This is a genomic window from Azospirillum sp. RU38E (assembly GCF_900188385.1).
In the GTDB taxonomy this organism is placed as follows: Bacteria; Pseudomonadota; Alphaproteobacteria; order Azospirillales; family Azospirillaceae; genus Niveispirillum.
Genome location: NZ_FZOI01000011.1, coordinates 57,672 through 171,406, shown reverse-complemented (window position 1 = coordinate 171,406; position 113,735 = coordinate 57,672). Strand labels below are relative to the sequence as shown.

At 63.0% G+C, this 113,735-nt stretch carries 106 protein-coding genes, 1 tRNA gene, 2 pseudogenes, 1 CRISPR repeat array and 2 riboswitches (2 of these 112 cut by a window edge); of the genes and pseudogenes, 43 read left to right on the top strand and 66 right to left on the bottom strand.

What is annotated here, in order from left to right:
- From CHB97_RS17585 to CHB97_RS26475, 8 genes are all read right to left on the bottom strand, one after another.
- Positions 1–1,799 carry the 5' portion of a flagellin gene (locus CHB97_RS17585; protein ID WP_089289296.1) on the bottom strand. Its footprint begins 67 nt before the window's first position, so only the first 1,799 of its 1,866 coding nucleotides appear in the window; the start codon lies at positions 1,797–1,799; its stop codon lies beyond the left edge, outside the window.
- A 271-nt stretch (positions 1,800–2,070) separates the two neighbouring features.
- Complete coding sequence (locus CHB97_RS26020; RefSeq protein WP_143270988.1) at positions 2,071–2,526, bottom strand: hypothetical protein; 456 nt, start codon at positions 2,524–2,526, stop codon at positions 2,071–2,073.
- A 188-nt stretch (positions 2,527–2,714) separates the two neighbouring features.
- Entirely contained in the window at positions 2,715–4,634 is a 1,920-nt protein-coding gene (locus CHB97_RS17580; protein ID WP_089289295.1) for a tetratricopeptide repeat protein, read from the bottom strand.
- Positions 4,634–4,936 carry a hypothetical protein gene (locus tag CHB97_RS26015; protein WP_143270986.1) on the bottom strand — a complete coding sequence of 101 codons (303 nt, stop codon included), beginning with the start codon at positions 4,934–4,936 and terminating at the stop codon, positions 4,634–4,636. Before CHB97_RS26015 ends, CHB97_RS17580 begins: the two co-directional genes overlap by 1 nt.
- 146 nt (positions 4,937–5,082) lie before the next feature.
- Positions 5,083–5,772, bottom strand: a complete 690-nt coding sequence (locus tag CHB97_RS17570; RefSeq protein WP_244559589.1) for a Crp/Fnr family transcriptional regulator — start codon at positions 5,770–5,772, stop codon at positions 5,083–5,085.
- Positions 5,773–5,851: 79 nt separating this feature from the next.
- Complete coding sequence (locus tag CHB97_RS17565; RefSeq protein ID WP_089289293.1) at positions 5,852–6,598, bottom strand: TfuA-like protein; 747 nt, start codon at positions 6,596–6,598, stop codon at positions 5,852–5,854.
- A gap of 93 nt (positions 6,599–6,691) precedes the next feature.
- Positions 6,692–7,942: a YcaO-like family protein gene (locus CHB97_RS17560; protein ID WP_244559588.1), complete on the bottom strand. Its 1,251-nt coding sequence runs from the start codon at positions 7,940–7,942 to the stop codon at positions 6,692–6,694.
- A gap of 71 nt (positions 7,943–8,013) precedes the next feature.
- A complete protein-coding gene (locus CHB97_RS26475; protein ID WP_160105980.1) occupies positions 8,014–8,175 on the bottom strand; it encodes a hypothetical protein in 162 nt (53 codons plus the stop codon).
- 200 nt (positions 8,176–8,375) lie between these two features.
- Between CHB97_RS26475 and CHB97_RS17555 the strand changes: the two genes are divergently transcribed.
- Positions 8,376–8,696 (top strand): ribbon-helix-helix domain-containing protein, encoded by a 321-nt coding sequence (locus tag CHB97_RS17555; RefSeq protein WP_089289292.1) that lies wholly within the window; start codon positions 8,376–8,378, stop codon positions 8,694–8,696.
- A gap of 259 nt (positions 8,697–8,955) precedes the next feature.
- On the opposite strand, the gene CHB97_RS17550 is transcribed toward CHB97_RS17555, so the two are convergent.
- Positions 8,956–11,910 (bottom strand): adenylate/guanylate cyclase domain-containing protein, encoded by a 2,955-nt coding sequence (locus tag CHB97_RS17550; RefSeq protein ID WP_160105978.1) that lies wholly within the window; start codon positions 11,908–11,910, stop codon positions 8,956–8,958.
- A 551-nt stretch (positions 11,911–12,461) separates the two neighbouring features.
- Between CHB97_RS17550 and CHB97_RS17545 the strand changes: the two genes are divergently transcribed.
- Both CHB97_RS17545 and CHB97_RS17540 read left to right on the top strand, forming a co-directional pair.
- Entirely contained in the window at positions 12,462–12,947 is a 486-nt protein-coding gene (locus CHB97_RS17545; protein ID WP_371333112.1) for a flagellar biosynthesis regulator FlaF, read from the top strand.
- A 112-nt stretch (positions 12,948–13,059) separates the two neighbouring features.
- Positions 13,060–13,842 (top strand): hypothetical protein, encoded by a 783-nt coding sequence (locus tag CHB97_RS17540; protein WP_089289289.1) that lies wholly within the window; start codon positions 13,060–13,062, stop codon positions 13,840–13,842.
- Positions 13,843–13,918: 76 nt separating this feature from the next.
- Here the strand turns inward: CHB97_RS17540 and thiL are convergent, their stop codons facing one another.
- From thiL to rpiB, 9 genes are all read right to left on the bottom strand, one after another.
- On the bottom strand, positions 13,919–14,923 hold the full coding sequence (gene thiL, locus CHB97_RS17535; RefSeq protein ID WP_089289288.1) for a thiamine-phosphate kinase: 1,005 nt from the start codon (positions 14,921–14,923) through the stop codon (positions 13,919–13,921).
- Positions 14,920–15,471 carry a transcription antitermination factor NusB gene (gene nusB, locus CHB97_RS17530; RefSeq protein ID WP_089289287.1) on the bottom strand — a complete coding sequence of 184 codons (552 nt, stop codon included), beginning with the start codon at positions 15,469–15,471 and terminating at the stop codon, positions 14,920–14,922. The genes thiL and nusB overlap by 4 nt, the downstream gene beginning before the upstream one ends.
- Before the next feature lie 10 nt (positions 15,472–15,481).
- A complete protein-coding gene (locus CHB97_RS17525) occupies positions 15,482–15,946 on the bottom strand; it encodes a 6,7-dimethyl-8-ribityllumazine synthase (RefSeq protein WP_089289286.1) in 465 nt (154 codons plus the stop codon).
- A gap of 47 nt (positions 15,947–15,993) precedes the next feature.
- Positions 15,994–17,136, bottom strand: coding sequence for a 3,4-dihydroxy-2-butanone-4-phosphate synthase (gene ribB / locus CHB97_RS17520; RefSeq protein ID WP_089289285.1), 1,143 nt, complete (start codon positions 17,134–17,136; stop codon positions 15,994–15,996).
- Between the two features lie 2 nt (positions 17,137–17,138).
- Positions 17,139–17,729 carry a riboflavin synthase gene (locus tag CHB97_RS17515; protein ID WP_089289284.1) on the bottom strand — a complete coding sequence of 197 codons (591 nt, stop codon included), beginning with the start codon at positions 17,727–17,729 and terminating at the stop codon, positions 17,139–17,141.
- A 91-nt stretch (positions 17,730–17,820) separates the two neighbouring features.
- A complete protein-coding gene (gene ribD, locus CHB97_RS17510; RefSeq protein ID WP_244559586.1) occupies positions 17,821–18,954 on the bottom strand; it encodes a bifunctional diaminohydroxyphosphoribosylaminopyrimidine deaminase/5-amino-6-(5-phosphoribosylamino)uracil reductase RibD in 1,134 nt (377 codons plus the stop codon).
- Between the two features lie 14 nt (positions 18,955–18,968).
- Positions 18,969–19,436 carry a transcriptional regulator NrdR gene (gene nrdR, locus CHB97_RS17505; RefSeq protein ID WP_089289283.1) on the bottom strand — a complete coding sequence of 156 codons (468 nt, stop codon included), beginning with the start codon at positions 19,434–19,436 and terminating at the stop codon, positions 18,969–18,971.
- A gap of 95 nt (positions 19,437–19,531) precedes the next feature.
- Positions 19,532–20,821 carry a serine hydroxymethyltransferase gene (glyA, locus tag CHB97_RS17500; protein ID WP_089289282.1) on the bottom strand — a complete coding sequence of 430 codons (1,290 nt, stop codon included), beginning with the start codon at positions 20,819–20,821 and terminating at the stop codon, positions 19,532–19,534.
- A gap of 38 nt (positions 20,822–20,859) precedes the next feature.
- Positions 20,860–21,321: a ribose 5-phosphate isomerase B gene (gene rpiB / locus CHB97_RS17495; RefSeq protein WP_089289281.1), complete on the bottom strand. Its 462-nt coding sequence runs from the start codon at positions 21,319–21,321 to the stop codon at positions 20,860–20,862.
- Between the two features lie 489 nt (positions 21,322–21,810).
- On the opposite strand from rpiB, the gene CHB97_RS17490 reads away from it, so the two are divergent.
- Complete coding sequence (locus CHB97_RS17490) at positions 21,811–22,254, top strand: MucR family transcriptional regulator (protein ID WP_089289280.1); 444 nt, start codon at positions 21,811–21,813, stop codon at positions 22,252–22,254.
- A 137-nt stretch (positions 22,255–22,391) separates the two neighbouring features.
- Here the strand turns inward: CHB97_RS17490 and grxD are convergent, their stop codons facing one another.
- The 8 genes from grxD to kynA form a co-directional block, all read right to left on the bottom strand.
- A complete protein-coding gene (grxD, locus tag CHB97_RS17485) occupies positions 22,392–22,730 on the bottom strand; it encodes a Grx4 family monothiol glutaredoxin (protein ID WP_089289279.1) in 339 nt (112 codons plus the stop codon).
- A 106-nt stretch (positions 22,731–22,836) separates the two neighbouring features.
- Positions 22,837–23,076, bottom strand: coding sequence for a BolA/IbaG family iron-sulfur metabolism protein (locus tag CHB97_RS17480; protein WP_089289278.1), 240 nt, complete (start codon positions 23,074–23,076; stop codon positions 22,837–22,839).
- Between the two features lie 75 nt (positions 23,077–23,151).
- Positions 23,152–25,380, bottom strand: coding sequence for a phosphoribosylformylglycinamidine synthase subunit PurL (purL, locus tag CHB97_RS17475; protein ID WP_089289277.1), 2,229 nt, complete (start codon positions 25,378–25,380; stop codon positions 23,152–23,154).
- Positions 25,377–26,066 carry a phosphoribosylformylglycinamidine synthase subunit PurQ gene (purQ, locus tag CHB97_RS17470; protein WP_089289276.1) on the bottom strand — a complete coding sequence of 230 codons (690 nt, stop codon included), beginning with the start codon at positions 26,064–26,066 and terminating at the stop codon, positions 25,377–25,379. Before purQ ends, purL begins: the two co-directional genes overlap by 4 nt.
- 157 nt (positions 26,067–26,223) lie before the next feature.
- On the bottom strand, positions 26,224–27,681 hold the full coding sequence (locus CHB97_RS17465; protein ID WP_089367474.1) for an ATP-binding protein: 1,458 nt from the start codon (positions 27,679–27,681) through the stop codon (positions 26,224–26,226).
- Entirely contained in the window at positions 27,678–28,409 is a 732-nt protein-coding gene (locus CHB97_RS17460; RefSeq protein WP_089289274.1) for a response regulator, read from the bottom strand. Before CHB97_RS17460 ends, CHB97_RS17465 begins: the two co-directional genes overlap by 4 nt.
- Positions 28,410–28,494: 85 nt before the next feature.
- Positions 28,495–29,139: an arylformamidase gene (gene kynB / locus CHB97_RS17455; protein ID WP_089289273.1), complete on the bottom strand. Its 645-nt coding sequence runs from the start codon at positions 29,137–29,139 to the stop codon at positions 28,495–28,497.
- The gene (gene kynA, locus CHB97_RS17450; RefSeq protein WP_089289272.1) at positions 29,136–29,969 is read right to left on the bottom strand and encodes a tryptophan 2,3-dioxygenase; all 834 of its coding nucleotides are present in this window, start codon (positions 29,967–29,969) and stop codon (positions 29,136–29,138) included. The genes kynB and kynA overlap by 4 nt, the downstream gene beginning before the upstream one ends.
- Before the next feature lie 173 nt (positions 29,970–30,142).
- On the opposite strand from kynA, the gene CHB97_RS17445 reads away from it, so the two are divergent.
- The 3 genes from CHB97_RS17445 (at position 30,143) to ybaK (ending at position 31,751) form a co-directional block, all read left to right on the top strand.
- The gene (locus CHB97_RS17445; RefSeq protein ID WP_089289324.1) at positions 30,143–30,772 is read left to right on the top strand and encodes a DedA family protein; all 630 of its coding nucleotides are present in this window, start codon (positions 30,143–30,145) and stop codon (positions 30,770–30,772) included.
- Between the two features lie 112 nt (positions 30,773–30,884).
- Positions 30,885–31,058 (top strand): transcriptional regulator, encoded by a 174-nt coding sequence (locus tag CHB97_RS17440; protein WP_089289271.1) that lies wholly within the window; start codon positions 30,885–30,887, stop codon positions 31,056–31,058.
- Positions 31,059–31,259: 201 nt separating this feature from the next.
- Positions 31,260–31,751: a Cys-tRNA(Pro) deacylase gene (gene ybaK, locus CHB97_RS17435; RefSeq protein ID WP_089289270.1), complete on the top strand. Its 492-nt coding sequence runs from the start codon at positions 31,260–31,262 to the stop codon at positions 31,749–31,751.
- 6 nt (positions 31,752–31,757) lie between these two features.
- Here the strand turns inward: ybaK and CHB97_RS17430 are convergent, their stop codons facing one another.
- On the bottom strand, positions 31,758–32,213 hold the full coding sequence (locus CHB97_RS17430) for an ion channel (protein WP_089289269.1): 456 nt from the start codon (positions 32,211–32,213) through the stop codon (positions 31,758–31,760).
- A gap of 15 nt (positions 32,214–32,228) precedes the next feature.
- Positions 32,229–33,023, bottom strand: coding sequence for an IclR family transcriptional regulator C-terminal domain-containing protein (locus tag CHB97_RS17425; RefSeq protein ID WP_200820003.1), 795 nt, complete (start codon positions 33,021–33,023; stop codon positions 32,229–32,231).
- 109 nt (positions 33,024–33,132) lie between these two features.
- Between CHB97_RS17425 and CHB97_RS17420 the strand changes: the two genes are divergently transcribed.
- Entirely contained in the window at positions 33,133–35,301 is a 2,169-nt protein-coding gene (locus CHB97_RS17420; protein ID WP_089289267.1) for a malate synthase G, read from the top strand.
- 350 nt (positions 35,302–35,651) lie between these two features.
- On the opposite strand, the gene CHB97_RS17415 is transcribed toward CHB97_RS17420, so the two are convergent.
- Entirely contained in the window at positions 35,652–36,548 is an 897-nt protein-coding gene (locus CHB97_RS17415) for a branched-chain amino acid aminotransferase (protein ID WP_089289266.1), read from the bottom strand.
- Between the two features lie 73 nt (positions 36,549–36,621).
- Between CHB97_RS17415 and CHB97_RS17410 the strand changes: the two genes are divergently transcribed.
- The 3 genes from CHB97_RS17410 to CHB97_RS17400 are packed head-to-tail and all read left to right on the top strand — an operon-like array spanning position 36,622 to position 39,235.
- Positions 36,622–37,119 (top strand): MarR family winged helix-turn-helix transcriptional regulator, encoded by a 498-nt coding sequence (locus CHB97_RS17410; protein WP_089289265.1) that lies wholly within the window; start codon positions 36,622–36,624, stop codon positions 37,117–37,119.
- Between the two features lie 29 nt (positions 37,120–37,148).
- Positions 37,149–37,874, top strand: coding sequence for a response regulator (locus CHB97_RS17405; protein WP_371333103.1), 726 nt, complete (start codon positions 37,149–37,151; stop codon positions 37,872–37,874).
- A complete protein-coding gene (locus CHB97_RS17400) occupies positions 37,871–39,235 on the top strand; it encodes an ATP-binding protein (RefSeq protein WP_244559585.1) in 1,365 nt (454 codons plus the stop codon). Before CHB97_RS17405 ends, CHB97_RS17400 begins: the two co-directional genes overlap by 4 nt.
- 7 nt (positions 39,236–39,242) lie before the next feature.
- On the opposite strand, the gene CHB97_RS17395 is transcribed toward CHB97_RS17400, so the two are convergent.
- The gene (locus CHB97_RS17395; protein WP_089289264.1) at positions 39,243–39,692 is read right to left on the bottom strand and encodes an NUDIX hydrolase; all 450 of its coding nucleotides are present in this window, start codon (positions 39,690–39,692) and stop codon (positions 39,243–39,245) included.
- Positions 39,693–39,970: 278 nt separating this feature from the next.
- Between CHB97_RS17395 and CHB97_RS17390 the strand changes: the two genes are divergently transcribed.
- Positions 39,971–40,624, top strand: a complete 654-nt coding sequence (locus CHB97_RS17390) for a DUF47 domain-containing protein (RefSeq protein WP_089289263.1) — start codon at positions 39,971–39,973, stop codon at positions 40,622–40,624.
- Positions 40,625–40,660: 36 nt separating this feature from the next.
- Positions 40,661–41,659, top strand: coding sequence for an inorganic phosphate transporter (locus CHB97_RS17385; RefSeq protein ID WP_089289262.1), 999 nt, complete (start codon positions 40,661–40,663; stop codon positions 41,657–41,659).
- A gap of 8 nt (positions 41,660–41,667) precedes the next feature.
- Here CHB97_RS17385 and CHB97_RS17380 read toward each other — a convergent pair whose 3' ends face one another.
- Both CHB97_RS17380 and CHB97_RS17375 read right to left on the bottom strand, forming a co-directional pair.
- The gene (locus CHB97_RS17380) at positions 41,668–42,777 is read right to left on the bottom strand and encodes a branched-chain amino acid ABC transporter substrate-binding protein (RefSeq protein ID WP_244559584.1); all 1,110 of its coding nucleotides are present in this window, start codon (positions 42,775–42,777) and stop codon (positions 41,668–41,670) included.
- Positions 42,778–42,858: 81 nt separating this feature from the next.
- On the bottom strand, positions 42,859–43,968 hold the full coding sequence (locus CHB97_RS17375; protein WP_089289261.1) for a branched-chain amino acid ABC transporter substrate-binding protein: 1,110 nt from the start codon (positions 43,966–43,968) through the stop codon (positions 42,859–42,861).
- A 201-nt stretch (positions 43,969–44,169) separates the two neighbouring features.
- Between CHB97_RS17375 and CHB97_RS17370 the strand changes: the two genes are divergently transcribed.
- Positions 44,170–44,254: transfer RNA gene (locus CHB97_RS17370), tRNA-Leu, on the top strand.
- A 331-nt stretch (positions 44,255–44,585) separates the two neighbouring features.
- On the opposite strand, the gene CHB97_RS17365 is transcribed toward CHB97_RS17370, so the two are convergent.
- Complete coding sequence (locus CHB97_RS17365; RefSeq protein ID WP_371333099.1) at positions 44,586–46,499, bottom strand: potassium transporter Kup; 1,914 nt, start codon at positions 46,497–46,499, stop codon at positions 44,586–44,588.
- A gap of 224 nt (positions 46,500–46,723) precedes the next feature.
- On the opposite strand from CHB97_RS17365, the gene CHB97_RS17360 reads away from it, so the two are divergent.
- On the top strand, positions 46,724–48,118 hold the full coding sequence (locus CHB97_RS17360; RefSeq protein WP_089289260.1) for an APC family permease: 1,395 nt from the start codon (positions 46,724–46,726) through the stop codon (positions 48,116–48,118).
- A 36-nt stretch (positions 48,119–48,154) separates the two neighbouring features.
- Here CHB97_RS17360 and CHB97_RS17355 read toward each other — a convergent pair whose 3' ends face one another.
- The 3 genes from CHB97_RS17355 to CHB97_RS17345 all read right to left on the bottom strand — a co-directional run bounded on the left by CHB97_RS17355 (position 48,155) and on the right by CHB97_RS17345 (position 51,418).
- On the bottom strand, positions 48,155–49,333 hold the full coding sequence (locus CHB97_RS17355; RefSeq protein ID WP_244559583.1) for an FAD-dependent oxidoreductase: 1,179 nt from the start codon (positions 49,331–49,333) through the stop codon (positions 48,155–48,157).
- A gap of 45 nt (positions 49,334–49,378) precedes the next feature.
- Positions 49,379–50,023, bottom strand: a complete 645-nt coding sequence (alkB, locus tag CHB97_RS17350; protein WP_089289259.1) for a DNA oxidative demethylase AlkB — start codon at positions 50,021–50,023, stop codon at positions 49,379–49,381.
- A gap of 78 nt (positions 50,024–50,101) precedes the next feature.
- A complete protein-coding gene (locus CHB97_RS17345) occupies positions 50,102–51,418 on the bottom strand; it encodes an OmpP1/FadL family transporter (RefSeq protein WP_089289258.1) in 1,317 nt (438 codons plus the stop codon).
- Positions 51,419–51,760: 342 nt separating this feature from the next.
- On the opposite strand from CHB97_RS17345, the gene CHB97_RS17340 reads away from it, so the two are divergent.
- Positions 51,761–53,032 carry an MFS transporter gene (locus tag CHB97_RS17340; protein WP_200820001.1) on the top strand — a complete coding sequence of 424 codons (1,272 nt, stop codon included), beginning with the start codon at positions 51,761–51,763 and terminating at the stop codon, positions 53,030–53,032.
- Here the strand turns inward: CHB97_RS17340 and smpB are convergent, their stop codons facing one another.
- Positions 53,033–53,506, bottom strand: coding sequence for an SsrA-binding protein SmpB (gene smpB, locus CHB97_RS17335; RefSeq protein WP_089289256.1), 474 nt, complete (start codon positions 53,504–53,506; stop codon positions 53,033–53,035). It abuts the gene before it with no gap.
- A gap of 80 nt (positions 53,507–53,586) precedes the next feature.
- Positions 53,587–54,459, bottom strand: coding sequence for a 4-hydroxy-tetrahydrodipicolinate synthase (dapA, locus tag CHB97_RS17330; RefSeq protein ID WP_089289255.1), 873 nt, complete (start codon positions 54,457–54,459; stop codon positions 53,587–53,589).
- Positions 54,460–54,549: 90 nt separating this feature from the next.
- On the opposite strand from dapA, the gene CHB97_RS17325 reads away from it, so the two are divergent.
- From CHB97_RS17325 to CHB97_RS26850, 3 genes are all read left to right on the top strand, one after another.
- Positions 54,550–56,499, top strand: a complete 1,950-nt coding sequence (locus CHB97_RS17325; RefSeq protein ID WP_244559582.1) for a lytic transglycosylase domain-containing protein — start codon at positions 54,550–54,552, stop codon at positions 56,497–56,499.
- A 338-nt stretch (positions 56,500–56,837) separates the two neighbouring features.
- A complete protein-coding gene (locus CHB97_RS17315) occupies positions 56,838–57,068 on the top strand; it encodes a hypothetical protein (RefSeq protein WP_089289253.1) in 231 nt (76 codons plus the stop codon).
- A 642-nt stretch (positions 57,069–57,710) separates the two neighbouring features.
- On the top strand, positions 57,711–58,394 hold the full coding sequence (locus CHB97_RS26850) for a helix-turn-helix domain-containing protein (RefSeq protein WP_089289252.1): 684 nt from the start codon (positions 57,711–57,713) through the stop codon (positions 58,392–58,394).
- 398 nt (positions 58,395–58,792) lie between these two features.
- A CRISPR array of direct repeats spans positions 58,793–59,281; the repeat unit is 36 nt; unit sequence CTTTCCCCGGCTGAAAAGCCGGGGCCTCATTGAAGC.
- A gap of 9 nt (positions 59,282–59,290) precedes the next feature.
- Here the strand turns inward: CHB97_RS26850 and CHB97_RS17305 are convergent.
- From CHB97_RS17305 to CHB97_RS17275, 7 genes are all read right to left on the bottom strand, one after another.
- Positions 59,291–59,920 (bottom strand): response regulator transcription factor, encoded by a 630-nt coding sequence (locus tag CHB97_RS17305; protein WP_089289251.1) that lies wholly within the window; start codon positions 59,918–59,920, stop codon positions 59,291–59,293.
- Positions 59,917–60,996, bottom strand: coding sequence for a sensor histidine kinase (locus CHB97_RS17300; protein WP_160105976.1), 1,080 nt, complete (start codon positions 60,994–60,996; stop codon positions 59,917–59,919). The genes CHB97_RS17305 and CHB97_RS17300 overlap by 4 nt, the downstream gene beginning before the upstream one ends.
- Before the next feature lie 65 nt (positions 60,997–61,061).
- A complete protein-coding gene (locus tag CHB97_RS17295; protein ID WP_089289249.1) occupies positions 61,062–61,748 on the bottom strand; it encodes a hypothetical protein in 687 nt (228 codons plus the stop codon).
- A gap of 91 nt (positions 61,749–61,839) precedes the next feature.
- On the bottom strand, positions 61,840–63,156 hold the full coding sequence (locus CHB97_RS17290) for an AAA-associated domain-containing protein (RefSeq protein ID WP_089289248.1): 1,317 nt from the start codon (positions 63,154–63,156) through the stop codon (positions 61,840–61,842).
- A 12-nt stretch (positions 63,157–63,168) separates the two neighbouring features.
- Positions 63,169–64,923, bottom strand: coding sequence for an ABC transporter permease subunit (locus CHB97_RS17285; protein WP_089289318.1), 1,755 nt, complete (start codon positions 64,921–64,923; stop codon positions 63,169–63,171).
- 343 nt (positions 64,924–65,266) lie between these two features.
- A complete protein-coding gene (locus CHB97_RS17280; RefSeq protein ID WP_089289247.1) occupies positions 65,267–65,890 on the bottom strand; it encodes a DUF3237 domain-containing protein in 624 nt (207 codons plus the stop codon).
- A 15-nt stretch (positions 65,891–65,905) separates the two neighbouring features.
- Positions 65,906–68,227, bottom strand: coding sequence for a TonB-dependent receptor (locus tag CHB97_RS17275; RefSeq protein ID WP_160105974.1), 2,322 nt, complete (start codon positions 68,225–68,227; stop codon positions 65,906–65,908).
- Positions 68,228–68,869: 642 nt separating this feature from the next.
- Between CHB97_RS17275 and CHB97_RS17270 the strand changes: the two genes are divergently transcribed.
- The 7 genes from CHB97_RS17270 (at position 68,870) to speB (ending at position 77,373) form a co-directional block, all read left to right on the top strand.
- Positions 68,870–69,463, top strand: a complete 594-nt coding sequence (locus CHB97_RS17270) for a TetR/AcrR family transcriptional regulator (RefSeq protein ID WP_160105972.1) — start codon at positions 68,870–68,872, stop codon at positions 69,461–69,463.
- A 597-nt stretch (positions 69,464–70,060) separates the two neighbouring features.
- Positions 70,061–71,215: an MFS transporter gene (locus tag CHB97_RS17265; RefSeq protein WP_089289244.1), complete on the top strand. Its 1,155-nt coding sequence runs from the start codon at positions 70,061–70,063 to the stop codon at positions 71,213–71,215.
- A gap of 48 nt (positions 71,216–71,263) precedes the next feature.
- Positions 71,264–72,685 (top strand): aldehyde dehydrogenase family protein, encoded by a 1,422-nt coding sequence (locus CHB97_RS17260; RefSeq protein ID WP_089289243.1) that lies wholly within the window; start codon positions 71,264–71,266, stop codon positions 72,683–72,685.
- Positions 72,686–72,736: 51 nt separating this feature from the next.
- Positions 72,737–74,155 (top strand): amidase, encoded by a 1,419-nt coding sequence (locus CHB97_RS17255; protein WP_089289242.1) that lies wholly within the window; start codon positions 72,737–72,739, stop codon positions 74,153–74,155.
- Positions 74,152–74,802 (top strand): TetR/AcrR family transcriptional regulator, encoded by a 651-nt coding sequence (locus tag CHB97_RS17250; RefSeq protein WP_089289241.1) that lies wholly within the window; start codon positions 74,152–74,154, stop codon positions 74,800–74,802. Before CHB97_RS17255 ends, CHB97_RS17250 begins: the two co-directional genes overlap by 4 nt.
- Positions 74,799–76,151, top strand: coding sequence for a flavin monoamine oxidase family protein (locus CHB97_RS17245; RefSeq protein ID WP_089289240.1), 1,353 nt, complete (start codon positions 74,799–74,801; stop codon positions 76,149–76,151). Before CHB97_RS17250 ends, CHB97_RS17245 begins: the two co-directional genes overlap by 4 nt.
- 160 nt (positions 76,152–76,311) lie before the next feature.
- On the top strand, positions 76,312–77,373 hold the full coding sequence (speB, locus tag CHB97_RS17240; RefSeq protein ID WP_089289239.1) for an agmatinase: 1,062 nt from the start codon (positions 76,312–76,314) through the stop codon (positions 77,371–77,373).
- Between the two features lie 87 nt (positions 77,374–77,460).
- Here speB and CHB97_RS17235 read toward each other — a convergent pair whose 3' ends face one another.
- Together CHB97_RS17235 and CHB97_RS17230 are read right to left on the bottom strand one after the other, a co-directional pair.
- A complete protein-coding gene (locus CHB97_RS17235; protein ID WP_089289238.1) occupies positions 77,461–77,835 on the bottom strand; it encodes a GcrA family cell cycle regulator in 375 nt (124 codons plus the stop codon).
- 285 nt (positions 77,836–78,120) lie between these two features.
- Entirely contained in the window at positions 78,121–79,578 is a 1,458-nt protein-coding gene (locus CHB97_RS17230) for an NADP-dependent isocitrate dehydrogenase (protein ID WP_089289317.1), read from the bottom strand.
- A gap of 424 nt (positions 79,579–80,002) precedes the next feature.
- On the opposite strand from CHB97_RS17230, the gene CHB97_RS17225 reads away from it, so the two are divergent.
- A complete protein-coding gene (locus tag CHB97_RS17225; protein ID WP_160105970.1) occupies positions 80,003–81,379 on the top strand; it encodes a globin-coupled sensor protein in 1,377 nt (458 codons plus the stop codon).
- A gap of 27 nt (positions 81,380–81,406) precedes the next feature.
- On the opposite strand, the gene CHB97_RS17220 is transcribed toward CHB97_RS17225, so the two are convergent.
- Genes CHB97_RS17220 through egtB form a run of 3 tightly spaced genes read right to left on the bottom strand, consistent with a single transcriptional unit; the run spans position 81,407 to position 84,927 of the window.
- Complete coding sequence (locus CHB97_RS17220) at positions 81,407–82,594, bottom strand: VWA domain-containing protein (protein WP_089289236.1); 1,188 nt, start codon at positions 82,592–82,594, stop codon at positions 81,407–81,409.
- A 45-nt stretch (positions 82,595–82,639) separates the two neighbouring features.
- Positions 82,640–83,641 (bottom strand): L-histidine N(alpha)-methyltransferase, encoded by a 1,002-nt coding sequence (egtD, locus tag CHB97_RS17215; RefSeq protein ID WP_244559581.1) that lies wholly within the window; start codon positions 83,639–83,641, stop codon positions 82,640–82,642.
- A gap of 32 nt (positions 83,642–83,673) precedes the next feature.
- Positions 83,674–84,927 (bottom strand): ergothioneine biosynthesis protein EgtB, encoded by a 1,254-nt coding sequence (egtB, locus tag CHB97_RS17210; protein ID WP_089289235.1) that lies wholly within the window; start codon positions 84,925–84,927, stop codon positions 83,674–83,676.
- A 349-nt stretch (positions 84,928–85,276) separates the two neighbouring features.
- Here egtB and CHB97_RS17205 point away from each other — a divergent pair, with 349 nt between their 5' ends.
- Complete coding sequence (locus tag CHB97_RS17205) at positions 85,277–85,741, top strand: spore coat protein U domain-containing protein (protein ID WP_244559580.1); 465 nt, start codon at positions 85,277–85,279, stop codon at positions 85,739–85,741.
- Positions 85,742–85,853: 112 nt separating this feature from the next.
- Here the strand turns inward: CHB97_RS17205 and CHB97_RS26470 are convergent, their stop codons facing one another.
- Entirely contained in the window at positions 85,854–86,708 is an 855-nt protein-coding gene (locus CHB97_RS26470; protein WP_089289234.1) for a hypothetical protein, read from the bottom strand.
- Here CHB97_RS26470 and CHB97_RS26465 point away from each other — a divergent pair.
- Positions 86,691–87,656: pseudogene (locus tag CHB97_RS26465) on the top strand (IS1595 family transposase); the annotation flags it as partial. The gene CHB97_RS26470 and the pseudogene CHB97_RS26465 sit on opposite strands and share 18 nt — an antisense overlap.
- 308 nt (positions 87,657–87,964) lie before the next feature.
- On the opposite strand, the gene CHB97_RS26460 reads toward CHB97_RS26465, so the two are convergent.
- Together CHB97_RS26460 and CHB97_RS17180 are read right to left on the bottom strand one after the other, a co-directional pair.
- Positions 87,965–88,129 carry a hypothetical protein gene (locus CHB97_RS26460; RefSeq protein WP_160105968.1) on the bottom strand — a complete coding sequence of 55 codons (165 nt, stop codon included), beginning with the start codon at positions 88,127–88,129 and terminating at the stop codon, positions 87,965–87,967.
- Positions 88,130–88,790: 661 nt separating this feature from the next.
- A complete protein-coding gene (locus CHB97_RS17180) occupies positions 88,791–89,021 on the bottom strand; it encodes a hypothetical protein (RefSeq protein ID WP_089289230.1) in 231 nt (76 codons plus the stop codon).
- A 379-nt stretch (positions 89,022–89,400) separates the two neighbouring features.
- On the opposite strand from CHB97_RS17180, the gene CHB97_RS17175 reads away from it, so the two are divergent.
- From CHB97_RS17175 to CHB97_RS26455, 4 genes are all read left to right on the top strand, one after another.
- Entirely contained in the window at positions 89,401–89,883 is a 483-nt protein-coding gene (locus tag CHB97_RS17175) for a ferritin-like domain-containing protein (RefSeq protein ID WP_160105966.1), read from the top strand.
- A gap of 83 nt (positions 89,884–89,966) precedes the next feature.
- A complete protein-coding gene (locus tag CHB97_RS17170; RefSeq protein ID WP_143270980.1) occupies positions 89,967–90,386 on the top strand; it encodes a response regulator transcription factor in 420 nt (139 codons plus the stop codon).
- Between the two features lie 73 nt (positions 90,387–90,459).
- Positions 90,460–90,705 carry a hypothetical protein gene (locus CHB97_RS26000; protein WP_143270978.1) on the top strand — a complete coding sequence of 82 codons (246 nt, stop codon included), beginning with the start codon at positions 90,460–90,462 and terminating at the stop codon, positions 90,703–90,705.
- Between the two features lie 14 nt (positions 90,706–90,719).
- Complete coding sequence (locus tag CHB97_RS26455) at positions 90,720–90,896, top strand: hypothetical protein (RefSeq protein ID WP_160105964.1); 177 nt, start codon at positions 90,720–90,722, stop codon at positions 90,894–90,896.
- A 154-nt stretch (positions 90,897–91,050) separates the two neighbouring features.
- Here the strand turns inward: CHB97_RS26455 and CHB97_RS17165 are convergent, their stop codons facing one another.
- Positions 91,051–91,866 (bottom strand): OmpA family protein, encoded by an 816-nt coding sequence (locus CHB97_RS17165; RefSeq protein WP_089289227.1) that lies wholly within the window; start codon positions 91,864–91,866, stop codon positions 91,051–91,053.
- Positions 91,867–92,009: 143 nt separating this feature from the next.
- The gene (locus CHB97_RS17160; protein ID WP_089289226.1) at positions 92,010–96,344 is read right to left on the bottom strand and encodes a CheR family methyltransferase; all 4,335 of its coding nucleotides are present in this window, start codon (positions 96,342–96,344) and stop codon (positions 92,010–92,012) included.
- Between the two features lie 183 nt (positions 96,345–96,527).
- On the opposite strand from CHB97_RS17160, the gene dps reads away from it, so the two are divergent.
- Both dps and CHB97_RS17150 read left to right on the top strand, forming a co-directional pair.
- Complete coding sequence (gene dps, locus CHB97_RS17155; RefSeq protein ID WP_200819999.1) at positions 96,528–97,019, top strand: DNA starvation/stationary phase protection protein Dps; 492 nt, start codon at positions 96,528–96,530, stop codon at positions 97,017–97,019.
- Positions 97,016–97,486, top strand: coding sequence for a hypothetical protein (locus CHB97_RS17150; protein ID WP_089289224.1), 471 nt, complete (start codon positions 97,016–97,018; stop codon positions 97,484–97,486). Before dps ends, CHB97_RS17150 begins: the two co-directional genes overlap by 4 nt.
- A 154-nt stretch (positions 97,487–97,640) precedes the next feature.
- Here the strand turns inward: CHB97_RS17150 and CHB97_RS25995 are convergent, their stop codons facing one another.
- The 4 genes from CHB97_RS25995 to CHB97_RS26450 form a co-directional block, all read right to left on the bottom strand.
- The gene (locus CHB97_RS25995; RefSeq protein WP_200819998.1) at positions 97,641–97,796 is read right to left on the bottom strand and encodes an entericidin A/B family lipoprotein; all 156 of its coding nucleotides are present in this window, start codon (positions 97,794–97,796) and stop codon (positions 97,641–97,643) included.
- Positions 97,797–97,822: 26 nt separating this feature from the next.
- On the bottom strand, positions 97,823–97,981 hold the full coding sequence (locus CHB97_RS17140; RefSeq protein ID WP_089289222.1) for a DUF3309 family protein: 159 nt from the start codon (positions 97,979–97,981) through the stop codon (positions 97,823–97,825).
- A 15-nt stretch (positions 97,982–97,996) separates the two neighbouring features.
- Positions 97,997–98,386 (bottom strand): PRC-barrel domain-containing protein, encoded by a 390-nt coding sequence (locus tag CHB97_RS17135; RefSeq protein WP_089289221.1) that lies wholly within the window; start codon positions 98,384–98,386, stop codon positions 97,997–97,999.
- Between the two features lie 82 nt (positions 98,387–98,468).
- The gene (locus CHB97_RS26450) at positions 98,469–98,621 is read right to left on the bottom strand and encodes a hypothetical protein (RefSeq protein WP_160105962.1); all 153 of its coding nucleotides are present in this window, start codon (positions 98,619–98,621) and stop codon (positions 98,469–98,471) included.
- Positions 98,622–98,961: 340 nt separating this feature from the next.
- On the opposite strand from CHB97_RS26450, the pseudogene CHB97_RS17130 reads away from it, so the two are divergent.
- Positions 98,962–99,138 (top strand): annotated as a pseudogene (locus tag CHB97_RS17130) (transposase); the annotation flags it as partial.
- A 27-nt stretch (positions 99,139–99,165) separates the two neighbouring features.
- Here CHB97_RS17130 and CHB97_RS17125 read toward each other — a convergent pair.
- The gene (locus tag CHB97_RS17125) at positions 99,166–99,783 is read right to left on the bottom strand and encodes a recombinase family protein (protein WP_089289220.1); all 618 of its coding nucleotides are present in this window, start codon (positions 99,781–99,783) and stop codon (positions 99,166–99,168) included.
- A 157-nt stretch (positions 99,784–99,940) separates the two neighbouring features.
- Between CHB97_RS17125 and CHB97_RS17120 the strand changes: the two genes are divergently transcribed.
- The 3 genes from CHB97_RS17120 to CHB97_RS17110 all read left to right on the top strand — a co-directional run bounded on the left by CHB97_RS17120 (position 99,941) and on the right by CHB97_RS17110 (position 101,367).
- Complete coding sequence (locus CHB97_RS17120) at positions 99,941–100,573, top strand: tyrosine-type recombinase/integrase (protein ID WP_089289219.1); 633 nt, start codon at positions 99,941–99,943, stop codon at positions 100,571–100,573.
- Positions 100,574–100,765: 192 nt separating this feature from the next.
- The gene (locus tag CHB97_RS17115; protein ID WP_089289218.1) at positions 100,766–100,978 is read left to right on the top strand and encodes an AbrB/MazE/SpoVT family DNA-binding domain-containing protein; all 213 of its coding nucleotides are present in this window, start codon (positions 100,766–100,768) and stop codon (positions 100,976–100,978) included.
- Positions 100,978–101,367 carry a type II toxin-antitoxin system VapC family toxin gene (locus CHB97_RS17110; RefSeq protein WP_089289217.1) on the top strand — a complete coding sequence of 130 codons (390 nt, stop codon included), beginning with the start codon at positions 100,978–100,980 and terminating at the stop codon, positions 101,365–101,367. The genes CHB97_RS17115 and CHB97_RS17110 overlap by 1 nt, the downstream gene beginning before the upstream one ends.
- An 11-nt stretch (positions 101,368–101,378) precedes the next feature.
- On the opposite strand, the gene mfd is transcribed toward CHB97_RS17110, so the two are convergent.
- The 4 genes from mfd to CHB97_RS17090 form a co-directional block, all read right to left on the bottom strand.
- Positions 101,379–105,011 carry a transcription-repair coupling factor gene (gene mfd, locus CHB97_RS17105; protein ID WP_089289314.1) on the bottom strand — a complete coding sequence of 1,211 codons (3,633 nt, stop codon included), beginning with the start codon at positions 105,009–105,011 and terminating at the stop codon, positions 101,379–101,381.
- Positions 105,012–105,115: 104 nt separating this feature from the next.
- Positions 105,116–106,222 (bottom strand): PAS domain S-box protein, encoded by a 1,107-nt coding sequence (locus tag CHB97_RS17100; RefSeq protein ID WP_089289216.1) that lies wholly within the window; start codon positions 106,220–106,222, stop codon positions 105,116–105,118.
- Positions 106,223–106,330: 108 nt separating this feature from the next.
- Complete coding sequence (locus CHB97_RS17095; RefSeq protein WP_089289215.1) at positions 106,331–107,671, bottom strand: tetratricopeptide repeat protein; 1,341 nt, start codon at positions 107,669–107,671, stop codon at positions 106,331–106,333.
- A complete protein-coding gene (locus CHB97_RS17090; protein WP_143270975.1) occupies positions 107,671–107,991 on the bottom strand; it encodes a hypothetical protein in 321 nt (106 codons plus the stop codon). The genes CHB97_RS17095 and CHB97_RS17090 overlap by 1 nt, the downstream gene beginning before the upstream one ends.
- A 191-nt stretch (positions 107,992–108,182) precedes the next feature.
- Here CHB97_RS17090 and recA point away from each other — a divergent pair, with 191 nt between their 5' ends.
- The 3 genes from recA to CHB97_RS17075 all read left to right on the top strand — a co-directional run bounded on the left by recA (position 108,183) and on the right by CHB97_RS17075 (position 111,424).
- Positions 108,183–109,223 (top strand): recombinase RecA, encoded by a 1,041-nt coding sequence (gene recA, locus CHB97_RS17085; protein ID WP_200819997.1) that lies wholly within the window; start codon positions 108,183–108,185, stop codon positions 109,221–109,223.
- A gap of 120 nt (positions 109,224–109,343) precedes the next feature.
- A riboswitch (SAM-I-IV-variant riboswitch) is annotated at positions 109,344–109,454 on the top strand.
- A 75-nt stretch (positions 109,455–109,529) separates the two neighbouring features.
- A complete protein-coding gene (locus CHB97_RS17080) occupies positions 109,530–109,811 on the top strand; it encodes a hypothetical protein (protein WP_089367470.1) in 282 nt (93 codons plus the stop codon).
- 28 nt (positions 109,812–109,839) lie between these two features.
- Positions 109,840–109,927: riboswitch (glycine riboswitch) on the top strand.
- Between the two features lie 117 nt (positions 109,928–110,044).
- Complete coding sequence (locus CHB97_RS17075) at positions 110,045–111,424, top strand: L-serine ammonia-lyase (RefSeq protein ID WP_244559579.1); 1,380 nt, start codon at positions 110,045–110,047, stop codon at positions 111,422–111,424.
- Positions 111,425–111,427: 3 nt separating this feature from the next.
- Here CHB97_RS17075 and msrQ read toward each other — a convergent pair whose 3' ends face one another.
- Positions 111,428–112,051: a protein-methionine-sulfoxide reductase heme-binding subunit MsrQ gene (gene msrQ, locus CHB97_RS17070; RefSeq protein ID WP_089289211.1), complete on the bottom strand. Its 624-nt coding sequence runs from the start codon at positions 112,049–112,051 to the stop codon at positions 111,428–111,430.
- Positions 112,051–112,983, bottom strand: a complete 933-nt coding sequence (msrP, locus tag CHB97_RS17065; RefSeq protein WP_089289210.1) for a protein-methionine-sulfoxide reductase catalytic subunit MsrP — start codon at positions 112,981–112,983, stop codon at positions 112,051–112,053. Before msrP ends, msrQ begins: the two co-directional genes overlap by 1 nt.
- A gap of 246 nt (positions 112,984–113,229) precedes the next feature.
- Between msrP and CHB97_RS17060 the strand changes: the two genes are divergently transcribed.
- A protein-coding gene (locus tag CHB97_RS17060; protein ID WP_089289209.1) for an alpha/beta hydrolase crosses the window boundary here: on the top strand, positions 113,230–113,735 show its start. It continues 538 nt past the right edge of the window; 506 of the gene's 1,044 nt are visible here — the first part of the coding sequence; its start codon is at positions 113,230–113,232; its stop codon lies beyond the right edge, outside the window.

The following is a 113,735-nucleotide window of genomic DNA, read 5'->3' as shown; positions in this document are numbered from 1 at the left end:
TGACGCGTCTGCAACAGCAGCAGGTTTGCACCTTCCTCGTTCTGGTCGGCCTGAGTCAGCTTGTTACCGCCATCCACCAGAATATTGGAGAAGTCGCTGGTGAAGCTTTCACGGTTCTGGATGATGTTCAGATTGGTGCTCAGCGACTGAGAGGCGCTGCGCAGCGTGCTCTTGGCGGCATCCAGGCTGGCAGCAGCCTTGTCGATATCCGCACGATCCAGGAAATCATTCTGCGCATAATCGATACGCAGGCCCTGGCCGTCCGTCTTCACATTGATCGAAGCCACACCGATATTGTTAGTGTTGGATTCGTTCAGCTGCACATTCAGATCATTCTCGGTATTAGCGTCGGTACGCTGCACCGTCGTCAGATTGGCCGACGAGTTTGCAGTGGCAGCATCCATGATATTGGCCGAGTTGACCGATACACGGACCGTACCGCTGTCAAAGCTGAGAGCATTCTCGCCATCTGTCAGCTTGCTGCTGCCACGGGCATTATTCGCCGAGCGGCTGGTGGTGACACCATTGAGGTTGGTCGCCGAAATTTCGATATCAACGCTCTTCTCAATGGTAGACTTGCCATTAGCAGCCGTACCAAGGGCATTAAGATCAGCACGGTCAACGCTGAAGGATACTGTCGTGCCCGACGAGAAGCTGACGGAGACTGCCTTACTTTCAGCGTTGGTCGTGGCGGCGCCAACCGTGAAACTAATCCCGGTTCCTGTGTTAACGGCTGAGGTTACGGTAAACGAGTTACCGCTCGCCGCACCAATAGTGAAGCGGCTGGTGTCAATATTTGAGTTGACGACATCACGCAGTTTGGCTGCCACATTTTCACGCCGAGTGGTGGGGCTAACGTCAGCTCCAGCGTTATCAACCAAGTCGGCAGCGGTAGCTTTGTAGGTAAACGCCTGACCGTTCACCGTGGCAGTGAAGGTGTCACCCTCTTCAATTGCACCATCGATAGCAATTGTCGATTCCTGGCCTTTAACGCCTTCTTCGCCAGCTTTCGTGCTGGTGCTAGCCGACTGGCTGTTATCGAAGAACTTGAAGGTACGGCTTTCGCTGCCTTCCGTCACCACGACGGTGCGTTCCTTGCCCTGGGCCCCCCGCATCTCAATCGAAATGTCGGAGAAGTTGCCGGCGGTGTTGGAAAGCTTGCCAGAAATCTTCAAGCTACTGACGCCGCGCTTACTTTCCGCATCGGAAATGTCTTCCAGATTCCCCGAAATGGCACCTGTGCCGCTCACGCTGACCGAATAGGTGTCCGAAGAAACAACGTTGGTCACCCGGCTAGCCGACAAGCCGGCAATGCTGTCAACGCTGGTGCGGCTCGCCGCCGTCGTATCCAGAGTCAGGCCATTACCCGCCAGCAGGTTCTTACCAGCATAACCGCTGTCACCCGCCACCTTATCAATCTGATCCTTGATGGCATTGAACTGCTGCGCCAGCGACTTGCGCGTGGCGATCGATGCAGCGTCATTGCCCAGGCTGGAATAAGCAGACGTGGTCAGACCCTTGGCCTGATCGATCAGCTTATCGATGGCGGAAATACCCTTATCGCCGGCCTGGATCGTGCTGATGGACTGTCCCATCTGGGACTTCAGGCTGGTCAGGTCGGCCGCGCGCGTCGTCAGGCTCTTAGCCGCGAAGAAGGCGTTGGGGCCGTCAAGGGCGCTGTTCACCTTGTTACCGGTGGCCAGCTTATTCTGGATCGAAGATACCTGCTCCTGCGTCTTCTGCAAAAGCAGAAGATTGGAGCGCATGTTGGAAGTGAGGTTCACATCACTGGAAGACATTTGATCTCTCCTTTGGAGGCCTGAGTACCCGAATTTTTCGGGTTATCCCCAGCAAACACCGGGGCCGTCGTACTGTCAAGCAGGTTGTTCCCGCATCGGGCCAACCCTATTCGTCTGGTCAGGGACGTCAGCACGACCCAGGCGCTATTTACCTTGTCAAACTACGACGAAATCAAAAAAATCCAAACATCCAATATATCAGCACATCGTAAGGATAGGCGGCAGTGAGCAAGGCACATGATCAAGGAAGATTTAGAGAGCCAAAAGGCCGTCAGGCAACGACATTTACCGCCGAACCGCCACCAACGGCTACTGAAGCTGCCGCCGGCACAGCCACAACGGCAGGTGCCGGGGACGCCGAGCCCGCTGCGGGAGGCGACGCTGCTGTCGCCAGGGAGGGTGACGTCACCCCAGCATCAGACTTGCCACCCGAATCGGGCGAACCACCGGCGGGGGCAGCGGCCCCTTCCCGTCCACGCAGGCGATATTCACGCAGCACGCGCTCCGACGGATATTGAGTCTCCACATTCCCACTATCGCCATCACGAAACATCAAAACGGCGATGGCGGCATCACTGTCATATTGGATAACGGGGGAGATATAGGGCGCACCGGAATTGGCAGAAACGGGCGCCGGGGCCGGGGTAGATTCCGCCTTGCTGGCGGTCGTCGGGTTGACGGCCGGCACATAAGACGTTGCTACGTTTCGGATCCCCTCGATCAGCATGGTTCTAGCCCATTTTTTAGCAGTCTTACGATACCGCAACACCCGCCGATAATCAAACAAATTCTTAACATATTGTGAAACTTCAAAGAATCGCCTCTAATCCTTCTACAGAGGCGGGGACAGCACATCTGAATGTCTCGGCCCAACGCTTGCCTGCATTACTACCTCGTCCAAAGTAGAGGGGGGCCTTATGGACCTATCCTTTGGTCTATAAACCGCGCCAGACTTTCGGTCAGTTCTATCAGTACCGGCCCCCAGTCCCCCCAAGCTGATTGGCGGAACAACCGAAGGGTGGGATACCACGGACTATCATTTCGATTACGCAACCAACGCCAGCAGCCGTCAAATCGTGACAGTACCCAGACAGGGACTCCCAGCCCCCCCGCCAGATGGATCACGGCCGTATCCACACCGATCACCAGATCAAGCCCCTGAACCAGCGCCGCGGTATCGGCGAAATCAGCCAGTTCGCTGGTCCAGTCGGTCAGGATGATCGGGGTATCCGGCACATGTGCGTCGGCGCTGCGCGGTCCCTTTTGCAGGCTGACAAAGCTGATACCTGGCAAAGAGCCCAGGGCGGCCAACTGTGTCAGTGACAGGCTGCGCCGGCGATCCGTGGCGGCGGCACGCGGATCGCCGGCCCTGGCGTCACCCGCCCAGACAAGCCCCACCTTCAACCCCGGCAGAGCTGCCAACCGCTGTGCCCAAAGGTTCCGTCGCTCACCCGGCACCTGCAGATAAGGGGTTGGATGGCCCAGCGCCCCCTGCCCGTCACCAAGGCGGAGCGGCAGGCTCAACAACGGAATACGGCAGGCAATATCGGCGGGCACCGCCTCCCCCAGAACCCCGATCTCCACCACCGGCGGCAAGCTCTCCAGGCAAAGGCGCCGCAGGGCAGGTTGAACCTGGCATAAAACTGGCACCCCACGGGCCACCAGGGGCCAGACATAGCGCAGGAATTGCAGTGTATCGCCGTGCCCCTGCTCAACATGCACCAGCAGACGCCGCCCCGCCGGCAAAGCCCCGCCATCCCAGAGGGGTAAAGCCGCCAATGCCGGGGCGAGCGGAAAGCCCGGAACCTGCCAGCGCCATTCATATTCCCGCCAGCCCTCTGCCATATCGCCGGCCAGCAGGCGCGCCTGCGCCCGCTGCCAATGGGCGATAGGATCGTCCGGGCAAAGGGCGAGCGCGGCCCGATAACAAGCCTCCGCCCCGGCATCGTCACCCTGGTCCCGTTTCACCGTGCCCAAATTGACCAGAGCGGCAAATGATTGCGGCGATGCCAGCAATGCCTGTTCCAGCGCAGCGGCGGCGGCGGAAAGTTGGCCCTGCCCATGTAGACCGCTGGCCAACGCGACCAGCCCCGCCGGTCCCCCCGGATGCTGCGCCAACAGGCTGCGCGCCTCCGCCACCGCCTCATCAAACAGGCCGAGCGCAGAGAGCGCATCACAGAGCCCGAGCCGACTTTCCTGTTCTGCTGGGTTTTGTGCCAGGACGAGGCGGAACTGCGCCGCCGCATCCGCCGCACGATCAGCCCGCAACAGGGCCAAGCCCAGCCGTTCACGGATTTCCACCCGGCTGGGGAACAGTGTAGCCGCTTCCTCCAGGCGGGCCAGACTGCCCGGCGCCGCCGGATCGACGGCGAGATTATAAAGGCAGGTCGCCAGATTACGCGCAGCATCGGGCGCACCCGCCGCCAGTGCCTGGCGCAGCGCCGCTTCTGCGGCTGTCAGGTCGCCCAAGGCCAGTAAAACCGCCCCCTGTTCGGCCAAGGCTGCCGCCTTCTCGGGGCTGCCAACCGCTTGCCGGGTCGCGACGGCGGCGAAGCTGTCGACCGCAGCGGCCAGTGCGCCCGCCTGACGCTGCGCCACCCCCAGATTGAACTGCCAATCCAGCCTTTCCGGCTTCTGCGCCAAGGCGGTGCGCAGGCTGCGCACCGCCTTATCCGCCTTGCCCTGCTGCAGACAGGCCATGCCCAACAGATAATGCACATCGGCCAGGGTGGGTGCCGCCACCAGAATTTGTCGATAAAACCCCTCCGCTGCGATGGGATCGCCCCCCTGGTGCAACGCAATGGCCTGATCCAGCAGCCTATTCAAATCACGCATCAACCGGTCTTTCCTTTGCCGCTGGCAGTCCCCGTGGCCTTCGTGGGCGGCACCAGGGGGGCGGGCGGGGCCGGCGGTGGCTTCAGCACGGGCGGCGGCAACGGTGTCTGCACCACCACGGGTGCGACTGGCGCTGCGGCAGGCGTCACCGGCGCGACTGCCGGTTCTGGCGGCGGTGGCATGGAAGGCACGAACATGAAGCGGTGATTGACCTGATCCTCATGACTGGCGCAGCCCGCCAGACAAAGCACCACCACTGGCAATGACATCACCGCCCGCCACCCGCGTGTCCACCCGCGCATCAAAGCCCCCTGCCAACAGCCTGCCCCGAGGGCGTCAGCCTAGAGCGGATCGCCAAAAGGTGAAATCACCATTTGGCGTGAATCCGCTCGCAGGCAGACTCTAGCTATAGCTAGCTGCGTTCAACTGAACACAGCTGGCTATAGGCTTAACGCGCCAGCTGTTCCAGAAAGCTTTCATCCTGAACGACGATATAGCCGTTGCGGTAGGTGATGGCCCCCGACGCCTGGAAGCTTTTCAGCGTCTTATTGACGATCTCCCGCGACACGCCCAGCATGTTGGCCAAATCTTCCTGGCTCATAAAGGCGGCGATGCGGATACCCTTTTCCGTGCGTCGACCAAAATCCCGCGCCAGGATCAGGATACGCTTGGCCAGACGCCGGGTGACGTTAAGGAAGACGGTATCCTCGATAATGGCGCTGGTCCAGCGCACCCGCTGGCACAGCACGCCCATCAGGCGGATACAGAGATCGGGATGTTGAGACAGAAAGGGCATGAAATCACGCCGGTCGATGCGCAGCAGCTCCCCCGGCTCCTGTGCCATGACGGTGGCTGTACGCTCCCCCCCGTCCAGCATGGCAATTTCCCCGAACACCGCACCGGCATCCAGGATATTGAGCAGCATCAGCTTGGCCTCCCGCGACTCTGTCTGGACGGCAACGCGCCCACGCAGAATCACATAGAGGCTGTCGCCCGGATCGCCCTTGGCAAAGATGCGCTCTTCCGCCTGCACCCGGCGCAAGCGGGCAAATCCCAGTATCGCCTCCATTTCGGCGTCACTGAGAATGCTGAAGAGCTGGTTCCGGCGCAGCAGCGCCGGATCAACGGTCAGCGACACAGGTTTCTTCCCGCCATGATACCCGGCAGCAGCACCGGGCCATATGCAAATGATTGATGCGGCGAGCAGAAAATGCAAGTCATGCGCGCGTCGACAGCACTGGCCGGGCCACCTTTTCCCACATGAAAGTATGCTCAAAGGCGAAGCCCGGTTGCACTTTCAGGCTGCCTTCATGCACACCCTGGCCCAGGAGGCTCAGCAAGGCCAGCGCATCTTCCCGCTTCTGATCTGCCCGGCCATGGGCCAGCCAGCCCCGGAAATGCTCCATGGCACCCGCGTCCAGCCCCTCCTCCACCGCATCACGCAGCAGCCGACCATAGGAGCGGTCCTGATAAGGCAAATCCTTGGCGATGCGTTGCAGGTGCGAACGATCATGGGAGGTGAGTACCCCCGCCGCCATGGCGTCCGAAAGGGTGCGCCGGATATTCACCATCGCCTCACAGAGCAGCGGATAACCCAATTCCGCCGGTCCATGGGTTACCGCCACCTCATCATCATCCTCCAGACGACCATCGACATAGGCCTGAAAGATCGCCCCCACCCCCTGCATCCCGAACGGGTGCAGTTCTGCGGCCCGCAATGCCCCCATGCTGGCCGCCCCCAAGACGGGAATGCCCTGGGAGAGGGCATAAAGAATTTCCTTGTGCCAGACAGACGGCACATTGGCGAAATAGCCGTCAATGATGGCAATGGCCGCCGGGCGTTCTGTCACCGCGCGCAGCACATCACCCTGGGCCACAGGTGCGCGGTAATCCGCGTCCAGCACACGGCGCGCCGATGCCAGTGCCAGGGTCGGGCCCAGAAAAATGATGACGGGATTGGACATGCTGCTTCTCCTCGCACCCAACGATCCCGCTCCGAACGGATGGGATGAATCGTCGATTTCGTGAAACTCCTTGGCAGCATCTGCTGCCAAGGTTTAAAGACCGGCAACCTTGCGGGCCCGAGCACCCAGACAATAATTGAGGCTGCCATCCACCCCCTCCAGCCCGGGCACAATCACCCGGACCACAGGAATGCCGATTTCCGCGCGGGACAAATCGACGACGATAACATCCTCCACACCAGCCCGGCTCAACCGCAGGCGAAGTTCAGCCAGATCAGCCCGCAGCGACACGCCGCGCCAGCTGGCAATCTGGTTAAAATCACGCACCGGGGCCCCCAGGCGAATGCGATCCAGCCAGAGAATCTGCTCCTGTTCGGACAGGAAGCGATCATATTCCTCGCGCTGCATGTCATCGCGCGCACCAGAAATGAAGGTCAGCCGGCTCTGCGCCGCCTCTGTCAAGGCACGGGCCAAGGCAATTTCCGGCACGAGATGGGTGCCGTAGCCACTGGCCGGCCGCACCTGCCGGGAGGCACCGCCATCAGCCTGGGCAATGCGGGCGATGAAGGTGGGCACACCGGTATCGGCCGTCATATCCCAGACACCAACCGCCACGCCGGCACGGGCGAAGCGGGCCAACAGGCTGCGGCAAGCCGGATCGGCGACGGTTTCCAGATCAATCCGCGTATCGTCCTGTGCTTCGGCCGGCAGCAGGTTCCACAAGGTTCGGGCATCCCGCTCTATCACCTCGGAGAGGCCATGAATGACCGCCTCGATCCAATGATTGCCCGACGCCAAGCCATTGGACGTGGCCTGAAAACAACCGTGCCCGGTGGGCAGCGGCAGCGTATAATTTGTATGCACCATCTCATAGGGCACCCAGCAACTGGCGCCATCGGCCAGATTGGTGCCCTCTGCCCACAGAAGCTGGGTATGCGGGGTGAAATAACTGTCCATCTGGCAGGGCAGCAGTCCAGGATCGACCAGCGGCAGACTGTATCGGAGATCCTCATATGAACCGTGGCGGAGCGCCAGCTGCGGCCGCTCAGCATGCCAGGATTCGATACTCTCCATCACCGCCGATGCCTTCGCCGCCGCCAAGGTAAGCCCTTTGCCCTGGGAAACAGCCAAGGAGCGAGAATTAGGCCGGTTGACCATGACAACCGGAATCCCAACCTGATCAAGACCGGTGACATTCGCGACCCGGGTGATCCCGAACAGGCCAAACAGCGGCGTCACACGTGCCAGCGTTTCCTCCGGCGTGGCCAACCGCCGCCATTGCGGCGAGGCGATACCGTCCCATTCTGCCACCCGTACCTGTTCCATCGCATCCTCCCGCGGCATTTCTCTACCCGCGTCCACCCTGGAAGAAAGCCGGGCCGGCCCGAACCGACCGGTTCGGGCCGGCAAGCCCGTCAGCTGCGGGCGCTGTGCAGTTCGGCGCTGGCACCCACATCCATCGCCAGACGCGGCGCGGCCACGCGAACCTGCGTCGTCATGGCGGCAGAAGCAGTGACAACTTCGGCCCCGTTCGGCCCAACACGATACAAACGACCATCAGCGCCACGGATGAGCATGGGAGTCTCCTTCATAAAAGGTTGTAGGGTTACAAATGTGGGCGAGGAATGTTAGCCCTGCCTCGCAATAGACCCTAATGCGAAAGGACCATTTCGAAATGTGAAGTGCTTCACAGCACTGTATGCATCTGATCGACTATGTTTATAGCGAAGGTCGTTGAGCAACGATCTTAAACAATCCCGTTCAGGCGAGGCCGCCCATGAATATCATCCATGGCACTAACGATATTACCGTCTACGAACCCCATGATCTGGAGGTCGATGGACAATTGATCAGTCATAATGTCTGGGTTGAAGGCCATCGCACCAGCGTTCGGCTGGAGGCCGTTATGTGGCAGGCATTGCATGAGATTGCGGAACGGGAGGCCATGTCCATTCACCAGGTGATCAGTGTCGTCTCCCGGCGCCAGCATCAAAACGCGTCGCTCACGGCGACGATCCGCGCCTTCCTGGTCGCTTATTACCGCTCAGTTTCACGCGGGAACAACCAGTCTTTATTGCAGGACTTCAACCGCAGCTGATCCACAAACGGCATATAACCGATGCAGTGCATCGTGTAAAATGTGGATGAGCAGATCCGGGCTTTGCTTACATTATACCAGAAGCACAAAATCATGACCGATGAGACGGCGGCGACTGCAGCCGCGCGGACCATGCCGCGTAGCCAAAAGCGCTGAAGCGCCCGCCGGCGATTGAGGGGCCCGAAAGCGTGACCATAGATCATGATTTCGTGCAGCTGCTATTATGTCCTGTCGCAATGATCGCAACCGGTCACCTGCTTCAATCTCCAGGGCCAATATACGTGTGCTCGGCGACAACGCCAGTCTCGCACGGCAGCAATTGCCGCTCTTCAGCCAGAAAACGGCTGAGCAGACCATAGCCATAGCGCTGGACGGTTGCTTCCAGTTGCAGCCGCTCCTGTTCGGCGTCACGCAGCAGACCGATCCGCGTTAATCCGAGAATACGGCAATATCGTGCCAGCGAGGCATGGAGGATGGCCCCGCGTTCTGCGGCGCTGTGCTCTGCCTGTTCAATTTCGGCAAGCCCTTCAATGCGGCGCCCCAGTTCGACCAATGCCAGACCCCGCCGGGCATGAAGCACATTATCCAGCAGCGGCGAAGCGGCGGCGGCCGAGATGGACAGGGCTTCATTGCACAGGGCAAGCAGTTCGGGATAACGGCCCTGCCGTTGCAGGATCTCTCCAGCATAGACACGCGCATAAATACGATTGAACGGATAGCTGCCGTCATCCGCCCGTTGTAACGCCTGTTGCATCAGCGCCGACGCGTCCAGCCCCTGATGAAGCTGGCAGCGGGCGCGCATGATGGCGATCAGCATCGGGCAATCCACCATCATGAAGCGGCCCGGATGATGGGCCTGCCAGGCGTCCGCCCGGTCGGCAAGATCAAGCAGCTTCTGCGCTTCCTCCAGGTTACCCGCTTCGATGTGACAGCAGGCAGCAAGGATCTGCACCTCCGGATGCGCGGACGAGGGCTGACCTCCCCCGGACAGCCTTAGCGCCCGGTCAGCCAGTGACAAGGCATGATGCAGCCCGCCATAGACCCATTCGTAACTGACCTGCTGAACCAGCCCGGCAAGGGCCCGATCCTCATCCCCCGTCTGATGGGCCAGTTCGACAGCGCGCTCCAACTCCGCCAGGGCACGGTCGCGATCACCGGCCGGCATGGCCGCCCGCGCAAGGATCAACCGCAGGTCAATACCGGTCCGCGCATTCTCTCCATCCATCGGCAATTGATCATTGGCCCGCACGGCGAGAGCAAACAGGGAGACGGCCTCTGCCGCCAGCGAGCGCTGCAATGCCTCCTTCCCGGCGGCACGGCCGGCACGGACTGCCACCGGCCAAAGCTTGGCATTGTCAGCATGACGGGCCTGGGCCGCAAGCCGGCCCGGCAACTGAGCAAAATGCTCTCCTTCCAGCAACTCCGCCACCCGGCCATGCAGCCGCTGTCGTTCCCGCCGGGTAATGCCTTCGTAAACCGCTTCATGCATCAGGGCATGATGGAAACTATATTCCAGCCGCGGCAGCAAACGTGTTTCATCAATGAATCCTGCATCGGACAAGCCTGCCAATGGCAGGCTGGGCACGGTGCAGCCGGTAAGGGCGGAGAGCAGACCGATGTCAAAGGTCGGGCCGATGACCGCGGCGGCCCGCAAGACATCGCGGGCCGCCGCCGCGAGACGATCGGTGCGGGCTGCCAACAGCGCCTGGACCGAATCCGGCAAGCGGCGTGATGTGGGCGTGCCCAGCCGCATACCACCAACCGGGCCCGCCAGCGCCTCCTGATCCACCAGCACCCGGACACATTCGATCAGAAAGAAGGGGTTCCCCTGCGCCCGACGCTGCAGCTCATCCTTTATGGAGGCCAAAGCCGGATCACGGCCCATATAGCTGTCCAGCAACGCCCGTGCATCACCCGCATTCAGGGGCGAAAGGACATGACCGCGGACCTCCCCCGCTTCCGTCAGTATTTCGGGCGGGCGCACAGCGCGGTTACTGCCGAGAATCAGGATCGGCTCGCCGCGGCACCGCCGCAACAAGGCGCAGAGAACCGCCAGCAACTCGCTGCCGACCCACTGCAAATCTTCGACCACCAGCAGAATCGGGCGGCGCCGCGCCGCGACAATGGCCAACTCCGCCACGGCACGGGCGGCCATTGCCAACCGCTCCGTCGCAGCGGCCGGTGATATGTCGGCCACAGGGTGCAACAACCCGGCTAACGCTTCCGCCAGAGGGTGAGAGACACCGGCCGCCAGAATCGCCGCCAGACTTTCCGCAGCACTGCCCCCGGCGGGGCAATCCAGCAATTCGCCGACAAGTTCCTGCAGTAATTGGGGCGCCCCCACCGGTTCAATGGCAGAAATCGACCATTCCACCACCCGCACGCCACGCCAGCGGGCCTCTGCCGCCAGCAAGGATAGCAGGCGGGACTTACCCAACCCCGCTTCTCCACTGACAATGTGCATGAGGGGGGCAGGCTTTGCCGCCGGTGTCTCCGGATTATTCGACAGCGCCGCCAAAGCACTGGATAATGTACGTCGCAGCACCTCCCGCCCGACCATGGGCAGTTGTTGGCCACGATGCAGGCGGCGGCGGCGAACACCTAACAGTTCGAACGTGCCGATCCTGTCCAGTGCCGTCAGCGACACAAGGTCGGCAGCCCGCATATCCACCCAATCGGCTGCCAGCGCGGCGGTACTGTCCGCCAACCGGACCCGATTGGGTTGGGATGCCTGCTGCAGCTTCGCTGCTGCATGCACGGCACGGCCGACGGCGGGGGACCCGTTCTGGTGGCGAAGCGCGCTGCCATCCCAGACAATTTCACCAGAACACAGGCCAACACGGACAGCACAGGTCTGGCCTCGCGCAATCTCCCGCACGATGGCATCGGCAGCAGCACAGGCCCGCACAGCATGGTTTTCTTGCGCGGCCGGGGCACCGAAGACAGCATAAACGCCATCACCCAACCTTTGGCAGACCGTGCCGCCATAATGTTGGATGTGCCGCACCATCACGTCCATCACCCCATTCAGAAGATCGCGCGCGTCTTCCGGATCACTGGGGGCGATCAACTGCGTCGAGTTGACGATGTCACAAAAAAAGATCGTCGCCGTGCGGCGGTCAGCCTCTTCCGTCGCGCCAAGATCAGCACGCTGCGCGCCAGGCGCGATGAAGCCGAACTGCAAGCCTGCTGCCGACACGTTGTCCACCTTCACGCCATCACACCCCGGCCAGCCCGGCAACGGCTAAACCAAGGAACGACGCGCCCAACGTATTACAAAAGTACAGATCGTCAGGATAGCACCACCAACGGTCGGTGCAATAGCCGACTTTATCTGAAGATACCGGAAGAAAAGTTCAGTATTTGAATTATAACATATGCGATACCCAGGCAATGCCGACGCCTCTTTTATGATAGGCTATCCAGAGCGCTGTCTTTGGTTCGCGTGGATGACGACCGGCCATGTGCACCTTAGGTGGCTGCCGCGGCCATGTAATATGATCGGTCATGATTTCGTGCTGCTGGCACAACACCGTGACGATCGTCCATTGAGCAGTTCAGCCATGGCCAAAAATGCCCGGGCGCCGGTGCGTAGGGCCAAAATTGCTGCGCAGTCTGTTCATTAATTTTTAGCCAATCTACCCCATCATGCGGTTGGGGCCATGCGGATGGCTGGCGCCCGTTGACGCAGCGCAGGGCATTATTCTTGTGGGACGTACCCCATTGTGGAATAATGCATCTGTCTTATTGGTCCGTTCACAGGACATGGCACCCGTTATGAAGCCAGCGACCGGTTACACAAACCGCCCCGTCTCCGAGGATCCCCGCGATGTGGAGGCTTGGGGTTTGACCGAAGCAGCCCGGCGCCTGATCCATGCGCGTCAGGCACCGGAGAATCCGGAACTGCTGCGTCAGGCTCTCTCGCTCAACCAGCGGCTCTGGACCATTTTCCAGACCTCCATGGTCGATCCGGAATGTCCGCTGCCGCGTGATGTGCGGGACAATATTCTTACTTTGTCCATCATCGTTGATCGGCAGACCTTTGATCGGCTGATTGACCTGGATACGACAAAGCTTGATCGGCTGATTGATATTAACCGGGCGGTGGCGACAGGGTTGTCGCAGCGGCCGGCGGCGGGTAACAGCCCTGTCGCCGCCCCGTCCCAGGCCTCTGCACCGGTCCCGCCGCCGCCGATGCCGAAGCCCAATCACCCGCCAATGCCAAGTGGCAAACTGAGCATATCGATCTGATCGATATCCGGCCGTTTCAGACGAGTGATTGATTGCATTTTATCTAATTCCGACCTAGAATGGTCGGTAATTCGGTTCTCCTGCCGATCATGGATCTTGGAAAGGGTCTGCCATGGTCACGTCCATTCTCTCTTCCAGCAGCACTGATACTGCCGCCAGCCTCGCCGCCGCCAGCCAAGCCATTGCTGAAGGCAAGGTAAAGGCTGCCCAGGCCGTCGCGGATCTGTCGACAATTGGCGATAGCGTTGCCGCGCTTCAGGAAAAGCAGAAGAAGCAGGAAGAACAGTCGCTGGCGCAGTCCAAGATCAATGTTCAGACCCTGGAAAAGCAGGTTAACAAATCCGCCTATGCCACCACCAGTTCGGCCACCGATATTGGCAATCTGGTAGCAGACAGCACTCGACTGAATGTCTACAGCGCCCTGAAGAAGGGCGACAAGGGCGATGTTTATCGCTTTACCACGCAGGGAACCGGCTCGATCACCTTGGGCATGGTCAGCGATCCGGGACTGCGTGTGCAGGTGATGACCCGCTATGGCGGGGTTCTGGCCGACAGCAAGGAAGGCACTGGCAAGAGCAACGAAAGTTACAAGGCCCTGCAGAATGGCGACCTGAAGCTGGACAATGGTGAATATTTCATCAAGGTCACCCATGATGGCACCACCTCGCTGGACGAGAAGGGCAAGCCCATCGAGGACAAGAATTACGCCATCCAGCTGTCGAAGGGTCTGTACAAGACCGACTATGATACCATCGCCAAGCAGGCGACGGCCGCCAGCAGCACACCGCAACTTTCTTCCGCACAGTTGGAATTGCAGAACATGCTGCAAACCCAGTCCTACACCCCAACAGGGGAGAGTGGGACGCAGAAGCTGATGGGCATGTTCGGCGGCTGATATCGGATTAGGGACATGAAAAAGGGCGGTGAGGCTGCAGCCTGACCGCCCTTTTGCGTTTGTACGGCCGTCACTCTCAGCGATGTTCCCAGCCGCCTTGGCCGATGGGCATTTCCACACCACCCATGCCCAACACCGCCACACCCACCGGGCCTTCCGTCACCCGGCCGATGCGGGTAACCGTGATGCCGGCGCTGCTGGCGGCAGCGGCAATATCATCGCCCTTGCCGGCCGGGGCGGTGAAAGCAACCTCATAATCATCACCACCGGTCAGCACGGCGCTCAGCAGCTCCGGCTGGCGGGTGACCAGACGGGCAGCGGCGGGCGACAGCGGCACCGTGCGGGCATCCAGCGCGATGCCGACATTGCTGGCCGTGGCCAGATGACGCAGGTCACCCACCAGACCGTCAGAGATATCCAGGGCCGCTGTGGCAAAAACCCGCAGGGAGGCAACCAGTTCCAGCCGGGGAGAGGGGCGGCGCAATCGTCCCACCAGATAGGCACGGTCGGCATCCGGCACCGGCTGGGCCAACGTGCCCAAGGCCAGTTTCAGGCCCAGGGCGGCATCGCCAATATTGCCGGTGACAAACACCGCATCACCCGGCCGGGCGCCCTTGCGCCGGATCATCGTGCCGCGTGGCACGATGCCCAGCGCATTGATGGTCAGCGATAGGGGCCCCTGGGTGGAGACACTGTCCCCCCCCAGCAGGTTGATCTTGAAGGCGCGCTGCGCAACGCCCAATCCGGCGGCAAAGGCGGCGACCCATTCATCGCTGGTGCCGCGCGGCAGCGCCATCACCAGACTATAGGCCAGGGGTTCGGCCCCCTTGGCCGCCAGGTCCGACATATTGACGGCCAGGATCTTGTGCGCCAGATCGGCCGGATCATCGCCGGGCAGGAAATGCACACCGGCCACCATGCCATCGCAGGTGGCCACCAGCTGCTGATCGGCCGGCACATCCAGCACGGCCGCATCATCCGTCAGATCGAAGGCGCCGGGCACGCCCACGGCCAGCGGCCGGAAATAGGTGGCAATCCGGCCGAATTCCCCCAACCCTGCCCCTGCCTTGGCCTGCGTCACGAACCGGCCTTCTTGGCCGCCGCCTTGGCTGCCATTTCCTCCGGCCGCAGGGCGCGGGCCAGCTTGTCCAGCACGCCATTGATCATGCCGGGCTCCCGCCCCGCGAAGAAGGCGTGGGTGACGTCGATATAGTCATTGATGATGATGTGCGGGGCCACCGGGGCATTGGCCAGCAATTCCCAGGCCCCGGCGCGCAGGATGGCCCGCAGCAGCAGTTCCATCCGGTCCAGCGACCATTGCCGGTCCAGCAGACCGCCCAGCAGCTCATCCACCTCGCCCAGACGGGCCTGGACGCCGCGCACGATATCGCCGAACAGCACCGGTTCTGCCGTCACGAACTCGTCGCCATCCTGCTCCTGCCCGATGCGGTGGCGGACGAATTCCATGATCACCGCATCGCTGGACGTGCCGGCAAGATCGATCTGGTACAGCGCCTGCACTGCTGCCAGACGGGCAGCGCTGCGCCGGGCCTTGGCAGAGCCGGTGGGCTTGATCTTGGGCGGCGGCTCCGGCTTGGGCGGCAGGGCGATCTTCTTGCGCGGCGGCATGATTCAAAACTCAGCGGGAAAAAAGGCGGAATTGCTGTTTCAGGGCGATCATCTGCAAGCAGGCATTTGCGGCAAAGCCGCCCTTGTTCTTCTGATTGACGGCGGCACGCACCCAGGCCTGTTCCCGGTTCTCGGTGGTCAGGATGCCATTGCCGATGGCCAGCGTGTAGCGCAGGGCCAGATCCTGCAGGCCACGCGCGCTTTCATTGCACACGTAATCATAATGGGTGGTTTCACCCCGGATCACGCAGCCCAGCGCCACATAACCATCAAAACGGCGGCGACCGGAATAGAAATCCATCGAGCGGACGGAGAACTGGATGGCTGCCGGCACTTCATAGACACCGGGCACCTGGAAAATTTCATAGGTGGCGCCGGCCTTCTCCAGCTCGGCCACGGCACCCTTCACCAGTTCATCGGCGAGATCCTCGTAGAAGCGGGCTTCCACGATCATGATATGGGGCGCGTCGGCCATGGCTGATTCTTCCTGTAAAAAGACGAAAGCGACGGGTTGCCGGCAACTCAGAAGGCGGTGGGTATGGCGCGCTGGCCGACAATGGTCAACCCATAGCCTTCGAGGCCCACCACCGTCTTTTTGGTATTGCTCAGCAAAACCATCTCCCGCACGCCCAGATCGTTGAGGATCTGCGCGCCGATCCCATAGTCGCGCAATTCGCCCGACGGTTCCAGATTGCCGTCATCGACATTGCGCACCCGGTCGGCCAGGGAGAAGGGCTGTGCGTCGCGCATGACAACCACCACGCCGCGATCCTCCCCGGCGATGGTGCGCAGGGCGCCTTCCAGGCCGCCGCGCGGACCATGGCGGGTGTCACCCAGCAGATCCTTGACAATATCCAGCGAATGCATCCGCACCGGCACCGGGCCGGGGGCGGCGACATCGCCCTTCACCAGGGCGATATGTTCCGCCCCGCTCATCCGATTGCGATAGATCACCATTTCGAAGCGGCCACCGAAATGGCTTTCCAGCGTGGTGCGATAGCTGCGCTCGACAATGGTTTCAGTGCGACGGCGATAAGCAATCAGGTCGGCAATGGTACCGATCTTCAGCCCGTGCAGCTGGGCAAACGTCACCAGATCCGGCATCCGGGCCATGGTGCCATCGTCATTCATGATCTCGCAGATCACGCCCGACGGGTTCAGCCCGGCCAGCCGGGAGAAATCGACCGAGGCTTCCGTATGGCCGGCGCGCACCAGCGTGCCGCCATCGCGGGCCAGCAGCGGGAAGACATGGCCCGGCGTCACGATATCGCGCGGATCGACATTGCGGTCGATGGCCACCTGAACGGTGCGGGCGCGGTCAGCGGCGGAAATGCCGGTCGTCACCCCTTCCCGCGCCTCAATCGACACGGTGAAGGCTGTCTGGTGCCGGGTGCCGTTCTGCTGCGCCATCAGCGGCAGGCGCAGCCGCTCAATCTGCTGGCTGTCCATGGTCAGGCAGATCAGGCCACGGCCATAGCGGGCCATGAAATTGATCGCTTCCGGCGTCGCCATCTGGGCCGGGATGACCAGATCGCCTTCATTCTCCCGGTCCTCATCATCGACCAGGATGAACATGCGGCCCTGGCGGGCCTCCTCGATCAGTTCTTCGGTGCTGCTCAGCACCGCGCGGTCATCCGGCGGCAGACGGGATTCGGGAGCGGACATTTTCAGCCTTCTTTTCCAACCAGACGGGCGACGTAACGCGCCAGCATATCGACTTCCAGGTTCACCCGCGCCCCGGCCCCGATCTGGCCGAAGGTGGTTTCCTGCGCGGTATGGGGGATGATGTTCACGCCGAACACATCGCCCTCAACCTCATTCACGGTCAGGGAGACGCCATTCAGCGCCACCGAGCCCTTGGCCGCGATATAGCGGGCCAGATTGGCCGGGGCCTGGAAGCGCCAGCGGTGGCTGTCGCCATCCGGCGTCACCGACAGCACGGTGACAATACCATCGACATGGCCATAGACCAGATGCCCCCCCAGCTCATCCCCCAGCTTCAGGGAGCGTTCCAGGTTGACGGGCGTGCCCACCACCCAGTCGCCCACCGTCGTCTTGGCGATGGTTTCCGCCGACACATCGACGCGATAAGCGCCGGCCAGCTTCTCAATGACCGTCAGGCAGACGCCGTTGGACGCGATAGACGCGCCCAACGCCACCTGCGACAGGTCATAGCGGGTCTCGATCGTCAGGCGAAGGTCGCCACGATGCTCGATGTCGGCAATCCGGCCGATGTCGGTGATGATGCCTGTAAACATGCGAATAAATTAGGTCGATAAGGCGCAAGTTGCGAGCGGGATTTCTCTGCGGTTCACGCATGGCCCCGCTGTGCGGACACGCCCTTGTCCCTCAACGGGACCGGGGCACGGCACGGCGATAGCGTTCCAGCAGATCGTCGCCCAGCGGCAGCACATCCACCCGCCGGAAACGCAACGCATCGGCCAGATCGTCAATGCCGAAACCGGCCGCCGCCCCCAGCCCGTCGCCGCCAATGACCATCGGCGCCCGGAACCATTCCAGGCGATCCACCTCCCCCGCGCGCAGCAGGGAAGCGGCCAGCCGGGATCCCCCTTCCGCCAACACCCGTGTCACCCCCCGCGCTGCCAGCGCGCGCAGGGCAGTGCCGATGGCGATTTCGCCGGGGGTTTCCGGTTCAATCTCAATCAGTTGTACACCGCAATCGATGAAGGCCTGGGTCCGCGCAGCCTCCGCCCCGTGACGCAGGGTGACGATCCAGGTCGACACCCTGGTCGCCTGCTGCACCAGCTTGGCCGTCAGCGGCAGACGCAACCTTGTATCCAGCACCACCCGCACCGGCGAGCGATCCTCCAGCCCCGGCAGGCGGCAGGTCAGTTCCGGATCGTCGGCCAGGGCCGTGCCGATCCCCACCATGATGGCATCATGGTTCGCGCGCAGGCGATGCCCCTGTTCCCGCGCCGGCGCGCCGGTGATCCATTGGCTGTGACCGCTGCGGGTGGCGATACGGCCGTCCAGGCTGGTGGCCATTTTCAGGCTGACCATCGGCTTGGCATAGCGGATGCGGTTGATAAAACCTTCGTTGAGCGCCTCCGCCTCCGCCGCCATCAGGCCGGCATCCACCTGAATGCCGGCTTCCCGCAGCCGACGGATGCCGCCGCCGCAGACACGCGGATCCGGATCTTCACAGGCCACCACCACCCGCGCCACCCCGGCAGCGATCAGCGCCTCCGAACAGGGCGGGGTCTTGCCATGATGATTGCAGGGTTCCAGGCTGACATAGGCGGTGGCGCCACGCGCAGCATCGCCCGCCTGAGCCAAAGCCTGGGTCTCCCCATGCGGCCGGCCGCCGGGTGCGGTGACCGCCTGGCCCAGCACCTGGCCATCCTTAACGATCAGACAGCCCACCGAGGGGTTGGGCCAGACCCGGCCCAGCCCCGTTTCAGCCAGGGCCAGGGCGGACGCCATATGGGCATGGTCCGCCGGCGAAAAACCAGATGCCGGCATCGGCGAAGTTCCACTCACTCAGGGGCAAGCACGTCGGTGCGCAGGGTTTCAACGAACTGGTTGAAATCCGTCGCCTCCCGGAAATCCTTATAGACGGAGGCATAACGGATATAGGCGACCTTATCGAGCGCCTTCAGGCTGTCCATCACCATGGCGCCGATCTGGGTCGCCGGGATTTCCGTCTCCCCGGAACTTTCAAGCTGACGGACGATGGAATTAACCACACGGTCAATCCGGTCTGCATCCACCGGGCGTTTGCGCAGGGCGATGCGCATGGAGCGCAGCATCTTTTCCCGGTCAAACGGCTCCCGCGCGCCGGAGCTTTTCACCACGGTCAATTCGCGCAGCTGTACCCGCTCGAATGTCGTGAACCGGGCACCGCAGGACGAACAGAAACGCCGCCGCCGAATGGCCGAGTTATCCTCGGTCGGGCGGCTGTCCTTCACCTGGGTGTCGTCATTCCCGCAGAACGGGCAGCGCATACGAAGCCTCCATTCATCCCTGTATTTTTTATTCTAATTCATTGGCGTGCAAAACAAAACCGCGCCCTGTATGCCAGGGCGCGGTGTCACTCACATTACAGGTTCGGATAAATCGGGAACTGGCGGCACAGTGCCTGCACCCGTTCGCGCACCCGGGTTTCCGCCGCGCTGTTATCGCCATTGCTGACGGCCAGCGCGTCCAGCACCTCCACGATCATGTCGCCGATCTGGGCGAATTCGGCTGTGCCGAAGCCGCGCGTGGTGGCGGCCGGGCTGCCCAGACGCACGCCCGAGGTGACGAAGGGCTTTTCCGGATCGAACGGCACGCCGTTCTTGTTGCAGGTCATGCCGGCATTTTCCAACGCATGTTCTGCGGCCTTGCCGGTCAGCTTCTTCGGACGCAGGTCCACCAGCACGATATGGCTGTCGGTGCCGCCGGACACGATATCCAGACCGCCGGCCACCAGCCGTTCCGCCAGCACCTTGGCATTGGCAACGACATTGGCGGCGTAGGTCTTGAATTCCGGCCGCAGCGCCTCACCAAAGGCCACGGCCTTGGCGGCGATGACATGCATCAGCGGGCCGCCCTGCAGGCCGGGGAACACGGCGGAGTTGATCTTCTTGCCCAAATCCAAATCATTGGACAGGATCATGCCACCGCGCGGGCCGCGCAGCGTTTTGTGCGTGGTGGTGGTCACCACATGGGCGTGCGGCAGCGGGTTGGGATAGACGCCCGCGGCGATCAAACCCGCATAATGGGCCATGTCCACCATGAAATAGGCGCCGATCTCATCAGCGATCTTGCGGAAGCGGGCAAAATCGATGGCGCGCGGATAGGCGGAACCGCCAGCGATGATCAGCTTGGGCTTATGTTCGCGCGCCTTGGCTTCCAGATCGTCATAATCGATCAGGTGGGTGTCGCGGGTCACCCCGTAGGAGACGACCTTGAACCACTTGCCGGACTGGTTGGCCGGCGCACCATGGGTCAGGTGACCGCCGGCGGCCAGATCCATACCCATGAATGTGTCGCCCGGCTGCAGCAGGGCCATGAAGACGGCCTGATTGGCCTGAGCGCCGGAATGCGGCTGCACATTAACATATTCACAACCAAACAGCTTCTTGGCGCGTTCGATTGCCAGCTGTTCAGCGATATCGACATATTCGCAACCGCCATAATAGCGCTTGCCCGGATAGCCTTCCGCGTACTTGTTGGTGAGGACGGAGCCCTGGGCTTCCAGCACGGCGGCGGAAACGATGTTCTCCGAGGCGATCAGCTCAATCTGTTCCTGCTGCCGGGCCAGTTCCTTGGCAATACCCTGATACAGATCGGGGTCGGCGGCGGCCAGCCGGTCGGAAAAGAAGGGGGAACCCTGAATGCTGTCCATGATCGTCTGATCCTCAACAGTAGGAAAGGCCGCCGGGTTCAGCCCAGCATGGCCACGCGGCGGGCATGACGCCCACCTTCGAATGGGGTGGCAAAGAAGGTGGCGACAATGTCCTTCACCACCTCAATGCCGGTGGTGCGGGCACCCAGCACCAACACATTGGCGTCATTGTGCAAACGGGTCAGCCGCGCATCTGTCGGGCTGTGGCACAGGGCCGCGCGCACATGGCGATGGCGGTTGGCGGCAATGGAAATGCCAATGCCAGTACCGCAGATCAACACACCCAGCGCGGCGCGCCCGTCGGCAAGCGCAGCGGCAACCGCATCGGCATAGGTGGGATAATCGACCGAGGCGCTGCCATCCGTGCCCAAATCCAGCACCGCATGACCCAGATCGCGCAGCTGCGCGGCAATCTGGGCCTTCAGTTCCGGCCCGGCATGATCGGACGCAATCGCAATCGTCAGCGGGCCTGCCAGGGTGCCAATTGCCTCGCCATTCATGGTGCCACCTTATCCCAGTACCGTTGCGCGCCCCAATGCGGGACCAACAGGGTAAAACACCCCAGAGTTTGGGGGTGTCTGACGCAGGCGACCCTAGCAGATGGTTTCCCACAGCACCAGAACCGGCAAGCGGATGGGAGAGCAAGCCCGCCCTGCCCCCGGCGCTTGCCTGCGACCAGGCCGACGGCCACGTTGGGGTGCAAGAACCCCCGAGTCGTAAATAGTTGGAAATTGATATCTATCATGCACCTGCATGACAAATTGCCAAAGGGTCGGCCCGCTATAACATTGGATATAGGCCTACTACAGTTGGACCCCAGTGGCAGTAGCGGAAGGTCCAGCCTGACTGTTTCACCAAGGTGTTATATAAACTTTGACACAACAACAGCAGCAAGTAATCCAAACAATGATGCAGATGTTTCCCGTTGACATAATTTCACCGCCGTGCGAAGCGAAAACATCGCTGGGCGCAATTTGGGAAAAGACACAATGACCGATCAGCTGGGTAATGAGCTGCAGACAGGCGATCTTCTGCGGATGACGGCAGAAATCGTTTCTGCCTATGTCGGCAAGAACACACTGCAGACACAGCAGCTCCCGGAAGTGATCAACGCGGTTTACTCCACCCTCACCGGGCTTCAGGGTGCGCCGCAGGAAGCAGCGGCAGAGCCGGTGCGTCCGGCCGTGCCGATCAAACGTTCCGTCACGCCTGAATATATCATCTGCCTTGAAGATGGTAAGAAGCTGAAGATGCTGAAGCGGCATCTCCGCTCCACTTACGACATGACCCCGGATGAATACCGGGTGAAATGGGGCCTGCCGCCGGACTATCCGATGGTGGCGCCGAACTACGCCGCGCAGCGGTCGGAGTTTGCCAAGAAGATAGGCCTGGGGCGCGGGTCATCGGTACGCGCTGGTCGTCGTCGCGGCTGACACCGCTGTCGATGGACCTATGGGGGCTGCGGTTTCCTGACCAGACGCCCCCTTTAAATGACATAACACCGCCCTGACAGTAAAAAGGCCGCCCTGGAGATCCAGGGCGGCCTTTTTACTTCTTATCTGACTGAAGATCAGGCGGCGTCGCCGAAAGCAACGCCCTTGTCCCGCAGCAGATCCTGCAGCTCACCCGCTTCATACATTTCGCGGACGATATCGCAGCCGCCGACAAACTCGCCCTTCACGTAAAGCTGGGGGATGGTCGGCCAGTTGGTGAATTCCTTGATGCCCTGGCGCAGGGCCGGATCGACCAGAATGTCGATACCCTTGAACTTCACGCCCAGGTGGCTCAGCACCTGCACAACGGCGGCGGAGAAGCCGCACTGCGGGAACACCGGCGTCCCCTTCATGTACAGCACGACGTCATTGTCGGCGAGGTCGCGCTTGATGCGCTCGGCAACCGTCTGGTCCATTCTTACATTTCCCTAAAACCGTCCCAGCCCCAAGGGGCGTGCGACACATGCCACAACATATAGCGCCGAAGTGACGCCTGTAACAGGGGATCGTTCAGCGACCCAATCAAGCGTCCTTGGGCACTGATGTGGTCAGCATCAGCGCGTGCAGCTCGCCCCCCATGCGGCCTTTCAGGGCTGCATAGACCAGCTGATGCTGGGCCACGCGGGTCTTGCCCTTGAAGGCGGGGGTTTCCACATAGGCAGCATAATGGTCGCCATCGCCGCGCAGATCGTCGATACGCACCACGGCGTCGGGAAACGCCTCGCGAATCAATGCCTCGATCTCGGATGCCTGCATCGCCATGGGGCGGGTTCCTCATTCAAAACAGGGGATGTTCCGGCTGACAGCGTCAAGCGACGCCGCCAGCCGGAAACAGACTTACCCCAGCTTGCCGTCCATATAGGCCGGCAGCCAGCTTTCATTGGCTTCCACCAGGGCCGCCACAGAGATGGCGTGCCCGCCGGGGGCGGTCAAGCTGTCGCCACCCACGGTACCGATGCGGGTCAGGGTGACGCCGGCCTCGGCGGCCTTGGCTTCCACAGCATCCACATCCGACGGCTTCACCGTCAGCACGTAACGGCCCTGATCCTCACCAAACAGCTCGGCAATGTGCCAGCCATCCAGCCCGGCCAGATCAGCACCCTTGCCCGACGCCATGGCCATTTCAGCCAGAGCCACCTGCAAGCCACCATCCGACACGTCATGTGAGGCGGTGATCAGGCCAGCCTGGATGGACTCGCGCACGAAGGTGCCGTGGCGCTTTTCGGCTTCCAGGTCCACCGCCGGAGCGGGGCCGGCCTCCAGGCCCAGGATTTCGCGCAAATACAGGCTCTGGCCCAGATGGCCCTCGGTCTCACCGACCAGCAGAATGACGTCGCCATCATTCTTGAAGCCCAGGCCGACCGCCTTGTGACCATCGGCCAGCAGGCCAACGCCGCCCACGGTCGGGGTCGGCAGGATGCCTTCGCCGTTGGTCTCGTTGTAGAGCGAGACATTGCCGGAGACGACCGGATAATCCAGCACCCGGCAGGCTTCCGCCATACCTTCCACGCAACCGGCGAACTGGCCCATGATGCGGGGCTTTTCCGGGTTGCCGAAATTCATGTTGTCGGTGATGGCCAGCGGCAGCGCGCCCACGGCGGAGACGTTGCGATAGCTTTCCGCCACCGCCTGCATCCCGCCGCGCACCGGATCGGCAAAGCAGTAACGCGGGGTCACGTCGGACGACATGGCCAGCGCCTTGTTGGTGCCATGCACACGCACCACGGCGGCATCGGACTGGCCCGAGATGAAGCGGGTGTCGGCACCCACCTGGCTGTCATATTGCTGCCAGATCCAGCGCTTGGAGGCCAGATCAGGGCAGGCCACCAGCTTGGCCAGGATATCGGCCAGCGACAGATCGGACGGCCACAGGGCGGATTCGTCCAGGTCCAGCGCCGGCTGTTCCGGCGTCGGCTCCGTCGGGCGGTGATAGAGCGGGGCCGCATCGAACAGCGGGGCCAGTTCCAGATCGCAATAGGTCTGGCCATGCATCTTCAGCACGAAATGGCCGGTATCGGTCAGGTGGCCAATGACGGCGAAGTCCAGTTCCCACTTGTCGAAGATGGCGCGCGCCTCTTCCTCGTGGCCGGGCTTCAGCACGATCAGCATACGCTCCTGGCTTTCCGACAGCATGATCTCGTAGGGGGTCATCCCCACTTCACGCTGCGGCACCTTTTCCAGATGCAGCTCGATGCCCAAACCACCCTTGCCGGCCATTTCGACCGAAGAGGAGGTGAGGCCGGCGGCACCCATGTCCTGGATGGACTGGATGGCGTCGGTGTTCATCAGTTCCAGGCAGGCTTCGATCAGCAGCTTTTCGGTGAACGGGTCACCCACCTGCACCGTCGGGCGCTTGGCCTCGCTATCCTCGGTGAACTCGGCCGAGGACATGGTGGCACCGTGGATACCGTCACGGCCTGTCTTGGAACCGACATAGACGACGGGGTTACCGACACCGGCAGCCTTGGAATAGAAAATCTTGTCCTGATCGGCGATGCCCACGGTCATGGCATTGACCAGGCAATTGCCGTTATAGGCCTTGTGGAAATTGGTCTCCCCACCCACGGTGGGCACGCCGACGCAATTGCCATAATGGCCGATGCCCGACACCACACCGGCGACCAGCTGACGGGTCTTCGGGTGGGACGGCTCACCAAAACGCAGGGCGTTGAGATTGGCGATCGGGCGCGCGCCCATGGTGAACACGTCGCGCAGAATGCCGCCAACACCCGTCGCCGCACCCTGGAAGGGCTCGATATAGGAGGGGTGGTTATGGCTTTCCATCTTGAAGATGGCGGCCTGATTGTCACCAATATCGATGACGCCGGCATTTTCACCCGGACCGCAGATGACCCAGGGGGCCTTGGTCGGGAACTTCTTCAGCCAGACGCGGGACGACTTGTAGGAGCAATGCTCCGACCACATCACCGAATAGATGCCCAGCTCGGTGAAGGTGGGCGTGCGGCCCACAATCTCCAGCAGGCGGACATATTCGTCCGCCTTGATGCCATGTTCGGCGGCGAGTGCCTCAGTGACCTCAGGTTCTTTCCAGGACGTGGCGCTCACGACAGGCTCTCCACCAGGCTATCGAAGAAGGCACGGCCATCGGTATTGCCATGCAGCGGATCAAAGGCGCGTTCAGGATGCGGCATCATCCCCAGCACATTGCGCTCTGCATTGAAAATGCCGGCAATGTTGTTGGTGGCACCATTGGGGTTGGCCTGTTCAGCGCTCTGGCCGGGCAGTGCGGCATAGCGGAACGCCACCAGCCCTTCGCCTTCCAGGCGCTTCAACGTCTCCTCATCGGCGACGTAATTGCCTTCACCATGGCCGACCGGAATGCCGATCACCTGGCCCTTGGCGTACTTCTTCGTGAAGTCGCTGTCGGTGCTTTCCACCGTCAGGCCCACCGTGCGGCAGACATATTTCAACGACTTGTTGCGGATCAGCGCGCCGGGCAGCAAACCCGCCTCGGTGATGATCTGGAAGCCGTTGCAGATGCCGACAACGCGCACGCCCTTGGCGGCGCGTTCCTTCACCAGCTTCATGATGGGCGAATGGGCGGCCATGGCGCCGCAGCGCAGATAGTCGCCATAGGAGAAGCCGCCCGGTACGGCGATCACATCGACATCCGGCAGATCGGTGTCCTTGTGGAAAGCCATATGGGGTTTACGGCCGGAGGCCTGCTCAAGCGCCACCGCGATATCACGATCGCAGTTGGAGCCGGGAAAGACGATGACGGCGGACTTCATCCCGCGGGACCCGTTCCTGGAGGTGGAGGGAAGGGCGGAGAACCGTCAGCGGGACGGTGCCCCCGATGCGGGCGGAACCTACTTCCGCTCCGTTCCTATTGCAAGGATCGCCATCCCCCCCTCGCCTGATGGCTGCCCCCCATTTGTGCGGGGTGCCTCAGGCCGCCCGGCGCTGCGGGCCGGGGGCGGCATGTTCCGGTTCTGTCTGTACCGGCAGAATGATAATGGCATCCAGCCCGCCCGCCAGCCGGTTGCGCAGGCGCACCTCACCGCCATGACCGCGCGCCACCGACCGGGCGATGGAAAGCCCCAGCCCCACGCCGCCGGTGCGGCGGTTGCGCGATGCCTCCAGCCGAACAAAGGGCTGGAAGACCCGCTCCACCTCCCCTTCCGGGATACCGGGGCCCTCATCGGCGATGGTGATTTCCACCTCATGCCCCCGCCGTTCCAGGGAGACGCGGGCCACCCCGCCATAGGCAACGGCGTTTTCCACCAGATTGCGCACGGCCCGGCGCAGGCTGTTGGTGCGGCAGACCAGGGCCAGACGCGGCGCCCCGGCAAAGAAAACCGGCTGGCCGGTATCGGCGAAATCATCGCAGACACTTTCCACCAGGGTCGCCAGATCGGCCTTCACCGCCTCCTCCCCCACCTCTTCCCGGCTGAAGGCCAGGGCGGCCTCCACCGTGCTGCGCAGCTCATCCAGGGTTTCCAGCATCCGCGCCTTGGTCTCCCCCTCCTCCAGCAATTCCACGCGCAGGCGCAGATTGGTGATGGGGGTGCGTAGGTCATGGCTGACGGCAGCCAGCATCCGGGTGCGGTCATCAACGAAGCGGCGGATACGTTCGCCCATGGCGTTGAACGCCTGGGTGGCACGACGTACCTCCTCCGGCCCGACATTGTTGGGCAGGGGCGCCACGCTCTCCCCCCGGCCCAGCCGGTCGGCCCCATCAGCCAGCGCGCGCAGCGGGCGCGACATCCGGCGGGAGATGTAGAAGGCGACCAGCGCCACCATGATCAGGGAGGTCAGCACCGACCCGGTGGCCACATCGCTCCAGATATCCGGCGTCACCGTGCGGCGGTTGAGGGCGTTCAGCCATTGGCCATCGGGAAGCTGGATGGAAAATTTCATCCCCATATCGAACGGGGCCAGGGAGGACCATGGATTCTGGAACAAGTCCGGCACAGCATTTTCCGCCTTGATCCAGGTCTTGAACCGCACCCTGTCCGCCGGCGCGTTGCCATAAAAGGCCAGTTTGTCCCAAATGGTCCGGTCCGTCGCGTTACGCGGGCGATAATCAACCGGCAGCAGGGGGATATCGTCCAGCGAGTAGCGGGTATTGCTGCTGGCAATCGCCTTTAACACCCGCCCCCGATATTCCGGCGGCAAGGTGGAAACGATGCGCGCTGTGCCACCGACACGCTGCAGCATCTCCTCAATATGGGTGCGGCGGACGGCCTCGGCCTTTTCATCCAGCGAGGCGGTCCAGCTGCCCAGCTTGGCCACCAGCACGGCCGCCACCAGCAGGAATACCATCTGGGTGAACAGGCTGCGCGGCCGGGCCAGCGTGGCGCGCAGTCGGGCAAAGCGGGCGGGGGGCGACGGCGGATGGTTCATGGCGCTGGCGTCACGGCAGCCGCCAGACAATAGCCGCCGCCCCAGACGGTCTTGATCAGGCTGGGATTGCGGCTGTCGGGTTCGATCTTGCGTCGCAGGCGGCTGACCTGATTATCGATGGAACGGTCGAACACATCCGCCTCCCGCCCCTTGGTCAGGTCCAGCAACTGTTCACGCGACAAGACCATGTTGGGATGGCGAACAAGCGCTTCCAGCAGGGAGAATTCAGCGGTAGAGAGGGAGACAACGACCCCATCTTCCCCCGTCAGTTCGCGGCGCGCCAAATCCAGAACCCAGCGGTCGAAGGCCAGCCGCGTCTCCTCCCCCCGCTTGCGCCCGCCGCCCACCGGCAGGCTGTGGCTGCGGCGCAGCACGGCGCGGATGCGGGCCAGCAGTTCACGCGGCTCAAACGGTTTGGTGACATAATCGTCCGCCCCCATTTCCAGCCCGACAATGCGGTCCATCGGTTCCCCAATGGCGGTCAGAAAGATGACCGGCGTGTCCATCGTCTCCCGGATATGGCGGAACAGCGACAGGCCATCTTCGCCCGGCATCATCACATCCAGCACAATCAGATCGACAGCAGCAGCCCGCAGGCGGCGACGGGCCATGGCCGCGTCCTCCGCCGTGGTGATGCGCATCCCGTGCTTTTCCAGAAAACGGCCCAGCGTTTCCCGGATATCGCGGTGATCATCAACAACAAGAATATGCGGCGCTTCGGATGACATGGCTCTGGCAGGCAAGGGGGCGATTGCCTGCCAAAATTCGCACGGCTTCCCGCCGCATTCAAAGGCGAACTGGTATCAAATTATGTCAACCACCCTGCGGACAGGACAGTTCCCGCAGCACCGCCCGCACGGGCGAGGCATCCGCCGTGGCCAGCCGCAGCGGCGGGGCGATCAGTTCGTAAAACCCGTCCGCCACGCCATCCAGCACCAACCCTTCCAGGATCGCCATGCCATGCCGGCGCACAGCCATATGGGCATCCAGGCTTTTGCTGTCCTGTGGATCGACCGACGGCGCGTCGGTACCGATCAGCCGCACGCCACGCGCCGCCAGCCAATCCATCAAAGCCGGGTCGATGGCGGTGAAATCACTGATCCAGCCATTCGGGAAGCGTTCAAAGGTGCGCAGCAGCAGGCGGCTGGTGCCCCCTTGGAAGAAGGGGACCACATGCGCCACACCGGCCAGCCCCACACCGGGCGGAATGGTCAGCAGCTGGCAGGGGCCGATATAGGTGTCCAACGGCACCTCGCCCATCGGCAGGCCGGCATCATCATAATGCAGCGGCGCATCCGTGTGGGTGCCGGTATGGGTGGACAGGCTGATCTGGCAGACATTGACGGGACAGCCGGGCCCGATGCTCCAGGTCCGTTCTTCCCGATAGGCGCTGTCGCCCGGCCAGACCGGGATGCCGACCCGCACCTTCTGACTGATATCCCAGAGTTTCCCGCTCATAGCGCCGTCCTCAGGCTCAACAGTTCGGGGAAGAAGGACAGGTCCAGCGCCTTGACCAGATAGGAGACGCCGGCGCTGCCGCCCGTACCCTGCTTGTAACCGATGATGCGCTCCACGGTCTTCATATGGCTGAAGCGCCATTGCTGGAACCGATATTCCAGATCGACAAGCTTTTCCGCCAGCTCGTACAGCTCCCAATGGGTGGCGGTATCGCGGTAGACGGCGGCCCAGGCCGCCTCCACCGCCTTGTCGCTGCGATAGGGTTCCCACCAGTCGCGCGACAGGTGGCTGTCAGGGATGGCAAAGCCACGCCGGGCCAGCAGGGCCAGGCATTCATCATAAAGCGACGGTTCGCCCAGTGCGGCCAGCAGCCTGTCATGGGTGGCCGGGTCGCCCTGATGGACCGGGATCATCCCGGCATTCTTGTTGCCCAGCATGAATTCCAGCAGCCGGTACTGCCAGGACTGGAAACCCGAACTCTGCCCCAGATGCGGGCGCAGCCGGCTGTAATCGGCCGGCGTCATGGTGGACAGCACGTCCCAGCCCTGGATCAGCTGGGCCTGGATGCGGGCCACCCGCGCGATCATCTTGAAGGCGGGGCCGAGATCGTCCCGCCTGATCTGCTCCCGCGCCGCCGCCAGTTCATGCAGGCACAGCTTCATCCAGAGTTCCGATGACTGATGGATGATGATGAACAGCAGCTCATCATGTTCGGCTGAGCGGTTATGCTGGCAGGAAAGCAGGGCATCCAGCCCCAGATAATCGCCGTAACTCATCGGCGGGGCCTGATGGATATTCTCCGTCGAAAGATCGACACTGGTCTTTTTCATGGAAGCCTTCTGTCTGGCTGCCCGGCCGCCGGGGCCGTCTGTTACCGGCCGATATAGCATGGCTTTTGGGCGCCCCGCTGCAAAAGCGCTGCATCATTTCACCATCCACCCTGTATAAGGCTGGCTTGCCCGGCATCTCGCCGCCCCATCTGCAACTGACGGCATTTTCATCCATGGGACAGATTATCGATTTCCTGGCATCCGGCATTATCGCGGTGATCAGCGCCATGGGCTATGCCGGTGTGGCGCTGCTGATGGCCATTGAATCGGCCTGCATTCCGCTGCCCTCTGAAATCATCATGCCTTTTGCCGGTTTTCTGGTATCGACCGGGGAGATGAACCTGCTGCTGGTGGCCACCGCCGGGGCGGTGGGCTGCAATCTGGGGTCGGAGGTGGCCTATATCATTGGCAAGCGTGGCGGTCGGGCCGCCATCCTGCGCTGGGGCCGCTATGTGCTGCTGGATGCGCATGATCTGGACATGGCGGACCGGTTCTTCGCCCGGTTCGGCGCGCCTGCGATGTTCATCGCCCGGATGCTGCCGGTGATCCGCACCTTCATCGCCCTGCCCGCCGGCATCTCCGCCATGCCGCGCCTGCCCTTCCATCTCTATACCTTCGTCGGTTCCTGGATCTGGTGCTATGGGCTGGCCTATATCGGCATGGCGCTGGGGGAACAGTGGCACGAAAACCCGACCTTGCGCACCTGGCTGCACCGGTTTGATGCGCTGATCGTGCTGGGCATTCTGGCGCTGGGCGGCCTGTTCCTCTGGCACAAGCTGCGCCATCTGCGCCAACGTCCGTGAAATCTGTCTCGGCAGCTGGCGGCGTGTTGAGCTGGCGAGACGGACCCTATGCAGGATGGGGGCAGACGCTTTACGGTCGTTAAAGACACTCCCTTTCGGTTCGGAGGTTGGCATGGCATCTGCCACATCCATCAAACTTGATGACAAAGCGCTGCGGCGTGACACGTTGCAGGCGTGGGAAAAGTTCCAGGAGACCGGCCTGCACGCGACCGCTGAAGAGGTTGATCAGTGGCTGAAAAGCTGGGGAACGGACGACGAATTGCCAGCACCTGAATGTCACGAGTGAGATTTGCGCCGGCGGCGATCCGGGATTTACAGCGGATCAGCGTGACACCTTAGGTGCCTTGCCGATTGCCATTGGCAGCTTCAAGGACGCAGAAGGTCGTCGCATTCGCAACAATTGACGTTCGCATCCAGCATCGCCTTATTATTGAAGCGGCCCGGGGAGCAACCGTCGGGCCGCTTTTTCATTTCTGGATGCGTTTGCATGTCCGCGAAATCCACCCCCGCCGTCAATGCCATGAAACAGGCCGGTGCCGCGCACCGGCTGCTGGAATATGATTATGACCCGGATGCCGATGCCATCGGCATGGCCGCCGCTGCGGCCCTGGGTGTCGATCCGGCCATGCTGTTCAAAACCTTGGTCAGCGACGTGGAAGGGGTGGGGCTGGTCTGCGCCGTCATCCCCTCCCCCGCCCGGCTGGACCTGAAGGCCCTGGCCGCCGCTGCCGGGGGCAAGCGGGCACAGTTGGCCGACCCAAAGGTGGCTGAACGGGCGTCCGGTTATGTCATCGGCGGCATCAGCCCCTTGGGCATGAAGAAAAAGCTGCCCACTTTCATTGATGCCAGTGCAGAGGCGCTGCCGGAAATGATCGTCAATGGTGGCCGGCGCGGGTTGCAGATCGCCGCCGCACCGGCGGACATTGCCCGTGTGCTGGGGGCCAAGCTGGTGGCCATCACGGTGGCCGGACGCCCGTAAAGACGGTTACTCCCGGGCGGCGTGGCGGGGCATTTTCACCTGCACCTCCCCCATGATGGTCACGAAAAAGGCAGTGGTCCAGCCGATCATGATGACGCCATTGATCCCCTCGATCCCGGCGATGATCTGCCAGGCAGGCGCGATGGCATGATCGCTATAACCGATGGCGCCATAGGTGATCAGGGAGAAATACACCGCCTCCCGCAGGGAATGGACGGCCCCGGCCGCCTCATAAAGGCCGGCATAGATCCAGATTTCCACGCCATGCAGGGCAAACAAGCCCAGCACGATCAGCCAGATTGTCACCAGCGCGTGCAGGGTGCGGGACAGCGGGCGCCGTCCCCCCATGAAATCCGACAGCCGGCGCAGCAACGACAGACCCACCCCATGGATCGTCACGGTCAGCACCACCAGACCGGTGGCAATCGCCAGCTCCCCCAGCATGTCCGTATCGATATCCATTGCTCCCCCCCCCCCTTATGCTGCCGGCCTGCCGCCGATCTCTGCCATCACACGGGCGGCTGTTTCCCGCACCATCTCCCCCAGGTCGGCGATGCGGGCATCGGTGATGCGCGCCATCGGGCCGGAGAGGGAGACGGCGCAGGCCGGGTCGCCATGTTCGTTGAACACCGTTGCCGCCACACAGCGCAACCCCACCGCATGTTCCTCATCATCAATGGCATAGCCACGCGCCCGGATAGCGGCAAGATCAGCCTTCAAATCGGCCAGACTGGTGACGGTGCGTTCTGTCTTTTGAACCAGACCATGGCGGGCGATATGGCGGGAAAGCTCACCGTCTGCCATCGCCGCCATCAGCGCCTTGCCCACGCCGGAACAATGCATCGGCACCCGCGCCCCCAGCCGGGCAAAGGTGCGCATCATCTCCCGGCATTCCACCTGGGACAGGTAAACGGCCATGCCCTGATCCTCGATGGCGAGGTTCACCGTCTCCCCGCTGCGTTCCATCAGCCAACGCATATGCGGTCTTGCCATCCGCACCACGTCACGCGTGCGCAGGAAGCCATTGCCGGCAATGAAGGCCTGCACACCGACACTCCATAGCTTGGTTTCGGCATCGAACCGCACATAGCGTTCCGATTCCAGCGATGTCAGCAGCCGGTGCGTAGTGGAGCCCGCCAGCCCCACCGCATTGGCCAGCTCCGTCAGGGTGGCCCCGCCATCGCTCAAGGCCAGCCGGTTCAAAATCGCCAGCGCCCGGCCCAGGGCCTGGACCTGCCCGCCGCGCTCGCTCTCCTCTTTCTTCGCCGCCATGGCACCATCTTTCCGCATCGTGGAAAGACTTCCATACCATATTGCGATGCCCGATGGAGCGGGCTTATCGTTGTTGGCAGAGGAAATGCCACATCAGGGAACCTGCCCCATGTCCGCCCCCATCCGCCTTCATGGCCTGACGATCGATGCCGCGCTGCACCAGTTCATCGAAACAGAGGCATTGCCCGGCACGGGCGTGGAACCGGCTGCCTTCTGGCAGGGCTTTGCCAGCCTGTTCCAGGATCTGACGCCGATCAACCGGGCCCTGCTGGCCAAGCGTGACGCGCTGCAGGCCCAGATCGATGGCTGGCACCAGTCCCGCCGCGGCCAACCGCATGATCAGGATGCCTATGAGGCCTTCCTGCGAGAGATCGGCTATCTGCTGCCGGAAGGGCCGGATTTCAGCATCACCACCAGCAATGTGGATGAGGAAGTGTCGCGCCTCGCCGGGCCGCAACTGGTGGTGCCGGTCATGAATACGCGCTTCGCGCTCAACGCCGCCAATGCCCGCTGGGGCAGCCTGTATGATGCGCTGTATGGCACCGACGCGCTGGGCGATGTCGGTACGGCCGGTGCCAAGGGCTATGACCCGGTGCGGGGTGCCGCCGTGATCGCCAAGGGGCGCGAATTGCTGGATCAGGCGGCCCCGCTGGCACAAGGCAGCCATAAAGACGTGACCGGTTACGGCATCCGCCATGGCCAGCTGGTCGCCACGCTGGCCGGCGGTACGGAAACAGGCCTGCGCGATGGGGACCAGTTTAAGGGCTGGCAGGGGGCAGTGACAGCCCCCACCAGCCTGCTGCTGGCCCATCACGGGCTGCATCTCGACATCATCATCGACCGGAACCATCCGATCGGGCGGGATGATGCGGCGGGCGTGGCCGATATCGTGCTGGAATCGGCCCTGACGACGATCATGGATTGCGAGGACAGCGTCGCCGCCGTCGATGCCGCCGACAAGGTGACGATCTATCGCAACTGGCTGGGCCTAATGAAGGGCGACCTGACCGCCAGCTTTGAAAAGGGTGGCAAGGTTCTGGAACGCGCGCTGAACCCGGACCGCACCTATCAGGGCCCGGCCGGCGACACCTTCGCCCTGCATGGCCGCGCCCTGATGTTCATCCGCAATGTCGGCCACCTGATGACCATTGATGCTGTCACCTTCGAGGATGGTTCCTGGGTGCCGGAGGGGATTCTGGACGGCATCATCACCAGCCTGATCGCCCTGCACGATCTGCGGCGTCAGGGTGGGCTGGCCAACAGCCGCACCGGCAGCGTCTATATCGTCAAGCCCAAGATGCATGGGCCGGAGGAAGTGGCCTTTGCCAACAGCCTGTTCGACCGGATCGAGGATGTGCTGGGCCTGGCCCGGCACACGCTGAAGATCGGCATCATGGATGAGGAACGGCGCACCACAATCAATCTGAAGGAGTGCATCCGCGCCGCCAAGGATCGGGTCTGTTTCATCAATACCGGTTTCCTGGACCGGACGGGCGATGAAATCCACACCTCCATGCAGGCCGGGCCGATGATCCGCAAGGGCGACATGAAGTCCGCTGCCTGGATCGGCGCTTATGAAAACTGGAATGTCGATAATGGGCTGGCCTGCGGCTTCCGTTCCCATGCGCAGATCGGCAAGGGCATGTGGGCAATGCCGGACCGGATGGCCGACATGCTGAAGGCCAAGATCGGCCATCCGCTGGCCGGGGCCAACACGGCCTGGGTGCCGTCGCCCACCGCCGCCACGCTGCACGCGCTGCATTACCATCAGGTGGATGTTGCCGCCCGGCAGGCCGAACTGGCCAGCCGCCCGCGTGCCGCCCTGCGCGATATCCTGACCGTGCCGCTGGCCCATGGCATCAATTGGTCAGAGGACGAAATCCGCCAGGAGCTGGAAAACAACGCCCAGGGCATTCTGGGCTATGTGGTGCGCTGGGTGGATCAGGGGGTTGGCTGTTCCAAGGTGCCGGACATCCATGATGTCGGGCTGATGGAAGACCGTGCCACCCTGCGCATTTCCAGCCAGCATATCGCCAACTGGCTGCTGCACGGCGTCTGCGACCGGGAACAGGTGCTGGCGGTGATGCAGCGCATGGCCGCCGTGGTAGACCGGCAGAACGCGGGCGACCCGGAATATCGCCCGATGGCCCCGGATTTCGCCGGCTCCATCGCCTTTCAGGCCGCCTGTGATCTGGTGTTCAAGGGGGTGGAGCAGCCCAACGGCTATACGGAGCCACTGCTGCACAAACACCGCCGCGCGCTGAAGGCGCGAGCGTGAGGGAAGGATAGAGGGAGCCGCTGAAAAGAGCGCGCTCCCTCACCTTCAAGGAATGCGCAGCGACCTTAATAACATGCCTCCCCCGCGAAAGCGGGGGTCCAGGGGCCATAAGAACCCAACCGTGGTCTGAAGCTGCCCCTGGTTCCCCGCTTTCGCGGGGAAGGCAAGTTATTGAGAACGCGATAAGGGTTTCCCCCCAACTCATACCTGCGGCACGAAATCATGACCGAAGGTCACGCTTTCGTGCCCCTCAATCGCCGGCGCCAGCATCCGCTGGCTTGGCTACGCCGCACGTGCGGCGCGGCGGCAGTCGCCGCCGTACCAACGGTCATGAATGATGACCGTTGGTATCACTCCGCCGCTGCGGCCTCCAGCCGGCCATTCACCAGGGCGTCGTAATCCAGCATCAGGTTGCGGCAGACTTCACCGGGGGTGAAGGTCCAGTCGCCGATGCGGCCCACGGGCGTGACTTCCGCCGCCGTGCCGGTCAGGAAGATTTCAGAGGCGCCCTGCACCTCTTCCAACTGGATATGGCGTTCGATCACCTGATAGCCACGGCGCTTGGCCAGATCGATCACCGTCTGGCGGGTGATGCCGTTCAGGAAGCAGTCCGGCATCGGCGTATGGATGACGCCATCCTTGATCATGAAGAAATTGGCCCCCGTGGCTTCCGCCACATAGCCGCGGTAATCCAGCATCAGCGCATCCTGGAAACCGTCCTTTTCTGCGGCATGTTTGGACATGGTGCAGATCATGTACAGGCCGGCGGCCTTGGCTTCCGTCGGGGCCGTATCCGGGGCCGGACGGCGCCACTTGGACAGCTGCAGGTGGATGCCCTTCATGCGGGCTTCCGGGGTGAAATAGCTGGGCCATTCCCAGCAGGCAATCGCCAGATGAATCTTGTTATGCTGGGCGGACACGCCCATCATCTCGCTGCCGCGCCAGGCGACGGGGCGGATGTAACCATTGACCATGTTGGCCGCCTTGCAGGTGGCAACCTTGGCCTCTTCAATCTCATCCACGCTATAGGGGATGTCGAAGCCCAGCAGTTCCGCCGATTTCTTCAGCCGCACGCTATGTTCGCGCGACTTGAAGATGGAACCGTTGTAAATGCGCTCCCCCTCGAATACACAACTTCCATAGTGCAGGCCATGCGTCAGGACATGCACCTTGGCATCCCGCCAGGGCACCAGCTGACCGTCGTACCAGATATGCCCGTCGCGGTCATGGAAGGGGATGATCGACATGATGGTGGTTTCCTCGTTACTTTATGTCCGTAGGGACGCTATCCACGATACGGAATTGCAGAAATAAGTCAACATGGCTGACGTAAAATCAGGTCCGAACCCGCTGTTCCTCCGTGAGGAGGATCTTCGCCAAGGCATCGAGCTGCTGTTCTACGCATATCGCGACTTTACCGCCGAACCAGACGCGATGCTTGCGAAAATCGGGCTGGGGCGGGCGCATCACAGGGTCGTCTATTTCGTGGGACGCTATCCGGGCATCAATGTCACGGAGCTGCTGGGCATCTTGCAGATCACCAAGCAGAGCCTGGCCCGCGTGCTGGGCGATCTGGTCGCCCAGGAATATATCGCCCAGCGGGCTGGAACCAAGGACCGGCGCCAGCGCCTGCTGACCCTCACGGAAAAGGGCCAGGAGCTGGAGCGCACCCTGTCAGATGCCCAGCGCGCCCGCATCGCCCAGGCCTATCGCGCTGCCGGGGCGGCGGCGGTGGAAGGGTTCCGCACCGTGATGCTGGGCATCATTGATGCCGAGGACCGGGCCAAGTTCCAGCCGCCGGGGCCCGGCAAACGGTAAACTTGTCCGCTGCCCCCAGCAGCCGGCCCATGTTATCACTGGCAGCCATGACCGATATCGCCGACCAGCCCCATATCCTTGTCGTTGATGATGATACCCGCCTGCGGGAGGCGCTGCGGCGCTATCTGTCGCAGAACGGCTTCATGGTGACGGCGGCACAGGATGCCGCCGATGCCCGCGCCCGGCTGGGCGGGCTGGCCTTTGACCTGATCGTGCTGGATGTGATGATGCCGGGTGAAAGCGGGCTGGACCTATGCCGCGACCTATCCACCCAGGGCGTCGCCCCCATCCTGCTGCTGACCGCGCGGGGGGAGGCGGAGGATCGTATCCAGGGGCTGGAGGCAGGGGCGGATGATTACCTGCCCAAACCGTTTGAGCCGCGTGAACTGGTGCTGCGCATCCAGTCCATCCTGCGCCGGCAGGCCCGTCCTGGCGCGGGGGGCGGCGCCAACAGCCCAGCCCCCGTCCGCATTGGCCGCTGGCTGTTTGATCCGGTGCGCGACGAGCTGCGCGACGGGGAAGAGGTGGTGCGGCTGACCAGCATGGAGTCGGGCCTGCTGCGCGCCCTGGCCGGCGCCCCCGGCGTGGTGCTGTCGCGTGAGGAGCTGGTAGAAAAGGCTGCCGTGGATGCCGGCAATGACCGCACCATCGATGTGCAGGTCACCCGCCTGCGCCGCAAGCTGGAAGGCGACCCGCGCGAACCGCGCTATCTGCTGACCGTGCGTGGTGAGGGTTATGTGTTGAGGCCGGATTGATCCGCTGGCGCGACTGGTGGCGGCGACGGCCCCGGCCCTTCCGGGCGCTGAAACGCTATATCCCGGCGACCCTGTTCGCCCGGTCGATGCTGATCATGATGACGCCGGTGGTGCTGGCCCAGGGGATCGCCACCTTCATTTTCTATGACCGCCACTGGGACACCATGACCCAGCGGCTGGCCATGGGGGTAGCTGGTGAAATCGCCCTGGTGATTGACCAGCTGGGCCGCGATCCCGACGCGGCGGCACGGGCGGAAACCCTGTCCATGGCCGCCCGCACCACCGATATCCTGATCAGCTTCAACCCCGGCGAGATGCTGCCCACCACGCCGCCACGCCCGCGCACGGCGCTGGAGGATACGCTGGCCAATGCGCTGGATGAACGGGTGCGGCGGCCCTGGCGCATCAATGCCAATATCGCCCATAAATGGATCGAAATCCGCGTGCAGCTGCCCGATGGCGTGCTGTCGGTCTTGTCGCCCGAACGGCGGCTCTACAGCTTCACCTCCTACCTGTTCATCATCTGGATGCTGGGCAGCTCGCTGGTGCTGTTTTCCATCGCCACCCTGTTCATGCGCAACCAGATCCGGCCCATCCGCCGGCTGGCGGTAGCGGCAGATGCGTTCGGCAAGGGCCGGGATATCAGCGATTTCCGGCCCGAAGGCGCGGCAGAGGTGCGCCAGGCCGCCCATGCCTTCCTGGTGATGCGCGAACGCATCCGCCGCCAGATCAGCCAGCGCACCGAGATGCTGGCCGGCGTCAGCCATGACCTGCGCACGCCCCTGACCCGGATGAAGCTGCAGCTGGCCATGATGCCGGACTTGCCGGAGGTGGAGGAGCTGAAGGCCGATGTGGTCGAAATGCAGGTGATGATCGACGGTTATCTCTCCTTCGCGCGCGGGGCCGGCGACGAACAGCCGCAACCGGTGGACCTGGGGGCGCTGCTGGAGGAGGTAGCGGCCAATGCACGGCGCGAGGGCACGGCGCTTTCGCTGGACCTGGGGCCGGCAACAGAGGATGAGGTGGTGCTGCCCCTGCGCCCCAACGGGCTGCGCCGCTGCATCGCCAATCTGGTGGGCAATGCCAAACGCTATGGCCGCCATGTCTGGCTGTCGCTGGCGATGGGCGAAACCATGGTGGAAATCATCGTCGATGATGATGGCCCCGGCATCCCGCCGGACCAGCGGGAGGGCGTGTTCCGGCCCTTCCACCGGCTGGAACCGTCACGCAACCAGTCCACCGGCGGAGTCGGGCTGGGGCTGACCATCGCGCGGGACGTGGCGCGGCGGCATGGCGGCGATGTGCTGCTGCGCGACAGCCCCAAGGGGGGCTTGCGGGCCGTGGTGCGGTTGCCGCTATAGAATCACATTAACAACGCGCGGCGGCGCGCTTGCCGTTTGCCAATGTGTTTTCCAGCTGCCGCAGCATCGGCGCCAATTGATCATCGGAAACCAGTTCAGCGGCTTCAGCCGGATCCATCCAGCGCCGCTCGCGCTGCCCCTTCTCCGGCCAGACATCCAGCATTTCCGTCACACGCAGCAGGAAGACGGCAACATCGCATTCCACGCTGTCACCGTTATCCAGGCGTTTTTCATAGCGGTAGGAGCCCACCGGCGCGCAGTCGATCCGGCCCTTGATGCCAGCTTCCTCAAACGCTTCCCGCTCCGCCATGGCGCAGGCACCCAGCGACTTCTTGGCCCAACCCTTGGGAATGATCCAGCGTTTGGTCTCCCGCGAGGTGACAAGCAGGACTTCCGGTTTTCCATCGGTCAGCCGGTAGGGGAGAGCAGCACACTGGGAGGTCTTTGTCTGGGCCATGGATCTGCTTGAAGAGCCTTGTACGAAAAAGAGTGTAAGACAGACGGCGCACAATGACAGCGCGCATAAGGTTATAGCTTACGAGTGGTTAACGATGCGCCAAACCAGCTGTTCCCTGACACCAACGTGAGGCCTGCACACCCCGCCGTCAAGAATGCCTGTTTCTTGACAATTGAATTACAGAATTATGACGCAGGATGTTAGAGGAAAGGCCAGAAGCCGCGCAGGGCCCATCACCTTACCGCCCGCACGGCCCCAGACCATTGAAAGCGGAACCCATGCTGAGCCTGTTCCGGGCCTTGCTGCCGAAGGAAGAACGTTTCTTCGACCTGTTCGCCGAACATACGCAATATACCTATGCGGCCGCCCAGGCCCTGCAGACCATGCTGCAGAAGGGTGACGATCTGGAGGGGCGCTTCCAGGTCATCCATGAAGCGGAAGGCAAGGCCGACGTTGTTACCAAGGCGGTACAGGCGGCCATCCATCGCAGCTTCATCGTACCCTTCGACCGGTCCGATATCCAGGATCTGGCGAAGCGGATGGATGACATCATCGATCTGATCCAGGATGTCGCCCGCCATCTGGCCGAAGCCGGCCCGATGACCTATACGACCGAAATGCACGCCATTGCCGATGCCATCGTCAAGGCCGCCGGCATCCTGCGGGAAGCCCTGCCGCTGATGCGTGATATCGGCCGCAATCACACCCAACTGACGCGGATGACCGAGGAAGTCTCGCAGCTGGAAAGCGAAAGCGACCGGTTGCTGCGCGCCGGCAAGGCGCGGCTGCGTCAGGAAAGCGGCGGGCTGGATGCCCCCATCACCTATCGCCAGGCCCTGGTCCGGGAAGTGCTGGAACTGGAAGAAGCGGTGCTGGACGCCTGTGAGGATGTCGCCGACATCATCGACAGCATCATTGTCGATAACGTCTGACACATCCCGCCTTCAACGGGTCCAGGACCATCCCCCATGGAAACGCTTTCCCTGCCCCTTCTGATCGCGCTGATTGGCATAGCCTTGATGTTCGATTTCCTGAACGGGCTTCATGATGCCGCCAATTCCATCGCCACGGTGGTGTCGACACGGGTGTTGTCGCCCCGCAACGCCGTGCTGATGGCGGCTTTCTTCAATTTCATCGCCTTTCTGTTCTTCGGCACCCATGTCGCCACCACCGTTGGCAAGGGAATCGTCGATCCCAACATCATCACGGGTCAGGTGATTTTCGCCGCCCTGATGGGGGCCATCGGCTGGAACCTGATCACCTGGTACTGGGGCATCCCTTCAAGTTCCAGCCATGCGCTGGTCGGCGGGCTGGCCGGAGCGGGTGTCGCCAGCGCCGGCTTCGGTTCGATTGTCGCCAGCGGCTTGACCAAGACGGCGGTGGCGATTTTCGTTTCGCCCACCATCGGCTTCGTGCTGGCGCTGCTGATCGTGCTGGTCGTCTCCTGGATTTTCCGTCGGACCACACCGTTCGGGGTGGACCGGACGTTCCGGGGGCTGCAGATCGTTTCCGCCTCGCTCTACAGCCTGGGCCATGGCGGCAATGATGCGCAGAAGACCATGGGCATCATTGCCGTGCTGCTGTTCTCCCAGGGCTATCTGGGTGAGACGTTCCATGTGCCGCTGTGGGTGGTTCTGTCCTGTCAGGCCTGCATGGGGCTTGGCACGCTGTTTGGCGGCTGGAAGATCGTGCGCACCATGGGGTCGCGCCTGACTGACCTGAAGCCAGTCCATGGCTTCTGTGCCGAAACCGGCGGGGCCATCACCCTGTTTGCCGCCACCTGGCTGGGCGTGCCGGTTTCCACCACCCACACCATCACCGGCGCCATTGTCGGCGTCGGCTCCGCCCGCCGGGCGTCGGCCGTGCGCTGGGGGCTGGCCCAGGGCATCGTCGTGGCCTGGATCGTCACCATGCCCGCCGCCGCCCTGGTGGCCGCCGGGGCCTATTGGGTGACGACGCTGTTTTAATTTATCCCTTACGGCACAGGGGCATATTTGCCGTCTTTCCACTGATACATCACATAATCGGTACTGGTGCGGTCGCCCTTGGCATCAAAGGACAGGCGACCGATCACCGTTTCGTGGGGGGCCTCCCGCAGGGCCTCGGCCACCTTCTCCCCTTGGGTGACGCCCACCTTGGCCACCGCCTGCGCCCAGACCTGTACGGCTGCATAGGCATAGAGCGTATAGGCCCCCGGTTCCTGCTTGCGGGCGGCAAAGCCATCCAGCACCGCCTTGGCGCTGGGCAGGGTACGGGCATCGGCGGAGAAGGACATCAAGGTGCCCTCCCCCGCTGGGCCGGACAAGGCCAGATAATCGTCTGACGCCAGCGTATCGCCGGAAACAAAGGCCGCATTCACCCCGGCCGCCCGCATCTGGCGCACGAACTGCGCCGCATCGCTGTAATAGCCGCCGAAATAGACCACATCGGCCTGCGCCGCCTTCACCCGCGTCACCAGGGCGGTATAGTCACGCTCCCCGCTGGTCAGGCTGGTATAGAGCACCTCCTGCACGCCCAGCCCGTTCAGGGCGGCCTTGGTGGCATCGGCCTGTCCCTTGCCATAGGTTGCCTGATCGTGCAGCAGCACGATGCGCTTATCCTTGAAATGTTTGGCAATATAGGCGGCGGCCACCGGCCCCTGCTGGTCATCGCGTCCGCAGGTGCGGAAGACCAACCCGCCCGCCTGTTCCGTAACCTCTGGTGACGTGGCGGTGGGCGTGATGGTGATGATGCCTTCATCGCCATAGACTTTGGCCGCCGGAATGGTGGTGCCAGATTGCAGATGGCCGATCACCACGGAGACATTCTGGATCACCAGCTTGTTGGCCACCGCTACCGCCTGCGTCGGCAAACCGCCATCATCTTCGGCCACCAGCACCAGCTTTTCGCCCAGCACACCGCCCTTGGCGTTGAGATCGGCAATGGCTTGGCTGGTGCCCAGGCGCAACTGGTCGCCCACGGCGGCCAGCGGGCCGGTCAAGGGTGCGGCAAAGCCCACCTTGATCTCGGCAGCGGCAGGAAAGCTCGCCGCACCCAACAGCAATGGCAGCACAAAGGCGACAGAACGAAAGGTCAAGGCGGACACCCGGTGGTGATGAAACAGGGCTGGACCGGTGGTGTCTCGCCACCACCGGCCCTTTATATATGGACGCAACAGAGAGCGGGATTACTGCCCCGGCACCACGGTATATTTGCCGTCTGCCCATTTATAGACGACATAATCGGTGGTCTTGCGATCGCCCTTGGCATCAAAGGCCAGCTTGCCGATCACCGTGGAATAATCGCCATCACGCATGGCCTTGGCCACCTTGGCGGCATCCACCGACTTGGCCTTCGCGGCCGCCTGCGCCCAGGCCTGCACGGCGGCGTAGGTATAGAGCGTGTAGGCTTCCGGCTCGAACTTGGCATCGCGGAAACGCTTCACCACATCGGCCGCCTCCGGCTTGTCACGATATTCATTGCCGAAGGTGACCAGGGCACCGTCGGCGAACTTACCGGCAATGTTCCAGAATTCCTGGTTAACCGTGCCATCGCCGGACATGAAAACGGATTTCAGCCCCGCCTCCCCCATCTGGCGGACCAGCAGGCCGGCCTCCGTATGCAGGCCGCCGAAATAGACCACCTGGATGCCGGCATCCTTCATCTTGGTGACCAGGGCGGACATGTCGCGGTCACCGACATTCACCGCATCATACATCGCCTCCTTAACGCCGGCCTTGTTCAGGGCGGATTTGGTGGCATCGGCCAGACCCTTGCCATAGGTGGTCTGGTCGTGGATGACGGCGATCTTATCACCCTTATTGTGCTTCACCAGCCAGGCGGCGGCCACGTCGCCCTGCTGATCATCCCGCCCGCAGGTGCGGAAAATCAGCTCGAACCCCTGTTCGGTCAGCTGCGGATTGGTGGAAGCGGGGCTGATCATCACGATCCCCTCATCCTCGAAAATCTTTGAGGAGGGGATGGAGACGGCTGAATTGAAATTGCCGAAGGCGGCCACACCGCCTTCGGTCGCCAGCTTGTTGGCAATGGCCACGCCCTGGCTGGGGTTGGAGGCATCATCCAGCTTGGACAGGGTCAGCTTTTCGCCCAGCACGCCACCCTTGGCGTTGATATCGGCGATGGCCATTTCGGCCCCGCGGCGCATCTGTTCACCAAACACGGCATTGGGACCGGTCAGCGGGGCGACCAGACCGACCCGCGTATCGGCGAAGGCCGGGGCGGTGGCGAGCATGGTGGCAGCCGCCAGGGCGGCGCGCAGGGATTTGCTGAGCTTCATTGTTCCCGTCTCTTCTCGTTATCGGCCAAGACCCGAAGGTTGCTGAGGCTAACACGCGGGTGCGCCGCGTCAATTCGGGACATGGCAACAATTGCGCAATTGGCTGACGAATGCTCTTGAACCGCCCGCCATGATTTGCTATCCACCCCGGCACCGGCGCGGTCGAGCTAAGATCGCCTCGGTATTCCGGTATCGTGTTTTGCGGCCGTGGCGGAATTGGTAGACGCGCAGCGTTGAGGTCGCTGTGGGGCAACCCGTGAAAGTTCGAGTCTTTTCGGCCGCACCACTGGAATGAACCGCCTTCTACCAAGGGCGATGAAAAAGGGCGACACCGGCAGCGGTGTCGCCCTTTTCGCTTTTGGGGAGCCGCGACAGGCCCCAGTCTATCCCCCTTCATGGGGCATATCGGTCGTTAGATGACCAGAATGTACCCGCCTTCAAGAAAAACAACCTTGCTCTCACTCCCGTCACCCCGGCGAAGGCCGGGGTCCAGGGTCACAAGCGCTTCGCTCTACGAAACTGGACCCCGGCCTTCGCCGGGGTGACGGTTGGGATTTCTTCAATCTGAAACAGACAAAGTTTCATTTATTGAGAAACGTTTCATTGGTTCCCCCCCCTTAAATCTCCACATTGCCCCCCAGCTCCACCACTCGGTTGAGCGGCAGATGGAAGAAGTCCGCCGTCGTCGTGGCGCTGCGCGACAGGAAGGCGAACAGATAGCCGCGCCAGGGCGCCATACCCGGATCGGCGGCCAGCACCACCGTCTCCCGCGTCAGGAAGTAGGAGAATCGCATCGGTTCGTAATCGAAGCCCAGATCGGCCCGGCGCGCATTGGCCAACGTCTTGGGAACGTCGGGGTCTTCCATGAACCCGCAATGCAGAGTGACGCGGAACACATCCTCCCGCAGGGCTTCGGAATGAACGCGCTGTTCCATCGGCACACGCGGGCTTTCGGAAACCTTCACCGTCAGCAGCACCACCCGTTCATGCAGCACATGATTATGTTTCAGGTTATGCAGCAGGGAAAGCGGCACCCCCTCCGCCTCTGACGTCAGGAAAACGGCCGTCCCCGGCACACGCACCACCTTGTTCGACAGGCTGGCCAGGAAATCGGCCATGGGCAAAGCGCCCTCGCTCTGCTTGGCATGAACCAGTTGGCGGCCCCGCTTCCAGGTGGTCATCAACAGGAAGGCGACAATGCCGGCCGCCAGCGGGAACCAGCCGCCATGTGGGATCTTGGTGGCCGTGGCCAGGAAATAGGCCATATCCACGCTCAGCAACAGGCCGAAGAACGCCCAGACCCATTTACCGCGCCAGCCCCAATGGGCATGGGCCAGAATCGCCACCATGGTGGTGGTGATGACCATGGTGCCCGTCACCGCCACGCCATAGGCCGCCGCCAGATTGGTGGAATTGCCGAAGCCCAGCACCAGGGAGACCACGGCCACCATCAGCGTCCAATTGACAAAGGGGATATAGATCTGCCCGATCTCCCGCTCCGACGTATGGATGATCGCCATCCGGGGCAGATATCCGAGCTGAATGGCCTGACGCGTGACGGAGAAGGCGCCGGAAATCACCGCCTGGCTGGCAATGATGGTGGCCATCGTCGCCAGCGCCACCATGGGCAGCGCCGCCCAGCCCGGCATCATCAGGAAGAACGGGTTGGTTGCCGCTTCCGGATGGGCCAGCAGCAAGGCGCCCTGCCCGAAATAGTTCAACAGCAGGGCCGGCCAGACCAGCATGTACCAGGCCAGCCGGATCGGCCCGCGCCCGAAATGCCCCATATCGGCATAAAGCGCCTCTGCCCCCGTCACCGACAGCACGACGGAGCCCAGCGCCAGAAAGCCGACCCAGCCATCATGGGCGATGAATTTCACCGCCCAATGTGGCGACAGCGCCTTCAGCACCCAGGGGGCTTGGCCGATATTGGCGATGCCCAGCACCGCCAGCACAATGAACCAGACCAGCATGACACTGCCGAACAGGCCGCCCACGGCGGCCGAGCCGCGCGATTGCACAGCGAACAGCAGCACCAGGATGGCGATGGCCAGCGGCACCGCCCAATCGGCCAGTTGCGGGGCCGCCACCTGCAGCCCCTCCACCGCGCTCAACACCGAAATGGCGGGCGTGATGGCGCTGTCGCCATAGAACAGCGCGGCGGCGAAAACGCCCAGCGTGCCGGCAATGGCCAGGCGGCCCGAGCGCGCCGTCAGTGTGCGCTGCAACAGGGCCAGCATGGCAAAGCTGCTGCCCTCCCCGTCATTATCGGCCCGCATGATGATGGCGACATATTTGACCGACACCACCATCAGCAGGGTCCAGAAGACCAGCGACAGCACACCCAGCACATGCAACGGGTCCGCCGGCAGCGGGTGCGGGCCGGCGAACACTTCCTTCAAGGCGTAAAGGGGGCTGGTGCCGATATCACCGAACACGACCCCGATGGCGGACAGGAACAGCATTCCAAAGGAGGAATGCGCGACATGCGCTTGCCCGGCCGCCGTCTGCGTCTGGCCCAATATAGCCACCCTTCAAGATTTCCTGAGTGCGAACGCTAACCAATCATGCCGCGCTGCGCAAGCGGGCGGCAATAACGCAGGGAATGAGCAAATAGTTACCCGCTGATTGCATTTCAGCATTGCATTGCCTGTGCGCTCCGGCTCAGAACTAGGGCCAACCGCAAGCGGCGGCGGGGTACACCCTGACCGCACGCGCATGTCGGACAGGATGCGGATGGGAAAAAGGGTTTGAAATGAGGGCGGAACAGGAGGCGGCTCGCGGGCTGCTGCCGGCACTGGGACCGGTGCAACTGGTATTGCTGGGGGTCGGCTGCATCATCGGCGCCGGCATCTTCGTCATCACCGGGTCGGCGGCGGCGCAATATGCCGGGCCAGCGGTGGTGATTTCCTTCCTGCTGGCAGCCCTGGCCTGCGCCTGCGTCGGCCTGTGCTATGCTGAACTGGCAGCCATGTCGCAGGAGTCGGGCGGGGCCTATTCCTATACCCGCGATGCGCTGGGGCCGCTGTTGGGCTGGCTGGTCGGCTGGAACCTGATCATGGAATATCTGGGGGCGGCCGCTTTCGTGGCGGTGGGCTGGTCAGGTTATCTGACCGCCCTGTTCGCCACCCTGGGGATGCCGCTGCCACATGAACTGTCAGCCGCACCGCTGGCGGTGAAGGACGGGGCGCTGGTGGCAACCGGTGCCATCATCAACCTGCCGGCCATCTTCATTGTTGGTCTGGTCACCTTCCTGGCCGTCATCGGCGTACGCCGGTCGGCCTGGGCCAATACGGCGGTGGTGATCACCAAGGTGGCCGTCATCCTGGTGGTGATCGCCGTCGGTGCCTTCCATGTGAACCCGGATCAATGGACGCCCTTCGTGCCTGCCAATACCGGTGAATTTGGCCATTACGGCATTACCGGCGTGCTGCGCGCCGCCGCCGTGGTGTTCATCGCCTATATCGGCTTCGATGCGGTGGCGACCACGGCGCTGGAGGCGCGCAACCCGCAGCGGGACGTGCCCATCGGCATCCTGGGCTCGCTGGTTGTCTGTACCGTGCTTTATATCGGTATGGCGCTGGTGCTGACCGGCATCGTGCCTTATGCCGAACTGAATGTGCCGCACCCGGTGGCGCTGGCGGTGGAACGGATGGGCCCATCCTGGGTCTGGCTGGAATCGCTGGTCTCGCTGGGCGCCGTGGCCGGCCTGACCTCCGTGGCGCTGGTGTTGCTGCTGGCTCAGCCGCGCGTCTTCTATGCCATGGCACAGCATGGCATCATGCCGGCCGTGTTCGGCAAGGTGCACAAGACCTGGCGCACGCCGCATGTCGGCACGCTGATCACCGGCGGGGCGGCCATGGTGCTGGCCAGCCTGTTCCCCATCGACCTGCTGGCGGAACTGGTTTCCATCGGCACGCTGGTGGCCTTCATGGCCGTGTCGGCCAGCGTGCTGGTGCTGCGCCGCACCCGGCCGGATGTGCCCCGCCCCTTCCGCACGCCGCTGGTGCCGATCATCCCGGTGATCAGCATTCTGACCTGTGCTGGGCTGATGTATTACCTGCCGGGTGATACCTGGGCGCGCTTGGTCATCTGGCTGGCGCTGGGGCTGATCGTCTATTTCTTCCGCCGGAACAAGGCGAAGGCTTAAGGCAGAAAGGGCGGGGTTGCGGCCCCGCCCTGCCCGTTACGCCCCCTTGAACAGGCCGGCGATGGTGGAAAGCGCCTTTTCCGCCTCGGCCCGGTCAGGCTCCGTGCCTTCGATGCCATAGCCATAATATTCGTCCGCGCCGGTGACCTGGAACACGAACCCGTCACGCCGGGGCACGAAGGACACCTGATTGAAATTCAGCCCATAGGTCACCCCCGGTTCCGGGATAGCGCGGGCCAGTTGGCCGCGCACGGGGATCAGCGTTTCATCACGCATCAGCGCCCGCGCTCCATAGCCGGTACAGTTCACCAGCACCTTCTGCGGCACGCTGGCAAACTCCGCCGGGCTGTGGAATTCCCGCACCTGCAGGCTGCCGCCATTGGCCAGGAATTCCGACAGCAGCAGGTGGCTATAGGCATTGATGTTGAACATCATGTTGCTGTGCCCCCGCACCGTGCGATTGCCGAACGGATGCTGACCGGGGGCATAGTCCGTGCGGCGACCACGCAGTTCCGGCACCATCTCGCGCGCCAGATGGGCAAATTCCGGCCGCGTGTCCGGCGGCTCCGGCAGTGGATTCAGTTCGCGCACGATATATTCATCATACCATTCCACCGGATTGCCCGGCAGCCCCAGCAGATCCTGGAAGGCGGCGAAGGAGTGCCGGCATTGTGCGGCCCAGGCCTCCTTGAAGGCCGGGGTGGCATATTCCGCCATGGCAATACGCGAATCGGGTGACCAGACACCGGTGGCATAGGAGGAACGCACATTAGGCGGCAGTTCCTTGGCGATGATCGTCACCTTGGCACCGGCCCGCTGCAACAGGGTGGCCGTGGTCAGGCCGATGGCCCCGCAACCGATGACGGCCACATCGCGCTGGCCGGTGGCCAGCACCAGTTCCACCGCCGCCGCACCAGAACCCCAGGAGAGCGACCAGCCGCTGCCGCCATGGCCGTAATGATGGATCACGTCTTTCTCGCCAATCCGCTCACGCTCCAGCCTTGGCCCCTGGGCGCGGAAGGGGCGGGTGCAGATGGTGATGCGGGTGATACGGTCGGTATCGGCCAGCAAGGGGGGCAGGCTCAGGATCGGCCCCTTGGGCGCGGCATTGGCCGCCATGCCGGCCGGACGGCTAGCGCAACCGCCAAGCGCGCCCAGGGAAAGGGCGGCCCCCGCGCCCAGCATCAACCCACGCCGCGCCAACCGCTCCGCCATCGCCGGTTTCCTTATTCGATTTTGCAGTTGCGAAACGATAGCGTTTCAACCCGCCCGGCGAAAGGTGAGATTATAGCGGAATGGCCCGGCCAACGGATGTTCCCCCGCCGCCACGGGTGCCACCCCATGGTAAAAGCGCCGCGACGGCCCGCCCCAGACAACGATATCGCCATGGTGCAGGGGCACCCGCTGGACCGGGCCGCTGCGGGTACGCCCGCCGAACAGGAAGACGGCCGGCAGGCCAAGCGAGACCGAAACGATGGGATGGGCCATGTCGGCCTCGTCCCTGTCCTGATGCAGGCCCATGCGGGCGCCCGGCTGGTAACGGTTGATCAGACAACTGTCGGGCTGAAAACCGGGATAGCCCGCCGCAGCGGCGGCACGGGCGGCCAGTTCGGCCAGGATCAAGGGCATGGCCGGCCAGGGCTGGCCGGTGACAGGATCGACAGCGCCATAGCGGTAACCGCTGCGGTCAGTCAGCCAGCCCAACTGGCCGCAACTGGTCATCGCCACCGACATGCGCCCGCCGCCCGGTGTTTCCATCTGTCGAAACGGGATGTGACCGGCCACCGCCGCGATGGCGGCCAGCAGGTCCGCCCCCTGCCCGGCGGCAAAGCCGGGCAGCAGCCAGGCACCTTGCGCCAGCAAACGGGGCTCCCCGGGGGATGGATCGCCGAACAGGTCCAGCATGGGCCAAGGCTCCGCACATGAAAAAGGCGCCCACCCTTCTTGCCGGGCAGGCGCCTTCCCATCAAGGATAATGCGGCATCAGAAAGTGTAGCGTGCCGTCAGCGCCACAATATCCACATTGCTCTTGAACTCACCGGTCAGGCGGTTGCCGGTGCTGGTGGCCACATTGATCGGGCTGTCATCGACGAAGATATGCGTATAGGCGACATCCAACGCGATATTGTCCGTCGCCTGCCAGCCCAGCCCGGCAGAAAGCCAGGTCCGGTCACCATCGGCGATACGTGGCGTGCGGTACTGGTCGCGCGTCGGGTTCTTGTCAAAGGCGATGCCGGTGCGTACCTGCCAGGCCGGATCAATCTGATAGGTCGCCCCCAGCGAATAGAACCAGGTATCCTTCCAATGCTGTTCATCCAACGCGTCTGGCTGGGCCGGGTTGGCGAAACGGACGCGGATTTCCTGGAAGCTGGACCAATCGGTCCAGGCCACAGTGGCGTGCAGGCCCAGGGGCCCGAATTCCTGCGTCAGGCCCAGATCAACGCTCTGCGGGCTGGAGACATTGGCCGTCACGGCGGAGGTCGGGGCAAAGGCGGCGATATTGCCGGCCGTCAGCACGGCGCGGACATTGGCGGGCGTCTCGAACGTGCCATCACCTTCCAGCTTATGCTTGATCTCCGACCGCCAGGACAGGCCGACGCGGGTGCCCTTCACCGGTTCATAGAGCAGGCCCAGATTGGCGCCCCAGGCCCAATCATCCCCCTTCACCTTGGCATATCCGTCGGCGGATTGCGGCAGGAAGCCGGGCACGCGTCGGCCGGCCAGCACCGCGCCGAAATCCACGGCATTGCTCAACGTGGCTTCGGCGCGCTGGGCGGAGACACCGCCACCAATGGACAGGCCGGGGCGGATTTCCATCGCCGCGGCGAAATTGATGTTGATCGTCTCCAGTTTGGAATGCAGCGCATGATATCGGCCGATCCAACCGGCATCATAATCGGTTTCCAGCCCATAGGGCGCGGTGATGGCGAAACCGGTGCGCCAATTCTCCCCTTCCGGCACATAGGCCAGGAAGGCCGCTGGCACCGGGATGGCATCGCCCGTGCGATCGGTGGCACCGGTCAGCGGCCGGCCCAGCGCATCGCGCCCCGTGCCGTGATAGGCCGATGACGGGGTGATCAGGCTGACCCCGACCTCCGCACCCGAGCGCTGCAGCTGCGTCATCGCGGCGGGGTTGTTATAGACAATCGAGAGATCGCGCGCATCCGACGCAGCACCGGCAAAGGCCGTGCCCATGCCGGCGGCGCTGTTTTCCCGGATCTGGAACCCGCCCGCATGGGCGGTGGTCGCCAGTGCAGCAAGGCTGGTGCCGGCGCAAAGGGCGATAGCAAGGTGACGCATCTATGACTTCCTGGCGTTTTGGTGCTCAAGGCCGGGTTGGTACCGGCGCGTTCAGGTTTTCATGATCGGCGCGATGGCCGCTGCCTTACCATTTCGTAAAGGGAAGCGGATAATTCAAGCTGAAACAATTCTGTGACCAAGATATTTCGATATCGGAATGATATCGGAACGATAGGCCATTCCAATGATTCCCCATTCGCATGGCAGGGCGAAACAGTCGGCATCCCGCAACAGCCCCGGCTTCCCACTTGTTCCAGCGTGGCGGAGCCTGTATGCGTCGGTTCCGCCAATGAACCGGTCGGCAGGCAGCCGACCGGCGGACAGGAACAGGACTCGACCGGAATGCAGCCAAGCCAGAGCATGACCCGCCAGGATATCCGCACCCTGGCCCTGGCAGCCCTGGGCGGTGCGCTGGAATTCTATGATTTCATCATCTTCGTCTATTTCGCCACCGTCGTGGGCCAACTGTTCTTCCCGCCGGAACTGCCGGACTGGATGAAGCAGCTGCAGACCTTTGGCGTCTTCGCCGCCGGCTATCTGGCCCGCCCTCTGGGCGGCATCATCATGGCGCATTTCGGCGACCGGCTGGGCCGCAAGCGCATGTTCACCCTCTCCATCCTGATGATGGCCCTGTCCACCCTGGGCATGGGCCTGCTACCCACCTATGCCCAGATCGGGCTGGCGGCCCCGGTGGCCCTGCTGGCGCTGCGCCTGCTGCAAGGTGCTGCCATCGGTGGGGAGGTGCCGGGTGCCTGGGTCTTCGTGGCCGAACATGTGCCCGATCACCGCATTGGCCTTGCCTGCGGCACGGTCACGGCGGGGCTGACGCTGGGCATCCTGATGGGGTCGCTGATGGCCACCGGGTTGAATCTGGTCTACAGCCCGGCGGAGGTGCTGGAATTCGGCTGGCGCATCCCCTTTCTGCTGGGCGGGGTGTTCGGCCTGATCTCTGTCTATCTGCGCCGCTGGCTGGAGGAGACGCCGGTTTTCAAGGCCTTGCAGGAACGCAAGGCCGTATCGGCCGACCTGCCCTTACGCGTGGTGACACGGGATCATCGCAGCGCCGTCGCCATCTCCATGGCGCTGACGGGGCTGCTGTCGGCCGCCATCATCGTTTTGATCCTGATGACACCGGCGATCTTGCAGAAATCCTATGGTTTCGCCCCGGCCGTGGCCCTGCAGGCCAACAGTGTAGCCACCTTCTTCCTGACCATCGGCTGTATCCTGGCCGGGCTGGGAATCGACCGGCTGGGGGGCGGACGCTTCTTCCTGCTGGCCAGCCCGGCGCTGGGCATCATGGCGCTGGCCCTGTTCATCGGCGTGGCAGCCCATCCGGGTTGGCTTTACCCGCTCTCCGCCCTGTGCGGCCTGTCGGTCGGCATTGTCGGGGCGGTGCCCTATGTGATGGTGCGGGCCTTCCCGGCGGCGGTGCGCTTCACCGGCCTGTCCTTTTCCTACAATGTCGCCTATGCCGTCTTTGGCGGGCTGACGCCCATTGCGGTGACCCTGATGCAGCAGGCCAGCCCGCTGGCCCCGGCCTTCTATGTGCTGGCCTTCGCCCTGGTCGGCACCGTCATCGGGCTGGTGCTGCTGCGCGGACAGCGGCTGGGTTGATCAGCCGCGCGCCCGCATCAGGCGGGCCTTGTCGCGCTGCCAATCGCGTTCCTTCTCCGCCTCGCGCTTGTCGCCCTTCTTCTTGCCCTTGGCGATGCCCAGTTCCACCTTGGCCTTGCCCCGGTCATTGAAATAGATCGACATCGGGATCAGCGTCATGCCTTCCCGCTGGATGGCGGTCAGCATCCGCGCCAGCTCGCGCTTGCGCACCAACAGCTTGCGCGGGCGCTTGGTCTCATGCTGGAAGAACTGCCCTGCCTGCCCATATTCGGGAATATAGGCGTTGACCAGGAACAGCTCCCCATTCTGATCCCCGGCATAGGATTCCACGATGGAGGCCTTGCCGGAGCGCAGTGATTTCACTTCCGTACCGAGCAGCATGATGCCGGCCTCGACCGTATCCTCGATGAAATAGTCGAAGCGGGCGCGGCGGTTTTGCGCCACCACCTTGCGATCGGTCTCAGCTTTCGCCATCGGTTATTGTTCTTCTCTCGTAACGAAATCCGGTCCCGGCGGCGATGGGGTGGAACGCCCCCGCCGCCGGGCTTTGCACGTCAGATCAAGCCGACCTTTGCCATAGCGTCACGCACAATGGCCTGGCCCGGTTCGGAACAGGGCACCAGCGGCAGCCGCACATCCGGGGAGGACTTGCCCAGCAGGCTGGCGGCATATTTCACCGGGGCCGGGCTGGTTTCCACGAACATGGCATGGTGCAGCGGCATCAGCAGATCCCGGATACGGGCCATTTCCGCCATGTTGCCTTCGGCCCAGGCGTTCTGCATCTGGGCGCACAAGGCCGGGGCCACGTTGGCCGTGACAGAGATGCAACCCACACCCCCCTGTGCCAGGAAGGCCGTGGCAGTAGCATCCTCGCCGGAAAGCTGGCAGAAGTCCGCACTGATTTCAGTTCGGGTGCGCAACGGACGGGCTAGATCGGCCGTTGCATCCTTCACGCCGACAATGTTTGGCAATTTGGCGAGCCGGGCCATGGTCGCGACAGACATGTCAATGACGCTGCGGGCCGGAATATTGTAGATGATGATAGGGATATCGACCGCGTCATGGATGGCCTTGTAATGCTGATAAAGACCTTCCTGGGACGGCTTGTTGTAGTACGGCGTCACCACCAGCGCGGCATCGGCGCCGATCTGCTTGGCGTGACGGGTCAGCGCAATCGCCTCCTCGGTGGAGTTCGAGCCGGTGCCGGCGATGACGGGCACGCGGCCCTTGGCCACCTCCATCGTCAGGCTGACAACCAGCCGATGCTCCTCGTGGGAGAGCGTGGGCGATTCGCCGGTGGTGCCAACCGGCACCAGCCCGTGCGTGCCCTGATTGATCTGCCACTCGACAAAATCCTGGAAGGCTTTCTCATCCACCTTCCCGTCGCGGAACGGCGTGATCAATGCGACGATGGACCCCTTGAACATAGCAGGACACCCCGGTCAAACCTGATGAAGCGGCGAACCTTAACGAGCGGCCTTTCCCGAAACAAGGGTGCTACGCGTGCCCTGGCAACGATGCTGACCTGCCTTGCGCTGGGGCTGGCCGTTGCCAGCCCCGTCCGCGCGCTGAATGCAGACGATATTGCAACATATCGGCAAGCCTTCAAGGCCGCCGATCAGGGCAAGATTGAGGATGCCAAGCGCATCGCCAAGCGCGCCCGTGACGATCTGCCGGAAAAGGTGATCCATTGGCTGGACCTGACCCAGCCCAGCACCAGCGCGGACTGGAAGGAAATCACCAGCTTCATGCAGCGCAACCCGGACTGGCCCAATATGGCCGCCCTGCGTCGCAATGCCGAGGGGCGGATGCCGGCCGACCTCCCCTACCGCGAGGTACGCAGCTGGTTCGAGGCCAACCCGCCGCTGACCGGCATGGGTTTTGATCGCTATGTCGCCGCCTTGATGGAAACGGGCTCCAGCGACAAGGCCATCGCCCTGGTGCGCAAACGCTATGTTGAAGGTGGTTTCGGATCGGTGGAGGAGCGGGATTTCCGTCAGCGTTACAATGGCCTGCTGCGCCCGGCCGACCATGCCGCCCGGCTGGATCGGCTGATCTGGGACGGCAATTATGATGTGGCGGCCCGGGTGATGCCCATCGTTTCCCCCGGCCAGCGCGCCGTGGCAGAGGCGCGGATGGCGCTGGCCAACATGTCCCCCGGTGCGGAGGGCGCCCTGCGGCGCGTCCCCGCGGCGGAACAGGATGATCCCGGCCTGATCTATGACCGCACCAAATGGCGCCGCCGCAAGGATATGGATGAGGCGGCGCTGGAACTGCTGGCCAAACCGCCGGCGGAGGCCGAGCATGGTAATGAATGGTGGGTGGAACGGCACATCCTGGCCCGCCGCCTGATCGAACAAGGCAAGTTTGCCCGTGCCTATGATCTGGTGGCCGCCCACAAGGCCAAGGACGGGCTGGCCTTTGCCCAGGCGGAATTCCTGGCCGGCTGGCTGGCGCTCCGCCAGTTGAACCGGCCGGAGGAAGCGCAGAAACATTTCGAAAGCCTGTTCCGCGGCACCACATCGCCCATCAGCAAATCGCGCGGCGCCTATTGGGCCGGCCGCGCTGTGGAGGCGCTGGGGAACAAGGAGCTGGCGCGTACCTGGTACGATGCCGCCATGTCCTATTCCGGCACCTTCTATGGGTTGCTGGCGGCGGACAAGCTGGGCTTGCCGGCGGGCAGCGCCCTGCCCGCCCCCATCAAGGTGCCGGCCGATCTGCACAAGGCCTTCCACAAGCTGGAACTGGTCCGTGTGGTGCAGGCCCTGGCCCGCATTGAAGGGGCGGAAAGCGACCGCGTCACCCTGTTCCTGCGCAAGATGGCCGCCGACGCCAAGACGGCGGAAACCTATGAATTGGTGGGCAACCTGGCGCTGGAGATCGGGCGGCCGGACCTGGGGGTCACCACCTCCCGTACCGCTTTGCAGGATGGATTCGTCTTGGCCGATGCCGGCTATCCGTTACTGCCGCATAAGTTGAACCCACGGCCGGAGGCAGGGCTGGTGCATGGCATCATCCGGCAGGAAAGCAATTTCAACCGGTTGGCCATCAGCAGCGCCGGCGCGCGCGGCCTGATGCAGGTGATGCCGCCCACTGCCAAGGCCGTGGCCAAACAGCAGGGGCTGCGCCACAGCGACGATAAGCTGACGGCAGAGCCCAAGCATAATGTCGCCATCGGCAGCGCCTATCTGCAGGAATTGCTGGACCGGTTCGGCGGTTCCTATGTACTGGCCATCGCCGCCTATAATGCCGGGCCGGGCCGGGTTTCCGGCTGGTTGAACACCTATGGCGATCCGCGCGGCCCCAAGGTGGATATGGTGGACTGGATTGAGACCATGCCCATCTATGAAACACGCAATTATGTGCAGCGGGTGCTGGAAAATCTGCACCTCTACCGGGCACGCCTGGGCCTGCCCCCCATCTCCATGACCAATGATCTGGCGCGCGCCGGCGGCGGCCAGGGGTGATGGTCGCCGCCGTGATGCGACTTAAGGGGGAAAAAAATGTCCTCCGCAGCCTGAAGTCGCAAAAGGGGGAACCTGCGCCGGCCGCCACGAACAAAATGGCCGGCCGGTTGGTTCCCCACAACTTTCGGACTAACCCCAAAAACCGTCTCCGCGCCCAGACCGGCGATTTCCTAATCAAGCCATTGAAAAATAACATATATTTCTTATACAGTCGAAAAGGCGGCGCAAAAGAATAGATTGGCGGCAGCCCGCACTTTACCGATCATTAAGACCGCTATCGCACGATTGGTGCGCACAGACCTCGCGGATGAGGGACTGGAAAAGCAAGGGGCGCGGGCATGATCGCTGGCAAAATGGAACAAGAGGTTCGTCTGGCTGCAACGACCCATGCCCGGTTGCTGGATCACTTCATCCAGCTGACAGAAGAGGAAGCACAAAAACACAGCGATGGCTTCACTGCGGAAAGCCTTCAGGAATTGCTGCTTGTATTGCGGGCGGAGCGCCGCACCTATGGTGTGGCGAGTGGAGTCGTGGAAGTTATGTTCCCATCCATCGGCAATGCCGCCTGACAAGGCCCTTGTCAGCACCTGACCGCCCTGCGGAACGGGGGTTGAACGATGATCGCAACCGGCGAAACACAGCCTTGGGGCGATTCCCGGCGGTAATTCGCCGCAATCTGTTCGCCGGGGTCGACAGTTCGTGAAAATATGTTACAAACGTGGTTAACAGTTTAAAGGCGGGAGATTCGCTGGCATGATACGCCTTATCTGATTCTTCTCGTTTTTGGCACTGGTGAATATAAGAGAGCTAATTGGAAGCGCGTTTTAATAATGTTACTGGGAACTAACCATGGTTGAGTTAGTTCGGTACTTTTTCGGTTTTTCGGAGGCGACTTCCTATCCGTTGGTGAATCTCATACGAGTTGTGGACATATCAGGTGAAATGTTCGATATTGACCTACGATGGTATGTTGGCATAAGTGATTTCTGCCATTTGGTGACCAATGCCTCGGTTCCCCTTAAATGCGGGGAGCGGTCGGCTGGAGAGACAGGCCGTTATTTTCAACATCTACTGTTCTTCGGGCTTTGCCCTGGAACAGGCGATGTTTTGACAAACGTGTGACTGTTCATTGTTGCACCCGTCGCGCAAGCGGCGGGTGAATCCATAGGGCAGAATTGCGATGACGCGGGACGAGGGGGTTAGGAAGGGCAATGCCGAGACGGAGTAAGAATGCGGCCGTGGCCGCGATGGAAACGGTGATCGAAAACCATGTGGCCGGCCGCATTCGCCTGCGGCGTGGCCTTTTGGGGATGAGCCAGTCTGATCTGGCCAAGGCCTTGGGCATCACCTTCCAGCAGGTGCAGAAATATGAACGCGGTTCCAACCGCGTTTCCGTTGGCAAGCTCTATCGGCTGGCCGATATTCTGGACGTGCCGCTGACCTTCTTCTTTGACGGTCTGGATGTGCCGGACATGCGTCGGCCGCCGGAAACCTTTGCCGCCACGGCGGAAGGTTCCTCCCCCATCCTGTCGCGGCGCGAGCTGGATTTGCTGCGCGCCTGGAAGACGGCACCGGAAGAAATCGCCGATGCCGTGGGCTCGCTGCTGCGCGCCATCTCCCCCAATGCCGGTTATGATGAGGAGGCGGTTGCCGCCGCCCGTGCCGCCGCCAGCCAGCAGGTGACCAGTCCGGTTGCCGCCCCGGCCCCGGCCGCCGCCCCGGTGGAAGAGCTGCCGGCCCCGCGCCGTCGCGGCCCGGTCCCCGGTTCCAAGCGCGCCAGCACTGCCGCCACCCGGACCGCCGCCGCCGCCAGCAAGGTCACCGACGGCCGCCGCCGCCGGGGTGCCGTGTGGGATCCGGCGGATATCCGCGATTACAGCGGGGAAAAGGAGTAAGCGCCCCATCACCCCGGTGATGGGCGTATTGCTTGTTCCCCCGTCCAGGGCCGGGCGCTGTTTCCCCATAAGGGAGACAGCGCCCGGCCCTTTTTATTGGCCTACGGTCGGGTGCATCCACAAAATGCCGGTCGGCCGGATCAGGGGGCTGGACAAGCGAAGAAGCCTGATCAATGATCGCGCCACGGGAGCCTGCCGCCGGCCTTGACGCGAGCGGCTCCGTACCCGCCAAATCCCCGGACCCGCTCGCAGAGAGGCAAGGGGTTGAAAAGGCTGGTATTCTTGGACATGGTGAACCTTATCCACAGCCTTTTCATAGGCCCGCCTGCTCCTTCCGAGGGACCCGCTCGCAAACAGACGGAATTTCTGTTAGCGTAGGATGGGTTCCAAGGTAGGGACTTTCCCCGGCTGAAAAGCCGGGGCCTCATTGAAGCAACGCCGTGGTGTTGAACGATGCCTGGATGGTCCGCCCTTTCCCCGGCTGAAAAGCCGGGGCCTCATTGAAGCGCGACGGTTCTTGCCACTGCAATTCCCAGCCATAGGGACTTTCCCCGGCTGAAAAGCCGGGGCCTCATTGAAGCTGGCCGATCTGCGCTTGTGTGCTATTGAGAGCATGGATTTCCTTTCCCCGGCTGAAAAGCCGGGGCCTCATTGAAGCATTGCCGGCCGCCGAATATTGATACTCGGGGCCTGTGTTACTTTCCCCGGCTGAAAAGCCGGGGCCTCATTGAAGCTCCCATGAATAGTGGTCTATCCGTTCTTACGGATACGGAATGGCTTTCCCCGGCTGAAAAGCCGGGGCCTCATTGAAGCTCGCACTGTTCTTCCCCGGTTTGATCCGCATCCATCATCTTTCCCCGGCTGAAAAGCCGGGGCCTCATTAAATCCACTTCCCCTCACTCCCGGGGTTTCAGCATGTCGGTATAGCGGATCAGGTCGGCCAGGGTGGCGGCCTGCATCTTCTTCATCACCTGGGCGCGGCGGACCTTCACGGTGATCTCGCTGACATTCAGCCGGGCGGCGATCTGCTTGTTCAACAGGCCGGTGACCACCAGGGCCAGCACATCGCGTTCGCCCTCATTCAGCGTAGCGTGACGGCGGCGCAGCTCGTCTGCCACGGCATCGGCCTGCCGCTGGGTGCGGTCCAGGGCGATGGCTTTCTGGATGGCATCCAGCAAATCCTGTTCGCGGAAGGGCTTGGTGAGGAACTCCACCGCCCCCGCCTTCATCGCCTGCACCGACATCGGAATATCACCATGGCCGGTGATGAAGATGATGGGCAGGCGGAGGCCGCGCCGGGCCATTTCCGCCTGCAGTTCCAGCCCGCTCATCCCCGGCATCCGTACATCCAGCACCAGACATCCCGGTGCCTCCACCGGTTCGGCCCGCAGAAATTCCGCCGCCGAGGCGAACAGCCGGGCCGGCAACCCGACAGAGGCCAGCAGATCCTCCAGGGAATCCCGTACCGAACGGTCATCCTCCACAACATGGATCAGGGGCTGGTCGGCGGGGCTGGTGGCGGTCATGGAATGTCGGTCCGGCTGGTCGGCAGCGTAAAATGGAAGCTGGCCCCGCCCTCTTCATTGGCAGTCGCCCAAACTTTGCCGCCATGGGTTTCGACAATGGAACGGGTGACGGCCAGCCCGATCCCCATACCATCGGGCTTGGTGGTGTGGAAGGCATCGAACAGTTTTTCCACATTATCGGTCGCCAGACCCACACCATTATCCTCTACGCTGAACAGCGCCCGCCCGCCCTCTGCCACCCCGATGGTGATGCGCAGGGTGCGCTCGGCCGGCGGGGTGGTGCCCATGGCTTCCACCGCGTTCAGGATCAGGTTCAGCAAGACCTGCTGAACCTGCACCTTGTCGGCCAGGACCGGCGGCATCCCTTCCATATTGTCGATGGACAGGCTGACCTGATTGCGGGCCAGTTCATCGCGGATCAGGGCGATGATCTCCTCCACCGTATCCAACGCGTTCAGCCATTCCCGATGCGGCGGCACGGGGCGGGCCAGGCTGCGCACCCGCGCGATGACGGAGGCCGCCCGTTCGGCATCGCTGACAACGCGGGCCAGGGCCTGGCGGGCCTTGTCCAGGTTGGGCGGCTGGGCCTCCAGCCAGCGCAGACCGGCATTGCCGCTATTGGCAATGGCGGCCAGGGGCTGGTTGACCTCATGCGCGATGGAGGCGGTCAGCTCGCCCAGCATGTTCACCCGCGCCACCCGCGCCAGCTGTTCCCGCGCGGCGATCCCGGCCAGGATGGCCGGTCGGATACGCAGCACCAGCACGGTGGCGGCAATGACGGCGATGACGCTGATGGCACGGTTGATGGGCCCGGCGGCCGGGTCGCCGCCGGTGGTCAGTTCATAACTGGTCAGCAGCAGCCCCAGGCAGAGGCTGGAAAGCAGCAGGATGGCGCGGGCCGGCAGAAAGCTGGCCGCCACCAGGGGCACCGCGACATAGAGCACGCCGATGGCAATTTCCAGATCGGTCAGCGTGTCGGCAATGAACAGGCCGGCCATAAAGGCAAACAAGCCCGCCAGCCGCAGCGCCTTGCCGGTGGGGCTGACCGGCTGCGGATCATGCGTGGCTATCTCCATGCCGGTTCCCCCTGCTGCCCTGCCTCTCCCTTTACCCCAAACCCCGCCACCGCCGCCACCGCTGTTCAAATCCGCCATGTCAGGCCGATGGTGTTGGTGCGGGCGGTGCTGCCATCGGTGCGCCAGCCGGTCAGCAGGTCGATATCGATGACGCCGCCGCCCGGCGTCCAGCGCAGGCCCATCTGTGCGCCCGGCCGGCCACCGCCACGGGCAAAACCCTCCACCATCAAGGAGACATCATGGCCCAGGTCATGTTCGACCTGGGCACCGATGAAGCCGGCCGTCTGTAGCTTGCCGGATCGGTTGTAAAGCCAGCCGCCATTAAGATTGATCCGCCAACCCTCTGCCGGTTGCAGTGACAAGGGCAGCAGCAGCGCTGCCGTATCCAGCCGGTCGTTCCGGTCACTCCAGACGGCATTGCCGGACAGCGCAATGCCCAGCCCCGTCTCCACCGGGCGCAGGTTCAGTTTCAGGGTCGGCCCGAAACTGGTGTCAGAAGAGGTGCCACCCTGGTGCTGAAGGCTGGCCCCCAGTTCCAGCCGGGGCAGGCCGGCAAAGGTGCAGGCGGGGCTGAGATTGAGAAGGTCCGTCCCCTGCGGATTGCTGGCCAGCCAGCTTTCCAGATGGCAATGGCCGGGTGTTTCGACCGACGCATCATCAATGATATGGGCCCCGCCCGCCGCCCAGGCGGCGGGAGTGGAAAAGGGCAGCAGCAGCAAGGCCGCCAGGATGGGTTTGATCCGACGGGTCATGGCCGGGCACTCCGGACAGCAGGCAGCAACGCCGCCCCTGCTGAGGGGCAGCGCCTGCCGGGTCGATGGAAAGGGAAAGGAGGGGGAACCATCACACCGGATTATCCAGGCTGAACAGGTCCGCCCCTTCATCATAGGCGTAGAGTTCGGCGTAGCGGCCCCATTGGGTGACCGTGCGCAATGTATCCTCCGCCCGATCTTCCGACATGTAATCCTCCAACTCGTCGCGGAAGCGGCGGCCGGGGGCATGGTGGGAAGGGCGATCATCCAGCACGCGCCGGATATGCGCTGCCAGCGGCACATAGTTCAGCAGATGCTGGCCGAAAAGCTGCTTGCGCGTATCGACATCGGCTGTGGCATAGCGCCGGGCCGCCGGCAGCAGCCGCAGGTCACGCCCTTCCAGTTCGGCAAAGCGCAGCAATTGCAGCAGCTCGGCAATCTCGAAAATCTCGTCATTCTTGAAATGCAGGCTGTTGGCCAGCCCCGGCAGATCGGCCTTGCCATCATAGGGGGCTTCATGCACCGCCTCGATCAGGCCGGCCAGCGTGTTGGTGGACATGCGGGGCAGGGCCATGCCGATGCCGGTGCCGGGGAACAGCCCCTCGCGCGGCTGTACCGGGTTGGTCCGGCTGGTCATGCGGGCATAGATATCTTCCACCAGCGCCCGGAAGGCGGGATCCTGGCGGCTGCGCGGCTGGGGCAGGCTGACCTTGATCTCCCCCAGCACCCGGCCGGGATTGGAGGAGAAGATCAGGATGCGGTCGCACATCAGCACCGCTTCCTCGATATTGTGGGTGACCATCAGGATGGATTTGATCGGCATCCGGCCTTCCGACCACAGGTCCAGCAGGTCGGTGCGCAGCGTTTCAGCCGTCAGCACATCCAGGGCGGAAAAGGGTTCATCCATCAGCAGCAGGTCGGGATTGACCACCAGCGCGCGGGCCAGCCCGACGCGCTGGCGCATCCCGCCCGATAATTCCTTGGGATAGGCGCTTTCAAACCCGTCCAGCCCGATCAGGTCGATGGCGGCCAGCGCCCGCTTGCGCCGTTCGGCCACAGGCACCTGCCGGGCCTCCAGCCCGACCTCAACATTTTCCAGCACGGTCAGCCAGGGGAACAGGGCAAAGCTCTGGAACACCATGCTGACGACGGTATCCGCCCCATCGGCACCGGGGGGGAAGCTGACGCTGCCGGCGGTCGGCCGGATCAGCCCGGCGATGGAGCGCAGCAGGGTGGATTTGCCGGAACCCGACCGGCCCAGCAGCCCGACCACCTCGCCCTCGTACAGGGTGAGGTCGACATGATCCAGCACGGTCAGGCCGCTGCCGCCCTTGCCATAGACATGCCGGACGTCACGCACCTCGACAAGGGGGGCCGCCTGGCGGACGATTTCCTGAATGTAGGCCATGTTCTTGCCTCCTCAATCAAGGCGCAGACGACGTTCGGCGAACCCATAGAGCGGCCGCCAGAGGATGCGGTTGAAGGCGATGACGAACAGCGACATCACGGCGATGCCCAACGCCACGCGCGGATAATCCCCGGCCTGGGTGGCATTGGCGATATAGGCGCCAAGCCCGGTGGCCTGCAGATGCCGGTCGCCCCAGGAGACGACTTCCGTGACGATGCTGGCGTTCCACGACCCGCCGGAGGCCGTCAGGGCGCCGGTGACGTAATAGGGGAAGACACCGGGCAGGGCGACCTGTCGCCACCATTGCCAGCGGCGGATGCCGAAAATATGCGACGCCTCCCGCAGGTCGGTCGGCAGGGCGCTGGCCCCGGCGATGACATTGAACAGGATATACCATTGCGTGCCCAGCACCATCAGCGGTGACAGCCAGATATCCGGGTTCAGGTGCAGCCCGGCGATGATCACCACCGCGAAGGGGAACAGCACATTGGCCGGAAAGGCCGCCAGGAACTGGGCCAGCGGCTGCAACCGTTCCGCCCAGGCCGGGCGCAGGCCGATCCAGACGCCGATCGGCACCCAGATCAGGCTGGCCAGGGCGATCAGCACCACCACCCGCAGCATGGTGGCCATCCCCAGCCCGAAGGTGGCCAGAACGTCCGCTAGGCTGAGTTCGGTCATGATGAAACGGGCAATCTGGATGCTGGCGGCCAGACAGCCCAGCAGCACCAGCCCGCCCCACAGCCGGTTCAGCAGGGGCGAAGGGTCGCGCTCGGCCACGGCGCAGCGCGGTCCCCTGGCCGGCCGGCGTTCCAGCAGGGCCATGGCCCCATCCAGCCAGCCCAGCGGGGCCAGCAGCAACCGCATGATCCGGGTGCGCCGCACCAGATCATACAGCCAGGAGCTTGGCCGCTGCTGCGAGGCCGTCTGTTCGAAACGGAACTTGTCGGCCCAGGCGACGATGGGCCGGAAGAACAGCTGATCATAGAGCATGATCACCACGGCCATGCCGCCCACGGCCCAGGCGATGGCCAGCATGTTCTTCTGGGCAATGGCCAGGGCCAGCCAGGAGCCGATGCCGGGCAGGGTCACCGTGGTATCGCCGACGCTGATCGCCTCCGACGCCACCACGAAGAACCAGCCGCCCGACATGGACATCATCATGTTCCAGACCAGCCCCGGCATGGCAAAGGGCAGTTCCAGCCGCAGAAAGCGCCGCCAGGGGGAGAAACCGAACTGCCACGTCACCTCTTCCAGATCATGGGGCAGGGTGCGCAGCGACTGATAGAAGCTGAAGGCCATGTTCCAGGCCTGGCTGGTGAAGATGGCGAAGATCGCCGCGCATTCCACGCCCAGCTGCCGGCCCGGAAACAACCCCATGAAGAAGGTGACGGTGAAGGTGAGAAAGCCCAGCACCGGCACCGATTGCAGAATATCCAGCGCCGGGACGATGATCAGTTCCGCCTTGCGGCTTTTGGCGGCCAGGGTGGCAATGGTGAAGGTGAAAAGCAGCGACACGGCCAGGGCCGCGAACATGCGCAGCACCGTGCGCAGGGCATAGGCCGGCAATTGCCAGGGGTCGAGCGTCAGCGGCACCTGATCCAGGGCCGCCAGCGGCTGCCCCATCTGCCGGACACCCTGCACGACCAGCAGCGCAATCACGGCCAGCAGCAGGAAGGCAACGATATCGGCCCAATAGGGAATGGCACCGGGGCGGGCCACCTGCAGCACAGGCTGCGCCCGCTTCCCGTCAGGGGAAAGAAAGATCATGGTTACCTCCGGGGCGGTCCGCCGGGTGGCAACCAGGGCCACGCTTACGCGGCCTGCCGCCATCCCCGCGGGATGCCTGTTCTGTCTCCGGGTCGACTGTCGCTGGACATGCGGGCGGTGTTCCCTTGTTCACCGGAACCGTGCATCACGGGACCGGCGCTGAGGTGATTGATACGCCCTGTGGCGGCACGGGGCGAGGCTGCACAGGGTTACTTTCAGAGGCATGGCGTATCGCCCGTCTATACCAAAGTATATCCGGTCGCCGGCACCATGCGGACATGCCAAAGCCTGCGACAGGGAGCCCTGTCGCAGGCTTTAAATGTACTTGTTTTGACCCTCGAACTTAAACCACCCGATGCACCTGGATCAGCCGGTCATTCTCCCCGGGCCGGGCGGGACGGACGAACTGTTTGGGCATGTCATTGTCGGCCAGCAGGGTGGCGATGAACAAGGACTTGTTCAACCAGTCATGCTTTCCCTCCGCCACGGTGAAGCTGGGGCTTAACCGATAGCGATATTGCTGGCCGGGGATGGGCGTATAGGCGATGCCGATATTATGGATGATGATGATGCTGCCATCATCCTCCCGCAGGCGATAGAAGGCATCCACCACCTCCACCCCATCGGGGCGGATGACGGGGAAATCGGCACCGCCCGGCACCACTTTGCCCTTCAGGCGCGGCCCTTCGAACCAGCCGCCGATGATGGGCCAGAACTCCGCCCGCCCGCCATCCTTGGCCTTGACCGCCGCCCCCGCCGCCGTACCCGGAACCATCGGTTCCGGGTCGGAACAGGTGACGAAAAGGTTCATCACCAGTTCCGTGCGGACCGGATCATAATCCTCCAGCGGCTTTGCGGCCGACCCGCTGCTTGCCGCCGCCGCATGGGCAACGGCAGGCAGCAGTCCGGAAAGGGCGAACATTCCACCGGCCCCGATCAGACCACGACGCGACAGAACCTGTGACATGCTGCGATCCCCCTATCACCACTTCTTGCTGATGCTGATGCCATAGCTGAACGGACGGCCATACACGCGGTAATAGCTGCCCAACCCATCATTATTGGCGTCTGTCAGATAGCTTTTATTGGTGAGGTTGCGGCCCCACAGTGCCGTCGTCCAGCCGGCATCATTGGAAGACAGGCTGATCCGGCCATTCAACAGCCCATAACCGTCCAGGTTGCGCAGGGCGGCATCCACCGGATTCTGCATCACGATGCGGTTGCTGCGGAAATTATAGTCCAGCGAGATGCCCGCCATCAGGTCGCTGGTCAGCTCCCAATCATAGGAGGCAGCGATATTGCCGCTCCAGCGCGGGGAGAAGTCAATCCGGCGATCCTTCCAGTTCAGCGGCTGGCTGTTGAAGGAGAAAATCTGCTTGTCGCTGTCGGTGACCTTGGCCTCCATATAACCAATGGAGCCCTGCAACGTCAGACCGGGGAACGGCTTCAACACGGTTTCAAGCTCGACGCCATCATGGCGGGCCTTGCCCACATTGGTCAGGCGGAAGATGAACTGGCCGGGCGTCAACACGCTGGGCAGCGTGGTCAGGGCCTGCAAATCCTTATGGTCATAATGGAAGGCGGTCAGGTTCAGCATCAGCCGGTTTTCCAGCCAGGTGCTCTTCAGGCCCGCCTCATAAGACCAGACGATTTCTTCCTTATAGGGGCTGACATCGGCCGGTTCCTGCGGGAAGCCGCCGAACACACCACCGGATTTATAGCCACGGGCAATGGCGGCATAGGCCATTACCGACTTGTCGAACTTGTAATCTGCCGAGACCTTGCCCGACCAATGGTCCTTCAGCTTGGCGGTAGAATTCAGGTTGCGCAGCAGGAAGACATTATCCTGCGGGAAATAAAAGCTGCCGTCGCGATAGCGCGTCTCTTCATCAGAATAGCGCAGGGAAGCGGACAGGTTCAGCTGATCATTGACCGCGTAATCCACCTGCCCATACAGGGCAGCATAGTCCGTTTCCTGCCGGTAGCGCACATTGACGAACGCATTTTCCTGGCGCACGCCCAGCGGTGCGAAGGAAAGGCCGACAATGGCGACATTGTCGCGCAGGTCGGCAATGCGGTGGCCCTTGTAGCTGTTAAAGGAATAGATCGCACCAGCCAGCCACTTCAACGGCCCGTCATCGGTGGAGGTAAGGCGGAGTTCCTGCGACATCTGCCGGATGGTGGCGGTGTCATTCTGGTCAACCAACCGCAGGTTGGTGGCATCATAATCGAAAAGCTGCTGGAAACCGAAACGGCTGACCCCGGTGATGGAGCTGAGCTTCACACTATCAAAATCATAATCCAGCGACAGGGTGCCGCCCCATTCGTGATTATCCAGCTTGTTTCCGGGAGAGGAGATGACACGCTTGCCATCCTCCGACACCAGGCTGGTCGACAGGGCGCCCTTGCCACCGGTGATGATATTGTTGAACTGGGCAAAGTTCAGGCAGTTTTTATTATCCACACGGCCAGCCAGCACGGGCGCGCAGAAATTCCCGTTGGCATCATAGGCGGCGGTCGCCGACGCCAGGGTGGTTTCCGACTGGTCGCGGTTGGCGAACAGTTTCAACACACCGGTCAAACGCTCATTGGGCTGGAAAAGGGCCTGGATACGGCCGGACGTGCGGTCGGGCGCGCCATATTTGCCGCTGGCCGCCGGTGTGCGCTGCCAGCCGCTGCCACCTTCCTGGGTGGCGGCCACGCGCAGGGCGAAATTATCCGACACCGGCACCGATTGCGCCGCTTCCAGCCGATATTCATTCCAGCGGCCATAATCAGCGCTGAAATAGCCGTCGCTGGCCCCCAGTTCCGGCCGGCGCGACAAGATCTTCACCGCACCACCGGTGGTGTTGCGCCCATAAAGACCGCCCTGCGGCCCCTTCAATACTTCCACCCGCTCCAGGTCATACATGGTGCCGCCGCCCATGACGGAGGAGCTTTGGTAAATATCATCGATATAAATGGCGGTCGCCGGGTTGTTATTGGCATTGTAATCAAACAAGGCCACACCACGAATAACCCAGGTGGGGGCGCCGCCACCCTTGTCGGCCTGGATCTGCACGTTGGGGATCAGCGCCCCCACCTGATCCACCGTGACGGCGCCAGCATCCTTCAGCGTGTCACCCCGGAAGGCGCTGATCGCCACCGGCACATCCTGCAGGTTCTGGGCGCGGCGCTGTGCCGTCACCACAATTTCATCCAGGCCTGCCTCCTCGGCCAGGGCGGTGGCCGCCGGCAAGGCCAGCGCCACCAGTGAACAGCAAAGCCCGAGACCGGCCGTGAAAGGATGCTTCAGTGTCATCATGTTCTCCCTTGACCCTGACATGGGTCGGGCATGGGACGACCAGCGGCGTCACCGGCAAGGCGGCAGCAACCGGCATTGCCCAGCGCCGCAAAGGCGGGGCAATAGGCGCCGTCATGCGACAAAGGCAGCATCCGCCCCTGTCGTCCATCCATGTTACCGAACCCGTTGTGAAACGGACCCCCCGCCTGTCACCAGGCACCAAACCGGGAGGTCAAACCCTGTCCAAAATTTTTTGGTCGATTGACCATTTTTCGTCCCTTAGAGCGACTGATTTCCCTGTCGATGTCAAGCAGGTTTTTGAAAATTTTTGATATTCGCTATAACGTTCCGCCTCGCGAAACATAATATTGTTTATTATCAGTTACTTAAATTCCTACTTTGTTTGTGGTTTATCCTGAGAGCAGGCACAAATGTTCGCTGTAAACGCCCCAACCTTCCCACCGAAGCCTACCCGGCAGTCTGATCGGCGTCGGGTTTAGTCAGATGATCAAAATCGATTGACGCTATCTTGACCACGGCCTACGATCATGGTGGCGGGGTGTCACCATGCGCGAACCTTGGCCTTTCCATGGGTATGGTACCGTGCTGGCCCCGGTCAACACACGGACAATCCAGATTTTTCAGTCGGTTGCGGGAATTGTCGTGGCAGCGAAAACAAAAAGCGAAGTAACCAAGGACAGCATCATGGCCGCCGCCATCGCGGTGATCGCCAAGGAAGGGGTGCAGGGCGCCACCACGCGCAAGATCGCGGCCCAGGCGGGTATCAATCTGGGCTCGCTGCATTACCATTTCGAGGGTAAGGACGCGATGCTGCTCAGTGTGCTGAGCTATCTGATCGAAAGCTCCCGCACCGCCTTGACCAATTACTTCACCGAGACGGAGCCGCTGGCCGACCGGATCGAACATCTGATGGTGTTCATCCGGGGCGCGGTGGAACGCCATCCCGAACAGCAGATTGCCCTGTTCAACCTCACCCTCTACGCGCTCAGCACCTCGGGTTCCGAATGGCTGGCCAAGAAAAAATATGAGGAATATCTAGGGCTTTACCGCGATGCGCTGAATGATGCCAGCGATGTGCGTGACGGAACGCTGAAGCCCGATATCGAGGCGCTGGCCAATTTCATCTTCACCGGATTCGTCGGCATCCTGATGCAGTGGCTGGCCACGGCCAATGGTTTCCGCGCCCGCCAGGCCGTGCAGACGCTGGTGATGGCGGCCCGCAAAACCTTCCTGTAAAGGCCCGGCCGGGCCTGCGCCCATCAAGCCATTGCGTAAATTTGGTCATTTGATCAAAAATTTTCCGCACCCTGAAAGGCGATGCCAACCATTGGCATCGCCTTGTTTTTTTGGGGAAATTTCCCCGCGGCTATGGCAATCGCTGGCAGTGATTGCCTTGATTTGGTCGACACAAGGCCGGTTTCCCCGCATAATTCCGCTTGACAGCTGCGCGGTTATCTGGCGGCCTTAGGACATAATTTAGTCATCCGATCAAATACGGATGCGCGTACAGGGAAGGCTTGGGAATAAGGCCGTCAAGGCCGACCAGCCGGATATTTGGTTGAAACCGCGCGGGTGCCCTGCACCCGCCACCGTTTGCTGTTTTCCGCGCGGATGCCGCAAGGCATCGCCGAGGAACCCCTGGTTTGCGCCTTCACGGGCAGCAACGAGGGTATTCCCAGCGGGCCGGCGGCGGATACCGTCTGGGAGATGTTTCATGGAACCGCACTGCACCCCCCATTTTCCCCTCCATCACGACCGATGGCGGCCGCTTGGTCTTTAAAAACCAGCCCCAAGCCCGCCCTGCCCTGCCTGCCTGAAAGGCTGCCCCCCGTGATGGTTTCCGCCTCCCTCCCCTCCACCCACGCTACGGCCCGGCCCTTGGCCGCGGTTACAGCGTTCGGCTTTATCGGCCCGTTCATTTTCCTGGTTTCTCCGGTCATCGCCGGCCAGCTGGCGCTGCAATGGCAATGGCCGGCGGGTGATATCGGCCTGTTGATGGCGGCCGAGCTGGCCGGCGCCTCGCTGGTCACCTTTCCCGCCATCCTGCTGCTGCGCCGGCTGCCCTGGCGCCCGTTGACGCTGGGAACTGGCCTGATCTTCATCCTGATCTCCCTGGCAACAGCTTTTGTGGCGTTGGGCAGTGGGGCGCTGGGCTGGATGCTGGGGCTGAGTTTCCTGGGCGGGGCCGCTGGTGGCGTGCTGTCGGTGGTCAGCGTCATGGCCGCCAGCGCCTATGTCGCCCCGCATCGCGCCTTTGCCTGCTGGGCCGCCGGCCAGACAGTGAGTGCGGCACTGGGGCTGCTGCTGCTGCCGCTGCTGTTCAACATCACCGGGCTGGCCGGGCTGTATGGGGTGCTGGCGTTGATGACTGTGCTGGCCATGGCCACCCTGGGCGGGCTGCCCGACCATTGGCAGACGCCGCCGGCTGCACTGTCCAGTGGCCGCAGCGGTGCCGCCGGGTTGAGCCTGCTGGCCATCTTCGGCTATTTCACCGCCGTCAGCGGCGCCTGGGCCTTTGTCGGGGTGCCGGGGGCGGAGCTGGGATTGTCGGAACCGCAGATCGGCACGCTGACGGCGGTGGCCATGTTTACCGCCGTGGTCGGATCGGCCGCCGCCTCCATGGTGGAAAATGGCCCGCTGCGCACCCCCTCTACCCTGTCGGTTTTTGTGCTGCTGCTGCTCTGCCTGGGGCTGATCGCCCAAACTGGCAGCCTGCCGCTCTATATTGTCGCCGTCATCGCCTTTCAGCTCTGCTGGTCCTTTCTGGTGCCGATGCTGCTGGCCACGCTGGCCGATAATGACAGCAAGGGCAATCTGATGATCTTTTCCAACATGATCATCGGCGGCGGTGCCGCCCTGGGGCCACTGGTCAGCGGCTATGCCCTGGAACATAGCGGCCACTATGCCGATGTCGCCTTGCTGGGCGGTCTGCTGCTGCTGCTGACGGCGGCCAGCTTCCTGATCGCCCGCATCCGGGGCCGCCGCTGAGCCGCCACCCCCCATTGAATCTGCCACCCCATCGCCGGGAAACCAACCATGTCCTCGCCCCTTCACAGCTATATCGACGGACGCTGGCTGCTGCCGACGAACCCGACCATCATTGATGTGATCAATCCCGCCACCGCCCAGCCCTGCGCCAAGGTGGCACTGGCCGGCCCGGCAGAGGTGGATCAGGCCGTATCCGCCGCCCGGCGGGCTTTCCAGGGTTTCGCCAGCAGCACGCGGCAGGAACGCCTTGACCTGCTTTCCGCCATCCTGGCCGCCTATGGCGCGCGGATGGCAGATATCGGCGATGCCATTCGCCAGGAAATGGGGGCACCGCAGGGTTTTGCCCAGCAGGCGCAGGCCGGCATCGGTGCCGCCCATCTGGCCCAGACCATCGAGACGCTGCGCCATTTCAATTTTGAGGAAGAGCGCCCCAACCTGCGCATCGTGCGGGAGCCGATCGGCGTTGCCGGGTTGATCACCCCCTGGAACTGGCCGATGAACCAGATCATCTGCAAGGTGGCCCCTGCCCTGGCGGTCGGCTGCGCGGTGGTGCTGAAGCCCAGCGAGCTGGCCCCTTTGAGCGCCACCTTGTTTGCCGAGATCATGCATCAGGCCGGCGTGCCGGCGGGCCTGTTCAATCTGGTGCATGGCGACGGGCTGGGGGTTGGCCAGGCCATCGCCCGCCATCCTGGCATTGATATGGTGTCCTTCACCGGTTCCACCCGCGCCGGCATCGATGTGGCCCGGCTGGCGGCCGATACGGTAAAGCGCGTCTCCCAGGAACTGGGCGGCAAATCCGCCAATATCCTGCTGCCGGATGCTGATTTCCCGACCGCCGTCGCCGCCGGTGTGCGCCATTGCTTCTCCAACAGCGGCCAGTCCTGCAACGCCCCCACCCGGATGCTGGTACCGGAAGACCGTTATGCCGAGGTGGCAGAAATCGCCGCCGCCACGGCCAACGCCGTCAAGGTGGGTGACCCGCTGGACCCGACGACAGAGGTTGGCCCCGTCTCCAACGCCAACCAGTTCGCCAAGATCCGCCGGCTGATCCAGACCGGCATCGCCGAGGGGGCGGAACTGCTGGCCGGCGGGCCGGAAATGCCGGCTAGCCTGTCGCAGGGCTTCTATATCCGCCCCACCGTGTTCGGCCGGGTAACCCCCGCCATGACGGTCAGCCGGGAGGAGATATTCGGCCCCGTCCTGTCCATCCTGACCTATCGGGATGAGGAAGAGGCCATCGCCATGGCCAATGACACGGTCTATGGGCTGGCCGCCTATGTGCAATCGGGCGATCCGGCGCACGCGCTGGCTGTCGGCCGTCGCCTGCAGGCCGGTACCGTTTATCTCAACAACCCGGAATGGAGCCCGGCGGTCCCGTTCGGTGGCTACAAGCAATCGGGCAATGGCCGCGAATATGCGGAATTCGGTCTGGCCGAATTCCTGGAGATCAAGGGCATCGCCAGCCGCTGATCCTGAAGACCAAAACGCAGGACCAACCGGCACAAGAAATAGGAAAAGACCATGCAAGGCGAGCATCTATGGCAATGGGAGGCCGGCGCGCTGGCCGAGGCCATCCGGCAGCGGCGCGTCAGCGCGCGGGAGGCGGTGGAAAGCTGTCTGGCGCGGATCGCGCAGGTGAACCCTGTCATCAACGCCCTGACGGAAATCCAGGAACAGGCGGCACTGGCCGCCGCTGACAAGGCTGATCAGGCAGTGGCAGCCGGGGGTGACCTGCCACCGTTGCATGGCGTGCCCGCCACCGTGAAGATCAATGTCGATCAGGCCGGCAGCGCCACCACCAACGGGGTCGCCCCGCTGGTGGGGTTGATCGCCCCCGTTGACAGCCCGCCGGTGGCGAACTGGCGCGATGCCGGCACCATCTTCCTGGGCCGCAGCAATGCACCGGCCTTTTCCTGCCGCTGGTTCACCGACAATGCGCCGCACGGGCGGACGCTGAACCCGTGGAATCCGGGGCTGAATGTTGGCGGGTCCAGCGGCGGGGCCGCCGCCGCCACGGCCACCGGCATGGCACCGCTGGCCCATTGCAATGATCTGGCCGGCTCTGCCCGCCTGCCGGCTGCCGCCTGCGGCGTCTATGGCCTGCGCCCCACGGTGGGCCGGGTGCCCGCCTTCAACGCCACGGCCAAGGCCGAACGGTCGCTGTGCCTGCAGTTCGGCTCGGCCCAGGGTGTTATTGCCCGCTCGGTCGGTGACATTCGGCTGGGCCTGCACAGCATGGCCCGGCGCGACGCGCGTGACCCGGCCTGGGTGCCGGCCCCGCTGGAGCAGCCCGATGACGCGGCCCCGGTACGCGTTGCCCTGTTCACCGGTGAGGGGGAGCACCGGCCCGACAGTCACACCGCCGCCGCCCTGCGCCAGGCCGCCGACACGCTGGCCGATGCTGGCTATGAGGTGGTGGAGGCAGCCCCGCCGCGCTTCATTGAAACAGCCGAACTCTGGATGGCGCTGCTGTCCAACGATTGCCGCACTCCAGCGGCCCGTGCCGCCTTCAGCATGGGCGATGCGGATTTCCTGCACTCGCTGGAATTGACGGCCGCCTGCGTGCCGGAGATGAGCCCGGCCGATATGCTGGCCGCCCTGTCGGCCCGCACCGGCTTGCTGCGGGAATGGCAGTTGTTCCTTGAAACCTATCCGCTGCTGCTGATGCCCACCGCCTGGACCGCCGCCTTCCCGGTGGGCCATGATATTGCCGGTGAAAGGGAAGCACGGGAATTGCTGGTCGCCCACAGCCCCTGCACCAGCACAGCCTGTGTCAGCGTGCCGGCCCTGTCCATACCGTTCCGCCCGACCGGTTCCCCCCTGCCCGTCGGCATCCAGCTGGTGGCCGGCCGCTTCCGCGAAGGGCGCATTTTGGCCGCCGCCCAGGCGATGGCCAGCCGGCTGCCGCCCGTCAGCCCCATCGATCCGGTTACGGCATGAGCCTGGCATCGACAGCCGCTGCAACCGGTGAGGGAGGCCGCCCGGCACGCGCGACCGCCACGCGGGAAGCCATCATGGCCGCCGCCATCACCGTGCTGGCGCGTGACGGGGTGCAGGGCACCACCACACGCCGCATCGCGCAGGAGGCGGGGATCAATCTGGGCACCCTGCATTATCATTTCGATGGCAAGGAAGCGGTGCTGCTGTCGGTGCTGTCGCACCTTCTGGCCCGGGTGCAACAGGAGTTGGCCACCCGGTTCACCCAGCCGGAACCGTTACGGGAACGTATCGATAGCCTGATCATGTTTATCCGTTCGCAGGTGGAACAAAGGCCGGATGAACAGGTGGCGCTTTTCAACCTTACCCTCTACGCCCTGGCCACCGACGGTTCGCAATGGCTGGCGAAGAAGAAATACGAAGAGTTCCTGGCGCTTTACCGGCAGACGCTGGCAGAGGCGTCCGATGTGCGTGATGGCAGCCTGAAACCCGATCTGGACGGGCTGGCCAATTTCATCCTGACCGGCCTTGTCGGCATTCTGCTGCAATGGCTGGCCACGGCCAATGGGCTGCGATCGCACCAGGCGGTGCGGATGCTGGTCCAGGCCGCCCAACAATTATATCTGCCCAGCCATGGAGACAGAGCATGAGCCTGCCTGATCAGTTCCAGGTCGCCATTATTGGCGCCGGTTTCGCCGGCCTGACCGCCGCCCGCGCCCTGCAGGCCGCCGGGCTTTCCGTGATCGTGCTGGAAGCGCGTGACCGGGTGGGCGGCCGCATCCACACCCGCCACGCGCCCGACGGCACCCCCATCGATGTCGGCGGCCAATGGGTCGGCCCGACGCAGGACAAGGTGTTGGCCCTGGCCGATGAATTGGGGGTGGAGACCTTCCCGGCCTATGAACAAGGGGAGACGCTGTACTGGCTGGAAGGCCGGAAAAGCCGCTGTGAAGGGATGCTGCCGCCCTATGATGAAGAAACCAGGGTGGCGGTGGACGGCGTCTTCGCCAAGCTGGACGGTCTGGCCGCGACGGTGAACCCGGAATTCCCCTGGCTGTCGCCCGATGCCCAGGCGCTGGACAGTCTCAGCTTCGAGGCCTGGATCGAACAGGCAAGCGACGTGCCCGCCGCCCGGTTCTGGATGCGCTTCCTGGCCCGCTCGGTCCTGGCCTCCGACGCGCGCGAGCTCTCTTTCCTGCATGTGCTGTGCTATATCCGCGCCGGTGGCGACCTGCGCACGGTGATCAGCATGGGCGGCGGCGCGCAGGAGCGGCGCTTTGTCAAAGGCGCGCAGCATCTGGCGGAAAAGCTGGCCGATCAGGTCCGCCCGCTGATCCGCTTCAACAGCCCCGTCCAGGCCATTGCCCAGGATGAAAAGGGCGTGACCATCCAGTATGCGGGCGGCAGCGTCAAGGCAGACCGGGTGATCGTCACCCTGCCGCCGGCCCTTGCCGGCCGGCTCAATTACAGCCCGGCCCTGCCCGGCCCGCGCGATTACCTGACCCAGCGGATGCCGATGGGCGCCTGCATCAAGATCCAGTTCTTCTATGATGCGCCCTTCTGGCGGGCCGAGGGCCTGTCGGGCATGGCCGTCAGCGACGAAGGCCCGATGAGCCTGACCTATGACAATTCCCCCGCCACCGGCACGCCGGGCGTAATCGTCGGCTTCATCGAAGGGGACGAGGCCAAACACTGGACCGCCAGCAGCCCGGCCGAGCGCCGCGCGGCGGCAATCGCTGAACTGGTGCATCTGTTCGGCCCCCAGGCCGCCAATGTACGGCATTATGAGGAACTGTCCTGGCTGGAGGAGGAATTCTCCCGCGGCGGCTATGGCGGCTTCCTGGTACCGGGTGCCTGGACCAGCGTGGGCCACACCATCCGCCAGCCGGTGGGCCGCATCCATTGGGCCGGCACGGAAACCGCCTGGATCTGGACCGGCTATATGGATGGGGCCATCCGGTCCGGCGAGCGGGTGGCGGCGGAAATCCTGGCTGTATAGTTCCATCGGTCAAAATCCTTGACCGATGGAACGGCGGCGACTGCCGCCGCGCCGCACGTGCGGCGTAGCCGAGCCCACGGATGTGGGCGCTGGCGATTGAAGGGCTTGAAAGAGTGACCGTCGGTCACTCTTTCAAGCCACTGATATAAAAGGGTAACGCATGGACAAGGACAAGCTGGCGGGCCTGCGGGCCCGCTATGGTGCGGCATCACCGGCGGATTTCTTCGATCCGCATTTCCGCGAGGTGGCGCAAGCCGTGTTCCGGGGGGCCGAAGCCCCCCGCCAGCCCTTTGCCGATGCCGGCACCCTGCTGGATGCACCCCTGCGGCCCGATCTGGCTGCCCTGCCGGATTTCGGCGGGCTGGAGATTGCCCTGGTCGGTGTGCCGATGGATCTGGGCGTGACCAACCGCGCCGGGTCGCGCTTTGGCCCGCGTGCCGTGCGCAATACCGACCGGATCGGCCCCTATGAGCATGTGTTGCGCATGGTTCCGGCGGCCGAGCTGGCCCTGGCCGATATTGGCGATGTGCCTTTCAGCAATTACCTGCATCTGGATACCTGCCACGCCGATATCCAGGCCTTCTATCACCGGCTGATGGATGCCGGCGTGGTGCCGCTGAGTGTGGGTGGCGACCATTCCATCAGCTATTCCATCCTGAAGGCCCTGGGCCGTGACCGGCCGGTGGGCATGGTGCATTTCGATGCCCATTGCGATACCAGCGGCAGCGGCGACGGCGCCCGCTTCCACCATTCCGGTCCCTTCCGTTCTGCCGTTCTGGACGGGGTGCTGGACCCGGCACGCACCATCCAGATCGGCATCCGGGGCAGTGCCGAATTCTTCTGGGAATTTTCTTACGATTCCGGAATGACCGTTCTGCACGCCGAAGATGTGCAGGAAATGGGCCTGAAGGCGGTGATCGCCAAGGCCCGCGCGGTGGTGGGTGACGGCCCCGTCTATATTTCCTTCGACGTGGATTGCCTGGACCCGGCCTTTGCCCCCGGCACCGGCACGCCGGAGGTGGGCGGCCTCACCTCCCGCGAGGCGCTGACCATCATGCGCGGGTTGGCCGGGCTGGATGTGGTCGGCGCGGATGTGGTGGAGATCGCCCCGCATTATGACCCGACCAGCAACACCGCCCAGATCGGATCACAGATCCTGTTTGAGGAACTGTGCCTGGCCAGTATGGCGCTGAAACAGCGGCGGGGTAAGGCCGGGGGATAAAGCGCAATAGCAAAAAGCCCCCGATGGCGGACCATCGGGGGCTTTCAAACATCGCGGCGAACGCTAGCGGTTTTACCGCTCCGCCGGTCAGGCAACGCCCAGCTTGCGCTCATCTTCCCGCTTGCGGGCGGGCTGATAGGCAATGGCGGCATGTTCCGCACAATAGGGCAGACCATTGACGGACGGCTTGCCGCAGAAATGGAAATCCGGGGATTTCGGGTCACCCACCGGCCACTTGCACATGCGCTCGGTCAGCGACAGGATGGTGGCACCCTTGGTCGGCTTCTTCTTGATCGGCGACGGACGGCCAGACAGCCCCAGGCGGTGGGCCTTGCCGATGACGGCATTACGCGTCACATTGCCCAGCAGATCGGCAATTTCGCTGGCACTCATGCCCTGACCCCAGAGCTGGCGGAGCTTTTCCACGCGCTCTTCGCTCCAGGTGCTTTCGGTCGCTTCCACGCTTCAAACCCTTTCGATAAGGCCGACAATGGCACGGGTTCGACAAGGCATCCCCACCGCCAGAAAACCCGGCACGGGCGGGAATGGGGGGTTATCGAGCAGCCGCCCACAAAATATTGTATGCGGCTGATTCCCAAACTACCAAATTTGACTCGCTTTGGGTAGGGGGGCGTCTGCTGAATCTTGTGGGTAACTGCATTAACACCACCAGATGCAGCGCCCCCCTACCAAAGCCACATGGTCATCCCGGCACAAAAGAGTACCGGAATGACCATTTTCACCGCTTTACTGACCGGCCGCGACGGAGAAGCCGTTGGCCCCGTCGAAGCTGTAGAGGCTGGCGGTCTGCACCACATCCAGGCCGGCCTGATCCAGCCGGCCCAGCAGGGCGATGATATCGCCATGGGTGACGGTCTTGCCGTCGGCCCCCTGCAGACGCAGGCGCCAATGGTCGGTGCAGAAGGTCTCCGGCGCGCCTTCCGGCCACACTTTCTGACCACGGTTGGAGATCATGGTCAGCTTCAGCACATCGCCGGCCAGCGGGGCCACGCGGGCGGCCATGTCGTCGCCATTACCACCCTTGTGATCGACGAACACATCGACACCCAGCAGCTTCTTTTCCTGGCGCGGCACGTCCTTCAGGGCGATGCCGCCGAAGCTGGCCTTCTCATCCACCTGATAGGAGGCCGGGGTCAGGTGGGTCGGACGCTCACCCAGACGGTCGATCAGGTTGAGAGCGAAATCGCGGGTGCCGACGCGGGCCTTGGAGACGCCGCGCTTGAAGATATCGACGGTGTGGATGCCGTCTTCGATCATCTTCAGCCAGGCATTATGGATCTTCTCGGCCGCTTCCGCCTGCCCGATATGGACCAGCATCATCACCGAGGCCAGGATCAGGCCCGACGGGTTGGCAATGCCCTTGCCGGCGATGGTGGGGGCGGAACCGTGGATCGCCTCGAACATGGCGCACTGGTCGCCGATGTTGGACGAACCGGCCAGCCCGACCGAGCCGGTGATCTGGGCGGCGATGTCAGAAATGATATCGCCATAGAGGTTCAGCGTCACGATGACGTCGAAATGTTCCGGCGTATCGGCCAGACGGGCCGCACCGATATCAACGATCATCGTCTCATGTTCGATCTCGGGATATTCGGCGGCGATTTCATCAAAGACGCGATGGAACAGGCCATCGCTGATCTTCATGATATTGTCCTTCACGAAGGCCGTTACCTTGCGGCGATGGTTCGCACGGGCATATTCAAAGGCATAGCGGATGATCTTTTCCGAGCCAGGGCGGGTGATCAGCTTGACCGCCTGGGTCACTTCCTGGCTCTGGCGGTATTCGATACCGGCGTAGAGATCTTCTTCATTCTCGCGCACGATGACCACATCCATGGTCGGGTGCTTCGTGGCGACATAGGGATGGTAGGAGACGCAGGGGCGGATATTGGCGAACAGTCCCAGCGCACCGCGGATGGTGACGTTCAGCGACTTGTACCCGCCGCCCTGCGGCGTGGTGATCGGGGCCTTCAGGAACACCTTGGTCCGGCGCAGGCTGTCCCAGGCGGACGGCTCCATGCCATTCATGATGCCGCGCTTATAGACGCTTTCACCGATCTGAATTTCTTCAAAAGCGAGATTGGCGCCAGATGCCTGCAGGATTTCCAGCGTGGCGTCCATAATCTCGGGGCCGATACCGTCGCCGCGGGCGATGGTGATCGGGGTCGGCGCGCTATTGGTCATAATGATCAATGTCCTTCTGTTCATCCGTCCCCTTCAGCGGGGTTTACCGGACGGGCGGCAAGCTAATCCGGACAGGGCCAAGGCGCAATCTATCGAAGGTAGGGGCGGCTTTGCCGGATGGGCAGCAGGCGCATCGCAGAAAGCACTTTTCTTCCACCCCGACCGCCAGCCGGATAAGGAACGGACTCCAGCCCCGGCCGGGGGCAAAAACCTATCCGCATGGACTACCCCTATCGGGATAGTCAAGCCGCTACACAGCCGCCGAACAAGACCATCCGCAGATAAAGTCGCACGGAAGTCGGATTGCTAAATATCCGGGCCTGCATAATTATGAATTCAGCATATGCTATTTCCACACCAAATCCCTGCTGGAAATAATGCAGAAATCAGGTTAGCCACTGCTAATAGGAGAGGCAAGTTAAAGATGCGGATGCATAGCGATACACAATCACGCCGCCTTTCCGTCTTCCAGATCACCGATAGTGACTTGAAAATTGTGGGCGAATTAAAGGAATTCGCGCGCAACAGGCTGCCCGGCCTGTTGCAGCAATGGCATGACCGTTTTGCCGCTTGGCCGGAAATCCAGTCCGCCCTGGCTAGGCCGGAGGTTCATCGCTGCCGCACGGAACATTGGATGCGGGCGGTTTGCGGCGATATTGGCAGCGGCTTTCAGGAATCCGCCCAGCGGCTGGCCCAGGCTTTTTATGATAACGGCGTGCCGGGCTATGCTGTCGCCATCTGCCACAGCATCGTGGTGCGGGGCGTGATTGAGGAACTGGGGCTGGAGGATCGGGCCAGCGGCCTGTCCGCCCTGCTGGGCGGTGCCGCAGCGGCACGGCGCGATGCCCTGCGCAACGCCTTGAACAAGCTGGCCTGGCTGGACCTGGAGTTGCTGCTGGAAACCTATGCGGAGGCGGAGCGCACCAGCCGCAGCCGCGCCCTGACCCAGATGGCCGATACGGTGGAGCGTGAAGCCGGGCGGGCCGTGCAGGACGTGGCGGCCAAGACCGGCGGCATGGCGCGGGAAGCGCAGGAAATGGCGCAATCCGCCGCCCGTGTCGGCCAGGATGCCCGCACCGTGGCCGACGCCGCCCAGGAAGCGCTGGGCAACGCCGAAACCGTGGCGGCGGCCACCGAACAGTTGGTCAGCTCCATCCAGGAAATCAACAGTCAGGTGACGCAGTCGGGCCGGTTGACCCGGCAGGCGGTGGAAAAGGGCGACCGCACGGGTGCCACCATCGACAGCCTGTCCCGCGCGGTGGAAAAGATCGGGGAGATGGCCCAGATCATCGCCAGCATCGCCGGCCAGACCAATCTGCTGGCGCTGAATGCCACGATCGAAGCCGCCCGCGCCGGGGAAGCCGGCAAGGGCTTTGCCGTGGTGGCCAGCGAGGTGAAAAATCTGGCCAACCAGACCAGCCGATCAACGGAGGAGATCAACAGCCATATCGGCGTGATCCAGTCGGTGATGACGGAGGCCGTGTTTGCCGTGACTGAAATGGCCGATACGGTGCGGGAAATTGACAGCGTGTCCAGCGCCATCGCCGCCGCCATTGAGGAACAATCCGCCGCCACGCAGGAGATCGGGCGCAATGTCGCCGCCACCTCCGGCGCAGTGCGCGCGGTGGCCGACCGGATCGCCAATGTTTCAGCCGAAGCGCTGCGCACGGGCGAACAGGCCTCCCACGTGCGCAACGGTTCCAGCACCGTGGCCACGGGAATTGAGGAACTGCGCCAGGTGCTGGTGCGGGTGGTGCGGGCCAGCACCAATGATCAAGGGGCCGGCCGCACGGCCGCGTGAAAAACCTGCCGGGGTGCGCGCGCGGGGCTACCGCATCAGTTCCCGCATCCCGGCATCCAACCCTTCCAGCGTCAGCGGATACATCCGCCCCTCCATGATCTTCTGAATCATGGCGATAGACTGGGTATAGGTCCAATAGCGTTCCTGCATCGGGTTCAGCCAGATGGCATGGCGGTACTGGTGCAGCAGCCGCTCGAGCCAGACGGCCCCCGGCTCCGCATTGAAATGTTCCACACTGCCGCCGGGCTGCACAATTTCATAGGGGCTCATTGCGGCGTCGCCGACGAAGACCAGCTTATAGTCGGCACCATAGGTATGGATCACGTCCAGGGTAGACAGGCGCTCCGCATGGCGGCGGCGATTATCCTTCCACACGCCTTCATAGACACAATTGTGAAAGTAAAAATATTCCAGATGCTTAAATTCGCCGCGCGCGGCGCTGAACAGCTCCTCGCAGAGGCGGATATGGTCATCCATTGATCCGCCAATATCCAGGAACAGCAGCACCTTCACCGCATTATGCCGTTCCGGCACCAGCTTCAGGTCCAAATATCCGGCATTGCGCGCGGTTGAGCGGATGGTATCCGGCAGGTCCAGCATCTCCGCCGCCCCGGTGCGGGCGAATTTGCGCAGGCGGCGCAGCGCCACCTTGATGTTGCGGGTGCCGATTTCAACCTGATCATCCAGATTGCGGAATTCCCGCTTGTCCCAGACCTTGACGGCACGGCGGTGGCGGCTGCCCTCCTGCCCGATGCGCACGCCTTCCGGATTATAGCCATAGGCGCCAAAGGGGCTGGTGCCCGCCGTGCCCACCCATTTATTGCCACCCTGGTGGCGGCCCTTTTGTTCGGCCAGCCGCTGGGCCAAGGTCTCCATCAGCTTGTCCCAGCCGCCCAGCGCCTGGATCTGTGCCTTTTCCTCGTCGGTCAGATATTTCTCGGCCAGCTTGCGCAGCCATTCCTCCGGGATTTCGGCGGTAATCTCCTCCCCCGCCACGGCACCCGCCTCCAGCCCCTGGAAGGTCGCGCCGAATACCCGGTCGAACTTGTCCAGGTTGCGCTCATCCTTCACCAGTACGGCGCGGGACAGGTAATAGAAATCATCCACCGCATAGCCGGCGATGCCGGCCTGCATCGCCTGCATCAGGGCCAGATATTCATTCAGGCTGACCGGCACGCCGGCCCGGCGCAGATCGTAGAAAAAGCTGACGAACATGGTTGGCCCCGCTGATATCGCCGTCAGCTTTTATCATCGCCTGTTTCACGCCTCCAGCCAATGCAGGCTGAACAGGGCGTTTGGGTCGGTCCAGACGGCGGCGGGGCGATAGCCGGCCCGGCGGGCCAGGGCCTGGAAGCCTTCAATGCTATATTTATTGGAATCCTCGGTATGGATCGCCTCCCCCTCCAGAATGGCGAAGCGCTGCCCGGCAGCGCGGACAATCTGGTCCCGGCGGGAGACGAGATACATGGAAACACAGCTGCGTTCCGCATCCCACAGCGCCATATGGCGGAAGCTGGCGGGGGTGAAGGTGCCATCCAGTTCCCGGTTGATGCGGCCCAGCAGGTTGAGATTGAACGCCGCCGTGACCCCGGCGGCGTCATCATAGGCCGCTTCCAGCAGGGCCGGATCTTTGCGCAGATCAATGCCGATCAGCATCCCGCCGCCTTCCACCCCACCATGGCGCAGCGTGTCGCGCCAGCGGGCCAGGAACATTTCCGCCTCTGCCGGGGTGAAATTCCCCAGGGTGGAGCCGGGAAAGAAGCCGACGCGGCGGCGCGGCATCCCCGCCTGGGGTGGGGGCACCGGCACATCCTGCAGGTAATCGGCACAGAGCGCCATCACCTCCAGCCAGGGATAATCCGCCGCCAGCCGGTCGCAGGACCGGCGCAGATGATCGCGCGAAATATCGATGCCGACATAGGAGAGCGGGTTGACCAGCCGTTCCAACAAGGTCCGCACCTTGCGCGAGGAGCCGCTGCCCAACTCCACCAGCTGCACGCCCGGCCCCAGCAGGGCGGCAATGGGGGCGGCCACCCGGTCCAGGATCGCCTGTTCGGTGCGGGTCGGATAATATTCCGGCTGTTCGCAGATACGGTCGAACAGGGCCGACCCCAGCTCATCATAGAAAAAGGCGCAGGGCAGTGATTTCTGCGGCCGCGACAGCCCATCCAGGACAGCGGCGGCAAAGTCACCTTGGCTGGGTGCCAGATCCATGAAGCGGGTGCCGCCCTGGCGGGCGGGCATCTTGTCGGGCATGGCCATCAGATCACATCTCCCTGACAGGGGTTGGGGTCTCAACATGCGGAGCGGGCCAGCCGCAGGCCGCTGAATTGCCAGCGGGCGGCGGCGGGGAAGAAATTGCGATAGCTGGCGCGGGAATGGCCGGGCGGTGTGGCGATGGAGGCACCGCGCAGCACCATCTGCCCGCTCATGAACTTGCCGTTATATTCACCAATGGCCCCGGCGGCGGGGCGATAGCCGGGATAGGGCAGATAGGCGCTGGCCGTCCATTCCCAGACGGTACGGCCGGTTTCCCGGCCCGCCAGCACCGCCGGATGGCGGGCAATCGCCGCTTCCCCCGCTGCCGTGCCGGGGTTGAAATGGGCTGTCATGGCGGCTTCCCACTCCATTTCCGTGGGCAGGCGCAGGCCGGCCCAGCTTGCATAGGCATCGGCCTCATAATGGCTGATATGGCAGACCGGTTCGGCCGGATCGACCGGGCGGCAGCCATCCAGGGTGAAGTGCCACCAGCGGCCATCCTCGCCGTGATACCAGTAAAGTGGGGCCTCCCACCCTTCCCGCTGCACCGTCGCCCAGCCATCGGAAAGCCAGTGAAGGGGGCTGGCATAGCCGCCATCGGCCATGAAGCGCAGCCATTCGCCATTGCAGACGGGGCGGTCGGCCAGCTGAAACGGCGCCAGCCAGACATGATGGCGCGGCCCCTCCACATCAAAGGCAAAGCCGGGGCCGCGATGGCCGATTTCCATCAGCCCGCCCGGATGGCTGATCCAGTCCAAAGCCGGCGTCGCACCACGCGGGCGCGGTGCGGCGGGCTGGCGCAGCGGGTTCTGTGACAGCAGATGTTTCACATCGGTCAGGATCAGTTCCTGATGCTGCTGTTCATGGTTCAGGCCCAACAGGATCAGGCTGGCCAGCTCCGGCGCGGGTTCGGCCTGCAACAGCCTTTCCAGCGCCTGATCAACATGGGCGCGCCATTCCAGCACCGCCGCCAGTGCCGGCCGGGTCAGCAGGCCCCGGGCCGGGCGGGGATGGCGCGGCCCCAACGCCTCGTAATAGGAATTGAACAGATAGTCCCAGCCGGGATGGAACGGGGCGGCACCGCCATGCGGGATCAGGATGAACCGTTCAAAAAACCAGGTGGTGTGCGCCAGATGCCATTTCACCGGGCTGGCATCCGGCATGGATTGCACCGCCATATCCTCCGCACTCAGCGGTGCCACCAGCGCCAGGGTGCGCGCCCGCACATGGCGCAGCAATGCCGCCAGATCAGGCGGTGGCAGGCTGGGTTTGATCTGGCTGTCCGGCATCCCTGGCTTCCGTCGTCACACCCCCACCCGGGAGACCGGGCAGGCAGGGGGAGAACAAGGCAGCGGCGGATTTGTTGCCGGCCGCGCGCGAAGAAGCAGGACAGGGCCTGAAAATGCCACGGAGTGCCGGGACGTGGCAGCATGATTGCAATATGCAAATAATATATTTATGCAATTGCATTATTCAATGAATTGCAAAGTGCAATGGATAGAACTATCCGGGAAATACATGTATATTGTGTTTTTTCAAATAGTTGATGGATGGTTCGACCGTTGGCACAGCAGCTGCAATCCTTGTTTGGCATGAAGGCGACAACGCCTCAAACAAACCGAACCGATGGAGCTGACCATGCTGAAGACCTTCGCCCGCGCTTGCGCCCTGACCGTTGCCACCGCCGCTGCCTTCGCCGCCCCGGCCCAGGCGCAGAATGCCAACGGCACCATCCAGCTGCGCGGCAATGTCGCCCTGTCCTGCACCATCGCCGTCACCGACCTGTCGCAGTCCCTGTCGCTGAAGGCCGGTGAGAACGCCAAGACCGTCGGCAGCGTCACCGAGACCTGCAATTCCGGCAATGGCTACAAGATCACGCTGGCCTCGACCAATGCCGGCAAGCTGAAGTCCGGCAATAACGAGGTTGCCTATCAGGTCAATTACGACAACCAGGGCGGTGGCCTGACCTCCCAGATGGTGGTCGACCGCGCCGCAGCGCAGTTCAACAAGAAGTCCGACCTGAAGGTCACCGTCCCGGCCTCTGATCAGTACATTGCCGGCGACTATTCCGACACCATCACCGTCACCATCGCCGCCAAGTAAGGCGCGCCATCCCCGGGCCGTTCAGCCATCGGGGCCCGGGAATGAGAAACCCCCGCCGGAGAGCGCTCCGGCGGGGGTTCTTTGTTTGGTGCGGGGGGATGTGGGGAGGCAATCAAGCGACACATGTTTCGACCGCTTTGCGCCCCATTGTGGTCGTTCCGAAGGTCTGCGGCGGCGTCTGTAAGCGGACGTTGGTCGACAGGTTCCAAAACTCAGGCGGGGTTTCCTTGCTCGACAGCGGTACCGTTGGCACCCTCCGCGGCTGTGCCGATGTCCTTCGCCTTTTGTACGGCGAGGGGAAGGCGGCGTTGCCGCGGGCGATCAGGGTGTCGAGGATGGTGAAGATGAACTCAACGCTGTAGCCGGCCAGGAAAGCGAAGAGGGCCATGCTGAAGCCGGCTTCAGAGAGCTGGGTTCCGCCCGGTTTGTAGACAATCCCGACAGCGATACCCAACAAGGCGCCCAGGAAACGGCGCAGGCTCAGCTTGGTTGCCAGCAGTGCATTGATGTTCCAGTTGTCCAGGCCGCCGATCAGCCGGCGTAGAATATAGACGTTGGCGCCCAGCCAGCCATAGAGCAGCGGCAGCAGCGACAGGGCCACGCTGTCCATGACGATGGAGGCTTCGTGCCGGATGACGGCGAGGCTGCGGTTGAGCTCACAACTGACGGGCGTCGCCGCCGATCCGTCGGTGGCCATGCAGTCCGCCACCCCCTGTCGGAAGATGAAATCCAGGACCGTGTTCGCGGCCATGACGGCATCGACCTGCGCCTGCCGCTGCCGGGTCAATTCCTGCTGCTGCTGAAGCAATTGATCGGCGGCGGGGTCGGTTGCGTCCGGCGTCACCGTCAACCGGTTCAGCAAAGCCAGTTTGCTGTCGATCTCCGACAGGGTCTTCTCGGCGGCGGTGATGCGGTCCAGGGAATTGGTGATCAGAGGACCGATCCGAGCCCCGCGTGCGGCTGCCATCGGTCGATCAGCCTGGCTGGCCGGGACACGGGTCGCCAGGCCCGGCCCAGGCTTTACCAATGCTCCGACCAGGATTGCCGGCAGCAATTCACGGTGACGACACGGACCCCGCTGCATGCGACCAAGCTGCCGCTACGTACCTGGCTGCTGGCCCTGTGGTTCATCCTGCAATCCGACAAGGGTGTCTCCTCGATCCGGCTGGCCGACATCATCGGGGTGAGCCAGCCGACGGCACGGCGGATGGGACATGTGCTGCGCCTGCTGGTGGCCCGCAACCACAGGCTGGGTGGTGCTATCGAAATCGATGAGATGTATTTTGGCGGTGCTCCCCGGTCCGATCCCGACAAGCCCCGTTCCGGTCGCGGCCGCAAAGGACAGCCGCGCACGACCAAGACCCCGGCCATGGTCGTTGTCCAGCGTCCCGCCGGGTCGGAACCGGGAACGCCGGCCGGTGAAGCCAGGGCCTGTGTTGTTGCCGACCTGTCCCTGAACGAGACCGAGCGGGTGCTGGAGGCGAGCGTGACCCCGCAGGCCCATCTGATGAGCGATGAATGGAAGGCCTTCGTGGCGGCAAGCACCGGTTTCGCCAATCACGACACCGTGTGCCATGCCCGCAAGGAATATGCCCGAGGCACCGTCCAAGCCAATGCCGCCGAAGGCTTCAACAACCGGGTCCGCCAGACCATCGCTGGCGTCTTCCATCACATCAGCCCCCGGCATGCTGACCTCTATTTCCACGAGATCGGCTTCCGCTGGTCCCAACACGTCGTCGCCAGTCAGAAAATCCGCAAAGCCCGGAAAGGAAGGACAATCCTTCAAACCCTCTGGGACCGGGTGCCGCCCGCACGCCAGTTGCCGGCCGTTTTCATCATGGCCGTCGGATGCCAGATCCGACGGACAAAAGCCGGCGGCATCGACGTCAGATCAATCGCGGCTGTCTTTGGTTGATAATGGCGCGGTACATAAAATTCACTTTCGTGTCGGCACCCCCACATGAGGACGGTGACACGCATTAACCACGCGATACGCTGACCTGCTGCCGCCGACAGATCAGTTGCTGACGACTGCATTGACATCGCACCCATCGACCTGCTGCCGTTACGTCATTCCGGCAGACGGCAGTGCCGAAGACACGGGTGGCTCTGCGCCAATGCGGCAGGTGCCACCGACGGGGACGCAGTGGCCTGCGGGGCCCTCTGCGCGGGGACGCATGCATCGGCAGCGTTGGAAAGTCGGATTGCCAACCGGCCAGCACGCTATTTCTGCCGCACGTACTTGGCGGCGATCACGACGCGGCGCTGCTCTTCATCGGGTTTCGTCGGCAAGCGCCTGATGTCGATTGCGGGACAATCGACAATGATCATCCTGGATGGGGCGATCATCGGCTTCTTGGGACGACTATAAATGGGTATCAGCATCATGAAATCCTTCCTGATGGCGCGGCATAAGGCGCGCCATTTCGACAGCAGGCACATCGCCCACAACAATCAAGTTCAATTATGCCGGTAAATAATATGTAAACGTCGAAATACACTCACATGGTTTTAACAAAAGATATTTCAGATCAATTAGGAAACATGCCCCCCTCCATCATAGAATAATTTTTTCGCACATTGACGATATATTTCTTTTCTGTGGGATGACATGCCGATGTTGACTCGAACGACGACAGAGATCATCGAATTCCGGTATCCTTTTGTTGCGAACGGGGAGCAAGCACCGCTGCCGGCGGGGCGCTACGAGGTGGAGACGGAGGAAGTGACCGTCGAAGGATTGTCCTTCGCCGCTTGGCGCGGGGTGAGAACGACTTTGCGGTGGATGTCGATCCAGACAGGCTGCGGGCGGCCATCCAGGATGAAGCGTCCCACCCACCGCCACGCCCACCAGTTCAGCCGAATGTACGCCCCCCGGCTGACGACCCGGGTCCCGACAGGCAACGCAGCCTGCGAGGCCTGCTTGTTCCTCCGGTCGTCATTCCGGTCGCGATCGGCTTGTTGATAATTGCCGCCATTATCCTGGGTCCCCGCCAGTAGCGACTGGCCGCTGCGGGCGCAAGGCGGGTTGATCCATCGCCGGAAGGCCTCATTTCCGGACGATTCCGAGTTCAATCACCCTGTCGATGAAATACTTGGCATGCTGCTCGGTATCCACGTAATCGTGCCCGCCATCGCCCAGGTCATGGTTCTTGGCGAACCTAGCCTGCAGACGCTCGAGGAATTGCGGTTCCTCCTCCGTCATATGCGCGATCAGAACTTGCAGGATCCGCTCATGCGCCAACACCCGGCGCTCAAGGTCCGTATTCTCGATAGTCATGTTTTTTCCTGTCAGTCGAAACGGTGAGGCCTGCGCCGGCCGGCAGGCACGGCGTTCAAGGCAAAGCAATGCGGCGGAACTCAACTGGAGACACCCGGGTATTCGCTCTCGTCACCGGCTGTCCGCCGGGACTGTCCACACGACGGCGCGAACTGTCGTCACAGAATGTGACGCGACGACCCCGTTCCGGGACAGCGTCGATCAGAGGGCGAAATTGCACCGATGACAATACATGAGTGTCCGAAAAGCCATGTATTCGGAAAACACCTATCAACTCGTTAATTCTAAAATTATTTCGGCTTTCTGACCTGAGTATTTCCCGATTCTGGCCGAAATCAAAAACCCATGGATAATGAAACCCGATTATCGGAGTCGGTTCATGCTCGATGTGCAAGACACCCTTCCAGAAAAAGCTCGAGTCAGGTCGATCGACTTGCTGAACCATCATCTGGCAGCGGCCGTGGACCTGCGGACACAGGTAAAGCAGGCGTTCTGGAACCTGCACGAGATACGCTTCTCCTCTGTCCACTTCCTGCTCGACCACCTGGCCATCGAAATCGAGGTCTATGCTGACCTGATCGCGGAACGGACGGTGCGGCTGGGTGGCTCTGCCCGTGGCACCCTGCGGGATGCGATGGAGTTGTCGTTCCTGGCGGCTCCGCGCCCGTGCGGCGCGACCGAGGCCAGTGAACATGTTGTCGCATTTGCCCAGACCACGATGGCTTTCGGAGACGAGGTCCGCGAAGCGATCGGCATCCTCACAGCGCATGGCGACATCGTTACCACAGGCTTGTTTGCTCAGATATCAAGGGGGCTGGACAGACAAATATCGCCGATGCAGTCCCGTGCGGCACAGCCATGACCGTCTCGCCCCGCCGGACAGCTGAGAGGCAACTGTCGGCCGATCTGTCCAGGTGGGACAATGAGGGTGGAGCACTGCCGGACATGCCACAGGATCCGGCCGCACGCCGTATCCTTGTCGTTGATAGCGATCCGCTGGTCTCGCTGTCCCTGGCGAGGGGGTTCGCCAATATCGGACACAGTATCTGTGCGACCGCCCTGACCATGGCTCACGCCGTGAACGCAGCGCTCTACCATAGTCCCGATCTCATCATCATGGATGCCAGTCTCGGCGATGACCGGCAATTGGTCCGGTTTGCCCCGGTCATTCGGGTTCTGTTCATTTCCCGGATGTTCAACGATGGCATGCCGCTGCCACGCGCCCTGTTACCGCCTGGAGCCACCGTGGTGCGCCGCCCTTTCCACGCAAGGGACCTTGCACGGATTGTCCGACAGGCGCTTGCCGGTGTGACGGAACAGAAGCACTGCCCAACCCGCAGAACCGGAGGCGGCGCTGGCGACTGAAGCCCAGTGATCGGTTCCGATCATTGGGACGCGGTATAAGCCCCTCTCATCCCGCACCCAAAGGAGCCAATCGATGAACAGTTCATCCGACGAAAAAAGGCTGGAGGCTTTACCCGATCCGGATCACCCGGTCGGCCCGATCCGGCACCTTACTGAAAAGGACCTGAGCCAGGAAGACCGCTCACGCCTGTTCGCCTGCCTCAACCGGGGTAAACGGTGGTTCGACAGACCAGCCTATCCGCCATTGCGGCCACGTCTGAAACCTTCGCCGACGTCCCGGATCCGACGGGACCGCCTTGATCCCCAAAAACCCTCCTGAAACGGGATGCGCCCATGGATAATACGAAGATGATGTTTCTGGCGGAAGCCATGTACCAGCAAAGCAATACCACGGGCATCCCTTGGAGCCAACGCGACCGGATAGTCCGTAAGACCTGGATCGACGCGGCGCGGCAACAAATGGAAATCGATGACGCCACCGCGTCGCAAGCGGCCACCCCGCCGGCATAGGTAAATATCCCGGCAGGAGCGGGGCGCCGGGTGCGGCACTTTGCATCGATATATCTGATCTGCATGTGGTCCGTCTGGTCAGACGGCACCCATGATTACGGCCGGTCACTGGGCTGCGCGACCGGCCGTAACCATGGATGGCCGGAACGGCCGGTTACTTGACGGTACCCTCCACCACGCGGTTCAACGGCTCGCGCGCACCGTCGCGCCGCGGCACCGGCAACTCGCGCTCACCAACCCACCGAACCTCGATGCGCGACGATGGCACGCCCGCCGCGACCAGCGCGTTGCGCACCGTTTCAACGCGTTGCTGCGATAGCGCCATGTTGTAGTAGTCCGTGCCCGGACTGGAGGCCTTGCCGATCAGGGTGATACGCCGGGCTGGATCGCTGCGGATCTCCCTGGCCGCATCGCGCATAGTGATCTCGCCGTCCTTGGTCAGCGTCGCCTTGTCGAACTCAAAATAGGTATTGTACATGGTCTGCTGATAGACCGCCGCCACCGGTCCGGGCGCCGCGATGACCGCCACGACCAGGGTGGTCTGGCAAGGTGTCGCCGTGCCCTCTACCGTCGCCGGGGCCAGACCGATGGCCAGATTTTGACAAGCCGCTTCCTCCACCGTCATGCCCTTGGCCCAATCCTGGGTGGACTCAACAGGCATCAACCCGTGACCGTGGGTCATGGCCCGCCGCAGGAAGGGTTCCGCCAGATCCATCCGCCCCTGAGCCTGATAGGACGCCCCGAGATTGAGCTCGTCATAGGGGCTATTGGGCCATTTGATGTTGGACGCCTCAAGCAGTCGGGTGGACGTATCATAGTCCCCCGACTTCAGCGCGACATATCCGGGCGAGGTTACCCCCACATCGTGTCCCGGCGCGCTATGCGTCGCGACTTGATGGGGCGTGGCCGTGCAACCGGCCAGCATCAGAATACCGAAGGGCAATGCCCCCATCACGGTATTTCTCAACATATCGAATTCTCCTGCGTTCGGAAATCGTTGCGATTCCAAACCATTTCAAATATAGAATACATGGAATAATTTCACAGAAAAAGCGTCGGCAAATACTCACTTTGCTTTTTACCTTTATTCTAAAAATACCGAAGTATGAATTTCTATCCGAATTTTTCCTTTTCCGTCATCTCGGTCCAGTCCGCTGCCAGGGCCAGCCGAGCCAGGGCTGGCAGCGATCGCGCCCCGGTCTTGCGCATGATGGCGGCGCGGTGGTTTTCCACGGTGCGCTGGCTGATCGCCAGATCGGCGGCGATGTTCTTGCTAGGATGGCCGGCAAGGACCAGGGCCATAATCTGCCGCTGCCGTGCCGTAAGCCCGGCGACATGGTTCGCCGCCTCCGTGCGCCAGGCCAGCAATTTGCTGCCATCGCGGGCCTGCTCCAACGCGCGGTCGATACTGGCCAGCAGGTCGGCGCGGCTGACCGGCTTCTCGATGAAATCGACCGCTCCCGCCCGCATGGCCTGAACCGCCATTGGGACATCGCTGCTGCCGGTCATGATGATCACCGGCACACTGTCGCCCGCCTGCCGCAAGCGATGCAACAGACCCAGACCACTCATTCCCGGAAGATAGGCGTCGATCAGCAGGCAGGCATTGCCACCCGTCTGGAAGTGGGCGAGAAACTCCTCGGCATTGGCATGCTCCTCCGCCCGCCGCCCCTGCCCTGCCAGCGATTGACGAATACTGTCGCGCAGCATGGCATCGTCATCAATGATATGGATGGTGGTGATGCGGTCGGCGGCGACCATGGGATCCCGTTCGACCCGCGTGACCAGGGGCGGTGTCGACAGCAGACGTCTGATCGCGCTCAACAAGGCAGCCGGGTTCACCGGCTTGTGCAATTGCACCTCATTGCGCAAGGCGACGGCGCGCAACGTGTCGGTTGAGATGTCAGCCGTCAGCAGCAGCCCCGGAACCGGTCGGTGCAATGCCCGGCGCAGGGCCGCAAGCAGATCAAGGCCATTCATGCCCCCCGGCAGGTTGAAGTCGACCAACAAGACATCGGGCCTGAAATCACCAGTAGCTACTAGCTGCAGGGCCGATGGCCCGCCGGCCTCCAACGCCACCTTATGTCCGACATCGCGAAGCAACATCCCCAGCAGGTCTCTGACCTCCGGATCATCCTCCACCACCAGGATGGCACCGGTGGCGATGATCGCGTCTTCCGGGGCGGACTGCGCCGATGGCGGCGGCGGCGGCACCTCTCCTGCGCGGGGCAGGATATCAACGGCAAATACCGAACCTTTGCCAAGCTGCGACCGTACACGAACCGGATGCTCCAGTAGCCCCCCCAGACGCCGTACGATCGACAGGCCCAGTCCCAACCCGGTATTGGTCGGTTCGTCCGTCCCGGCAATCTGGTGATGCTCCTCGAAAATCGCCTGCTGCTCGGCCATGGGAATGCCGATACCAGTGTCCCAGATCTCGATGCTGATCCCACCCGCCCGGTGTCGGCAGCCGATCAATACCTTGCCCTTCCTTGTATATTTCAAGGCGTTAGACAGAAGGTTGCGCACCATCTGTTCCAGCAGCCGCCGGTCGCTGAAGATCTGCGTATTGCTCATGACCACCCGCAGGCTCAGGCCGCGGGCCTGTGCGTGATAGCTGAATTCGTCACGCATCCGGGACAGCAGATCAAGCAGGGAGAAGCGGGTGATGTCGGTGGTGACAATGCCGGCCTCGATCTGGTTGATGTCCAACAGAGCGTTCAGCATGCCGGACATGGCACCCAGCGTCTCGCCAAAGCGGTCCAGCAATTCCCGTTCCCGGTCGCCCTTCATCATGTTCGACAGCACGCCCTGCAACAGGGTCAGCGTCTGCAAGGGCTGGCGCAGGTCATGGCTGGCGGCTGCCAGGAAACGTGATTTACCCTGATTGGCCAGATCGGCAGCGCGCTTGGCCGCAGCCAGCGCATCACCGACATGCCGGCGCTCGGTGGTGTCGGTAAACGTGATGACCACGCCCTCGACCCGGCCATCCTGGGTGCGATAGGACAGGACGCGGCGAAGGTACCAGGCCCCCGTCCGCGTTTCGATCTCCCGTTCCAACGGTACGCCCGATCGCAGCACCGCCTGTGCGTCCGACGACAAGCCCCCATCGGCAACCAGCGAATTCAGGTCCGACAAGGGGCGGCCGACATCCGTGGGTAAGATGTTGAACAGCAACCGCATGGCCGGGGTGAAGAACCGGATGGCCAGGGCCAGATCAAGGAAGATCGTCGCAACATCGGTACTGAACAGCACGTTCTGCAGGTCGTTGGCCGTGGTGCGCTGTCTGTCCAACGTCTCATGCAACTGGCTGTTCAGCGCGGTCAACTCCTCGTTCAGCGACTGCAATTCTTCCTTGGAGGTCAGTAACTCCTCGTTGGCCGACTGGTATTCCTCGTTGATGGCCAGGGCCTCCTGGATCATGGCCTTCTGGTCTTCGCCGGCCAGTTCCAGGTTGCGGATGGCAGCCTCAAGTTCCGCGCGCGTATGCTCCAGCTCACGTTCCAGCGCATTCACCCCGTCGCTTGGCGCCGGCGTGCCTTGTCCGACGGCCTGTCTGTCGAACAAGGGCGGGTCGATGAAGCAGACCAGCATCAGGTCCTCTCCATCATGGCGCACGGGCTGCACCGCAATGCCGAAGGACCGTTTGTCATCATCCTGACGTGAGCGGCCGCCGGGGATGATGACCGCTTCCTGTCCCTGGCGAGCCCGCTGGATAGCGGCCCGCAGCTTGACCGACAGGCCTGGCAGCACCATCGACAGCAGGTCTTGCGTGGGATGGCCCGCCGGCACCCGCAAATAGCGCTCGGTCGGGCCGAGCGAATACAGGCAATCGTGCCGCCGGTTGATCAACACCGCAGCCGGCCCGTAATCACGGGCGACCAGCCGCTGGCAGAGATCGGCCAGCGCTGCCTGCCGGGATGGCCCCGGCCCTGCATTCACCCGCGCGGGGACACGCACCCCATCGCCGGCGCTCATCAGGAAGGCGAAATCACCCGGCCTGCTGCGGCCGACATGCCGGTACAGGCGGGCGGATTTCGACACCAGCTCGAACCGGTCATCCCCGACCGGGGCCACCGTCTCCGATCCGCCCAACAGCAGGAAACCATTATCCCGCAGGGCGAAATGGAACAGTGACAGCACGCGGGCCTGCGCTTCGGGCAGAAGATAGATCAACAGGTTGCGGCAGGAGATGAAGTCCAGCTTGGAAAAAGGCGGGTCGGCCAGCACATCCTGCACCGTGAACACCACCAGAGACCGCAATTCCGGCGTAACCCGGTATCCCCCATCCTCTGTTGTGAAGAACCGAGCCAACCGTTCGGGGGACACTGCGCTGGCGATGCTGGCGGGATACAGCCCCTCCCGTGCCGTCGCCACGGCGTCGGGATCAACGTCCGACGCGAAGAACTGCAACTTCAAGCTCAGTCCCAGCGTCGTCATCTGCTCCAGGAACAGCATGGCGAGCGAATAGGTCTCCTCCCCCGTACTGCATCCCGCCACCCAGAGACGCAGGTGATTGTCATGTGCCTGGGCACGGATCAGGTCGGGGATGGTCGTGCTGGACAGCAGGTCGAACACCGGGGCGTCACGGAAGAAACTCGTGACATTGATCAACAGATCCTTGGCCAGATTGTCGCGTTCCCCAGGTGTATTGCGCAGCAGGTCCAGATAGGCATCCGCCTCGCCCGTGGCGATGCCCGCCATCGCCATGCGCCGATCGATGCGGCGGCGCAGCGTGCCTTCCTTATAAAGGGAGAAGTCGTAGGGTGTGCGGCTGCGCAGCAGGTCGACCACGGCCGGCAGCCCGTCGGGCACGGCAACCGCCCCACCCTGGACTGCGGCGCCGGGATGGTGGCGGATTGCGGCCGGCATCAACGCGACCGGCAATATCTGGCTGACCAATCCGGTGGCAATGGCATTACGCGGCATGCCGTCATATCCGGCCTCCTCCGGCGTCTGAACGAGGACCAAGCCTCCGGCCGACCGTATCGCCGTCAGCCCCACGCTGCCATCGGCGCCTGTTCCTGACAGAATCACGCAGATCGCGCGCGCGCCATATTCGCGGGCCAGCGCCGCCAGCAGGAAATCAAAGGGCATGCGGGCACCATGACGGGCCCGTGGCGGCGACAGGCGCAACAGACCCTTGGTCACCGACAGATAGGTGCCGGGCGGGATGACATGTACCCGACCGGGCAGCACCTCCATGCCGTCCATCGCCTCGCATACCGGCATGACCGTGTGGCTGGCCAGAAGATCGACCAGCAGGCTGTCACGGTTGGTCGGGTCCAGATGCTGCACCAGGATAAAGGCAGCCCCGCCGCCATCGCCCAACGCCGCCACCAGCCGGCTCGCGGCATCAAGCCCGCCGGCAGACGCCCCGATGCCAACCACCGGGAAGTCCCGCTCCACGGACACTGCGTCGGCGGGCCGTGATGGGATGGGCGTCATGGTAAAATCACCTTCAAATAGCCAATAAGCTTCCCATTGGCCTAGTTCCAGTGTATCACAATCACACAACAATACGATCAAATATATAAAACTTCCGAAATACTCCATATGCATTTGAGTATTTCCCGAATCTTTGCGTCATCCACTCGCTGAATTACAACTGGCGCAAAATGTGGAGATCAGGTGGAGGGTCGCATGCACCACACGCACAACACCTTGTCGGAGAATATCCGCGGCCAGTCGGTCGAACTGTTGAACCGCCACCTGGCTGCGGCCATTGATCTGCATGGACAGTTCAAGCAGGCCCATTGGAATGTGCGCGGCAGCGGCTTTGGCACCGTGCATGAGTTGTTCGATAATATCGCCGTTGAGGTCGAAACCTATTCCGACCTGATTGCAGAGCGGGCGGGTGCGCTTGGCGGCACCGCCCACGGCACCATCCAGGTTGCAGCTGATCGTTCCTTCCTGGTGCCGTACACGCTGGGGGTGGCTGAATCACGTCAGCACATTTTCGCCCTTTCCCAGGCGGTCTCCGCCTTCGGCCAATCGGTTCGCGAGGCTATCGGCCTCTCCACCGCGTATGGCGATCCGGGCACCGCCGACCTGTTTACTGAAATTTGCCGCGGAATGGACCGGCAACTCTGGTTGATTGAATCCCATGCGGTGCGATCATGAGCGACGCCCCCAACCAGTTGCCCTCCATGACAGCGCGTGACGCGCTGTCCCGTTGGGACAATGAGGGTGGCGCCCTGCAATCGCCTGATCGCACGCAAAGCCTTCGCATCCTGATCGTGGCTGGCGATCCCTTAATTTCTTTGCCGCTGGCCGTAGCGCTTGGCGATCTTGGGCATGAAGTCCGGTTCATTGCCCTATCGAATGACCAAGCCGCAAAGTTGGCGACTGCCAGCCCGCCTGATCTGATCATCGCTGATGCCTATCTTGAGGACGATGAAAGATTGACGGCGACGGCGCCGGTCATGCGCGCTTTGTTCGTACCGCGCCTGTTCGATGCTGGCATATCGCTGCGGCCTGGGGCGATGGTCCTACGCAGGCCCTTTCGCACGAACGATCTTCGTCGCGCGATCCGGCAGACCATGGAGAAAGCCGTGCGATGGAGAAGTTCATCGCCTGGACGCACCTAAGCCCTGCAACGGACGGATGCCGGCAGAAAAGTCTGGCCAAACCCATCGGAGAGCCGCACCCATCCCATGCAACCGACGCCTTGCAACGCGTCGGCTTTAAGGTTGCGGCCCCGTCATCAGTTTTGTGGCTATGCCGTCCGACTTTGCACCCGGCTCAAGGCGTGTGTTTCTCGGCACTTTTCTCGATGGCCGTGCCGGTCTTGGAGATATCCTCCCCAGCGCCGGCCATGGTGTGACAGGCGTCAAGCAGCGGTGTCGCCGTAAACAGCATTACGAACAGCAAGGGGAATGGAAGGGTCTTCCCGGTCATCTCGACCTCCTGCAGCTGTGGCGTCATCAGATCCTGCCCGTCAGGAACAGGATGAGGACGATGATAAGGATCAGGCCGATGCCACCGCTTGGGTAATAGCCCCAACCGGCGCTGTGCGGCCATCGTGGCAGTGCCGCGATCAGCATCAGAACGATGATGATCAGCAGAATGGTGCCGAGACTCATGACCGACCCTTTCTGTCAGCGGGTGTATTTGTATTCCGGCAGACCTTTCAGCGTTTCCTTGGTGGCATCGTTCAGAACGAACTTCTTGTCCGTCACGTTCAGCGCCGCGTAGGAGACGACGACATATTTCGACCCCATGCCAAGGAAACCGCCGACCGACAACACGGCAAACGGCACCTTGTCGTTGGGCGTCACGATCAGATCGTCGATGGTGCCCACCGTCTCGCCGGCAGCATTGTAGACCGTGCTGCCCACCACCTTGGAGGTGCGGTAACCAGTTGCCAGGGTGGTCGGGTCCACCTGCGTCAACGCGATGGTCTGTGGGGCGCCTTGTGCGAAAGCCAGGGAAACGGCCGACAGCGTGGCAACGGCCAGACCGGCCATAATAATATTGAAACGTGTCATGGTTGCTTCCTTCACTGCGGATAGGATACGGAGAAAGTGCCGGCCATGGAGGGGCGTCCACTGCCGGCACATCAAAGTGGGGCTACTTCTTCTGCGCCTGCTTGGCATCGGCTTCCGCGTCATGCTTGTCGGCATGACCGGCCGGGATATGCGGCGTCTCGGCCGGCTTGCCGGGGGCGCTGTGAACGGGTGTGACGATAGGCTTGGCGGATTGGTTGCTGCCGGGCTTTTCCATGTCGGTGTCTTCCTTGTTGCTGCCCCGGGGTGGGGCGGGGTGTCAGGCGGCATCTGCGGATATGCGGAGTTCGCGCCGACAATGTTGACTGCCCGATCGTCGGAGAGAGAACGGACCATCAAACATGCTGAAATCTAAAACGATTCAATAAAATTAGACAGACTCGGAAAGTACCCATGTAATTTACATTTATATGCTTTTTGATATTATTTGAAATATATTGATAATTATCTGAAATATCCATGCCGCCCGGCATGGCCACGGAAATCCACCGTGCCCCCCTCCAATTCTTGAATTGTGAGTGGTACAGGCCCTGTCCTACCGAGAGGAGGGCTATTTGATGAAGAAGAGCCGTTTCGGCGAGGAACAGATCATCGGGGTCCTGCGGGAGCAGGAGGCCGGGCATAAGACGCCGGATATCTGCCGGCGGCATGGGATATCGGAGGCGACATTTTACGCCTGGAAGTCAAAATATGGCGGGCTTGACGTCTCGGAAGCCAAGCACCTGAAGGGGGTCACGACATAGAAAGGGCGAAAAGTCACGTTAAGCAGATGCCCCGGAAGCGATCTGCCCTCTTGGTTCCCTGTTCCGCTTGACCATCTCCGTCACTGTATTCTTGCTGAGCCCCAATTCCCTGCCGATCAGCCGATAGCTGTGCGCCGCCGCGACCAGGGCCAGCACCTTGGGTGCCAGCCGATCCGACTTGGGCCGCTGTCCAGGCCTGCGTCCCAGCACCTTGCCTCGCGCCTTGGCGGCGGCGAGGCCGGACCGGACCCGTTCACGCAGCAGGTCACGCTCGAATTCAGCGATCCCAGCCAGGACTGTGGCCAGCATGCGGCCGGTGGCGGTACCCAGGTCGAAGGCCACGCCACTCATCGCGATTAGCGACACGCGGCGGGCCTCTAATTCCCGCAGGGTGTGCAGCAGGTCTATGGTGCTGGGGCCCCAACGTGACAGTTCCGTCACCAGCACAGCATCAATCTGCCGCGCCTGGGCCAGCGCCATCACCTTCTTCCGCTCCGACCGGTCCAGTTTGGCGCCTGATCCGGTTTCCTTGGTAAGAACCGACGACTTCGTAGCCCGCCCGCATGGCCAGGGTTGCCGTTCGCAGGACTGGTCGGCCGTGGACATGCGGCAGTAGATGGCGACACGCTGTCCCAATTGAACCCTCCCGGCGGCATCGCCCTGTCGGCGGCGGAACATCTGGGTCTTGTCGCGTATCGAACAGACATTACCTCGGTTGAGATAATCTCGTCATGGCAGTTGATCCATAGACGTGCCCTTCTGTTTGCCAAACCCGGCTTTGATGGAGGATGTCATGGGACGTTCAGCGTTTGATCCTGGCGCGAAGGGTAAAAAGCCTTGGAATGCTGGCCGGCGAATAGGCGCCAAGCGCGCTTTGAAACCACAGCAGGTCTGGGCTATCCGTTTCTGGCTGGAGCACCAGCAGCGGGTGCGTGATCGCGCTCTATTTGATCTGGCCATCGACAGCAAGCTACGCGGTTGCGACCTTGTCCGCATGAAGATCGGCGACATCGTGCGCGGTGGAGAAATCCGGTCACGTGCGCTGGTTATTCAGAAGAAAACAGGCCGGCCGGTTCAGTTCGAACTGTTGGAGACAGCCCGTAAAAGCCTTCAGGCCTGGCTGGAACGCCGGGGCGGGACGATTGCCGATTATGTCTTCCCCAGCCGGGTCGACCATACAAAACCCATCAGCACCCGCCAATATGCGCACCTCGCTAAAGAATGGGTGATCGGGATCGGCCAGCGCCGCGAGGATTATGGAACCCATTCCCTGCGACGAACCAAGGCAGCCCTCATTTACAAACAGACCGGCAACCTGGGCGCCGTGCAGATCCTGCTGGGTCACACCAAGATCGAGACAACAGTGCGCTATCTGGGCATCGATGTGGAAGATGCGCTGCAACTGGCGGAGACGACGGAGATATAGAGGGTGTGTCCGTGGGGAACTGCCGGAGCGGGCGGGAATGTCCGGAACCCCAGATTTGCCACCATAAACCCGCCCGTCCGCTTCCGGCCCCATAACTGACATTTTTGGTGATCCCTCCCCCGCTTCCTTGCAGGTAAGCCTGCCCTTCACCATACTCTTACCAAAGCGCGATCGTTCCACCGGAGGCAAAAAATGCCGGCAACCGCAACCTTGTCCAGCAAGTTCCAGATATCCATCCCCAAAGCCGTCCGTGAGCAGCAGCATTGGGAGGCGGGGCAGGAATTTGTCTTCATGCCCAAAGGCAAGGGCGTGCTGGTGATGCCGGTGCCGGAACGGGACCAATTAGCCGGCATCGCCAAGGGCGCAAGCACAGAGGGCTACCGCGACCGGTCGGATCGCTATTGATGGCGGTGCCGTTGCGCGTCGTTGATCGTTCGGCCTGGATCGAATGGCTGGTGGATAGTGCGCTGGGAAGAAGGCTGGCGTCGGAAATCCCGGACAAGGCCAATTGTATCGTCCCCACCATCGTGCAACTGGAACTGTCAAAATGGCTGCTCCGCGAATGCGGGGAAGATCAGGCTGATCAGGTCATCGCCTATACCCAGAAATGCACTGTCGTGCCGCTGGATACCACCATCGCCCTGCTGGCAGCGGATATGCAACGGGAATATGGGTTGGCAACCGCCGACGCCGTCGTCTATGCGACCGCGCGCCGGCAGGGGGCCGAACTGTTGACCTGTGATGCCCATTTTAAAGGGCTTCCGGGTGTCGCCCTATTCGCAAAGTCAGGCTGACGGCACACCCCTCACCACCGCCTTTTCCCCGCCCCGAATGGCGGGCGCTTCACCAGCGGTTTCGGCGGCGGGGGTGGTGGGGGCGGCGGTGGCGGGGGGGTGAGTTCGACGGTCACCTTTTCACCGGCCGCCATCTGGGCGAGCGCCCGCATCAGGGTACGCACGCCGTCCATCCGGGTCTGGGTGCTGTCCCAAGGGCGCAGCAGCACCAGTTTCTGGTCGGGGCGCAGCTTGGCCGTGCCGGCCTGTTTCTGAATGAACTCAACCAGTTTGGCCGGGTTCTTGAAGTTATTGTTGCGGAAGCCGACAACCGCCCCCTTGGGCCCGGCATCCAGGTTGCCCACCCCGGCTTCCTTGCACAGGCGCTTGATTTCCATCAGTTGCAGCAGGTTTTCCACCTCGTCCGGCAGGGGGCCGAAGCGGTCGATCAGTTCCACGCCGAACGCCTCCACCTCTGCCTTGTCGGCCAGATCGGACAGGCGGCGATAGAGCGTCAGCCGCACGCCCAGATCGGGCACATAGCTATCCGGGATCAGCACCGGCATCCCCAGGGCGATCTGTGGCGACCAGCCCTCTTCGGCCCGTTGCGCCTCTGTCCGGCCCCCGCGTGCGGCCTCCACCGCCTCTTCCAGCATCTGCTGGTAAAGCTCCACCCCCACCTCGCGGATTTGGCCGGATTGTTCCTCACCCAGCAGATTGCCGGCCCCGCGAATATCCATATCGTGGCTGGCCAGCTGGAAGCCCGCCCCCAGATTATCCAGCGTTTCCAGCACATGCAGGCGCTGCTGTGCGGTGGCAGACAGAACCGTCTTGGGCTGGTAGGTCAGATAGGCGTAACCGCGCACCTTGGACCGGCCAACGCGACCCCGGATCTGGTACAGCTGGGCCAGACCGAACAGGTCGGCGCGGTGGACGATCATGGTGTTGGCGCTGGGGATATCCAGGCCGCTTTCAATGATGTTGGTGGCCAGCAGCACATCATATTTGCCATCGTCAAAGGCGGTCATGACGTCTTCCAGCTCGGTCGCCGCCATCTGGCCATGGGCGGTGATCAGCTTCACCTCCGGCACCAGCTCTTCCAGCCGCACCCGTACCTTGGCCAAATCCTCCACCCGTGGGCAGACATAGAAGGTCTGGCCGCCGCGATAATGCTCTCGCATGATCGCTTCGCGGATCACCACCGGGTCAAAGGGCAGCACGAAGGTGCGCACGGCCAGCCGGTCCACCGGCGGGGTGGCGATGACGGACAGTTCCCGCACGCCCGACAAGGCCAGTTGCAGCGTGCGCGGGATGGGTGTGGCCGACAGGGTCAGCACATGCAGATCGGCACGCAGTTCCTTCAACCGCTCCTTCTGCTTCACGCCGAAATGCTGTTCCTCATCCACAATCACCATGCCCAGGCGCTTGAACTCCGCCCCCTTGCCCAGCAAGGCATGGGTGCCGATGACGATATCCACCGTCCCATCGGCCAGCCCGGCCTTGGTCTGGTTGGCTTCCTTGGTCGTCACCATGCGGGACAATTGGCCGATGCGCACCGGCAGACCGGCGAAACGCGCCTCAAAGGTGCGGGAATGCTGGCGGGCCAGCAGGGTGGTGGGCACCACGACGGCCACCTGATGGCCCGCCATCACCGCCAGAAAGGCGGCGCGCAAGGCCACCTCCGTCTTGCCGAAACCGACATCGCCGCAGATCAGCCGGTCCATCGGCTTGCCGGAGCCCAAATCCTCAATCACATCCTCGATGGCCCGCAACTGGTCATCGGTTTCGGCATAGGGGAAGCGGGCACAGAATTCATCCCAGGCCCCATCGGGGATGGGAATGGCGTCGGCCCGGCGCAGCGCGCGTTCCGCCGCAATCCGCAACAGCGCATCGGCCATATCCTTCAGCCGGCGCTTGACGCGGGCCTTGCGCGATTGCCAACCGGCCCCGCCCAGCTTGTCCAGCGTCGCGCCTGCCTCCTCGCTGCCATAGCGGGAGAGGACTTCGATATTCTCCACCGGGACATAAAGTTTGTCGCCGCCATCATAGATCAGGCGCAGGCAATCATGCGGGGCGCCGCCGACATCCAGCGTTTCCAGCCCATCATATTTGCCGATGCCATGATCGATATGGACGACAAAATCACCGGGGTTGAGGGACGCCGCCTCGGCAATGAAATTGGCATTGCGCCGCTTCTTGCGGGTGCCGGCGCGCACCAGCCGGTCACCCAGAATATCCTGCTCGGTGATGATGGCCAGGCCAGGTGCTGTAAAGCCATGGTCCAGCGGCAGCACGGCCAGCGCCGTGGTGCCCTTCGGTAAGGCTGTGACATCGGCCCAGCTTTCCACCGCCTTCAGCTTCGCCAGCCCATGTTCCTTGAACACGGAGAGCAGACGGTCGCGGGAACCGGCGGAATAGCCGGCGATTACCGTTACGCTGCCCTCCTCGGCCAGGGCGTTGATATGGTCGCGCAGCACCTCATACACATTCACGCCGGACTGCACGCGGGCATCGGCGAAATCGCGGCCCTTACGCCCGCCGCCATCGACCAGATCCTTGTTGGCCACCTCCCCTTCCACGGCGGCGAAGGGCGACAGCTGGGCCACCGCCCGGGTCGCCAGATGCCGGTCGAACGTGTCGCCATCCAGGAACATCAGCGAGGGGGGCACCGGCTTATAGGCCGGGTTGCCGGATTTCTTTTCCGCCTCCACCATGGCGCGGCGGGCCTGATAGAAATCCTGCACCTGTTCCAGCCGCTCATCACGGGCTTCCTCGACATTGGGGTCCAGGGTCAGGGCGGCGTTGGGCAGGTAATCGAACAGGGTTTCCATGCCGCTATGGAACAAGGGCAGCCAATGTTCCATGCCGGCATGTTTGCGCGCCGCACTCACCGCCACATAGAGCGGATCGTCATCCATGACAGCGCCGAAATGTTCGCGGTAGCCGGTGCGGAAGCGCTGGATCGACATTTCATCCAGGAACACCTCTGACATCGGCGTCAACACGAAACTGTCGCGCTTTTCCACCGTCAGCTGTGTCATGGGGTCGAAGCTGCGCACGCCTTCCAGATCATCGCCGAACAGGTCCAGGCGCAACGCCTCCTGGCTGCCGGGGGGGAACAGGTCGATGATGCCGCCACGCACGGCAAATTCCCCCGGCTCCCGTACCGTCTGGGCGCGGATATAACCGTTCTGCGACAGGAAGCGCTGAAGCTCTGCCACATTGATGCGATCGCCCACCTTGGCGGCAAAGCTGGCATTGCGAAAGGCCAGACGCGGCGGCACCTTCTGCACCAGCGCGTTCACCGTGGTGATGACCAGCAAGCCGCCCGGCACCGCCCCACCCTTGGCCACCTGCAACAGCCGCGTCAGGGTGGAAATGCGGGTGGCCACAATTTCCCCATTGGGGGACACGCGGTCATAGGGCAGGCAGTCCCAGGCCGGGAACAGCCGCACCTCTACACCCGGATCGAAGAAAGCCACCTGTTCGGCCAGCCGGGCGGCGCGCGCATCATCGGTGGCGACATGCAGCAGCCCGGCCCCGCCGCCCTTTTTCGCCAGCGCCGCCAGCAGGCGGGAATCCTGCCCATCGGGCGCACCGGACAGCAGCATCCGGCGCGGATGGCCAAGGTTCAGCGCGATATCGGGCGCGGGGATGACAGTCATGGGAACCGGCTCTTCGATCATGCGGCAATGATGGAAGCCGGGTTTATAGCAGGCCCAGGCGCATAAGGGAACAAAAGGGGGACGCTATTTGCTCGCCCAACCGGTCAGTCCGCGATCTCCCGCAGATAGGCAGTGTAGCGCCGGCCCGGCCCCAGCGGCACGGCGGTGACGGCCAGTTCGGCCGGGAAGGTCTGCCCATCGGCGCGCACCCCCTGCACCACCAGCCGCTGGCCCGCGCCCCCAACCCCTTCCAGCCATTCCGGCAGCTCAGAGCCTTCCGGCAAGCGGATCATGTCGGCGAGGGAGGCACCCAGCGCCGCCCCCCGGCTGCGCTGGAATATCCGTTCCGCCGCCGGGTTCAGTTCCATCACCAGACCCGCATCATTGAAGGTAATGATGGCATCCAGCGCGGTTTCCAGAATCGAACGGGCGCGCGCCTCGCTCTCCCGCAGGCGCAGGCTGGCCGCCGCCTCTGCCGTGATGTCGCGGAACAGGCAGAGCACCAGCCGTTCGCCAGCGCTGTCAAATGGCACGGCTGACGCTTCCAGCAGCAGGAGCGCGCCGTCCCTGCGTTGCACGGGTTGGCGCACCTGACGCACCACCTCCCCGCCGTTCACCCGGCGCAGCATCAGCTCTGTCAGCGGGCGGGATTCTTCCGTTGCATGGTCCAGTACATGCAAGCCGTCCAGGCTTTCATCGGGCGACATGCCCATGATGGCACGGCCGGCCTTGTTGAGGAAGCGGAACAGGCCTTGGCTGTCATGCACGAGAATGCCGTCAGGCGTCAGGTCCACCAACTGGCGATAGCGCTGTTCGCTTTCCTGCAACCGCAGTTCCTGCCGCTTATTCTCGGAGATATCCGTGCGGAGGCAAAGCGTGCCGCCATCCGGCAGGCGCTGGTCCTGCACCCGCACCCACCGCCCGTCGGCCAGCAGAATTTCCTGTGGTGCCGGATCAGGGTCACGGAACTCCCGCAGACGCTGGGCGATATATTCCTCCCGGTCATGGCCCAGCGCGTGGTGATTGTCCCCCACCTCGATGCTGGCGCGCAACAGCACCTCAAACGAAATGCCGGGTTCCATCAGGTTGGCCAGAATGGGGAACATCGCCCGCAAGGCCGGATTGGTCAGCACCAGCCGTTCCTGTGCATCATAGATCGCCACGCCATCTGGCATCAGGTCCAGCACAGCGGAAAGGGTGGTTGCGGCCACGATGGCGACCCTCCGACAAAACGGGGAAGAAAAGATTGGGGATTTTGCCCAGTCCCGGCCATGTTCGCAAGAAATGCTTTATTTATACGTTGTTAACGTTTCCCGATTTCACGCGGGAAGTGCATGATTCAGCCGGTTCAGCAATCCGGCCCAGTCCCCACAACGCACCTGCCGAAACAGGCGCATGGTGGGATACCAGCCGGTTTTCCCCTCCCCTGCCAGCCAGCGCCAGTCGGTGTCGGTGGCGATCAGGGTCCAGACCGGGCGCCCCATGGCCCCGGCCAGATGGGCCAGCCCGCTGTCGGGCGTAATCAGCAGGTCCAGATGGGACAGGATGGCGGCACTGTCCATCCAGGTGCTGACGGCCCCACCCAGGTCGGTGACATGGGCGGGCAGCGGCAGGGCCGCCAGTTCCTCCCGCCCGCTGGCCACCTGCAGCGCATACCAATCCACCGCCTGCTGTTGCAGCAGCGGGGCAAAGGCGGCCAGACCGGGGCTGCGCCAGCGGTCGCCGGGATGGGCGGGGTTGCCCGCCCAGCTGAACCCGATGCGCAACCGCCCCGGCCGTTTGGGCAGGCGCCCGGCCCAGAGCGCGGCCATGGCCGGATCGGCGGCGAGATAGGGCCCGTCCCAGGGAATGGTCTCCGGCAGCAGGCCCAACAGGCCTGGCATGTCCAGCAGGGCCACCTGGAAATCAGCCGCCGGCACGGGCTTGCCCCGCGCCAGGGGGCGGCCGAAGCGCCCATCCAGGAACAAGGGCAGCAGGGCCGGGGGCAGCTCAAACGTCACGCGCGCCCCCAGCGCCTCCAGCTGGCGGATCAGGCGGGCGCACATGATGGTGTCACCAGCCCCCTGTTCATCCCAGACCAGGATATGTTTTCCCGCCAGTTCCTCCCCCTGCCAGGGGGGAATATGAACGTGCCGGGGTGAGCGGGCGGAGACCGACCAGCGGTGATGATAGGCGGCAAACCCCTCCCCCCAGCGGCCCAGCCGCAACAGGCAGAGCGCACGCCCCAGGGCCGAGGCTTTATCATCCGGTGCCAGGGCCAGGGCGCGTTCAAACGCGGCCAGGGCGGCTTCGGCGTCACCCGTCACCCGGTGGAACAGGCCCAGATCGCGCCAGACATAGGCCGTGTCGGGGGCCATCTCCACCGCCTTGGCCAGCAGCGTGCCCGCCTCCGCCTCCCGCCCATCATGCAGGAAAAGGTTGGCCAGGGCACAGCGGGCGGGGACCAAGGCGGGGGAGGCGGCCAGGGCACGGCGCAACAGGCCTTCCGCCCGCCTCTTGTCGCCGGCCCGCCTCGCCGCGTCCCCCAGGGTCAGCAGGGCAATGGCATGATCGGGCGCAAGGGTCAGCACCTGTTCCCACAGGCTGAGCGCGCCCGGCCCATCGCCCCGCGCCTCTGCCCGGCCTGCGGCGGCGATCAAATCCTTCACACCAGCGATCATCAGAACCGTTCCATCAGCGTGGGCTGGCCCTGCACGGTGGAGGATACGGCTTCCGGCATCCGCGTCAGTTGATCGCCGCGCGGAATCGGCGGCGGATCAGGATCGTAAATCTGCTTCAGGCGGCGATATTCCTGATCGTGATATTCCTGCTGTTCCTGAAAGCCGGGTTCCCCATTGCGTCGCCCGGTGACGATCACCTCATCCGCCACGGGGGGCGACGCCTCCTTTTCCGGTGCAGCTGATGGCTCCGCCCCCGCGGCGGCAACAGCGGTCAGCAGCGTAAGGGCGGACAATGCCAGGGGGCGACGGGGCAATATCATGGGGCCGATCCTAACGCCTTTCGGGTTGCCGCGACAGGGGGCGCATGAACGCGAACGGAATAAGAACATTTCCACTTGGCAGCCAAGAACAAATCGCGTACAACAGGTTCAGTTGAACGCAGACACCTATCCGTGCGAGAAGGAAGGGGACAATTATGTCGGCAGCTCCACTTCGTCTGGTTGAAACACCCATGGACAAGCAAAAAGCTCTGGACGCAGCACTCGGCCAGATCGAACGCGCCTTTGGCAAGGGCTCCATCATGAAGCTCGGTGCCAAGGAGGCGATTTCCGAAATGGAAGTCGTGTCCACCGGTTCGCTGGGTTTGGATATCGCCCTGGGTATCGGCGGTCTCCCACGTGGCCGCATCGTTGAAATTTATGGGCCGGAAAGCTCGGGCAAGACCACGCTGGCCTTGCACGCCATCGCCCAGGCACAGAAGAATGGCGGCGTCTGCGCCTTTGTGGATGCTGAACATGCGCTCGACCCTTCCTATGCCCGCAAGCTGGGCGTGGATGTGGATGAGCTGCTGATCTCCCAGCCCGATGCCGGCGAACAGGCCCTGGAAATCGCCGACACGCTGGTGCGCTCCGGTGCTATCGACGTGCTGGTGGTGGATTCGGTGGCGGCCCTGGTGCCGCGCGCCGAACTGGAAGGCGAAATGGGCGACAGCCATGTCGGCCTGCACGCCCGCCTGATGAGCCAGGCGCTGCGCAAGCTGACCAGCTCCATCTCCAAGTCGCGCTGTCTGGTGATCTTCATCAACCAGATCCGCCTGAAGATCGGCGTCATGTTCGGCAATCCGGAAACGACGACCGGCGGTAATGCGCTGAAATTCTATGCCTCGGTTCGCCTGGATATTCGCCGCATCGGCGCCATCAAGGACCGGGAGACGGTCACCGGCAACCAGACCCGCGTGAAGGTGGTGAAGAACAAGATGGCCCCGCCCTTCCGGGTGGTCGAATTCGACATCATGTATGGCGAAGGCGTGTCCAAGGTGGGTGAACTGCTGGATCTGGGCATCCAGGCCGGCGTGGTGGACAAATCCGGTTCCTGGTTCTCCTATGACGGGCAGCGCATTGGGCAGGGGCGTGAAAACGCCAAGACCTTCCTGCGCAGCAACCCGGCCGTGGCCGACAGCATCGAACAGAAAATCCGCGCCAATGCCGGCATCGTGGCGGGCGCCATGATGGGCACGCCGGAAACCGATGGGGATGCCTCCAGCCCCGAATGATCCTTTCTCCCTCGCACGGGGATCGTTCCGCAGCCCCACCCGGTCTTTCGCCGGGCGGGGCTTTTTCATACCCTTGCGCCGACAGCCCATCTGGGATAAAAGCGGCGCCAGGAAGATTTCTTCCAGCATCCAGAGCCGGACTTGGGTCCGGCGCCAACCTGCCTACCCGGGCAAGGTGGCGGCCTCTGACGGGGCGATGCGGCCGGTTCACCGGCAACGAAGCGGGCGGCGATTCTCTCTCCACCCTTTGGCTTGGTCCCGTCACGTCTGCCTCCTGTGGCCCTGTAGGCGCCTTTTGTGGAGTGCATGATGTTTGTGACCGCACCCTTGGCCCCCGCCCCCTTTCATCCGGGTGATGAATGGCTGCGTGACCTGATTGCCGCCCCTGGCGATCAGGTGCAGCCGGTCGGCCCCACCGAGGGCGACCGCGCCCTGTTCGTGGTGCTGCATCGCAGCCGCGGGCTGTGGACGCATATTTACCGGGTGCAACGCCAGCCGGGGCGCATCGGCGGGCTGGTCGCCCTGTTGCGGGTGCTGGAAGGGGATCAGGTGGAACAGGCGGTTCGCTGGGCGAACGGCATGGCTTGACAGCAGCCCTGCAACAATGGAATGGATGCTACCCGACGAGGGAGAGACTGGCCCTGCGCCAGCGCCGAAGGAGCAACCGCCCCGGAAACTCTCAGGCAAAAGGACCCGTCGGACATAATATCTGGAAAGTGGCGCTTCGCGCGCCCGCCGAAGGGATAGCGATCTCAGGCAAACAGACAGAGCGGGCACAACCGGGCGGCAGAAAAGCCGCCACGCCAGGAGTGTCCGCCATCGTGACCATTGCCGCCACCCCGCTGTTCCCTTCCCTTTCGGTGACCGATCTGTTCACCATCGGCATCGGCCCGTCCAGTTCCCACACGGTGGGGCCCATGCGGGCAGGGGCGGTTTTTGCCGCCATGGCCACTGCCCATGGCCAGCCGGATATGGTCACCTGCGATCTTTATGGTTCGCTGGCGCTGACCGGCAAGGGCCATGCCACCGACCATGCTGTGCTGCTGGGCCTGTCCGGCTGGCTGCCGGACCGCATTGATCCCAATGCCGTGCCGGACCTGATCGCCGCCATTGCACGCGACCAGTCACTGCCCCTGGGCGGTGGTACGGCGATCCATTTTGTGGAAGCGGACCATCTGCGCTTTCGCATGGGGGAATTCCTGCCCTTCCATGCCAATGCCATGCGCTTTACCGCGCATTATGTCGATGGGCGGCAGCTGGAGCAGGTTTTCTATTCCGTGGGTGGCGGGGCCATCCGCATGGAAGGGGCCGATGCCGGCGACCGGCCCAATGTCACCCTGCCCCACCCGTTCAGTTCCGGTGCCGAGCTGCTGACCATCGGGGAACAGAAGGGCCTGTCCATCGCCGATATTGTCTGGGCCAATGAGGAGGCGTTCCGCAGCCGGGCCGAGACGGTGGAGTTTGTCGACAAGGTGCGCCAGGCCATGCTGGATTGCATCGAGCGCGGCTGCCGGCAGGATGGCATCCTGCCGGGCGGGCTGAAGGTGCGCCGCCGCGCCCGTTCCCTGCATCAGACCCTGATGGCCAGTATGCCCCGGATCGAGCCGTCCCACGTGTTCGAATGGGTCAGCCTCTACGCGCTGAGCGTGAATGAGGAGAATGCCGCCGGCGGCCGGGTGGTGACGGCGCCCACCAATGGGGCTGCCGGCATCCTGCCCGCCGTGCTGAAATATTATGAGACCTTCGTGTCCGGCGCCAACCGCACTGGATCGCGCACCTTGCTGATGACGGCGGCGGCCATCGGTTTTCTGTACAAGATTCGCGCTTCCATCTCGGCGGCCGAAATGGGCTGCCAGGGGGAAGTCGGGGTGGCCTGTTCCATGGCCGCCGCCGGGCTGACCGCAGCCTTGGGCGGCAATAATCAGCAGATCGAAAATGCCGCCGAGATCGGCATGGAACATAATCTGGGCCTGACCTGCGACCCGATCGGCGGGCTGGTGCAGGTGCCCTGCATCGAGCGCAACACCATGGGCGCGGTGAAGGCGATCAATGCCGCCTATCTGGCCCTGCGCGGCGATGGCAGCCACGTCGTCTCCCTGGACGCGGTGATTGAAACCATGCGCCAAACCGGCGTGGAGATGAGTTCCAAGTATAAGGAAACCAGCCTGGGCGGGCTGGCCGTCAATGTGGTGGGCTGTTGATTTTTAAAGTCTCCCCGTGGCGGGTCGCTCACGCCCGCCACGGGGCAGCAGACGCCAGCCCAGCAGGGCCACCACGATGGCGGCATAGATGATGGGCTCCAGCGGCCAGGATTTCACCAGCAGCAGGAAATGGGCGGCCCCGGCCAGGGCCGCCGGATAGACCAGCCGATGCAGCCGGCGCCAGCGCACGCCGCCCAGCCGGCGGATCATGGCATTGTTGGAGGTCACCGCCAGCGGCAGCAGCAGCACAAAGCCCAGCATCCCGATTGTGATATAAGGCCGTTTCAGGATATCGGCCCCGATGGCCGCCCAATCCAGCCCCTGATCCAACAGAATGTAGCTGACCAGATGGGCCAGCACATAGAAGAAGGCCAGCAACCCCACCGCCCGGCGATAGCGCAGCCAGTTAATGCCCAGGGACTGGCGCAGCGGCGTGATGGCCAGCCCGAGAATGATCAGCCGAAGTGCCCATTCCCCCAGGCCGCGTTCCAGCGCCTTGGCCGGATCGGCCCCCAGATTATCCGTCAGCGCCTGGACAAACAGCCAGACACCCGGCACCAGCCCCAGCAGATAGAGCGGCCAGGAAGGAAAGGCAGGCTGGCGCAGCCAGCGCGGCAGGGCGGCCATCAATAGAATTTCCGCAAATCCATGCCAGTATAAAGCCCGGCCACCTGATCAGCATAGCCGTTGAAGGGCAGGGTCGGCCGGCGCTTGGCGAACAGCCCGCCTTCCCCGATCCGCCGCTCGGTCGCCTGGCTCCAGCGCGGATGATCGACCTCCGGATTGACGTTGGAATAGAAACCATATTCCTGCGGCGCCTGCATGTTCCAGCTGGTCAGCGGTTGCTTGTCCGTCAGGGTGATGCGGACGATGGATTTGATGCCCTTGAAACCATATTTCCACGGCACCACCAGACGCAGCGGCGCCCCATTCTGGTTGGGCAGCGTCTCCCCATACAGCCCCACGGCCAGCAGGGTCAGCGGGTGCAGCGCCTCATCCAGGCGCAGGCCCTCCCGATAGGGCCAGTCCAGCACCTTCAGGAAACCGCCCACCCCCGTCATCTCATTGGGGCGCAGCGCCGTTTCAAAGGCCACATATTTGGCGCTGCCCAGCGGCTCCACCCGCGCCAGCAGATCGGCCAGGGGGAAGCCGATCCAGGGGATCACCATCGACCAGCCTTCCACGCAGCGCATCCGGTAGATGCGTTCCTCCAGTTTGGCCGGCTTGATGATATCTTCCAGGGCAAAGCTGGTGGGTTTGGCCACCATGCCATCCACCTGCACATTCCAGGGGCTGGTGGTCAGCCGGTGCGCATTGCGCGCCGGCTCCGACTTATCAACGCCGAACTCGTAATAATTATTATAGCTGGTGATGTCCTTCAGGGGTGTCGGGGTCTCGTCCGTGGAAAGGCTGCTTTTGGCCGCCGTCAGCGGGCTGGCCGCCGCACTGCCGGCCAGCAGCATCCCCCCTGCCCCGGCCAGCAGATGCCGGCGGCTGAGATAGAGCGCCTGGGGCGTCACATCGCGTTCGCCCAGATCGGGGGCATGGCGCAGCAGCATCGGCTTTTCCTCACATCATGCGGGCGGGGAACCCATGGGCAGAAGATAAGCGCGCGCCGCCGCCACGGCTAGCCCCGAGGCCGAGGCTGCGACAGGAATACATATCTACATATAAAATATGTTTATATTGATATTTCACAAACAAAAACATAATTCCCATTGACTCAATAGGAAATAACCGACACCATCCCCCTCAGAAAGCGTCGTTCCCCTGGCGACCTTCCTCTTTCTGGCGGAAGAAAATCCATGTCCACCAATGTGCTGCCGCTCTCCAAACCCGTTCCGGCCGACAGTTCCCTGCGTCTGGTGCCGGATGTGCCGGATTTTGTGGTTGGCCCCGGCCTGTCGCCGGAGGTGGCGGACGTGGTGACCCTGATTGCCGGCAGCGCCACCGCCGGGCGCAATCTGACGGAAACCCGCCGTATCTTCACCCAGGTGCGCCGGGCGCTGGGGCCGACGGTCCCGGATATCGCCTCCATCCGGGAGGAGGTGATCAACACCCCGGCCGGTAAGCTGAACCTGCGGCTCTATCGTCCCTCCTTCGGGTTCCGGCCGCTGCCGGCGCTGCTATTCTTCCATGGCGGCGGCTGGACGGTGGGCGATCTGGACAGCCATGATACGCTGTGCCGCCAGCTGGCCATCGCCACCGGCCATGTCATCGTCGCCGTGGATTACCGGCTGGCCCCGGAAAACCCCTGGCCCGCCCCGATTGAAGATGGCTGGGAGGCGCTGCGCTGGCTGTCCAACTATGC

Coding starts and splice junctions, on each gene's coding strand:
- CHB97_RS17260 (WP_089289243.1), top strand. CDS start 71,264: ATGTCCTCGCCCCTTCACAGCTATATCGACGGACGCTGGCTGCTGCCG.
- kynA (WP_089289272.1), bottom strand. CDS start 29,969: ATGAAAAAGACCAGTGTCGATCTTTCGACGGAGAATATCCATCAGGCC.
- CHB97_RS17265 (WP_089289244.1), top strand. CDS start 70,061: ATGGTTTCCGCCTCCCTCCCCTCCACCCACGCTACGGCCCGGCCCTTG.
- CHB97_RS17315 (WP_089289253.1), top strand. CDS start 56,838: ATGATCGCTGGCAAAATGGAACAAGAGGTTCGTCTGGCTGCAACGACC.
- CHB97_RS17175 (WP_160105966.1), top strand. CDS start 89,401: ATGCTCGATGTGCAAGACACCCTTCCAGAAAAAGCTCGAGTCAGGTCG.
- nusB (WP_089289287.1), bottom strand. CDS start 15,471: ATGCCGCCGCGCAAGAAGATCGCCCTGCCGCCCAAGCCGGAGCCGCCG.
- ribB (WP_089289285.1), bottom strand. CDS start 17,136: ATGTCCGCTCCCGAATCCCGTCTGCCGCCGGATGACCGCGCGGTGCTG.
- ribD (WP_244559586.1), bottom strand. CDS start 18,954: ATGCCGGCATCTGGTTTTTCGCCGGCGGACCATGCCCATATGGCGTCC.
- CHB97_RS17255 (WP_089289242.1), top strand. CDS start 72,737: ATGCAAGGCGAGCATCTATGGCAATGGGAGGCCGGCGCGCTGGCCGAG.
- CHB97_RS17305 (WP_089289251.1), bottom strand. CDS start 59,920: ATGACCGCCACCAGCCCCGCCGACCAGCCCCTGATCCATGTTGTGGAG.
- CHB97_RS17280 (WP_089289247.1), bottom strand. CDS start 65,890: ATGTCACAGGTTCTGTCGCGTCGTGGTCTGATCGGGGCCGGTGGAATG.
- CHB97_RS17295 (WP_089289249.1), bottom strand. CDS start 61,748: ATGACCCGTCGGATCAAACCCATCCTGGCGGCCTTGCTGCTGCTGCCC.
- CHB97_RS17120 (WP_089289219.1), top strand. CDS start 99,941: ATGGGACGTTCAGCGTTTGATCCTGGCGCGAAGGGTAAAAAGCCTTGG.
- recA (WP_200819997.1), top strand. CDS start 108,183: ATGGACAAGCAAAAAGCTCTGGACGCAGCACTCGGCCAGATCGAACGC.
- CHB97_RS17110 (WP_089289217.1), top strand. CDS start 100,978: ATGGCGGTGCCGTTGCGCGTCGTTGATCGTTCGGCCTGGATCGAATGG.
- CHB97_RS17440 (WP_089289271.1), top strand. CDS start 30,885: ATGGCATCTGCCACATCCATCAAACTTGATGACAAAGCGCTGCGGCGT.
- CHB97_RS26850 (WP_089289252.1), top strand. CDS start 57,711: ATGCCGAGACGGAGTAAGAATGCGGCCGTGGCCGCGATGGAAACGGTG.
- CHB97_RS17415 (WP_089289266.1), bottom strand. CDS start 36,548: ATGTCGATCATCCCCTTCCATGACCGCGACGGGCATATCTGGTACGAC.
- CHB97_RS17360 (WP_089289260.1), top strand. CDS start 46,724: ATGAGGGCGGAACAGGAGGCGGCTCGCGGGCTGCTGCCGGCACTGGGA.
- CHB97_RS17150 (WP_089289224.1), top strand. CDS start 97,016: ATGAGCGACGCCCCCAACCAGTTGCCCTCCATGACAGCGCGTGACGCG.
- CHB97_RS17095 (WP_089289215.1), bottom strand. CDS start 107,671: ATGATCGCTGGTGTGAAGGATTTGATCGCCGCCGCAGGCCGGGCAGAG.
- CHB97_RS17220 (WP_089289236.1), bottom strand. CDS start 82,594: ATGTTCGTCAGCTTTTTCTACGATCTGCGCCGGGCCGGCGTGCCGGTC.
- dapA (WP_089289255.1), bottom strand. CDS start 54,459: ATGTTCAAGGGGTCCATCGTCGCATTGATCACGCCGTTCCGCGACGGG.
- CHB97_RS17515 (WP_089289284.1), bottom strand. CDS start 17,729: ATGTTTACAGGCATCATCACCGACATCGGCCGGATTGCCGACATCGAG.
- CHB97_RS17560 (WP_244559588.1), bottom strand. CDS start 7,942: ATGCCGCGGGAGGATGCGATGGAACAGGTACGGGTGGCAGAATGGGAC.
- CHB97_RS26000 (WP_143270978.1), top strand. CDS start 90,460: ATGAACAGTTCATCCGACGAAAAAAGGCTGGAGGCTTTACCCGATCCG.
- msrP (WP_089289210.1), bottom strand. CDS start 112,983: ATGCTGCTGCGCCATGCCCCCGATCTGGGCGAACGCGATGTGACGCCC.
- CHB97_RS17460 (WP_089289274.1), bottom strand. CDS start 28,409: ATGTCATCCGAAGCGCCGCATATTCTTGTTGTTGATGATCACCGCGAT.
- CHB97_RS17205 (WP_244559580.1), top strand. CDS start 85,277: ATGCTGAAGACCTTCGCCCGCGCTTGCGCCCTGACCGTTGCCACCGCC.
- CHB97_RS26455 (WP_160105964.1), top strand. CDS start 90,720: ATGGATAATACGAAGATGATGTTTCTGGCGGAAGCCATGTACCAGCAA.
- CHB97_RS17385 (WP_089289262.1), top strand. CDS start 40,661: ATGGAAACGCTTTCCCTGCCCCTTCTGATCGCGCTGATTGGCATAGCC.
- CHB97_RS17160 (WP_089289226.1), bottom strand. CDS start 96,344: ATGACGCCCATCCCATCACGGCCCGCCGACGCAGTGTCCGTGGAGCGG.
- CHB97_RS17140 (WP_089289222.1), bottom strand. CDS start 97,981: ATGAGTCTCGGCACCATTCTGCTGATCATCATCGTTCTGATGCTGATC.
- CHB97_RS26015 (WP_143270986.1), bottom strand. CDS start 4,936: ATGCGCGGGTGGACACGCGGGTGGCGGGCGGTGATGTCATTGCCAGTG.
- CHB97_RS17375 (WP_089289261.1), bottom strand. CDS start 43,968: ATGAAGCTCAGCAAATCCCTGCGCGCCGCCCTGGCGGCTGCCACCATG.
- glyA (WP_089289282.1), bottom strand. CDS start 20,821: ATGGACAGCATTCAGGGTTCCCCCTTCTTTTCCGACCGGCTGGCCGCC.
- CHB97_RS17115 (WP_089289218.1), top strand. CDS start 100,766: ATGCCGGCAACCGCAACCTTGTCCAGCAAGTTCCAGATATCCATCCCC.
- CHB97_RS17165 (WP_089289227.1), bottom strand. CDS start 91,866: ATGTTGAGAAATACCGTGATGGGGGCATTGCCCTTCGGTATTCTGATG.
- CHB97_RS26475 (WP_160105980.1), bottom strand. CDS start 8,175: ATGCTCATCCGTGGCGCTGATGGTCGTTTGTATCGTGTTGGGCCGAAC.
- grxD (WP_089289279.1), bottom strand. CDS start 22,730: ATGGACCAGACGGTTGCCGAGCGCATCAAGCGCGACCTCGCCGACAAT.
- CHB97_RS17250 (WP_089289241.1), top strand. CDS start 74,152: ATGAGCCTGGCATCGACAGCCGCTGCAACCGGTGAGGGAGGCCGCCCG.
- CHB97_RS17540 (WP_089289289.1), top strand. CDS start 13,060: ATGGTCACGTCCATTCTCTCTTCCAGCAGCACTGATACTGCCGCCAGC.
- CHB97_RS17340 (WP_200820001.1), top strand. CDS start 51,761: ATGCAGCCAAGCCAGAGCATGACCCGCCAGGATATCCGCACCCTGGCC.
- CHB97_RS17390 (WP_089289263.1), top strand. CDS start 39,971: ATGCTGAGCCTGTTCCGGGCCTTGCTGCCGAAGGAAGAACGTTTCTTC.
- CHB97_RS17180 (WP_089289230.1), bottom strand. CDS start 89,021: ATGACTATCGAGAATACGGACCTTGAGCGCCGGGTGTTGGCGCATGAG.
- CHB97_RS17275 (WP_160105974.1), bottom strand. CDS start 68,227: ATGATGACACTGAAGCATCCTTTCACGGCCGGTCTCGGGCTTTGCTGT.
- rpiB (WP_089289281.1), bottom strand. CDS start 21,321: ATGAATGGCGAGGCAATTGGCACCCTGGCAGGCCCGCTGACGATTGCG.
- CHB97_RS17395 (WP_089289264.1), bottom strand. CDS start 39,692: ATGGCCCAGACAAAGACCTCCCAGTGTGCTGCTCTCCCCTACCGGCTG.
- speB (WP_089289239.1), top strand. CDS start 76,312: ATGGACAAGGACAAGCTGGCGGGCCTGCGGGCCCGCTATGGTGCGGCA.
- nrdR (WP_089289283.1), bottom strand. CDS start 19,436: ATGCGCTGCCCGTTCTGCGGGAATGACGACACCCAGGTGAAGGACAGC.
- CHB97_RS17080 (WP_089367470.1), top strand. CDS start 109,530: ATGATGTTTGTGACCGCACCCTTGGCCCCCGCCCCCTTTCATCCGGGT.
- CHB97_RS17300 (WP_160105976.1), bottom strand. CDS start 60,996: ATGGAGATAGCCACGCATGATCCGCAGCCGGTCAGCCCCACCGGCAAG.
- egtB (WP_089289235.1), bottom strand. CDS start 84,927: ATGCCGGACAGCCAGATCAAACCCAGCCTGCCACCGCCTGATCTGGCG.
- CHB97_RS17490 (WP_089289280.1), top strand. CDS start 21,811: ATGACCGATCAGCTGGGTAATGAGCTGCAGACAGGCGATCTTCTGCGG.
- CHB97_RS26460 (WP_160105968.1), bottom strand. CDS start 88,129: ATGATGCTGATACCCATTTATAGTCGTCCCAAGAAGCCGATGATCGCC.
- CHB97_RS17245 (WP_089289240.1), top strand. CDS start 74,799: ATGAGCCTGCCTGATCAGTTCCAGGTCGCCATTATTGGCGCCGGTTTC.
- CHB97_RS17565 (WP_089289293.1), bottom strand. CDS start 6,598: ATGTCCAATCCCGTCATCATTTTTCTGGGCCCGACCCTGGCACTGGCA.
- CHB97_RS17285 (WP_089289318.1), bottom strand. CDS start 64,923: ATGATCTTTCTTTCCCCTGACGGGAAGCGGGCGCAGCCTGTGCTGCAG.
- CHB97_RS17410 (WP_089289265.1), top strand. CDS start 36,622: ATGGCTGACGTAAAATCAGGTCCGAACCCGCTGTTCCTCCGTGAGGAG.
- CHB97_RS17525 (WP_089289286.1), bottom strand. CDS start 15,946: ATGGCCGACGCGCCCCATATCATGATCGTGGAAGCCCGCTTCTACGAG.
- egtD (WP_244559581.1), bottom strand. CDS start 83,641: ATGGCCATGCCCGACAAGATGCCCGCCCGCCAGGGCGGCACCCGCTTC.
- CHB97_RS17545 (WP_371333112.1), top strand. CDS start 12,462: ATGGCACCCGTTATGAAGCCAGCGACCGGTTACACAAACCGCCCCGTC.
- smpB (WP_089289256.1), bottom strand. CDS start 53,506: ATGGCGAAAGCTGAGACCGATCGCAAGGTGGTGGCGCAAAACCGCCGC.
- CHB97_RS17345 (WP_089289258.1), bottom strand. CDS start 51,418: ATGCGTCACCTTGCTATCGCCCTTTGCGCCGGCACCAGCCTTGCTGCA.
- CHB97_RS17325 (WP_244559582.1), top strand. CDS start 54,550: ATGCTGACCTGCCTTGCGCTGGGGCTGGCCGTTGCCAGCCCCGTCCGC.
- CHB97_RS17465 (WP_089367474.1), bottom strand. CDS start 27,681: ATGAACCATCCGCCGTCGCCCCCCGCCCGCTTTGCCCGACTGCGCGCC.
- kynB (WP_089289273.1), bottom strand. CDS start 29,139: ATGAGCGGGAAACTCTGGGATATCAGTCAGAAGGTGCGGGTCGGCATC.
- CHB97_RS17290 (WP_089289248.1), bottom strand. CDS start 63,156: ATGGCCTACATTCAGGAAATCGTCCGCCAGGCGGCCCCCCTTGTCGAG.
- CHB97_RS25995 (WP_200819998.1), bottom strand. CDS start 97,796: ATGACCGGGAAGACCCTTCCATTCCCCTTGCTGTTCGTAATGCTGTTT.
- CHB97_RS26020 (WP_143270988.1), bottom strand. CDS start 2,526: ATGCTGATCGAGGGGATCCGAAACGTAGCAACGTCTTATGTGCCGGCC.
- CHB97_RS17420 (WP_089289267.1), top strand. CDS start 33,133: ATGTCCGCCCCCATCCGCCTTCATGGCCTGACGATCGATGCCGCGCTG.
- CHB97_RS26450 (WP_160105962.1), bottom strand. CDS start 98,621: ATGGAAAAGCCCGGCAGCAACCAATCCGCCAAGCCTATCGTCACACCC.
- purQ (WP_089289276.1), bottom strand. CDS start 26,066: ATGAAGTCCGCCGTCATCGTCTTTCCCGGCTCCAACTGCGATCGTGAT.
- CHB97_RS17580 (WP_089289295.1), bottom strand. CDS start 4,634: ATGCGTGATTTGAATAGGCTGCTGGATCAGGCCATTGCGTTGCACCAG.
- CHB97_RS26470 (WP_089289234.1), bottom strand. CDS start 86,708: ATGGCAGCCGCACGCGGGGCTCGGATCGGTCCTCTGATCACCAATTCC.
- CHB97_RS17430 (WP_089289269.1), bottom strand. CDS start 32,213: ATGGATATCGATACGGACATGCTGGGGGAGCTGGCGATTGCCACCGGT.
- CHB97_RS17425 (WP_200820003.1), bottom strand. CDS start 33,023: ATGGCGGCGAAGAAAGAGGAGAGCGAGCGCGGCGGGCAGGTCCAGGCC.
- CHB97_RS17480 (WP_089289278.1), bottom strand. CDS start 23,076: ATGGCGATGCAGGCATCCGAGATCGAGGCATTGATTCGCGAGGCGTTT.
- CHB97_RS17230 (WP_089289317.1), bottom strand. CDS start 79,578: ATGACCAATAGCGCGCCGACCCCGATCACCATCGCCCGCGGCGACGGT.
- CHB97_RS17170 (WP_143270980.1), top strand. CDS start 89,967: ATGCCACAGGATCCGGCCGCACGCCGTATCCTTGTCGTTGATAGCGAT.
- CHB97_RS17135 (WP_089289221.1), bottom strand. CDS start 98,386: ATGACACGTTTCAATATTATTATGGCCGGTCTGGCCGTTGCCACGCTG.
- CHB97_RS17445 (WP_089289324.1), top strand. CDS start 30,143: ATGGGACAGATTATCGATTTCCTGGCATCCGGCATTATCGCGGTGATC.
- CHB97_RS17225 (WP_160105970.1), top strand. CDS start 80,003: ATGCGGATGCATAGCGATACACAATCACGCCGCCTTTCCGTCTTCCAG.
- mfd (WP_089289314.1), bottom strand. CDS start 105,011: ATGACTGTCATCCCCGCGCCCGATATCGCGCTGAACCTTGGCCATCCG.
- msrQ (WP_089289211.1), bottom strand. CDS start 112,051: ATGGCCGCCCTGCCGCGCTGGCTGCGCCAGCCTGCCTTTCCTTCCTGG.
- ybaK (WP_089289270.1), top strand. CDS start 31,260: ATGTCCGCGAAATCCACCCCCGCCGTCAATGCCATGAAACAGGCCGGT.
- CHB97_RS17405 (WP_371333103.1), top strand. CDS start 37,149: ATGTTATCACTGGCAGCCATGACCGATATCGCCGACCAGCCCCATATC.
- alkB (WP_089289259.1), bottom strand. CDS start 50,023: ATGCTGGACCTGTTCGGCGATCCATCCCCCGGGGAGCCCCGTTTGCTG.
- CHB97_RS17555 (WP_089289292.1), top strand. CDS start 8,376: ATGAATATCATCCATGGCACTAACGATATTACCGTCTACGAACCCCAT.
- CHB97_RS17090 (WP_143270975.1), bottom strand. CDS start 107,991: ATGATATTGCCCCGTCGCCCCCTGGCATTGTCCGCCCTTACGCTGCTG.
- CHB97_RS17355 (WP_244559583.1), bottom strand. CDS start 49,333: ATGGCGGAGCGGTTGGCGCGGCGTGGGTTGATGCTGGGCGCGGGGGCC.